The organism is Rhodovulum bhavnagarense (assembly GCF_004343505.1).
Lineage (GTDB): Bacteria > Pseudomonadota > Alphaproteobacteria > Rhodobacterales > Rhodobacteraceae > Rhodovulum > Rhodovulum bhavnagarense.
In genome coordinates this window covers 1-111,828 of sequence record NZ_SLXU01000007.1, presented here as the reverse complement: position 1 = coordinate 111,828, position 111,828 = coordinate 1, and the positions used below count along the sequence as shown (strand labels likewise).

The following is a 111,828-nucleotide window of genomic DNA, read 5'->3' as shown; positions in this document are numbered from 1 at the left end:
AGGCGGCCTATCAGGTGCTGGACGGCGAGATCGGGCAGGAATTGCTGGACCGGCTGGCCGACGTGAACCTCAAGGGCCTGGCCTATGCCGAACGCGGATTCCGCAACCTGACCAACAGCCAGCGCCCGGTGACCAGCCCCGCCGACCTGGACGGGCTGCGCATCCGCGTGATGGAGAACCCGGTCTATACCGACACCTTCCGCGAACTGGGCGCCAACGCGATCCCGATGGCCTGGACCGAGGCGCTGACCGCGATGCAGCAGGGCACCATCGACGGGCAGGAAAACCCGGTGGGCGTGGTCCATTCCTTCAAGCTGAACGAAACCCAGACCCACATGACCATGACGCGCCACACCTATGCGCCGGCGGTCTTCGTGATGGGGATGCCGGCCTGGAACAAGCTGCCCGAACCCGCGCAAGAGGTGGTCGCTCAGGCCGCGCGCGAGGCGGCCGCCCATGAACGCGCGGTCAATGCCGAGATGGAAGCCAAGCAGCTGGAAGAGTTGAAGGCCAGCGGCATGGCGGTGATCGAGGATGCGGACCTGTCGGCCTTCCAGGCGGCGGTGGCGCCGGTCTACGAGAAATACGGCGCGCGCTTTGGCGACTATCTCGACCGTATCCGCGCCGAGCTGAACTGACGTGCTGCGCCTCTTCGGCCTGGTGGACCGCGCCATCGGCGCGGTCCTGCGCCCCGTCCTTGCGGCGGGGATGGCGGCGCTTATCGCGGTGATCACGTTGCAGATCGTCTCGCGCGTGGCCTTCACCGCGGTCGGCTGGACCGAAGAGGTGGCACGGTTCCTGCTGGTCTGGCTGACCTTCCTGGGCGCGGTGCTGGCCTGGCAGCAGCACCGCCATATCGCGGTCGGCGTGCTGGTCGACGCCCTGCCCGAGCGCGCCGGGCGCGTTGTGTCGGGCGTGGCGCTGGTGGCGGGACTTGTCTTTCTTCTGGCGCTTGCGTGGATCGCACAGGACTACAGGGCTTTGCAAAGCTTTCAGAAATCGGCATCGCTGCGCATTCCGATGTCGTATGTCTACGCGGTGATCCCGATCAGCGCCCTTCTGATGGCGCTGCTCGCGTTGTCGGACCTGGTGCATCTGGCGGTCACCGGGAAACGGCCACAACCCTCGGAGCCCGTGGAATGAGCCTGCTGCTCTTCGGCCTGTTCTTCCTTCTGCTGTTGATGGGCCTGCCGGTCGCGCTGGCCATCGGGGCGGCGACGATGGTGGCGCTGCGGGCCGATGGCGTACCGCTGTTGGTGCTGCCGCAGCAGATGTTCTCGGGCATCGATTCCTTTGCGCTGGTGGCGGTGCCGATGTTCATCCTGGCGGGCGACATCATGGCCCAGGGGCAGGTCAGCGCGCGCCTGGTCGCGCTGGCTGATGCGCTGATCGGGTTTCTCAAGGGCGGGCTGTCGATCGTCTCGGTGCTGGCCTCGATGTTTTTCGCCGCGATTTCCGGGTCGGGCGCGGCGACCACGGCCGCCGTCGGCTCGACGCTGGTGCCGGAACTGACGCGCAAGGGGTACGACCCGGCCTCGGCGGCGGCGCTGATCGCGGCGGGGGGCACCATCGGCGTGGTGATCCCGCCCTCGGTGCCGATGATCATTTACGCCGTCATCGCGCAGGAGTCGGTGTCGAAACTGTTTCTCAGCGGGTTCCTGCCCGGCCTCGCGATGGGCCTGGGCCTGATCGCGCTGGCGCTGGTGCAGGGGCACCGGCGCGCCTATCCGCGCGGCAGCGCGTTTTCGCCCCGCACCATCTGGCGGACATTTCGCTCGGCGTTCTGGGGATTGCTGACGCCGGTCATCATCCTGGGTGGCATCTTTTCCGGCATCTTCACCCCCAGCGAGTCCGCAGTGATCGCCGTGAACTACGCGATCATCGTGTCTTTGTTCATTTACCGCGATCTGCGGGTTGCCGATATCTATCGGCTGTTCGTGCGCGCCGCGGTGACCACGGCGGTCATCATGTTCGTGATCTCGGCCTCGGCGGCGCTGAGTTGGGCCCTGTCGAACTGGCAGGTTCCGGCGCAGGTCGCCGATGTCGTGCTCGGGGTGTCCTCGAACGGGCTGGTGGTGATCGCGCTGATACTGGTGCTGATCCTGTTGACTGGCGTCTTCATCGAAACCGCCTCGGCGCTGATCATCCTGACGCCCATCCTGTTGCCGCTGGCGCTGCAACTCGGGATCGACCCGGTGCATTTCGGCATCATCATGGTGGTGGGGCTGGCCATCGGGATGATCACGCCGCCCGTCGCGATCAACCTCTATGTCGCGTCCTCGGTGACCGGGCTGGGCCTGGAACGTATCTCGCGCGCGGTCCTGCCCTATCTCCTGGTCTTGCTGAGCGTGCTTGTTGCGATCGCCTACATTCCCTTGTTTTGGTCACGCTAGGGTGGTGCCGGACGGGAATGTTCCTTCCTTTGGTCCGCCGCGTTCGCCACCACCATCACGCGCGACCTTGTAGGCATCGAACGCCAGCTGGGATGTCAGCATCATCAGATGATCGCCCCGCGTACCTTGGCCGAGACCCATTCGCTGACCACCACGAAGGCGAGGATCACCAGCAGGATCAGGCTGACCTGTGGCCAGGCCAGCACGTTCAGCGAGGATTGCAGCTGCAACCCGATGCCGCCGGCGCCGACCAGGCCCAGCACGGTGGATTCGCGGATGTTGATGTCCCAGCGGAACACCGAGATCCCCGCAAAGGCGGGCAGGATCTGCGGTACGATCCCGTAGGCCATGACCTGCCAGCGGCTGGCCCCCGTCGCGGTGATCGCCTCGACCTGGGTGTGGTCGATTTCCTCGATCGCCTCATAGAGCAGCTTGGCGCAGAACCCGATGGAGCGGATCGCGATGGCGATGACCCCGGCAAACACCCCCGGCCCGATGATCGCGATCAAGAGCAGCGCCCAGATCAGCGAGTTGATGGAGCGGGTGGAGACGATGATCAGCAGCGCGATGGGCCGGATGAACAGGCGCGACGGCGTGGTGTTGCGCGCCGCGAGGAAGGCCACGGGCACCGCCATGACCAGCGCCATCAGCGTGCCCAAGGTAGCGATGTTCAGCGTGTCCCAGATCGGCCGGCCCAGTTGCGCGATGTATTCCCAGCGCGGCGGGGTGGCGCGTGTCCAGATATCGCCGGCGATGCGCGGCGCGTCCCAGACGAAGAACCAGGTCGTCGCGCCGGAAATCTGTTGCCAGCAATAGACGAAGATGGCAGTGCCGATCAGCCAGCCGGCCCAGTGGGTCAGCGCCTGGCCGCGGGTGCGGCGGCGCCAGATCTGTGTGTCGTCCTTTTCGAGAACCGGCATTACTGAACCCTCGCCCGGATGATCCCAGACAGGTATTCCAGCGCCATCACGATCACGATGATCAGGATCAGGATCGCGGCAGCAGTGTCATACTCGTAGCGGTCGAAGGCGGTGTTCAGCGTGGCACCGATGCCGCCCGCGCCCACCAGCCCCAGGATCGCGCTTTCGCGGAAATTGATGTCGAGCCGGTACATCGACAGCCCGATCAGCCGCGGCATTACCTGCGGCTGGACCCCGTAATTGATCCACTGCATCCAGCGCGCGCCCGAGGCGCGGATCGCTTCGGCCTGCACGCGGTCCATGCTCTCGATATCCTCGGCCAGCAGTTTCGACAGGAAGCCGATGGTCGCGAAGCTGAGCGTCAGGAACCCGGCCAGCGGCCCGAAGCCGAAGATCGCCACCAGCAGGATCGCCACGATGATTTCCTGCAGCGCCCGGCTGATCGCCACGATGCCCCGGCAGATCAGGTAGACCGGCAGGGGCGCGATGTTGCGCGCAGCCCCCAAGCCTATGGGAATGGAAATCGCGATGCCCACCACCGAGGCGGCCACCGTCATCACGATGCTTTCGGCCATGCCGGTCCAGATGTCACCCGCGCGGCTGACGAAATCGGGCCGGGTGAACGCCATGACGAAGGCCGCGCCGCGGTCCAGCCCCTCGTAGACGCGGGACCAGTTCACCTCGATCGTGGAAAAGGCCGCGATCAGGTAGGCGACAAAGCCCGCATAGATCGTCCAGCGCAGCCATGTGCGCTTGATGAAGGGCTGCTTCTTCCACCCCTTGCCAAGCAGGTCGTGCAACTCGTTGCTCATTCGGCGGCCTCGATATCGTCCTCGTCCTCGACCTTTTCGATCGTGGCTTCCCAGTCTTCTTCGCCGTAGATCTGGGTCAGCACATCCGGCGTCAGCCCATCGGGCGCGCCGTCAAAGGCAATCTCGCCAAACCGCAGGCCCACGACACGCGCCACGAACATCTGCGCCAGCGCCACGTCATGAATGTTGATGATCGCGGCCAGCCCGCGTTCGGCGCACAGCTCGCAGATCAGCCGCATGATCTGGCGACTGGTCTTGGGGTCGAGACTGGCGGTCGGTTCGTCGACCAGAAGCAGCTTGGGGTTCTGGATCAGCGCGCGGCAGATGCCGACCCGCTGGCGCTGCCCGCCGGACAGCTCGTCCGCGCGCTTGTCGGCCATGTGCAGCAGGCCCACCCGGTCCAGCAGGCGGAACGCCTCGTCCACGTCGGCCTGGGGATAACGGCGGGTGAAACTGCGCCAGAACCCGACATAGCCCAGCCGGCCCGACAGCACGTTTTCCATCACTGTCAGGCGCTCGACCAGGGCGTATTCCTGAAAGATCATGCCCATCTCGCGCCGCGCCCGGCGCAGCGCCCCGGCCGAGAGATGCGCGATGTCCACCCCGTCCAGCAGCACCTTGCCGGCGGTCGGTTCCACCAGCCGGTTGATGCAGCGGATCATCGTCGACTTGCCCGCCCCCGACGGCCCGATCAGCGCCAGAACCTGGCCCTTGGGCACCTCAAGGTCGATATCCGTCAGCGCCTGGTCACCCGTCTTGTAGGTCTTTGTCAGACCCTCCAGCCTCAGCATTCCCGTTCCCCTTTTTTTTGGTTGGGGGCGGCGTGGTCACCGCCCCCGCCGGTCTTATTCGCAGGCGTAGCTGACGTCGTTGGCCGCGTCGATCTTGCGGATCACGTCCCAGTATTCCTGATAGGTGATCGGCAGGAACTGGCCCTCGCCGTTCTTGCCGAATTCTTCCTCAAGGCTGGTGCCTTCCCAGTCGAAGCTGAAGAACGCGTTCTGGATCTTTTCCTGAAGTTCGGGCGCGAGATTATACACCAGGCCATAGCCGGTCGTCGGGAAGGTCTGCGACTTGTAGAGTGACACGACCTGGTCCCCGGACACCACGCCGCGTTCCATCATCCGGCCCATGACCGAGTTCGCGACGGCGGCCGCCGGGTAGTCCTTGTTGGCCACACCGAGGATCGAGTTGTCGTGCTTGCCCGAGAAGACCGGCTCGAAGTCACGTTCGGGCAGCATGTCGTAATCGGCCTTCAGGATCGCCGAGGGCGCCTTGAAGCCCGAGTTCGAGGTCGGCGAGGTAAAGGCCAGCTGACCGCCCTTGATATCCTCGACCGCTTCGATGCCCGAACCGGGATAGGTGATCAGCTCCATTTCATAGCCGAAGCTGCCGTCGGGGGCGGCCATCATCGTGAAGGGGCGGAAGCCCGCGCAGTTCACCGCCAGCGGGTTGGAGCCGGTGTTGAAGCCCGAGATATGCAGCCGGCCCGAACGCATCGCCTCGATCTGGGCGGCGTTGGACTGGACCGGGAAGAACACGACATCCTTGCCCGTCTCTGCCTCCAGGTGGGTCAGGAAGTCGGCCCAGGCCTCCTTGTAGACCGCCGGATCCTCGACCGGGGTATAGGCAAAGATCAGCGTATCGGGGTCCACCCACTGCGCCGGATCGGTCGGAATGTCCGCGATCAGGTCGCCGTCACGGTCGCAGAAGCGTTCGTCCAAATCGCCGCGGGGGCAATCCTCTTGCGCCTGTGCGGCCATGCCGAAGGCACCCAGCGCCGCCGCGGTGGCGACCGTGGTCAGCAGTCGGGTCAGTTTCGTCATTCTCGTTTCTCCCATGGTTGAGGTCGGCCGAGTTGGTCTCGATGCTTTTTGTAAGAATTTCGTGACATGGCCGGAATTATTACCAGATGGCCCTGATCGTGGGCGGGCCTCGGCGCTCTGTCTGCTGCATGGGCGGCCCCGAACGATGCGATATCTTCGACAGTGGCGACTAGGTTCACGCCGCGTCGGCCGACCTTGGCGCGATTCACCAACAGATCGCTCTCGCGGCAGGGAGACGCCCCCGAGGCCCGTCAGCGGGACTGCACCGGCAGGGTAAAGCTTTGCTGTCTAAGGCCCAATGCCGCCGGTGCGGCCGGCAGCCGGCCTGCCTGGCGCACGGCCGCCAGGGCAAGCTGGTCGATCCGGGCGTTGCCAGACGACTTTGCCAGCCGCACCGTCAGGAGGCTGCCGTCGGCGGCTACGGTCAGGCTTATCACTGCCGTGCCCTGACCCGCGCCACGCGGCACGCCGCGCGCGATGCGGGCGCGGATCTGGGCGCCCCATTCGGCCATCAGCGCGCGGGATTGTGCCGGCGACAGGGTCGCGGCCTTGGCCTGTCCGCTCTGCCCCCGCGCCTCGCCGCCCGCCCCCTTGGCCCGCCGGGCGGTCTGCGCGACGGACGGGGCTGAGGGCGCGGGGCGGTTGAGCGTTTTCTGCGGCACCTCCGGCGGCTTGCTGTCCGTCTCGGGCGGGCGGGGCGATGAGCGCGACGCTGCCGCCTCGGCCGGCCGCAGCTCGGGCTGGGGCGCTGGCCGGGGCCGTTGTGAGGGCGGCGGCGGCGGCGGTTCGACGCCTGGTGTCATGGGCAAGGGCGACGTTTGCATTTGCATGGCAGCGGGCGGGCGCGGCGTTTCGGGGGGCGGTGCGGGCTCTGCGATGGGCGGGGGCGGCGCCAGGGAGGCCAGGTCGGGCATCTGCGGTGCCGCGGGCGCCTCCGTCACCGGCTCCGGCGGGCGATCCCACTCGGCCACCTGCGCGGCGAGCGCCGCGCTCGAGGCCCGCATCGTCAGCAACGCCTCGCCGCCGCCGCCCGCCGCTTCGACACCGCTATCGGGGTCCGCAGGCCACAAGGCCAGGTGCAGCGCGATCGCCGCTCCGGCAAAGACGAGGCTTTCGGCGACGCCGCGCATCCTGTTCACCCCCCCTCGGCGATCAGTTCCAAGGGGCCGATCCCGGCCGCCGACAGCCGCGCGATCAGCGCCGCGATCACCTGCCCCGGCGCGGCCTTGTCGGCGCGGATCATCAGCGGCCCGTCGATCTCGGCCTCGGCCAGCGCGGCAAGGGCGGCCTCCCCCCGCACCGCGCCATAGGCCAGCGCACCGTCCTGCGCGACATGCAGCACGGCGGCGCCCTGGGCGGGGTCGTCAGAGGTGGCGGCAGGCGGGGTTACCTCGAACGGGTCGGGCGGGGCCAGTTGCGCGCTGATCATGAAGAAGACCAGCAGCAGGAAGACCACGTTGATCATCGGCACCACGCTTTCGCGCGCCGGGCGGCGGGCGGGTTGGGGCAGACGCATGGGATCACTCCACAAGGATGAGTTGATCGAGGCCCGCACCTGCCAGCGCCTCCATGACCGCAATGACCCGTTGCAGATCGGCGCCCTCGCTGGGGCGCAGGACGACCGGATCGGCGGGGCTGTCGGTCAGCGGGGCCAGCGCGGCGGGCAGATCGGACAGCGCCACCTCCACCCCGTTCAGCGCCACCGCGCCGGGGCGGATATCGACCAGCCGGGGCGGGCCGGACCAGTCCGCGCCCGCCCCGCCGCCGCCCGCGACCGGCAAGGTCACATCCTGCCCGAAGCGCGAGGCCAGCATGAAGAACACCAGCAGCAGGAACACCACGTCGATCATCGGGGTCAGGCTGGGTTTGCGCCGGGGCGCGGGGGGGCTCAGGTTCAGGCTCATTCCGCGGCGGCGCGGTAGGGCGCCCGTTCAGGGCCGCCGCGGGTCAGGATGCGGGTCGCGGCGTCCTCGATATCGGTGCGGACGGTTTCGGTGACGCTTTCGAACCAGCTGAGTGCGACCGAGGCCGGGATCGCGACCGCCATGCCGGCAGCGGTGGTCAACAGCGCCTCCCATATTCCGCCGGCCAGCAGGGACGGATCGGCCCGCGACCCGCTGGCATGCAACGTTTGAAAGGCCGCGATCATGCCCAGCACCGTGCCCAACAGCCCCAACAGCGGCGCGATGGTCGCAATCAGTTCCAGCGCGCGCAGGCCGGTTCGCGCCCGCACCAGTTCGCCGGTGGCCACGCGCGCCACCTCTTCACGCGCGGTGTCGGCGTTCAGGTCCGGGTCCAGCCGGGCCTCTATCGCGGCGCGGGTGGCGATGCTGCGCAGGCCGCGGCGGCCATCCAGCGTCGCGCGGGCCCGCGCGACATCGCCCGCCAGCCAATGGTCCACCGCCCGACGCGCCGCGCCGCGCGACCAGGCCCCGGCCAGCGCCAGGCGCCACAGCTTCCACAGGATCAGTGCGGCGGTCAGAACCGACAGCGCGGCAATCGCCCAGATCGCGGGCCCGCCCTTGTCCAGAAAGGCGGCAATTTCATCGGCTTTCAGTTCCAGGTTCATGGGCAATCTCCGTTATTCGGCTGCAATCCGCCCGGCGGCATGGGGCAACAGGTACGGGCCACGGGCCGGCGCCGTGTTCACCCGGATCGGGCAGCGATAGGCCCGGCTGAGCAGGTCGTCGCGCAGCACGTCGGCGGGGGCGCCATGGCCCAGCACCCGGCCCTCGGCCAACAGGGTGACGGCATCGGCGAACATCGCGGTCAGGTTCAGGTCGTGCATCACCGCGACCACACCGCCGCCCGCATCGGCGAAATCGCGGGCGATCTGCATCACCTGCAACTGGTGGCCGATATCCAGGCTGGACACCGGTTCGTCCAGGAACAGCCAGCGTGGCTGACCGTGGGCCGTCGGATGCCAGACCTGCGCCAGCACGCGGGCCAGTTGCACACGCTGCTGCTCGCCGCCCGAAAGCTCTTGGTAATAGCGCCCCTCGAACCCCGCCAGCCCGACACGCGCCAGCGCCTTGGGCACCATCGCGTCCTCGGCGGCCTCTACCCCGCCCATCAGGCCCAGGCGCACCACCTCGGCCGCGGTGAAGGGGAAGGCCAGCGGCGTGGCCTGCGGCAGCACCCCCCGCACGCTTGCGAGCACCCACGGGCGGGTGGTGGCGATGTCATGGCCGTTCAGCCAGACCCGCCCATCAGGTGAGAGATCGCCCGTGAGCGCCCGCAACAGCGTCGTCTTGCCCGACCCGTTCGGGCCGACGATGGCGGTGACCGCGCCGGGCCGCGCGCGAAAGTCGATCCCTTTCAGGATCTCGCGCCGGCCCAGGCGAACGGTGATATCTTGCGCGTCCAGCATCGCGTTACAGGTCCAGAACGCCGCGCTTGCGCAGCAGGATCCACAGGAAGAACGGCCCGCCCAGCGTCGCCGTCACGATGCCGATGGGCAGTTCGGCCGGCGCGATGACGACCCGCGCGATCACATCCGCCAGGATCAGCAGTGCCGCGCCCAGCAGCGCCGCGTTCACCAGCAGGAACCGGTGATCCGGCCCGGTGGCCAGCCGCAGCAGGTGCGGCACCACGATACCCACGAATCCGATCCCGCCCGACACCGCCACCGCCGCGCCGGTGGCACCCGCCACGGTCAGGATCGCAACGGCCTTCAACCGCTGCACGGGGATGCCGATATGGTTGGCGGCGGCCTCACCCAATGCCAGGCCGTTCAGCCCGCGCGCCAGCATCGGCGCACAGGCCAGCGCCAGGATCATCAGCGGCGCGGCGGCGGCCAGTTTCGCCCAGGTCGCCCCGGCCAGCGAACCCAGCCCCCAGAAGGTCAGGTCGCGCAACTGCGCATCGTCGGCCATGTAGACCAGCACGCCCGACAGCGCCCCGGCCAACGCGCCCAGCGCGATGCCCGCCAGCAGCATCGTGGCGACCGAGGTCCGCCCGCGCCGGGTGGAAATCGCATAAAGCACCAGGGTCGAGGCCCAGCCGCCCGCAAAGGCCGCAACCGGCACCGCGTAATAGCCCAGCGCCGCAGCCAGCCCGGCGGGCAGCAACCCGCCCAGAACGATAGCGGTGATCGCACCCAGCCCCGCGCCCGCGCTGACCCCCACCAGGCCCGGATCGGCCAGCGGGTTGCGGAACAGCCCCTGCATCACCGCACCCGACACCGCCAGCGAGGCCCCCACCAGCGCGCCCATCGCCAGCCGGGGCAGGCGTATCTCGAACAGAACGACCCGGTCGGCCAGGGCGATCTCGCGCCCCGCGGCAAGATCGCCCAGAACCGCCCAGAGCGACACGCCGGACGCCCCCACGGTCAGGCTGAAGATCGAGACGACCGCCAGCGCAATGGCCAGAGCCAGCGTGGTGCGCCGCGCGCGGGGCGCGCGGTCCCAATCGGCGGTCACGTCGGGGCTGATCGCGACCATGGGGTCAGCTCCCCAGATCGGCCAGCGCGCGGGACAGGTCCTGCGCGGCCTGGGCCGTGCGCGGCCCGAAGCCCAGCAGGTAAAGCCCGTCCATCTGCACCAGCGCGCCGTTCCGGCCGGCCGGCGTGGTGCGGATTGCGGGATGCGCCAGGACCTCGGCCGACAGGTCCTCGGCCCCGTCGCGGGCCATCATCAGGATCACCTCGGGGGCGGCGCGGGTCACGGCCTCGTCGGTCAGGGGCTTGTAGCCCTCGAATTCCGTCACCGCGTTCTGCGCGCCCGCCATCGCGATGATCCCGTCAGCGGCGGTGTCGCGCCCGGCGGCCAGAATGCGCCCGCCCTGCACCGACATCACGAACAGCACACGGCGGGGCACGACATCGGCGGTCGCCGCTGCCGTGGCCCCCAGCGCGGCCTGCACCTCGTCCGCCAGCACGGCGCCCTGTTCGGGCAGGTCCAGCGCGCTTGCCACGGCGGCGATCTTGGCCAGCACCGCCGCACCGTCATGGCCATCGGGGATCTCGACGAACGGGATCGCGGCCGCCTCCAGCAATTCGATCGTCTCGGGCGGGCCGGCGCCCTCTTCGGCGATGATCAGGTCGGGCCGCACCGACAGCACCCCCTCGGGCGAGAGCCGCCGCATATAGCCCACATCGGGCAGATCGCGCGCGGCCTCGGGGAAGGTCGAGGTGGTGTCGCGCGCGACCAGCCGGTCGCCCGCGCCCAGCGCATAGACGATCTCGGTCACCGCGCCGCCGACGGACAGCACCCGGTCGGCCTGGGCGGGCAGCGCGGCAAGTATCAGCAGTGCAAGGGTGAGGATGCGGATCATGCCGGCACCTCCCCGACCTCGGGCAGGGTGGCGACCAGCGCGTCCCAGTCCGCGGTGTGATCGACATCGCCCACGCGCATGCCGAAGGCCTGCAGGATCAGCCCGCCCTCTGCATCGAACGCCTCCACCGACAGGGCGGGGCCGCGTTTTGTGGGCTTGGTCACGGCCCAGACCTCGGCCACGTGATCGCCACGCAGATGCAGGTTGAAATCGGGATCGAGGATGTTCAGCCAGGGTCCGGTGGGCTTGATCGTCTGCGCCGGGCCGCCATGGATCTCGATACAGCCGCGATTGCCGACGAACAGCATGAAGGGAAAGCCCTGTTCGCCCAGCCCGTCCAGCAGCGCGCCGAGGCAATCGGGGGCGAGCGGCCGAACATAGGGCGCCCCGGCGATGCGATAGGCGCCCAGCCGGTTCATCTTGAGCTTGCGCACCATCTGCAGGAACTGGTGGGTGTCGGTCAGCCGGTCCCATTCGGCGCGCAGGGCGTCCAGCTTGGCGGGGTTGGCCTTGGCCGGTTCCGTGGGCGCGCGCGGGGCAAGCTCAAGCGTCTGCGCCTGATCCTCGATCCGCAGCCGGTCCACCAGCGCGGGCCAGGCCGCCTCGGGCGCATCCGCCCCGATGTAGATCTTGTGCACCGCGTCGCCCGCCGCGTCGAAGACCTGGATCGACCGGCGCAGCGTGCCGCCCCGTTTCTCTTCGACGGCAAAGCCATGCACCCAGTGTTTGGGAAAGATGCGCAGGTCGATCGCCGGGCTCAGCACCATCGCGGCATGCTGGCCGGGGGTGTAGTCGCCAAAGGTGCCGGTCTTTTCGATCACCGCGCTTTCGTTCCGGGTCAGCGCCATGACCTCGCCAAAGCCGGGCATCAGCGGCATCAGCGCGTCGGGGTCTGCGGAAATGCGCGTCACCCCATGGCCGGTTTCGGCGGCCAGAACCTCGGCCTCTGCCACGCCCAGAGAACCGGCCAGATCGCGCGTGCGCATCGTGGATTTCTCTTGCCGAAGCACACGGATCTCGTCCGGCGCAATCGCGCTGCCATCAGCCATCTGAGGCTCCCTTTTCCATCATGTCGATTGAGGAGCGGTCTGGCTGGTCGGTCGTGTCGCGTCCCCGACACCGCTGGATCGCCGCTAGGACGAAATTACTCGCCCTATGTTGACAGTTTTAGTCGACCTTTGTAGCGAACGCAATACCGGTCTGTGCCAGCATACGTGCAGCGCCCGGAAACACGCGCCAGCCCCTCGCCAGCCACGTGGAAACAACACGACTGGAAAAGGGATTGACCATGTTCCGACAGATTCCGACACCGACCGCGTTGCTATGCAGCACCGCCATCACGCTCGCCCTGCCTGCGCAGGCGCAAGAGAGTTTCGCCCTCGACCCGGTCACGCTTGGCGAAAGCAAGCGCGAGGTTCAGACCGACACCGCCATCGCCGAAACGGTGGTCGATGAAGAAGAGATCGAGGACCGCCAGGCCAGCACCATCGCCGAACTGGTCGATTCGGTGCCCGGCGTGACGCTGATCAACGGCTCGACCCCGCAAGGGTCGGGGATCAACATTCGTGGATTTGGTGCCAACGGCACCTACGGGGCAGACCAGAAGGTCGCGATCCAGGTCGATGGCGCCTCGGTCGGTGCGGAAGAACTTTACCGTATCGGCACCCAACTGTTCACCGATCCCGAGCTTTACAAAGAGGTGACGGTGATCCGCGGCATGGCGGGCACGTTCGAATACGGCTCGGGCATCGTCGGCGGTCTGGTGCGGCTGGATACCAAGGACGCGTCGGACATCACCGGTGGCGTGCCCGGCTTCAATCTGCGCCAGACCCTGCAATACGGCACGAATGGCGATGGCTGGACCAGTTCCAGCATCCTCGCCTGGCAGCCGACCGACAACCTGGAGTTCCTTGGAAATTACACCTACCGGGACGAGGGGCTGCAAGAGGATGGCGCCGGCAACCCGATCGGGCAGGACCCCGCGGAATTGCCGTCCTGGCTGGCCAAGGGCAAGTACACCTTCGGCGAAAGCCGCGAACACGCGCTCAGCCTCAGCTTTTCCGACACGACATCGGACGAGAAGGATGTGCCCTACGACACGTTCGGCACCACCTCGGGTTCGTTCGGGAATGTCGACCGCGAAACGCGATCGCGCACGGCGGTGCTGGAATACAGCTACGATTCGCCCACGACGGACCTGATCAACCTGACGGCCACGCTGTCCTATGCCGACCAGCAGATTGACAGCGCCTATGTGCCCGGCTCCTCGCCTCTGGAAGGGACACCGAGCTTTCCGATGCTGCAACCGCTGGTCGATGCCGACCATCGCTATGAAACGACCAAGCTGACGGTGAAGAACCAGGCGTTCTTCGACACCGGCGCCTGGGGCCATGACCTGCGCACCGGCGTGGAGTTCACCCGCAAGGAACGGCTTGACGCCGCCTCGGCCCCCGGCGGCACCGACGATCGGATGGCGCTGTTCGTGGTCGACGACCTGACCCGGGGCGGACTGACGCTCAGCCCCGCCCTGCGTTACGAGACGCAGGAGATCGGCGGGCCGGCCTATGCCGATTACGACAACGACGCGCTGATGGGCGGGCTGTCGGCGCGCTATGCCTTCGGCAACGGCTGGGCGGTGTTCGGCAGCCTGGGCTATACCGAGAACCTGCCGATCATCGACGACCTGGGCACGCCGCTTTACATGACGCAAAGCGAAAAGGCCCGCAGCTACGAACTGGGCCTGTCCTACGACCGGACCGGGGTGTTTACGGCTGGCGACGATTTCGCCGTCAAGGCCACCGTCTATCACACCGATATCTGGGACATCACCTCCTACACGACATCGACGATGACGCCGATCACCGAGGCAGAGGTAGAAGGCTTGGAACTGGAGGCCGCCTATAGCCTGGCCAGCGGGTATTACGTCGATGTGAACGGCAACATCGCGCGGGGCAAGAACACGACGCCCGGCCTTTCCGGCGACTGGGTAGGCACGCCCGCCGACCAGTTGCGCGTGACCCTGGGCCGGAAATGGGGCGAGCGGCTGGACCTGAGCTGGGAGGTTGTTCACGACGCCAGGATGACGCGGGCGGCGACGCCGACACCGTCCAGCACCGTGCACAACCTGCGCGCCACATGGCGGCCCGATAGGGGCGTCTTTGACGGGACCGAAATCCGCGTCGGGTTGGAGAACGCGTTTGACCTCGACTACACGCCGCACCTGGCCACACGCCCGGCGGCGGGGCGCAACCTCAAGCTGACACTGGCGCGGACGTTCTGACCTTGCCTTGCGACCGCGTCGAAAGCGCCGGCGCATAGCAGGGCCCCGTGCCATGCTACGGTTGAAGGGAACACCTCTCTACCTCGGCCCGGGCGTCCAGCCCGGGCCACAGACCGGCGCACAACAGTCCTGGCTCAGCGGGATTCCCGTCAACCACAGGCGAACAGATCCAAAAGAGAGGCGCACGGGTTTCTGGGGCTTGCATTGCCTGATTATTTTTGTCAGATTTAATCAACTCACGCCAGATGCCCCCGCGGCCAGCCGAGAATCGAACACCGGACTTTCGGGGGGGCCTGCGGGTCGGGGCGCGATGCCACGCACCTGCCGCCTCTCCGGAAACGAAAGAGGAGAGGACGATGTTTTTCTGGTTCACAAACCTTGCCGCAGCCGACGCCGTCGCCCGAAGTGCTGGCGGCAAAATGCATCCGGGGCTGCGCGCCGCCCTGGCCCGGTCAGCGGGCCGGGACAGGCCCGAAACGACCCCCGCCGCCCCAGAACCGTTCGCCGCAGACCCCAGGATCGTCGCCTTTCCGGGTCCGCCCGCGCCGCTTGCCCATGAGCGCAGCGCATGAGCGCCGGGCGCTGCAACCGCACCCCGCTGCCCGGCGACACTCCGCTGGCCCAGGCTGGTTTCGACCCCATCGAACACGGCGTTCTGACCATCGCGCGCCTGTTCTTCCAAAGCTTCGCCTTTCCAAAGAGCCAGGCATGGATGTCGGCCTTTGGACGGGCCGGGCAGTTTCTTTCGCACGGACTTGTCAATGCGCGCAGCCGCGATGTGGCCTTCGCAGTGCTGGGCGCGGTTCAGGAAATGCGCAAGGCCCGCAAATCGGGATTTCGGTTTTCCAACCCCGACTGCCGGTGCTGCGCAAGCCTCCTCAGCGACCATGAACGCCATTTCCTGGAGGTGCTGCGCGCCCTGCGCCGCGGCACCCGCAGCCAGGCCCATTGCGCGGCGATGCTGGTCTGCGAGGGCAACCCGGCGGACGGTTTGCTGCCTGCCATGTCGGATCTTGCGACCCTGACGCGCGCGCGTCCTCCCTCAACAATGCGCGGATCGGGGATGCAAGCGGATCGGGGGCTTTCGGCCACCTGATCCCCTTCCCCTGCCGGCGCAGACCCGGACGGGAATGCCATCGCCCGTCCGGGCACCGGGGGGCCGGCAGGGGGCAGGTTATTGAAGAGCCCACGCAACCAGCACATTGCACACCCGGCCAACATCACCGGGCGTTGAGGCTGTTGTCGCGAGTGCCGCCCCGCTTTGGCGCGCGGCCCGGCCGACCGCGCAACAGGTCGCCAGCGGCCCCGACGCCGCTGGCAACGCTGTGCTGTATGCGCACCCGCGAGGCGGCGCGCTCATTTCGTCAGGATCAACTTGCCCGCGCGGGTGATGCGCAGGGTGTAAAGCGTGCCGTCCAGTACGATGATCGCCGTCGACCCGCCTTCGGTCAGGATGCGGGCATCGTGAACCGGCGTCGCGGTATTCGTGCGAATGTCGTGTATCAGGCTCATGTTTCGGTCTCCCTGGCCTCGGCCCGGTCCAGCAGGTGTTCCAGTGCCATCATGCCCGCATCCCCCGGCATGTCGGCGGCCATGGCCTCTGCCCAGACCTCCCGGCGGCACGGTGCGGTTTGGCCGGTCGGTGCCCCCGGACCTTGTGGGTGCGGTTTCGGCCTCATGCTCATCCCCTCCAAAGTCGCCTGTCCGGCTGCGGTGCCCGTGCCCGTTGCCCGGTCCGAAACGGCGGCGGTGCCCGTGCTCACACGACATCGGCCATCTCCCCGATTTCCTCTGCGATGATCGCGGCCAGCCCCTCGCGATAGGTGGGGTGGCGCAAGGCAAACCCCGGCAGGGCCTTTAGCCTGTCATTGCGGATGCGCCGGTTTTCGGCCCAGAAGGCGGCGGCCATCGGCGGCAACTCCGCCTCGGCAAAGGGAACGCGCGGCGGCGGCGGCAGGCCCAGCAGGCGCGCGGCATGGTCCAGCAGATCGGACGGCGCGGCGGGCAGATCGTCCGCAAGATTCAACACCCGCATACCGTCCGGATGGGCCATTGCCGCCCGGATCGCACCCGCGATGTCGTCGACATGAATCCGGTTGAAGACATGGCCGGGCTTGACCACCGCCCGCGCATTGCCCGAGCGGAGCTGCATCAGCGCGTTTCGCGTCCCAGGGCCGTAGATCCCGGCAATCCGCAGGATGTCCAGCGGGATGCCCCGCCGTTCGGCCAGCGCACGCCATCCCAGTTCTGCACCGATCCGGCCGCGCGCATCCGGTGTGGCCGGGGCGGGAAAGCGGGTTTCATCCACCCAAACACCGGCGCAATCGCCATAAACCCCGGTCGAGGACAGGTAGCACAGCCAGCGCAGATCGGGCAGGTCCGCCCCGCTGGCCAGCAGCGCGGCCAATACCGGGCAGGCATCCTCGGGTGGGGCGTTGGTGTCGGGCGGGACCGAGATAAGCAGGTCGGTGACACCCTCCAGCCATTCGGCATTCAACGGAGAGGTTCCCGCCTCGAACAGATGCGCCCGCACCCCGTTTTCGGCCAGGTCGGCGGCCCGCACCGGGTCGCGCGTGGTGGCCGAGACCTGCGCGCCCGCCGCCTGCGCCAAAGCGATCGCGCGTCCCGCGGCATAGCCAGCGCCAAAGACGAACAGGTGGCGGCCTGCCAGCGGCGCGCTCATGCCGGCACCTGTTGGGTCAGACGGTCGCGCAACGCGTCAAAGGCCGCGACCTGCGCCGGGATCAGCGCGCGATCCGCGTCACGGCCGAGATAAATCTTGAACATGCAAGAGCCCTGCGCGTCGAGGAATTGCACCGACCGGGTTTCCATCCCGAACAGCGACCGCGCGACAAAGGCCACCTGCGTGCAGGCCCCGGCGCGGATATGGCCACCGATGGGTTTGCCATGCAGGTTGAAATAGCCCTGGGCCACCTTGCCCGGGGGCAGTTCGCCCTTGGCCTCCAGGATGACGTCGCCGGTATTGACGACCAATGTGATTTCGCCCCAACCCGCGATATCGGCCATGGCCTGTTGGAAACACGCGTCGGGCACCAGCGCGGCCTCGCCCTCGGGCAGGCAGGCCAGCACCTGGGCCACGCTGGCCCCGGCGGCGCGCGCGATATCCTCAAGCGCGGCCTGGGGCGTGTCGGTCAACGCGGCGCGGATGGCCGCGCACAGGTCGGCGGAAATCGTCATGCTGTCATCTCCTTGCTGTTTTGCGTGGTCCGTGCCTCGACCCAGGCGATCAGGCGTGCGGTCATGGCCACCTGCCAGAACCGTCCGGCCAAGGTCAGCGTGTGGCCCTGTGCTGCGGGCCGCATCAGCCCGGCCTCGGTCCATTGTGCGGTCAGGGGCGCCGCGAGATCGGAAAAACCCTCGCCCATACCGCAGGCCGCAAGCGCGGCATCCACGGGCGCGGCATCCAACCGGCCGCGTTCCATCCCTGCCTTGATCGCGTTATGCACGGCGGCCAGCGGCGCGGGGCGCATCATTCCTGCGATCAGCCCCGCGCCGCCCTGTCCGGCCTCTGCTCGATAGGCCGCCAGATCGGGCGTCAGTCGAAAGCCGTGCCCGTGCAGATTGCCGCCCGCCCCGGCGCCAAAGGCCAGGCACTGCGCCCCGGCCTTGACCTCGAAATTGTAGATGCTGCGCTCGCGCGTGCCGCGGCGCCAATGGGTGGTGGAAATCGCCTCCCACCCGGCGCGGTCCATTTCCTGGGCCCCGTCGGCGTAGAAATGACCCAGGTCGCGCTGCCCGGCGGGGGTCAGCTTGCCCTTGTCCTGCGCGATCAGCAGCGGCGTGCCGGGGATCGGTTTCAGCGAATACAGGTCCAGCCCGTCCAGCCCCAGCTCTGCCGCCTGCCGCACATCCGCGCGGAATGTGGCGCGGTCCTGCCCGGGCAGGCCGTAGATCAGGTCGATCACCACCGCGCCCCGGTCCAGCGCGACCAGCCTGTCCAGAAACCGGATGGTTTCGGCCCGCGTCGACTTGCGCCCCATCCGGCGGCGCACGCCCTCGTCAAAGGTCTGCACCCCCAGCGAGATACGGTTCACCCCGGCGTCAAAGGCCGCGCGCGCCTTTTCCAGGCCAAAGCTGACGATGCGCCCTTCCAGCGTGATCTCGCAATCCGGGGCCAGCGGCAGATACCGGCGAAGCCCCTCGACCAGCCGCGCGATGTCGGGCGCGGCCAGCGCAGTGGGGGTGCCGCCGCCCAGATAGACCGCGCGCAGCGGGTGGCCCTGCTGCACCGCCGTTTCTGCCCCGGCGACCAGTTGCGCAAGGATCGCATCGACATAGGGCGCACCCTGATCGCGCCGCCAGGGGTTCTGGTAGAAACCGCAGAACAGGCAGTGGTTTTCGCAGAACGGAATGTGGACATAGGCGACCGAGGGGCCATGCCGGGGCATCGCCGTCAGGCGCGCCCAAAGACCGGCTACGTCCTCGCCCGCGACCGGCAGCGCACCGCCGCGCGCGTGCGCCCCCATCCGCCCCGAAAAGGCATCGGCCAGCGGGTCGTCCGACAGCCGGGCAAAATGCGGTTCGGGGGAAACGGGCATAGAGGGACTGTCAGCTCTTCGTGGGGTCATGCGCGGCACTCTGGGCTTGTGGCACAGGGGACCGGGCGGAGAGCTGGGGCCTGGCAGACGTGGGGCCGGCTGGAAAGACGGGCCGACCTATTCCCGACAATTTTTATCAGACTATTTTTGACCTGAAAAGCCCCTTCGGCATGTCGCCTGAATTTTCGCGCCGGGGCCTTACGCGGCAACTGGCGGGCCGGCGGCCGACGCTATTCCCCCTGGCACTGCTCCGGCCACGCTGGCGGGGCTGGCCCCCTCGACCAGGCGGGCCAAGCGATCTTGCTTGTTAGGAAACGCTGCCGGATGCCGGTGACGAGGCCGATAAAGGTCCAATGCGCGGTATTGCCCAGACGGGTCTGAACTTGTGCGGATGGAAATATCGATAGTTGAGCGGAGCGAGCGATTGTATTACCGTCAATCGAGGGCAGTAAAAATGAACAATGACATGCAGCGTCGATCGACGCCCAACAGGTTGTCGCGGACCATCCTTTTCCCGGCCGCTTTTCTGACGCTCGTGGCATGTATGCCATCCTCCCGCCAAGCCATGTCGCCCGAGATGCAGCGCGGGGTCGTAGGGCAGGGGATCGAGCTGTTGCAGCAGCGCCGCTATGAAGAGGCCTATCGGCATCTGCGTGGGATCGACCCGATGTCGACGGGCGACCACACGGCGCACATGGCCTATGCCGTCGCGGCAGACATGACGGGCAATTTCAGGACATCCGATAGGATTTATGCAGAGCTGGGCGAAACCTATCCCGAACGGGCCGTCGTGTTGAACAATCGCGGTTATTCCCACATGTTGCGCGGTGAACTGGACAAGGCGCTGGTCTACCTGCGAGAGGCAGAGCGGCTTGACCCTGGCAACGCGGTCATTCGCAACAACCTGGACATGCTGCGCAGCGTCGGGCCGACAAGATGACGGCCACGCCGATATCGGGCCCTGTTGCGGGCCGGCTGTGCGTGGCCTTGCTGGCCGTGCTGTCACTGGCATGGCTCAGCTTTGCAGCCATGCCGGCCAGGGCCGAGGCCCCTACCTCGCTTCGGCTGTCGCTGGGTGATACCCGGGTGATCGAACTGGATTTCGACGTCGCCGATATCATCGTCGGCTCCGAGGATGTGGCCAAGGCCATTCCGCTTTCGTCGCGCAGCGTGTCGCTTCAGACGGTGGGGCCAGGCGCGACCCGTGTCATCATTCGCGGGATGGGGGGCGCGCCCAGCCGCAGTCTCGCGGTTTTGGTGGCCGAGGATTTCACCCAGCTCAAGGCGGTTATCGAAGACCTTTATCCCGGCTCCGGTGTTACGGTGCGCAACGTGAACGGCAGGGTTCTCTTGACCGGACGCGCGGCGGACGCGGCACAGCGGGCGCGGATGGTCGAGATCGCGCAGGCCTATAGCGCCGGTGAGGTCGTCGACGGTCTCAAGGTCGCCGATCCCCGCCAGGTGATGATGAAGGTCAATATCCTTGAACTGACCCGAAGTGGCGGCAAGGAACTGGGTATCAACCTCTTTCGCAATCCCGCGCCGATGGACGGGCTGAACGGCGATCCGTTTGGTGTCGTCCAGGGCACCGGGGGGCTGGGCGAGGGTAGGATCGACTATTTGATCCAGGCGCTGGAGGTCAAAGGTCTTGGGCGCCGGCTGGCCAACCCGACCCTGGTCACGGTGAACGGGGCCACTGCCAGCTTTGTCGTCGGCGGAGAGATCCCGGTGGTGACGCGTGACGACACGGACAACACCGTCAGCACCGATTACCGCGAATATGGCGTGCGGCTTGCCTTTACCCCCGAGGTTCTGGATGACAGGCGCGTGCGCATCAAGGTCACCCCCGAGGTCAGCGAGGTGGATTGGAACCGGCGCGTAAACGACAATCCTGCCTTCATTTCGCGCAAGGTCGATACCACGGTTGAATTGGCCAGCGGCGAATCCTTTGCGATCGCGGGGTTGTTGCAATCCGACAGCATCCGCTCGGTGCGCCAGTTTCCCTGGCTGGGCAATGTGCCGATCCTTGGCGCGCTGTTCCGGTCGGCGGCCTATCAGAATAATGAAACCGAACTGGTGGTGGTCGTCACACCGTACCTTGTGAATTCGGACTCCCCCCAGGCGATGCAGGGCGATCCGCGTTTGCAGGCTGATCCGGTCGATGACGTGAACCTGTTCATCCTGGGCAGCGTAAAGGTGGATGACGCCATGAAGGAAAGGTTCAGGACGGGTTTCGGGGTCGACGGGCCTTATGGCCACATCCTGCCCGACTACTGAGCACTCGATGGGATAGCCAAGATGTACAAGGATGTCGTCCGCACAAAATTTGCCATTCCCGTGCGTCTGACCCTCGCCGATGGCCAGATCCTCAACGGGGTGTTCTACATATCTGTTGGCGAACGTATCCTCGATCTGCTTTGCGATGGGCGCCCCTTTATCCCGTTCAACACCACCGAGGGGATGTCGATCCTCAACAAGTCTTCGATGTCGCGGATCGATATCGTGTCTCTTGACGAGTTGCGCGCCGATCCCTCGCCCTTTCCCGACGTCGATATCGATTACATGGAAAACAACCGGTTCTAGACCTGGTTCATTCGACTAGCGACACGGCCCCGCCCCCGGGTTCGAAACCGGGGAACACCAGCGCAGAGCCGGTGCAGTCGCGTGTCAGGGTTGCCCGCCCCCCAAGAGTGACCGTATCCCCGACCAGTTGGAAACAGCCGGTGACCGCGCCATTGCTTGCAACCGAAATCGCCGATCCCGCCCCGTAGATGGCGCCGTCAATCGCGGCCTCTTCGAACGTGATATCGGGGCCGCCTGCGCGGCTGGCAAACAGGCTTACCACGCCCCAAGGGCCCGAGGATGGTGGGGCGAGGGCAATCTTGGCCCGGTTTTCCATGCTCAGACCGGCGTCTGAATCCGCAAGATAGATCAAGGCGCCGGCGCTTGATTCCAGTTCGGCGTTGTTACGGATACGTAGCTCGCCGCCCGAGATGATGTAGAGACCCGGATCGAGTGTCAGTGTCCGGTTCGGCCAGACCGTCACCCCGCCGCAAAGCCGCATCATCGGTAAACCGCCCGGATGGGGCTGGGTCGGGGTCAGGGTGGTGTCTTTCTTGATTTCCAACCCTGTTGCGTAATCGCACGAACCGTTCAGCGCCGGTTCTGCAAGGCCGGCCCAGGGGTCGGGCGGGCCGCTGCCCTTGTTGGCGTTCACGGCGGCGCATCGATCCAGCGTGATCGCGCCGGCAATGCTTGCCCCGCCGGTAATCCCGATACAGCCAGAACTTGTTTGCGATTTGCTGGCACTGACAAAGGCGGCCGGGTTTGCCGAATTCACGGCGACGGTGCAGGCCGGAAGGCTGACGACGGATTGCGCCTCCACGGTGACCGCGCCCGTTGCGTTGCTGGACAGGCTGTGCAGGCAAAGCGTTGCCTCCAGACCTTGTGTCCGGCCGGTGGCCGAGGCCGAAATCACGAAAGGACTGTCCGAGAAAAGGCTGGTCAGCGGGCGGGGATGGGCCTGTGTCAGGGTGACGGACAGCTCGGTTGCCGAAGGATAGCCCAGCACGATATCCCCCAGCGCCGGGTCAAAGCCGCTATTGTCGGCGGCGACATCGACGACAGCGGCAATCTCGGCGGTGCTGGCCCCGCTCGCCTGCCACGCCGCCCCGGCCAGTGCGGCCATGTCGGCCGCATGTTGCAGCTTGCGCTGCTTGACCATGACGAACCCGGTATCGACCCCGATTGCCATGCCCCCGACGAGAAACGGCAGCAACAGCGCGAACAGGATCGCGATGACCCCACCTTCATCGCGCGCAAAGCTGAACGCCACCGCGTGCGGCGCCCTTTTCCCGATCGGGAACGGGGGATCTGGACGGTCAGCCATGACGCCACCCTTTCTGTTGCTGGTCGGGAAACACAATGTGCCACCCTTGTATTGACCGGAATCAAGGCAATATTTTCACAATAAGTTAACATGGCGCGGGTTGGGCGCTTGATAAATAGGGGACGAAAAATGGGAATCATGACCATCATTGGCCGCCTGCGCGGCTATCTGCGTGAAAAGATGCGCGACGAGAGCGGCGCGACCGCCGTTGAATACGCGGTGATCCTTGCCGCCGTGGCGGGGGCCATCATCGCGGCTGGTGTGACTTGGGGCGATGATATCATTGCCGCGATCGACGCTATCATCGACGAACTCTGATCTCTCTCGACCCCCGCGTCGCGGGGGCCGGGGTTGGCCCGCCTGAACGGCGCGTAGGTGTCTCATGCGGCTTGGAAAGGACCGGCGCACGCGCGACCGCAATGGCCGCGTCTCGTCATCCGGAAACAACACGGAACGCGACGATCCTGCCTCGGGGCGGGAGGACAGGGCGCTTGAGGCGCTCCGGCTCAAGGTGCATGTCGCGCTGTTGGAACGGATGGACGCCACCGACCTGATCGTGATGAACCGCGAACAGGCCCGTGCGAGGCTGTCGGATGAGATCGCCTTGATTGCACGGCATGTCGCCCCGCGTATCGGCCCGCAAGAGTTGGCGGAGCTGAAAGACGAGCTTTGCGCCGACATGCTGGGCTTTGGCCCGATCGAGCCCTTCCTGTCCAGCGACGATATTTCCGACATAATGGTCAATGGCACCAACCCGATCTATGTCGAGCGGCATGGCAAGCTGGAACAGACCGATGTGCGCTTTCGCGACGACGAGCAGCTTTTGAATGTCTGCCAAAAGATCGTCAGCCTTGTCGGGCGCCATGTCGACGAGGCCAGCCCGATCTGCGATGCCCGATTGAAGGACGGTTCGCGCGTCAACATCATCCTGCCGCCGCTCAGCATGGATGGCCCGTCCCTGACGATCCGCCGTTTTGCCCGCGACCGGTTCACCATTCCGCAAATGGTCGATCTTGGAACGATTTCCGCCGAGGGGGCGGAAATACTGAGCGTGATCGGCCGAAGCCGCTGCAACATCCTGGTCAGCGGCGGAACAGGGTCGGGCAAGACCACGCTTTTGAACGCGTTGACCGGATGTATCGAACCGACAGAGCGGATCGTCACTTGCGAGGATACGGCAGAGTTGCAGTTGCAGCAGGATCATGTTGTCCGGCTGGAAACCCGCGTGCCCAATATCGAGGGGCAGGGCGAGGTCACGATGCGCCAGCTTGTGCGCAACTGCCTGAGGATGCGCCCCGACCGCATCATCCTGGGCGAGGTGCGGGGCCCCGAGGCGTTCGATTTGTTGCAAGCGATGAATACCGGGCATGACGGGTCGATGGGGACGCTGCACGCCAACTCTCCGATCGAGGCGGTGTCGCGTCTGTCGAGCATGGTCAAGATGGGTTTTTCCGGGCTGGACAGCGAGACCATCGAACAGATGTTCGGCGCCTCGGTCGATGTCATCATCCATATTGCCCGTTTCCGCGACGGGGTGCGGCGGATCACGCATATAACGGATGTGCTGGGCATATCCGAGGGAAGCCTCGTGTTGCAGGATGTCCTGGTTTTCGATTTCGACGAGGACCCCGCGACCGGGGAAATCCGTGGCTACCACCGGGCGCGCGCCGCCTTGCGCCCCTCGTTTTACCGAAAGGCGGCCTATTTCGGCGAGGACGAGCGGCTGATGCGTGCAATCGGGGCCGCGGTCGGCAAGGGACCGACCTGAATGGATCGGCTGGCGGTTTTCATTCCCGCGATGATCGCCATCGGCTGCCTGCTGGCGCTGGTGTTTTTTCGACCGGGCCGGTTTGCCGAGGCGTTCCGCGATTTGCGGGCACAGGCGCCATTGCTGTGGATGCTCGCGGGGGCCATGGCGGGGGTGGGGGGGGTCATGCTGTGGCGATACCCCTTGGTGACCGGGATCTGGGTCGCGGGTCTGGGTGGTACGGCCGCGGGCGGCATCCTGCTTGCCCGGTTGCGCCGCAAACGTCGGCTTGCGATCTTTTCCGAACAGTTCATGCGGGTGCTTGGCGTTCTCAAGCGCGGATTGCGCAGCGGGCTGCCGCTGAACCGGTGTATCGAGATCGTCGTGTCCGAGTTCGACGGCCCGATACGAACGGAATTCGCAAAGGTGCTGAACGATGTCGGTCTCGGTATGCCGCTGGCCGATGCGCTGGAACGGATGGCCGACCGGGTGCCGCTGCGCGAGGTTCGGTTCTTTGCGGTTGCCATGGCCGTCCAAAGCCGGACCGGGGGCAGCCTGACCGAAACGCTCGAAAACTTGTCAGAAACGCTTTATTCCTTCAAACGCTTGCGCCAGAAGATCGACGCCTTCAGCCAGGAGGCTCGGGTCTCTGCCACGATCATCGGGGTTTTGCCCTTTCTGCTGACGGTGGCGATCATCTTGTTGAACCCGGGCTATATCGGCGTTTTTCTCGAAACCGGGCTTGGGATGGCCTTGGCGGCCGGCGCATTGGCCTGGATCGGGATCGGGGTGATGGTGATGCGGCGGATGATCCGGTTCGATGGTTGATCTTGCGCCCCTTCTGCCGACTGGCCGGTTCATGGAACCAGTCTTGCTTGCCGTTTTGACGGTCCTTTGTCTGGTGAACGGCGTGCTGGCCTTGACGTGGCCGGCCCTGCGGGCGAGGGGCCGGGGCGCGGCGACCGATGAGACCCTTGCGGTGTCTCCCCCTCGCGGGGAGCCGGGGCGCGGGAACCATTGGATACATGTTTTGCCTTGGATATCTTTGCCGCCGATCCTGATGGGGCTAGTCTGGCTTGTCACGCGCTTGCCCTCCGGCGAAGGAATGTCCACGGGGGCGGCGCTGGCCATGACGCTGGCGGCTGGGAGTGCAAGCGCTCTGGTTGCAAATCGGGGGATAAGCTGGGCTCGGGGGCGCCACTTGCGAGAGGTCGAGCGGGTTTGGTCCGATGCGCTTGACCTGATGTTGTTGTCGGTCAGGGCCGGGATGGGCATAGACGCCGCCCTGTCAAAGGTCGCACGCGAGGTCGACGCGATGTCGCCCGCGCTGGCCTATCACTTGCGACTGACCGCGGCAGAACTGTCCCATACCTACCAGCGCAGCAGCGTATTGGACGGCCTTGCAAGTCGCCTGCCGCTGGACAGCATCCGGTATTTCGTCCAGGCGCTGAACTACGCGGAACGCCACGGCACCCCGTTGACCGAGACACTCGTGTCGCTCGCGGCCGAGGGTCGGGATAACCGGCTTGCCCGCGCCGAGAAAAAGGCCGCCGGTCTTGCGCCACGGCTGACCTTGCCGATGATCGTCTTCTTCTTGCCGCAACTCTTCCTGATCCTGATGTTTCCAGCGATCTCGGAATTTCTGACGCCCAAGTGAGGGCTGCCTCAGGGAAGGGGCAAAGAGCGCACCGCGCTTAGCGGGATACCCGGCGCTCCATCGAACAGCCGGGAAATGAAGCCAAAGCTATAGGACAGTTCCAGCACCCGGGTATCCGAGCCGGTGGTGCAGTTCACCGTCAGCCCGTCGGGGCCGGGTCCGGTGAATGCCGCCTGCAACAACGGGGTCAGGGCCGCCTCGACCGTCGCGTCGTCATCCGCAGCCCCGAGATTGCCCAGATAGAACTCGCGCATCGCGATATCCGAAAGGCGTCCGAGATCGCTGGAAATCGATACAGCGCGGCCGACCTCGAACACACCGAAGCACAGAATCAGGAACGGCGCCAGCACGAGGGCGAACTCGACCGCTGCCGTCCCCGCCTGTCCTTGCAGCAATCTTGGGGGGCCTTCGTTCACGGCAACCCCACCCAAAGCGTCGAGGTCAAAGGCGTCGAATAGGCGTTGCCAAGGAGACGGGTCTCATAGGTGAGTGTCCCTTGCAAAAGATAGACCGCATGGGGCGCCCGTCCCCCCGAACAGACCGTCCCGCAGGGCGGGGCCACGCCGGGTGCCACGTCGGGATTCTCGGGGCAGACACAGAACCGGGTGACATCCAGGCCGTGATTGCGAAAGGCCGGCTTGCCGAAGGCCGGATCGGTCAGGTCGGCGCGCACGGCCTGCATCGCATCCTCGACGGCCTTTTCGCCGGGATCGGTCTGTGCCGCGAATGCGCCTGCGCGCAGGATATGATCCAGCGCAAGCCTTTGCTGAACCGCAACACCGATTTCCGCCGTCCCCAGGACCATGATAACCAGCAAGGGAGCGATCAACGCGAATTCCACCGTCACGGATGCGTGGCTTTCGCTTTTGAACCGTTCGGGCGCTAATGCCGGGGAACCGCGCGCGTGCCCCTGTCTCATTGCCCGACCTCATAACTTTCGACCTGTGCGCCCTGGATGACGCGGATCGTTACAGAGGGGCGCGCGCGCGCTGTCGCGACCGGCGGGGCGGGCCGAGCGCCCGGCGTTACCGTGATCGGCGGCGGCGTCGTCTCTGACGGCGAACGCAGCGCGAGCCAGAGGTTACCCCCTGAAATCGCGGCAAGGATGTCGGGCACCTGTACCGTGGAAACCTCAAGTGTCAGGGTCGTGCCGACCAGTGCGTTCTCGTCATCCGTGACCTCAAGCGTCTGATCGATGGCCAGGACCCGGACGTCTCGCGCAATCACTGCTTTTGGTGCATCGGTCTGCGCGACGAGAACATCCACCCGGTCGCCCGGCAGAATGAAACCGGCAACCCCGCTTTCGGACGACACCGGCACGGACAGCGCGCGCATTCCCGGCGAAAGCCGCGTCGACAGCCGGTCTTCGGGCAACATCCGCAGGGCCGCCCTAGGCAAAGGCGCCCCGGCTGCGAGGTCAAGTGTTGTCCGCATCCCGACGATGTCGGACGGAGCGGATGGTGCGTTGCCCTGCTCGAAAAAGGTCTCGGCAAGGGTGTCGCTTGTCAGCTCTGCCCAGGTGAGGTCATCGGCGCTCAGCACGCTGCCCTGTCCGAGCGGGCGGCGCAAAACCAGAACCGTGGCGGACGCCTGGGCCGTGTTCGCCTGGGAAGGGGGCGCATCCGGCGTTGTGCCAGGCTGGTCTACGGGCGCCGGCGAAGGCCCCGAAAAATCGCCTGCCTCTGTCTGGGGGACGGGCGCGGATTGCCGGTCCAGCCGGTCGAGGTAGATCCATAGTGCGGTCCCCGCGGACAAGAGTGCCGAGACGAATAGAAGTGCGCGCACCATCCCGCTTACCTTTTGTTGTCCAAGCGAATGTAGTCGTTTCTTCATCCTATTGACAGGGCGGTTATCGGGATCGGCAAGGGCCAGTCAGCGATAACAGACCGAACGCGCTGTTGGTCCTGCCGTTCACGCGGGCGGATATGCAAATCGTGGCGAACCCTCTGTCGACGAGTCACGTATTGTCACAAGCCTGTCAGATAGGTCCGATACCAGCCGTGCTGGAACTGGAAAAGTTCTTGGAACAAGCCCCAGCGAAACAGGACCCCTGACATGACCCGATTTTCTCTTCTTTGCAGTTCGGCCGCCCTCGCGCTGAGCACCGGCGCCGTGATGGCCGCCGAAGTCGTCGCCGTCGAGTTCACCGATACGCCCGCGCCCATCGATACAGCCGAAATGGTGACGACCCATTCGAAATCCTCTGCGATCGTGCGCTACAGCGATGGTACGACGAAGGAATTTCCGCTGTCCTACGTGTCCATGTTCAAGACCACCGACAAGCTGGGCGAACATGCCGCCGCGCAATTGTTCAACGCCAAGGGTGAACCGCTCAAGGACATGAACGGCGATCCGATTATCGCCGAGACGCCCGATGCCAACAGCCTGCTGGAAATCGACGGCAAGCCGTTCCTCGTGACGCATTACGAATATGACTGGATTCTCGCCAATGGCGGCGAGGCGCGTCGCGCCGAAGGCTGGTATTCGCGGATGCCCATGTCGATGAGCGTCGCTACGCTGGACCAGGGCGCCGATGGCGCGCTGGTGGCCAAGTCGGTCAAGCCGATCGACTTTTCGGGTGTCGATGGCCTGTGGATTCCCTGCGCCGGTGGCCCGACGCCGTGGAATACCCATCTCGGGTCCGAAGAGGATTACGATCTCTACTTCCAGGCCGTCTCGGGCGATAAGAACCGCAAGAAAACCACCGAGGGCCTGCGCGCGCTGAGCGAAATGTACCTGGGCGGTGCCGAGGCCAACCCCTATGATTACGGCTATATCCCCGAGGTGACGGTCAAGGCCGACGGCTCGACCGAGGTGGTCAAGCACTACTCGATGGGCCGTGCCACCTGGGAACTCGCCCGCGTGATGCCCGACAGCCGTACCGCCTATTTCGGCGATGACGGCGATCATGTCGCGCTGTTCATGTATGTCGCCGACGCGGCCGAGGATCTGTCGGCCGGCACGCTCTATGCCGCGCGCTGGAACCAGGTCTCTGGGCAGGGCGGCGGGTCTGCCACGCTGGACTGGGTCAAGCTGGGCCATGCGACCGATGCCGAGGTCAAGGCGATCATTGACAGCGGTGTGACCTTCGACGACATCTTCGAGGCGACCACCGCCGAGGCGACCCCGGACTGGGCCGAGCAGGGCTATCGGATGATCCGCGCCGGTCATTCCGGCGACGAGATCCTGCGCCTGAAGGAGGGCATGGAAAAGGCCGCGGCCTTCTTGGAATCGCGCCGCTACGCGGGTTGGCTGGGTGCCACCACCGAGTTCAACAAGATGGAAGGCGTCGCCGCCGACCCGAAGAAAAAGAACCTCTACGTTGCGATGTCCTACAACGAAAAGGGCATGCAGACCGAAGAGGGCGCCACGCAGGACCATATCCGGGTCGAAAAGATCAAGGCCGGCGCCACCTACGAGGTTGCCATGGATGGCGGCCGCGTCGACACCGATGGCGAACCGATCAACTCGGACTGGGTCGGCACCGCGATGCGGGTGCCTGCCGCTCTGCTGGGCGAGGATATCCCGGTCGACGCGCTGGGCAACATCGCCCATCCCGACAAGATCGCCAACCCCGATAACCTGCACTTCTCGCCCGCGATGCGCACGCTTTTCGTCGGCGAAGACTCGGGGACGCATGTCAACAACTTCGTCTGGGCCTACAATGTGGATACCGGCAAGCTGAGCCGCATCCTTTCGCAGGCTTCGGGTGCCGAGGCCACCGGCCTCCAGGTCGTCGACAACATCGGGGGCCATGCCTACGTGATGGCCAACAACCAGCACCAGGGCGAGTGGATCAAGTCGATGCCCGAGGATGTCGTAGCCCGTCTGGAGGCCAAGGCGATCGAGATGTACGGCACCAACGCCCACGGCACGCCGAACTACAAGCTTGAGGCCCATGTCGGCTATCTGGGTGGTCTGCCTGGCCTGTGAACCGGCCCGATGAGACCGGGGCCAGGCCTGTCACAGGGCCCGGCCCCCTGCTTTTCCATGACCATTCCAGATTGGCACAGGGGGGATCGACCCATGAACCGCATTTCTTTTCGTCCGGTTTTTCTGGCGGTGGCCAGTCTCATCGCGCTGACCGGCACCGCGCCGGCCGGGGATTATGCCGCGCCACTGATCGGCAGCTACATCGGGCGCGAGGTGATGCCCAACCCCTATGCCCATATTCCCGCCCAATGCTATATCGAGACCGCGGGCGGCACCCAGAACCCCTGTCAGGTCTGCCATACAGACGGGCTTGCCAATCGCCGTTTCGGCAATAACGCGCCGCAGGGCGGGGCCTCGCCCTTCATCGGCGACCTGACGGCGGAATACGCGTTTGCCGCGCTGAACCATCCGTTTCAGCCCAACGGTTCGATCAACCCGTGGGAAAACACGCTTTTCCCCGAGAAGCTGCGCGCCGCCGTGGCCGAGGCGGGGCATGATCCCGCCGCCTGGGACATGGAAACCTGGATCCGCCATGACAACTGGTCGGTGGCTGCCGCGCGCCGCCCCGGCGATGCGCGCGCCTGGGACAGCGGCGTTCGCGACGACCCGTTCCGGCTGTTCCCGGCGCTTTCACCGGTCGATCTGCCCGCCGACGAGGACGGCTTCGTGCGCAGCGACCGCGAAGAGGGCGCGTTCTTCAACGACGGGCGCGGCTGGATCACCGGCTGGCGGTCGGTCAATTTCGTGCCTCACGGCATCTTTACGCCGCTGACCGGGTCGGTTTCGGGGATCTATGTCCGCCTGCCCGAACGCTTCATGCAGGATGCCAAGGGGCGGTTCGACCTGCCCACCTATGCCGCCAATCTCGACCTCGTGGCCGCTGCCGTGTCCGACCACCTGCCCGAGGATGCACCGGCCACCTACCTGGGGGCGGCCGGCGGCGATCCGGTCCAGCCCGGCCTTTATCCCATCGGCACCGAGTTCGCCCATCCCCTGCACTACGTGGATACCGAGGCCGACGGAACCGAAGGCGCCCCCGGCCGCTTCCCAGGGGCGCGCGCCGACCGGGTCAAGGAAATCCGCTACATGTACAAGATCAAGGCGTTCGACCCCGAATATGCCGGTCCCGAGATCAAGGAGGAAAGCGCCCCCGCCTATGCCAGCCGCACCGAGGGCTGGATCGACAATGGCGCGGGCTGGATTCTCGCCGGCTGGATCGAGGATGCCGACGGGGCGCTGCGCGCCCAGACGCCCTCGGAGCTGGTGCAATGCGTGGGCTGTCATTCCGGGCATGAACCGCAGCGCGAGACCGGGGGCCATGCGACCTTTCAATCCGGCGTGGGCGTGACCATCGACAGCACCTGGGCGCTGCCCCGCCGCCTGCCCGGTGACAAGGGCTGGGGCGAGAACACCGCGATGGGCTATCGCGCGCCCGAGGCCGAGGGCGAGATCGGGCGCAGTTCCTGGCCCGATCCGATCAACCGCGCGATGGAAAACGGTGAATTCGCGCATTTCCTGGAACATGTCGTGGGCGTAAGCCTTTATGGTGACATGCCCGCCAGCGTCGAGGAATTCCTGGCGCAGACGATCCGCACCGAGAACGGTTATTCCGCGGACTGGCCGGCCTTGGTGACGGACACGGCACAGGGCTATGTCGGCGCGCAGGAACAACGCGCCGCGCTGCTGAAAGAGGTGACCGCGAGGGGCGATCACCTGGACGCGGACGGCAATCTGGCCGGTGCGCTGCTCTACCCGACGCATTCCGCCGCGCTGGCGGCGGCGCGGGGCTATCGGATGGTCGTGACCACACAGCGTTACGATTTCGGCAAGGACGTGTTCGGCGAAACCCCCGTGACCTTTCGCTATTTCCGCGAGGATGCGACCGCGTTCACCCATCAGGACGGCACGCCCTATCGTGTAGGGGAAATCGTCACCGACCGCCCCATCGACGAGAACCGCGCCAGCCTGACCTGGGGCGTCGGCATCGCCGCGACCGAGATCACGGAATCGCCCGATTACCAGCCCATCCTCGATTACCTTTCCGGCGCCGAGTAGCAGGCCAGGGTATCACCCCGCCCCTTTGGGCCGCGCGAGAACCGGCCAGTAGACCATCGCGAAGCCGAGGAAGGCCGCGATCCATGCGGCGCCGGCAAGGTCAAGGAGCCAGCCTGCGAAAACCATGCCCTCGGCAAACCGGGCGATAATGGCGACAAGAAGCGCGAGGTAAAGCAAGGCAACCTTGGGGCCCGCGGACAACGGGCGGCCGGAATGGCCCAGGCTGGCGCGGGTCATGATCGCCAGCGTCATCATGCCCACGGCACCCGCCATCCAGACATGCTGTGCGGCGGTCGCCCCGGTCAGACCGGGGATCAATGACGCCAGCGCCACCGCCAGGAACCCGGCGGGGATGAACAGATACGAAAGGTGCAGCACCCAGACCAACGGCTCGGCCAGGGTCCGGTGCCCGGCCCAGCGGCCCTGGCGGATCAGGTTCGCCACGCCTGCCGCAAGACACAGGATCGCCGAAAGGGCGTGGTCGGGCGCTGCGGTCCAGGCCATAAGGGCGATGCCCGTAACCGCCAGCGCCGCCCGGTCAAGGATGCCGAATGGCCTCGGTAACTGTATGCTGTCCCGTTTTGCCAGCCAGTTGCGGGTAAAGCCGGGCACCACGCGGCCGCCGATCAGCGCGATCATCATGATCGCCGCCGCCAGCGCCACCCTTAGCCCCGTCCCGCCCGCAGCATAGCCGCCGCGCGCGGTCTCCAGGTGGAACAGCGCCTGGCCCAGTGTCATCAGAACCAACAGCCCCCAGACCGGAAGGTTGCGCCAGTTGCGGCCTGAAACGATCTCGCGCAGGGTGACGGCCGCCAGCGCGACCGGAAAGGCAAGATCGACCAGCGCCGCGATTCCGGCAGGCCAGAGTGCCGAGGTGGAAACCGCCAGCCGCCCCGTGCCCCACAGCAGGACCAGCCCCAAAAGCGGCCAGCCCCGCAACGGTAGCCGGCCAGTCCAGTTCGGTACGGCCGTCAGCAGGAACCCCGCGGTTACGGCGCCGAGATAACCGAAAAGGAAGGCATGCGCATGCCAACTGACCGGGTCCAGTGTCGTGGGCAAGGCAAGCCCGCCGGCCAGCATCGCGATCCATGCGGCCATGGCGCCCGCCGCCCAGAGGCTGCCCAGCAGGAAGAATGGCCGGAAGCCCCGGCTGAGGAATGCGGGCCCGGTCCAGGTGCGACGAAGATCGGAACTTGTGGCCATGAGGGGACTCTCTTTTAGTATTTCAAATACCGATTAGCCGATGTAATACGCATTGAAAACTCCAATTCGTGAGGCGCCATGCGACTGACCCAGTTCACCGATTTCGGCCTGCGCGCGCTGATGCGGCTGGCAGGCGCCCCCGACCGGGCCTTTGCCACCGCCGAACTGGCGCGGGAATTCGGTATCTCGCGTCATCACCTGGCCAAGGTCGTTGCGCGGCTTGCCTCGGCGGGGTTGGTGCGCACGCGCCGCGGCGGCGGCGGTGGGCTGAGCCTGGCCCGGCCAGCGGAAACGATCACCCTGGGCGAGGTCGTGCGCCTGCTGGAGGCCGATCAGGCGTTGGTGGAATGTTTCGCCACGACCGGCGGGGGCTGCACCCTGTTGCCCGACTGCCGTCTGAAAGGCCGCCTGGCGCGGGCGGAAATCGCATTCCTGGCCGAACTCGACCGATCCACGCTGGCGGACTGCGCCTGGAAACCGAGGGCGGCATGATGGGCGGATGGGGGGAATTGATACTGGCCTTTGCCGCCTTCCTGGCCTCGCACGCGGTGCCCGTGCAGCCCCCGGTCAAGCGTCGGCTGAAGGCGGCGCTGGGGTGGCGCGGCTATCTGGCCGGCTATATCGCGCTGTCGGTTGCGATGCTGACCTGGATGATCGTGGCGGCCAGTCGCGCACCTTTCGTGCCGTTGCTGCCCTGGGCGGCGTGGCAGGCCTGGGTGCCGAACCTTGCCATGCCGGTGGTCTGTCTGCTGATCGTGTTCGGGGTGGCGGTGCCGAACCCGCTCAGCTTTGGCGGCGCGCGGAACGAACGGTTCGACCCGGACCGGCCGGGAATTGCCGGGATGACGCGCCACCCGCTGCTCTGGGCGCTGGCATTGTGGTCGGCGGCGCATGCGCTGGCCAACCCGGATCTTGCCCATCTGCTGCTTTTCGGCGGGTTCGCGGGCTTTGCGGTGCTGGGCACGCGCGTCATCGACCTTCGCAACCAAAGGCAGATGGGGAGGGCAGAATGGCAGCGTCTGGTTGCGCATACCTCGAACCTGCCCTTTGCCGCGCTGGCCGCGGGCCGCTGGCGGCCCCGCCGCGGACCCGACCCCGCCCGCGTCCTGATTGCCCTTGCACTCTGGGCCGCCCTGCTCTGGGGGCATGCCCCGGTGATCGGTGTCTCACCCGTGCCAGCTTGAACAGGCAGCTTTCCGGTCAGGTCAAGGGATCGTCAACCAACGGTGCCGGCAGGGCGAAACGAAACAGGTCTTTATGGCCCCCGATCATGACCGTTAGCCCGTCGCCCTTGATCCCACGCTTCCCAACTGTCCTGGTTGTGCGCGATATTTTCAGGTGCCATCCCCAGACTGGGCGCGACTATGCATCCTGACGGGACGCATGCGTGCCGTCAGGATGGTGGATGACTGATCAAGGCAGATATCTATAAAATCGATATAATATATCAAAAATACTGTTTCCTGATCATATTTTGATCTTTGCTGAGTGCCCCGTGTTCATGTAAGTAAGTGATAACTTACTTTGGAGGCCTTTCGTGACAGCCCGAAAAAGCGCCGATCTGCGTCGGGCCGACATCGTCGAGGCGGTGCTTGACCTGCTTGCCTCGACAGCGCCCGAACATCTGTCGACCTTGCGCATCGCGGCCAAGGTCGGCGTCAGCCAGGGCGCTCTGTTTCGCCATTACCCGACCAAGGATGACATCTGGCGCAGCGTGATGGAGGAGGTCGAGCACCGCGCGCAGCGGGCCTGGGCGAAAGCCGCCGAGATCGGCGGCGGGCCTTGTGACAGGCTGCGCATGTTGTGCCTTGCCCAACTGAGGCTGATCGAACAGACGCCAGCCGTTCCAGCGTTGGTCATGGCGCCTGGTCGCCACGTCGCAGAGAATTCGGTCAGGCCGATCGTTCTGCGTCTCATGGCTGGCTTGATGGATCGGATGGTCGCCCTCGCGCGCCAGTCCAGGGCCGCCGGGAACCTGCGGGACGACCTGCAACCGGATGACATCGCGGCCCTGTTGCTAGGGATCTTGCAGGGTCTCGTGCTCCGCTGGTCGCTGTCAGGCCGGGGCTTTGATCTGGTGACCGAAGGCGATCGCATGGTGAGCCTTCAACTGCGCCTGATGGCGCCCAGTCGACCCCAAGAGGTCTCATGCGACTGAAACCCTTTATCGGCTTTCTCGTTCCCGTCGCCTTGGGTGTGGTCCTTGCGGCGGGTCTGCTCTCGCGTGCCGAACCGCCCGCGCGCAGCGCCATGGCGGAACGCAGCGCGGCGGTGCGCACGTTGATCGTGGCCGAACGACCCATCCGGCCAGTCGCGCGCGGCTATGGCACCGTCACCCCGTCCCGCACATGGGCCGCGGTCGCCGAGGTGGCCGGCAGCGTCGTCTGGCGCAGTCCCGAGCTTGAGACCGGCACCCTGATCCGCGCCGGGCAGGTCGTGCTGCGCCTCGACCCGACGGCCTACGAGCTGGCGCTTGCCCAGGCCGAGGCCGACGGCGCGGTGCTGCGGGCCGATCTGGCGCAGCTCGAGGCCGAGGCGACGAACACGGGCCGGTTGCTCGATATCGAGCGCCGCCGCCTGCGCCTGGCCGAGGCGGAGTTCCGGCGCGTGCGCGCGCTGGTCGATCAGGGCAATGCGCCCGATGCGCAGGCGGACGCGCAGGAACGCACCCTGCTCCAGATCGAGCGCGGTGTGCAGGAATTGTCGAATGCGCTAGAGTTGATCCCCGCCCGCCGGGCCCGGCTCAGCGCGCAAATGGCTCGTGCCGATGCGGTGCTGGCGCGCGCCCGGCGCGACCTGGAAAAGACCGAGATCACCGCGCCTTTCGATCTGCGGGTTGCCGAGGTCGCGGTCGAGCAGGACCAGTTCGCCGCCATGGGCCAGCCGCTGTTGCAGGGCGACGGGGTCGCCGCGGCCGAGGTGACGGCGCGGATTCCGCTGGACAGCTTTCCGCGGCTGCTGGGCGGCGCGCGGGCGGATGGGACCGGGGGGCTGGCGCTGCTGGAACGCGCCGACTTTCGGGCCGCCATCGCCGCCGAGGTCCGGCTGGTGGGCGCGCCGGGGCAGGTCTGGTCAGGACAGGTGACACGGGTGGGCAACGCGCTCGACCCGCGGACCCGGACGGTTCCGGTCACGATCGAGGTCGCCGATCCCTATGCCGGGGCCAATCCCCCGGACCGGCTGGCGCTGGTTCCCAACATGTATGTCGAGGTCGTGCTGACCGGCGCGTCGGGCGCGGCGCAGATCGCCATTCCCGACCCCGCGGTGCAGGCCGGGGGCGTCGTTTATCTGCGCGACGCCGAGGGCCGGCTGGCGCTGCGCGAGGTGACGGTCGCCTTCCGCCAGGACGGGCAGGCGATCATCGCGGACGGGCTTGCGCCCGGTGACGAGGTGGTTCTGGATGATCTTGTTCCCGCGATACCGGGCATGCGGCTGATCCCGGTGGAGGCCGGGCAATGATCCGCTGGTTCGCCGCGCATCCGACCGCAGGCAACCTGTTTTTGATCCTGCTGCTGGCGGCAGGTGCATTCGCGGCGCCGACGCTCAAGCGCGAGACCTTTCCCGATTTCCGGCCCGTCGAATCCGAGATCTCGGTCGTCTATCGCGGCGCCTCGGCCGAAGAGGTCGAGGATGCGATCTGCCGCCGCCTGTGGGACGCGCTCGACCCCGTCGAGGGGCTGGAGGAGCTGACCTGCACCGCCGCCGAGAACCGCGCCCGGGCGGTGGCGACGATGGCGCCGGGGGGGGACACCCTGCGTTTCGTCAACGACATCCGCACCGAGGTGGCGGCCATCGACGACCTGCCCGCCCGCGCCGATCCGCCCATCGTGCGTGAATTGCACCGGACCGATGCCGTGACCTCGGTCGCCGTGGCGGGCGATCTGCCGCCCGTGGCGCTGGACCGCTATGCCGAGGAGTTGCGCAGCCGGTTATCCGCGCTGCCGGGCGTGGCGCGGGTGGCCCTGTCGGGTTTTGGCGAGCGGCAATTCCGCATCACGGTACCGCGCGCGGTCCTTGCCCGGCACGGGCTGACCGCCGCCGGGCTGGCCGGCATCTTGGGGGCGCAAAGCGTCGATCTGCCGCTTGGCAGCCTCGAAACCCCCGGCCGCGATCTGCGCCTGCGCTTTGCCGACGAACGCCGCTCCATCGCCGATCTGGCCGAGTTGACCGTGCTGGCCACGCCCGAGGGCGGAACGCTGCGCCTCGGCGACATCGCCGAGATCGTCGAGACCTACACCCCCGAAGAGGAACGCGCCCGCCTCGACAGGCAGCGCGCCGCGTTCCTCGAGGTGCACAAGGCGCTTGAGGCCGATGCGCTGCGCGTACTCGACGCCGTCGCCGCCGTGGTCGAGGCCGAGAGTGCCGCCCTGCCGGACAGCCTGCGCCTTGAGATCGTGCAGGACGTGACCTCGATCGTGCGCGACCGGTTGCAGATGCTGGTCAGGAACGGCGCGGTGGGTCTTGTCCTCGTGCTGGCGGTGATGAGCCTGTTCTTCCGCCCCCGGTTCGCGATCTGGGCGGCGTTCGGGCTTCCGGTGGCCTTCCTCGGGGCCTTCGTGGCGATGGCACTGCTGGGGCTGTCGCTGAACATGATCACGCTGGTCGCGCTGTTGATGGCCATCGGGATCGTGATGGACGATTCCATCGTGATCGTGGACAGCATCGTTAGCCATGCCACCGACGGCCGGTCGCGGCTGGAGGCCGCGGTCGCGGGCACCCTTGCGGTTCTGCCGGGCGTGCTGTCGTCATTTGCCACGACGGTCGCGGTGTTCGGACCGCTGTCGTTCCTCGCGGGGGAACTGGGTGCCGTGCTCGAAGTCCTGCCGCTGGTGCTGATCGCCGCCCTTGCCGCCAGCCTGATCGAGGCGTTCTGGGTGCTTCCCCACCACCTAAGCCACGGGCTGAAGGCGGCCGAATGCCCGCCCTCGCGCCTGCGCCGCGGCTTTGACCGGGGGTTCGAGGCGCTGCGGGAAAAGGGTGTGGGCCGGGCCGCCGATCTGGCGATCAGGTGGCGCTATCCTGTGGCGGGGCTCGTTCTGGCGCTGATGATCGTCAGCGTGGGGGCCGTGCGCGGGGGGCTCTTGCCGCGCGAGGCGATACCGGCCATCGACGGCGACGTGTTGCAGGCGCGTATCCTGATGCCGCAGGGCACGCCGCTCATGCGCACCGAGGCGGTCGCCGATCACGTCATCGCGGCGCTGATGCGCACCGATGCGGCGCTTGCGCCCGACCAGCCGGGCGACGCGGCGCTGGTTCGTTCGGTCCAGACGCGGTTCAACCTCAACGCCACGGCGGGCGAGGGCGGGCCCCATGTGGCGACCGTCAGCGCCGACCTGCTGGGCGCCGAGATCCGGGCGACGACGCTGGACGAGATCACCGCCCGCTGGCAGGCCGAGATCGGCGCCGTGCCCGGTGTGACCGAGATCGTCCTGACCGAGCCCGGGATCGGGCCGCAGGGCATCGCCATCGAGATCCGCCTGTTCCATGACGACCTCGACCGCCTGCGTGTGGCTGGCGACAGGCTGCTGGCCGAGGTGGCGGCCTATCGCGGCGTCTACAACGCCACCCACGACCTGCGCCCCGGCCCGCCCGAACTGCGCCTGCGGTTCAAGGAGGGGGCGGCGGCGCTGGGACTGACCGCGGCCGATGTCGCGGGGCAGGTGCGCGCGGCCTTCCTCGGCACGATCATCGCCGACGTGCAGCAGGGCGATATCGCCCACGAGATCGAACTGGAACAGGCCCTCGCGGACCGCAACGGCCGGGACGACCTGACCGACTTCACCGTGACGCTGCCCGATGGCTCGGCCGTGCCGCTGACCATGGCCGCCGATCTCACCGAGGCCCGCGGCTGGGCCCGCATCACCCATGTGGACGGGGTGCGCACGCTGACCGTTCAGGCCGATGTCGACACCCGCATCGCCAATGCCGACGCCATCGTGAAGGCGCTGCGCGAGGGGGTCCTGCCGGACCTTGTCGCGGACACCCCCGGCCTCGGCGTCGAGATCGGCGGGCAAAGCGCCAATTCCGCCGAAACGGTCGGTTCCATCATTCGCGGCTTCGTCATCGGGCTGGTGGGGGTCTACCTGATCCTGTCGCTGCAATTCCGCAGCTATGTCGAGCCGATCATCGTGATGTTGACCATCCCGCTGGCCTTCATCGGGGTGATCTGGGGCCATGTCGCGATGGGCTACAACCTGTCGATGCCCTCGATACTGGGCGCGGCCTCGCTGGCGGGGATCGTCGTCAACAACGCGATCCTGCTGCTTCAGGTGATCAACGCCCGCGCGGCCGAGGGCATGGACCTTGCGCGCGCCGCCGGAAAGGCCAGCCGCGACCGCGTGCGCCCGATCCTGATCTCGGTCTCGACCACGGTGATGGGGATGGCGCCGCTTTTGGCCGAGACCAGCACGCAGGCCCAGACGCTGAAACCGCTGGTGATCTCGGTGGTCTTCGGGCTGCTCGGGGCGACCCTGCTTGTTCTGATCGTGTTGCCTGCGTTCTTCGCGATCCTTGGCGATTTGCGATCCATGACAGGGTATCTAAGCGGCTCGGAAAAAAATAACGACCGCCAGACCATGCCTGATGCGTCGTGAAGAACTGTCTTGGAGGCAGGTCGTCACGCACTCATGCGCCGAGACCGAGAACGGGATAGAGCGAGGCCACCAGCAGGATCGCCATGGTCACGTTGAACGCCCGAAGCCGCGCGGCGTTCGACAGCCACTGGCGGACCGCCGTCCCGAGCCAGGTCCAGACCGAGATCGCCGGCAAGCAGACCAGGGCGAAGGCGCCGGCCACGATGGCGACCGACAGAAGCGACCGGTCGGGGGCATAGAGCGTGACCGCGGACAGGCACATGGCCCAGGCCTTGGGGTTCACCCACTGGAACAGCGCGGCCTGACGAAAGGTCATCGGCCGGCTGTCCGCCGCCCGGTCCTCCGGCGGCGCCGCCATGGCGATCCGGGCCGCCAGCCACAGCAGGTAGCCGACGCATAGGACCTTCAGCATGACGGTCAGCGCAGGCACGGCGTCGAACACCGCCATCAGCCCCGCCCCCACCAGCAGCGCCATCACCGTCACGCCCCCGAGGATGCCCAGCATGTGCGGCAGCGTCCGGCGAAAGCCGAAATTCGCGCCCGAGGCCATGAGCATCAGGTTGTTGGGCCCCGGCGTGACGGTCGACACGAAGGCAAAGCCCAGAAGGGCGGTCAGCACAGCGAAACTCACGGGACTTGCCTCCTTGATCGGAACCCTGCAACATTAGACCGTGATCGCCGCAATGTTTCGCCCAAGATGCCGCCGCGCGGCTCAATTGCACAACGAATGATCGCCATGGATGCCACAGACCTGAAAATATTGCGCGAGCTTTGGCGCGACGGCCGGATTAGCAACGTGGCGCTGGCCGAGCGGATCGGCCTGTCGCCCTCCGCCTGCCTCAGGCGCGTGCAGGACCTGGAACGGACCGGCGTGATCCGCGGCTACCGGGTCGTCACCGACCCCGAGCGCATGGGCCGCGGCTTTGCGGTCTATGTCATGGTCGGCCTGTCGTCGCACACCAAGGCCACGCAGGAGGGGTTCGAGCGCGCCATGGCGGTCGCGCCCGAAGTCGTCGAATGCCACAACATCGCCGGGGCCTTCGAATACCTGCTGCGCGTCGAAAGCGCCGATCTGGCCGGGTACAAGCGCTTTCACACCGAGGTTCTGGGCACGCAATCCCACGTGAACGCGATCACGTCCTATATCGTGATGGGTTCGTCCAAGGACGAACGCGCCGCGTGACCCGACCCGTTGCCAGCGATGCAAACCGCCCTCGATGAGGTCATTCGTCCAGCGTACTGCCCAAATTATATGCGTTCAAAGGCGGTCCCCTCGCACCCCCATGTGCAAGGGTTTGCGCAACGGCACGCGCCCCGTAGATGTCGCATATGAGTATGGCGGCTAGGGTTCCGGCCTTTTCGGGGGTGTCTGGTCCGAGAGCTGCCGCCGGCGGGAGAGACATCCCCGCCGGAGCACGGCGGGACAAAAACCCGGGAGACCTCGTTGAGCCAAGGGATTGGCGGCACGGTGGTCGTCTTTCCCCAGATTGTAAGGAAAGGAACCATCATGTCGTTGCGCCTCTCTTCGGTTGTGGGATCACTCGTCGCACTTGGTGCGCTGTCGGCAATGCCCGTCTCCGCCGAACCGAAATCCGAGTTCAAGGTCGGTTGGTCGATCTACGTGGGTTGGATGCCCTGGGGCTATGCCGCCGAGGCCGGCATCGTGGACAAATGGGCCGACAAGTATGGCATCGAGATCGAGGTGACCCAGTTCAACGACTATATCGAGTCCATCAACCAGTATACCGCCGGTGCCTATGACGCGGTGACGCTGACCAACATGGACGGGCTTTCGATCCCGGCGGCGGGGGGCGTGGACACCACCGCGGTGATCGTGGGTGATTTTTCGGCGGGCAACGACGCGGTGATCCTGAAAGACAGTGCCAACCTGGGCGATATTGCAGGGCGCGACGTCAACCTCGTCGAATTCTCGGTGTCGCATTACCTGCTGGCCCGCGCGCTTGACAGCGTCGGGCTGAGCGAGCGCGACGTCAAGGTGATCAATACCGCCGATCCCGACATGGTGGCCGCCTTCCAGACCCGTGATGTGACCGCGATGGTGACGTGGAACCCGATCGTTTCGGAAATCGCGGCGCTGCCGGGGGCGAACCTTGTCTTCGATAGCAGCGACATTCCCGGTGAAATCATTGACCTGATGGTGGCCAATACCGAGGTGCTGACCGACAATCCCGATTTCGGCAAGGCGCTGGCGGGGATCTGGTACGAAACCGCCGCGTTGATGGTTGCCGATACGCCCGAAGGGGCGGCGGCACGCGCGGCGATGGGCGCGGCCTCGGGTACCGACCAGGCCGGTTACGAGGCGCAGCTTGCCGCGACCCGCCTGTTCGCCGACCCGGCCGAGGCGGTGGCCTTTACGCTATCGCCCGATCTCGGCACGACGATGGACCATATCCGGACTTTCCTGTTCGACAAGGGTTTGCTGGGGGCGGGTGCGCCGTCGGCGGATGTCATCGGCATCGAACTGCCCGATGCGACGGTGATGGGCGATGCGAACAACGTGAAGTTCCGCTTTAGCGCAACCTACATGCAGCTTGCCGCCGACGGCGCGCTCTGATCCGGGACGGTGCCGATGCGGCTTATCAACCGCCATCCGGGGCGTGCGGCGCGGCTGGTGCTGGGCAGCCTGCCGTTCCTGGCGATCGTGCTGGTCTATCTTGCCGCCTCGGCAACCCGGCTGGCCGACAACCCCGGCGACAAGCTGCTGCCGGCGCTATCCTCGTTTGCGCGGGCGATCGAGACGATGGCCTTTACCCCCGACCGGCGTACCGGCGCGTATCTGCTGTGGTCCGATACATGGGCAAGCCTGGGGCGTCTGTGGGCGGGGCTTGGCATTTCGGCGGTGCTGACGCTGATCGCGGGGCTTGCCATCGGGGTTCTGCCGATGGTGCGCGCGCTGCTGGCGCCGGTTATCGCCTTTGTCTCGATGGTGCCGCCGCTGGCCCTGTTGCCGATCCTGTTCATCGCGCTGGGGCTTGGTGAGACCTCCAAGATCGTGCTGATCGTGATCGGGGTGACGCCGTTCCTGATCCGCGATCTGTCGCTGACCGTCGCATCCCTGCCGCGCGAGATGATCATCAAGGCCGAAACCCTGTCAGCCTCGACCTGGCTGATCGCGCTCCGTGTGGTTCTGCCGCAGGCAATGCCACGGTTGATCGATGGCCTGCGGCTGCAACTGGGTCCGGCTTTCCTGTTCCTGATCGCGGCCGAGGCGATCTCGGCCGATGCGGGGCTGGGCTATCGGATCTTCCTGGTACGCCGCTATCTGTCGATGGATATCATCTTTCCCTATGTCGCCTGGATTACCCTGCTGGCCGTGGCGATGGATCTGGGCCTGGGCGGTTTGCGGCGGCTGATCTTCCCCTGGTGGGGGATGGAGGGCCGCAGATGACCGCGATCGTCATCGAGAATGTCTGGAAGGAATACGGCGACCAGGTCGTTCTGGAAAGCGTCAACCTGTCGGTTGAGACCCGCGCCTTTGTTGCCTTGGTCGGGCCATCGGGCTGTGGCAAGACGACCTTCCTGCGGATGCTGCTGGGGCAGGAAAAGCCCACGCGCGGGCGCATCTTGCTGGATGGCGCGGCCCTGCCGCCCGAGCCGGGCCCCGATCGCGGCGTGGTCTATCAGCGGTATTCGGTCTTTCCGCACCTGACGGTGCTCGGAAACGTGATGATAGGCCCCGAATTGCGCGGCGCGCGCTTGCTGGGCCGTCGTTTTGGTGCCGCCCGGCGGGCGCTGGCCGAGGAGGCCCGGTCGATGCTGGCCGAGGTCGGGCTTGCAGGTAACGAAAACAAGTATCCCGCCCAGTTGTCGGGCGGGATGCAGCAGCGGCTGGCGCTGGCGCAGGCGCTGATGATGAAACCCCGCGTGCTGTTGCTGGATGAACCTTTCGGCGCGCTGGATCCCGGCATCCGCGCCGATATCCACAAGCTGATGAAGCGGCTCTGGAACGAGGTGCCGATGACGGTTGTCATGGTCACACACGACCTGCGCGAGGCCTTCACGCTGGCCACCCGCATCGTCGCCTTTGAACGCCTGCGCGACCGGCCCGAGGAACGCCTTCGCTATGGCGCGACGCTGAGCCGCGACATCGACGTCTGGCCGCCGCGGATCGCGGGGCGCACCACGATCTACGATGCCGATATCCTGCCCGGTCAGGACGACCTGACCTCTTTGGGGCACTCTTTCGGGACGACCCGGCAGACCGGAGCATCAGAGCATGCAACACGTTTCCCGCACCCCTGAGGCCATCGCCGCCGATCGCGCCCGCTATGAGGAACACCAGAGGAAGGGACTGGAATTCGCCCCAAGGGCGCTGCCGGGGTCCAGCCCGCGTCCGGCGCCCCCGCCTGAACCCGGCCGGGTGTTGGTGAACGAAACGGTTCCTGGCGGCTGGTACTGGACCACGCGGTTGGCGGCGGGCGAGGGGCTGCGCATCCTGGCCGGGGGGCTGGGCGGCAGCGTTTCGCTGGCGGCCTGGTCCGCCGCCGACACGGCCGAGCGGATGAACCTGCCCGACACGGTCAAGGTCCAGTGGACGACCGACCTGCGCAAGGGCCGGGTGATCCTGTCGGATATGGGGCGGGTTCTTTTCTCGATCGCCGAGGACAGTTCGGGTGCCCATGACGCGTTGACTGGCGGCGCGCCCGCCAGTGAACCGGGCACGCCGCACGCGCGCAACACGCGCGACAACATGGTGCTGGCCGCAGCCAAGCTGGGTCTCGACAAGCGCGACCTGCACGCGCTCTTGACCTTCTTCGCGCCGGTGCGGGTCGATGCCGCGGGGCGGTTCTTCTGGAACGGCGCGCTTCTGTCGGGGGATGACTGGGTGGAGTTGCGCGCCGAGCAGGACGTGATGCTGGCGCTGTCGAACAACCGCCACCCGCTCGACCCCGACCAGGGGATTGTGCCCGCCGTTCGCGTGCTGCACCTCGCCGCGGTGCCGGTGGCCGCGGACGATCTGTGCCGCACCGCCACCGCCGAGGCGATCCGCGCCTTTCAGAACACCGCCCGCGCCTGAGGAGGGAATTTCATGGAACACGTTTTTGATATCCCCGCCGAAAAGCCCTGGTCCGGCATTGTTCGGGCAGGACAGACCATTCGCATCATCGACAGCCATGGCCAGCAGGCCGTCGATACGCTGTTCTACAACGCGCATGATTTTTCCGAACGCTATTCGGCCCAGGACACGATGCGCGCGCAGGGCGCGGCCTACATCACCACGGGAACGCGGCTGATGTCGTCCGAGGGACGGGTGATGCTGATCTTAACCGCCGATAGCGCGGGGCGGCACGATACCTCTGCGGGGTGTTGTTCATGTGAATCGAACACGGTCCGTTTCGGTCATGACACCCGCTATCTGCATGCCTGCCGCGAGAATTTCATCCTCGAACTGGCGCGCCACGGCATGAGCAAGCGCGATATCGTTCCCAATATCAATTTCTTCATGAACGTGCCGATCAGCCCCGATGGTGCCATGACGATCGATGACGGCATATCCAGCCCCGGCGATCACGTCGATCTGCTGGCCGAGATGGATGTGCTGTGCGTGATCTCGAACTGCCCGCAGGTCAACAACCCCTGCAACGGGTTCGACCCGTCGCCTGTCCGCGTCATCATCCGGGGGTAGGCGCATGTTCAGCAAGGTTCTCGTGGCCAACCGCGGCGAGATCGCGGTGCGGATCATCGCGACGCTGCGCAAGATGGGGATTGCCTCGGTCGCCGTTTATTCAGATGCCGACCGATTTGCCCCCCATGTGCGCGATGCCGATCAGGCGGTGCGGCTGGGCCCCGCGCCCGCGGCGCAAAGTTATCTGGATATCGACGCGGTGATTGCCGCCTGCCGTGCCACCGGCGCCGAGGCGGTGCATCCGGGTTATGGATTCCTGTCCGAAAGCATCGTCTTTGCCGACCGCCTGGCCGAGGCCGGGATTGCCTTTATCGGCCCCCGGCCGGACCATATCCGCGCCTTCGGATTGAAACACGTCGCGCGCGACCTGGCAAAGGCCGCGGGTGTGCCGCTATTGCCGGGCTCGGGGTTGCTGGACGATGCCGGCATCGCCGCTGCCGAGGCTGCGCGCATCGGTTACCCGGTGATGTTGAAAAGTACCGCGGGCGGAGGCGGCATAGGGATGCGGCTTTGCCCCGACGAGGCGGCGCTGCGCGCGGCCTTTGCCTCGGTCGCGCGCATGGCGGCGGCCAGTTTCGGCGATGCGCGCGTCTACCTGGAACGCTTCGTTTCGCCCGCGCGTCATGTCGAGGTGCAGGTTTTCGGCAATGGTCGGGGCCGTGTCGTGGCACTGGGCGAACGGGATTGTTCGCTGCAACGACGCAATCAAAAGGTGATCGAGGAAACCCCCGCCCCTGACCTGCCCGAGGGGGTGCGCGCGGCGTTGCACCGCGCCGCGGCCGATCTTTGTGCCTCGGTTCGCTATGCCTCTGCGGGCACGGTGGAATTCATCTATGATCCGGCGCGCGGGGCCTTCTATTTCCTTGAGGTCAACACGCGGCTTCAGGTCGAACACCCGGTGACCGAGGCGGTTCTTGGCATTGACCTTGTCGAATGGATGATCCGCCAGGCCGCCGGCGAAGACCCGACCCAGGTCCCCCTGCCCGAACAGCGGGACGCCGCGATCGAGGCGCGGCTTTATGCCGAGATGCCTCATGCAGAGTTCCGCCCGGCGGCGGGGCGGTTGACCGAGGTGCATTTCCCCGCAACTGCCCGTGTCGACGGCTGGGTCGAGACCGGGACCGAGATCACCCCCCATTATGACCCGATGCTGGCCAAGATCATCGTTTCGGGCCGTGACCGCCCTTCTGCCATCGCGGCGCTGCGCGCGGCACTGGCCGAAACGCGCGTGGCCGGGGTGGAAACCAACCTTGGCTATCTTCGTGCGATCGCGGGGTCCGACTTTCTGGCCTCGGGGCGGGTTTCGACCGCCGCGCTGAACGATTTTTCCCATGCCCCTGACGGGGTCGAGGTTCTGGCGCCCGGCGCACAATCCAGCCTTCAGGAACTGCCGGGACGGCTGGGGCTGTGGCATGTGGGGGTGCCCCCCTCGGGGCCGATGGATTCGAAAAGCCACCGCAATGCCAACCGTCTGCTGGGCAACCCCCCAGACACCGCGGCGATCGAGATCACGGCGACCGGCCCCACCTTGCGCTTTCTTGGGCCTGCGCGTGTCGCGCTGGCGGGGGCCGCCCTGCCGGTTACGCTGGATGGCGCGGCGGTGGCCGGGCCGGTGATCGACGTGCCTGCGGGGGGCGTGCTGGCGCTGGGCACGATAACCGGGCCGGGGCAGAGGGCCTATCTGGCGGTGGCGGGCGGGTTCGATGCGCCGATGATTTTGGGCTCACGCGCGACCTTCGCGCTGGGCCAGTTCGGCGGCCATGCAACGGGCGTGTTGAAAACTGGCGATGTCCTTCATTTCGCCCGCGCGGCAACCGGCGCCCCGACACCGCCCGAAGAGGCGGTGCTGACCCATGACTGGGACATCGCGGTGGTCTACGGCCCCCATGGCGCACCCGATTTCTTTTTGCCCGAGGATATCGAGACGCTGTTTTCAGCCCTCTACGAGGTGCATTTCAACTCTGCCCGGACCGGCGTGCGCCTGATCGGCCCCGCGCCGAAATGGGCCCGCCCGGATGGCGGCGAGGCGGGGTTGCACCCCTCGAACCTGCATGACAACGCCTATGCCGTCGGCGCGATCGACTTTACCGGGGACATGCCGATCATCCTGGGGCCCGACGGGCCAAGCCTCGGCGGGTTCGTCTGCCCCGCAGTGGTCGCCGCCGAGCACATGTGGAAGATCGGTCAATTGCGTCCCGGCGACAGGGTGCGGTTTACCCCGGCGCCGCGTCCGGCCGACCCGGTGGCCGGGCCTGCCTATGCGCGCGCCGGCGCGGCGGTCCTGGACGAGCACAGCGCGGGTGGGGTGAACGTGACCTATCGTCGGCAGGGCGACGAGAACCTGTTGGTGGAATACGGGCCCATGGTTCTGGATATCGAAACCCGGCTCAGGGTGCATCTGCTGCAACGGGCGGTGGCCGAGGCGGGCCTGCCGGTGATCGACCTGACCCCCGGCATCCGCTCGTTGCAACTGCATTACGACCCGGCGCGCATCGCGCGGGCCGATCTGCTGGCCGAGTTGCGCGTGATCGAGGCGGGCCTTGCCCCTGCCGAAACGGTCAGCGTGCCCAGCCGCACCCTGTATCTGCCGCTGTCTTGGAACGACCCGGAGGCGGCACGCGCGATGCAGAAATACCAGGAACTCGTGCGTCCCGACGCGCCCTGGTGTCCCTGCAATATCGAGTTCATCCGGCGCATCAACGGTCTTGAGGACGAGGCGGCGGTGCAGCGCACGATCTTCGATGCGCGCTACCTGGTGATGGGGTTGGGCGATGTCTATCTGGGGGCGCCGGTTGCCACGCCGGTCGACCCGCGTCACAGGCTGGTCACGACCAAATACAACCCCGCCCGTACCTGGACCCCGGAAAACGCGGTGGGCATTGGCGGGGCCTATATGTGCATCTACGGGATGGAGGGGCCGGGCGGCTACCAGCTTTTCGGGCGCACGATCCAGGTGTGGAACACCTGGCGGCGCACGGGTGCGTTCCGTGACAAACCGTGGCTTCTGGATTTCTTCGATGTGATCCGGTTTTTCCCGGTCAGCCCTGCGGAACTCGCCGAGGCCCGCGAAGCTTTTCCCCACGGTGGCTATCCGGTGCGCATTGATGAGGGCCGGTTCGATTGGGCCGCCGAGAAACAACGTCTCGCGGCTCAGGCGGGTGATATCGCCGCCTTTCGTGCCCATCAGCGCGCCGCCTTCGACGCGGAACGCGACCGCTGGAAGGCCGAGGGACTGGACAGCTTTACCGCCGCGGACGCCCCCCCCGCATCCACGGGCGCGTTGCCCGAGGGCGCGATCGGGATCGAAAGCCCGGTGCCGGGCAATATCTGGAAATTCCTTGTCGAACCCGGCGCAAGGGTCGCGGCGGGTCAACCCGTGGCCATCGTCGAGTCTATGAAGATGGAAATCGCCGTGCAAAGCCCCGTGGCCGGACGGGTGCAAGGCTTTCATACCGCGCCGGGGCGCACGGTGTGCGCCGGCGACATTCTTGCCGTGATGGAGGTAGACTGATGCTGCCCAGGATGCTGACGCTTGCCGCGCTGCGGGCGGCCTATGGCGCGGGTGCCACCCCGATGGACGTTGTCGAAGAGGTCATCGCGCGCCGCGCCGCGCTGGCCGATCCGGCAGTGTTCATCACCCCCACCCCCGATGACGCGTTGCGCGCCGAGGCGCGCAGGTTGATGCAGGACGGGCCCGCGAACCGGCCGCTTTTCGGTATACCCTTTGCCGTGAAGGACAATATCGACGTGGCCGGCCTGCCTACCACCGCCGCTTGTCCGGCCTATGCCTACCTGCCCGCCGCCGATGCCGCAGTGGTGGCGCGGCTGCGTGCGGCCGGGGCGCTGGTGATCGGCAAGACCAATCTCGACCAGTTCGCCACCGGGCTGAACGGCACCCGCTCGCCGCACGGCGCACCACGTTCGGTTTTCGATCCCGCCGATATCTCAGGTGGATCGTCATCTGGCTCGGCGGTGGCGGTGGCGTCGGGGCTGTGCGCCTTTGCGCTGGGTACCGACACGGCCGGATCGGGGCGTGTGCCCGCGGCCTTTAACAACCTTGTCGGCCTCAAGCCGACGCCGGGGCTTGTGCCGAATACGGGCGTGGTGCCCGCCTGCCGCAGTCTTGACGTGGTGACGGTTTTTTCCGGCACGGTACCCGAGGCCGCCGAGATCCGCCGGATCATGCAAGGCGAGGACGCGGACGATCCGTTCTCGCGCCCGGCCCTGCCGGTGCCGCTGCCCGTCGCGCCCAGGATCGGGGTGCTTGATGGGGCCGAGCGCGAGTTTTTCGGCGACAGCGATGCCGAGGCGCTTTACGATGCGGCCCTGGCACGGGCCGAGGCGCTGGGTGCCACGTTGGTGCCCTTCGACTACGCGCCGTTCAGAGAGGCCGCTGCGCTGCTTTACGAGGGGCCATGGGTCGCAGAGAGGCTGGCCGCCATCGAGGATTTCCTGGCCGAACATCCCGAGGCCCTCGACCCCACCGTGCGCGAGATCGTGCAAAGCGCGCAAGGTATGTCCGCGGTTGAAACCTTTCGCGGGATTTACAGATTGCAAGCGTTGCGTCGCGCGGTTGCCCCGGTCTGGGACGCGGTCGATATCCTGATGCTGCCTACTGCACCCACCAGCTATACGGTTGCCGAAATGGTGGCCGACCCGGTGCGCCTGAACAGCCGGCTCGGGCGTTATACAAACTTCGTCAACCTGATGGGGCTTGCCGCCATCGCGGTGCCTGCGGGTTTTGCCGCCTCGGGCCGGCCCGCCGGCGTCACCCTGGTCGGGCCGGGTTTCAGCGACGAGGCACTGGTGCCTTTCGCCGCCGCCCTGCATGGCGCCACCGCGTCGGGGGTCGGGGCAGACCGCGCCGCTGCCTTGCCCCTTGCGCCGTTGGCGGGGCAGGTGCCTGAGGGCTGGACCTCGCTTGCCGTGGTCGGCGCGCATCTCAGCGGCATGCCGCTGAACCGCGAACTTGTCGCCGGAGGCGGTGTTTGTCTGCGGGCGACCCGGACCGCGGCCGATTACCGGCTTTTTGCGCTGGCGAACACCGACCCGCCCAAGCCGGGGCTGGTCCGCGCGCCGGGTTTTGCGGGGCCGGGGATCGAGGTGGAACTCTGGGCGCTGCCCCTGGCCGGGTTCGGCGCCTTCGTGTCGGGCATCCCCGCGCCGCTTGGCATCGGCAAGATCGCGCTTTGCGACGGAACCAGCGCAAGCGGTTTCCTATGCGAGGCCCATGCGGTCGAAGACGCGCGCGATATCACCGCGTTCGGGGGATGGCGCAGCTATTGCATGAAAAAACAGGCCGGGCCGGGGGACTGGTGAACGCGTCTGGTCCCCCGCTTAACCCAGGGCGTAACCGGCACCGCGCACGGTGCGCACCGGGTCGGCGCCGCCATGCTGGCACAGCGCCTTGCGCAGGCGGCCGATATGCACGTCGACAGTGCGCGTGTCGACATATATGTCGCGCCCCCAGACCCGGTCCAGCAATTGTTCGCGGCTCCAGACGCGGCCGGGCTTTTCCATGAAGGTGGATAAAAGGCGAAATTCGGTCGGCCCGAGTTTCAACAGCTTTTCGCCGCGAAAGACCTTGTGGGTTTCGGAATCGAGAAGGATATCCTCGAATTCCAGTTTCTGACCGACCGCGGCGGGGCGAGTGCGGCGCAGATGCGCACGCACCCGCGCCATCAACTCGTTCACGGAATAGGGCTTGACCACATAATCGTCCGCGCCTGTTTCAAGCCCGCGCACCCGGTCCACCTCTTCGGCGCGGGCCGACAGCATGATGATCGGCAGGTTGCGCGTTTCCTGCCGGGATTTCAGCCGGCGGCAGACTTCTATCCCCGAGACCGAAGGCAGCATCCAGTCGAGGACAACGATATCGGGCGACACCTCGTCGACCAGCAAGAGCGCCTCATCGCCGGTCGCGGCCCTCGCCACGACAAAGCCCTCGGCCTCAAGGTTATAGGCCAGCACCTCGCGCTGTGCCGGTTCATCCTCGACGACCAGAACCGTGGGTTGTTCGACCGTGCTCATGTCACTGTGCCGTCGTCGGGTCTATGGCGGTCCGGTCGGCCTTGGGGCGCTCGTCCTCGGGCAACTCGCCGGTGACCAGGTAGATCACCTGTTCCGCGATCGAGGTGACATGATCCCCCATCCTCTCGATGTTCTTGGCGATGAAGTGAAGATGCATGCAGGCGGTGATGTTGCGCGGGTCTTCCATCATGAAGGTCAGGAATTCGCGGAACAGTGCATTATACATCTGGTCGACCTCGTGGTCGCGCAGTCGCACGTCCTGGGCCAGTTCGACGTCGCGCTGGATATAGGCGTCCAGCGCATCTTTGAGCATGATCTCGACCGCCTTGGCCATGCGCCGGATCGCGCCCGACGATCCCTCGATCGGGGCCATCTGCAAGAGAACCCCGGTGCGCTTGGCCATGTTCTTGGCGTAATCGCCAACGCGTTCCAGGTTGGCAGAGATCTTCATCACGGTCAGAACCGTGCGCAGGTCACCCGCCGATGGCTGACGCAGTGCCAAAAGGCGTGCGGCCTCTTCGTTGACTTGTTCTTCCAGCGCATCGATGGCCTTGTCGCCCTTGCGCACGCGTTCGGCCTGTTCCTCGTCCCGTGCCTCAAGCGAATTCGCCGATTCCAGGATCGCGGCTTCGACAAGGCCGCCCATCTTCATGATGAGTGCCTGGATCGCCTCGAGGTCGCGGTCGTATGACCTGACGATATGTGGGCCCTTTGTAGATTCCGACATGGACAATCCTCCCTCAGCCGATCCGGCCGGTGATGTAGCTTTCGGTCCTGGGGTCTTGTGGATTTGTAAAGATCTGCCCCGTCTCGCCATATTCCACGAGATTGCCGAGGTGGAAGAACGCGGTCTTCTGGCTGACGCGGGCGGCCTGCTGCATCGAGTGGGTGACGATCACCACCGAATACTGCTCGCGCAGCTCGTCGATCAACTCCTCGACCTGGGCGGTTGCGATCGGATCGAGCGCCGAACAGGGCTCGTCCATCAACAGAACCTCGGGTTCGGTCGCCACCGCGCGCGCGATGCACAGACGCTGTTGCTGGCCGCCCGAAAGCCCGGTGCCCGGCGCGTCCAGCCTGTCCTTGACCTCGTCCCAGATCGCGCCGCGGCGCAGCGCGCGTTCCACGATCTCGTCCAGCTCGGCCTTGTTGCGGGACATGCCGTGGATCTTGGGGCCATAGGCCACGTTGTCGTAGATCGACTTGGGGAACGGATTGGGTTTCTGGAACACCATGCCGACCTTGGCGCGCAATTGCACCGGGTCGACCTTGGGGTCGTAGATGTCCTCGCCGTCAAGTCGGATATCGCCCTCTACGCGGCAGACATCGATGGTGTCGTTCATTCGGTTCAGGCAACGCAGAAAAGTGGACTTGCCGCAGCCCGAGGGGCCGATGAATGCCGTCACCGTCTTGTCCTCGATGTCCACGTCCACGTCCTTGATGGCATGGGTGTCGCCATAATACACTTGGCAGCCGCGGGCCGAGATTTTCACCTCTTTGGTCACTGCGTCCCTCTTCGTCAATGGATTGTCGTACATGTTACGGGTCCTTTCCCGGCCCTACCAGCGGCGCTCGAAGCGACGGCGCAGGATGATGGCGATCGCGTTCATGATCACGAGGAAAACCAGCAGAACGATGATGGCGCCCGAGGCCCGTTCGACAAAGGCCGGGTCGCCGCGCTGGGTCCAGTTGTAGACCTGCACCGGCAGCGCGGCAGCGGGTTCGAAAAAGCCGTCGGGCGGGCCCGAGGGATATTCCCGCACGAAGGCCACCATGCCGATCAGCAAGAGCGGCGCGGTCTCGCCCAGCGCCTGCGCCAGCCCGATGATCGTGCCGGTCAGGATGCCCGGCATCGCCAGCGGCAGAACGTGGTGGAACACCGACTGCATCTTCGACGCCCCGACCCCCAGCGCCGCGTCGCGGATCGAGGGCGGCACCGCCTTGAGAGAGGCGCGCGTGGCAATGATGATCGTGGGCAGCGTCATCAGCGTCAGCACGAGACCGCCCACGATCGGCGCCGATTGCGGCAGCCCGGCGAAGTTGATGAAAACGGCAAGGCCCAGGATACCGAACACGATCGAGGGCACCGCGGCCAGGTTCGAGATGTTCACCTCGATCAGGTCGGTAAAACGGTTCTTGGGCGCGAATTCCTCGAGATAGATCGAGGCAGCCACGCCCAGCGGCAGCGCCAGCACCAGCACCACCAGCATCATGTAGGCCGAACCGAGGATCGCCACGCCAAGCCCTGCGGCCTCGGGCCGTGTGTCGGACGCATCGGGCGCGGTGAAGAAGTCGAGGTTGAACTTGGTGCGCAGCATCCCGGCCTCTTTAAGGCGGTCGGCCAGCATCAGTTGTTCGGGCGAGACGTTGCGGTCAAGCGCGGCGCTTTCCATCGTCACCCGGCCTTTGAAATAGCCGTCGATCCGGCCCGCGGCCAGCACGTCGAATGTCACTGTTTGTCCGATGCGTGAAACATCGGCCATCACGTAGCGACGAAGCTGCGCGGGGGCCTCTTTCGAGATCAGCTCGGCCGCCTGTTTTGCTGTCAGACCATCCAGTGCGATACCTTGTGCGGCCATCGTATCCACCAGCCCCTTTTGCAGAAGCGGTGCGTAGCCGAAGGTGGTGACCTTGGAAATCGCCTCTGGATCCCGGGTGCCCGCCTTGTCGAGTTTTGCCGGGTCCAGGTAGACATCCAGCGTGATGAAGGTCTGGCGGAACGAGGACGCCCCGTTGAACAGGATCGACGAGATGAGCCCGATCACCGCCAGGATGCCGATTGTCACGGCGATCAGCCCCATCAGGCGAAAGCGTGCCTCGGCGGCATTGCGGCGGCGGGTGCGCTCGTCAAGCTGCAACAGAGAGGATCGGCGCTGGGGCGCTGCGGCGGGTTGGGCCGAGGGGTCGGTCGCGTCGGTCATTCGTACTGTTCCCGGTATTTGCGCACGATATAAAGGGCGAGGACATTCAGCCCCAGCGTGAAAACGAAAAGCGTGAGACCCAGCGCGAAGGCAACCAGCGTCTCGGGGCTGGCGAATTCGGTGTCGCCGGTCAACTGGCTGACGATCTTGACCGTGACGGTCGTCATCGCGTCGAAGGGATTCAGGCCCAGTTTGGCCGCGGCCCCAGCCCCCAGCACCACGATCATCGTCTCGCCTATGGCGCGGCTCGCCGCCAGCAGGATCGCGCCCACAACGCCGGGCAACGCGGCGGGCAGAACGACCTGGCGGATCGTCTCGGAGCGGGTCGCGCCCAGGCCGTAGGCGCCATCCCGCATCGCCTGCGGCACCGAGTTGATGATGTCATCCGACAGAGAACTGACGAAGGGGATCAGCATGATGCCCATCACGACGCCCGCCGTCAGAACCGAGGACGAGGACGAGCCAAGGCCCGTCGGTTCGGCGATCCAGTCGCGGATAAAGGGTCCGACCGTGATCAGCGCGAACAGGCCGTAGACGATCGTTGGAATCCCGGCGAGGATCTCGATCGCGGGCTTGGCCAGGCTGCGAAGCGTCTTGCTGGCATATTCCGACAGGTAAATCGCGATCATCAGCCCGATCGGCACCGCGACCACCAGCGCCACGAACGAGACGTAGAGCGTGCCCCACAACAGCGGCAGGATGCCCAGGTCAGATCCTCCGCGGAACTGCGGGTTCCACGTCGTCGAGAAAAAGAACTCGGAGGCTGGATACATCTGGAAGAAGTGAAATGTTTCGACCACCAGCGACGCGACGATGCCGACCGTGGTCAGGATCGCGACCAGCGACGACCCGATCAACAAGGCCATGACGAAGGTCTCGCTGATGTTGCGGGCGCGCAGATCGGGTTTGATCCGCAGGTAGGACCAGGCAAAACATGCCGCAGCCACCGCAAGAACCGCGATCGTCATAATCAAGCCGCCGGTCCGGTTGGCGTCGCGATAGACCTTGGCAGCCTCGAAAACACCGGGCGACACGTTAGACCCCAGTGCGATGCCCACCTCGCCGAGCCGACCGCGGACATTGGTAAAATCGGCGCGCATCGTTGCTAGGTCGGTCTCGGACACCAGGCCCTGATCGACAAGTTGTTCGATGCCGTCTGCGATGCGGCGCACGTCCGACATCACCAGGCCGCGGCTTCCGCCATCGGGCACGGCGCTGTCGGGGATCATCTCGCCGATGCGGCCGTCGATCACGACCGGTTGCATGAACAGCCACACCGCCATCAACAACAGTGCCGGCACAGCCGCGAACAGCGCCACCGACTGGCCGTAATAGCCTGGAAGAGAATGCAAGCGCCTGCCGTCGCCGCCCGCTGTCGCCACGGCGCGCCTGCGACCGAGAACGAAGCCAACGATCGCCAGAACCAGCACGATCGTGATGAGGATGCCTGCGCTCATGAAATATCCACCCCAAAGAAAAGGGGACGGGCGGCGCGTGCTGCGCCGCCCGCCTAGGTCTTGATCAGTTCAGCGGCCCCATCGGGGTGCGGTTGCGAACCATTTCCTGCGTCTTGGCCAGTTCCGGGTCGGACACCAGGCCATAGGCGGCCAGCGGGCCGTCGGGGCCGGCCATGTCGTCGGACACGAAGAACTCGATGTATTCCTGCATGCCCGGGATCACGTCGAGATGCGCGTTCTTGACGTAGAAATACAGCGGACGCGACACCGGGTATTCGCCCTTCGCGATCGACTCGACCGAGGGAACCACTCCGTTCATCGTGGCGACCTGAAGCTTGTCGGTGTTGTTCTGGTAGAACGACAGGCCGAACACGCCGATGCCGTTCTTGTTGGCATCCACGCGTGCCAGCGTCTCGGTGTAGTCGCCGTCGATGTCGATCGACACGCCGTCGGTGCGCAGCTGCATGCAGGCGTCCTCGGCGTCTTCGGCGCCGGCGGCCTCGTGGGCGGCCAGGGTGCCATTCTCTTCGCAGCCGGCGATGATCACTTTCTCGTCGAACACTTCACGGGTGCCGTGCTTGGTGCCCGGGATGAAGGCCAGGATGTCCTGCGCCGGCAGGTCGGCGCGCACGTCGGCCCAGGTCTTGTTCGGGTTGTCGACAAGCTGGCCGTCCTTGACGACCTTGGCGGCCAGCGCGGCGTGCCAGTCGGCCGGGGTGAAGGCGAAGGAGGGGCCGTTGATGTCCGAGGCAAAGACGATGCCGTCATAGCCGATGCGGACTTCCTGGATCTCGGTCACGCCGTTCTGGGCGCACAGGTCGATGTCCGACTGCTTGATGCGCGAGGACGAGTTGGCGATGTCGATGGTGTTTTCGCCCACGCCTTCGCACAGTTTCTTGCGGCCCGCGCCGGAGCCGCCCGATTCCACGACGGGAGTCGGGAAATCGAAGTTTTCGCCGAAGGCCTCGGCCACGATCGAGGCATAGGGCAGCACGGTCGAAGAACCGGCAATCTGAACGTTGTCGCGCGCGGCGGCGGAGGTGGCCGAGACGGCCGCGATCGCCAGCGCCGAGGCGGTCACTTTGATATAGGACATGCGTGCTCCTGAAGATTTGCTTTCGGGTGCAGATTCGCACCTGCCGCTGTTGGGTACCGGCCGTCAGCGACCCTTTTGTAAAATTTTTACAACGGTTTTATGACAGATGCGAGGGGCGGTTCCGCCGTGTGAATCGGGGTAATGTTGATCGCGTCCGGGGCGGGCAAAGCAAGGCCATCGGATGCGCGGCCTGTCATTGCGTGCCGGTCGTTGCGCGATCTGCCGCAGCCCGATCGGTAACGTGACACGGATTTGTCATGTGGCGCCGTTAACAGGCGTGCAATTCAAGGATGTGCACTGAAAGGAATTGCCCATGTCCATGGCCCTGGATGGCATGGCGCCGGTTGCCGAACCTGGTGGGGCAGCGCAGGTGTCGGTCCGCGCGCCCGATCCTCTCGTGACTGACGCTCAGTGGCTGCCCCGGCGGTTCCTGATCGTCAGCGACGCCTGGGCACCGCAGGTCAATGGCGTTGTGCGCACCTATGAACATATTGGCGCCGCTCTTGAGGCGCGCGGTTGCAGCGTCAAGGTGATCGGCCCGGCGGAATTCCGTAACGTGGCCTTGCCGTCCTATCCGGAAATCCCGCTGGCGGTCCGACCCTTTCGCGCGCTGGCCGAGCGGATCGAATCCTATGCCCCCGAGGCGATCCATATCCCCGTCGAGGGGCCGCTGGGCTGGGCCGCGCGGCGCTGGTGCCTGGAAAAAGGGGTCGGATTCTCGACCGCCTTCCATACCAATTTCCCTGCCTACGTCGCCGTGCGCATGCCCGGTGCGCTGCGCCGCGGTGCCGCGGGGTTGTCGGTGGCGATGTTGCGCCGGTTCCATGCGCCGGCGCGCCATATCTATGTCGCCGCCCCCTCGATCGAGGCCCAGTTACGGCAATGGGGATTTGCCAACCGGATCGTCCGGTTGTCGCGCGGTGTGGATTTCGACCAGTTCAATCCCGGCAGCCAGCCCCGCACACCCGGTGCCGGTCCGGTGATGCTGTTCGTCGGCCGGGTCGCGCCGGAAAAGAACATAGAGGCTTTCCTGAGGCTCGACCTGCCGGGGCGCAAGGTTGTGGTCGGCGACGGGCCGCAACTGGCCGTTCTGCGCGCCCGCTATCCGCAGGTCGAGTTCCGCGGCACACTGACCGGCAAACCCTTGGCCGACGCCTATCGCGCGGCGGATGTCTTCGTATTTCCCTCGCGCACAGACACCTTTGGCAATGTCCTGCTTGAGGCGTTGGCTTGCGGCCTGCCGGTGGCCGCCCATGATGCGCCGGGCCCGCGCGACATCGTTGCCGGCGAGCCGCTGTTCGGGGCAATCGACGACGACCTGGGCCGCGCTGTCGCGCGCGCGTTGGCCGCGCCGGGTACGCGGGCCGATCGTTACGCGGCCACGCGCGCGCGCTATAGCTGGGACGAGGTGGCGCGCGATTTCCAGGCCCACGCGGCGGGCCTGCGCACATGAGCAACCCAAAGCCGAGAAAGGTCCGCAGCGTTTTCGTCTCTGACCTGCATCTGGGCTACAAGGGGGCGGATATCACGGCGTTGAACGCATTTCTGCGCGCCCATGAATTCGAGCGTATCTATCTTGTCGGTGACGTGCTGGACGGTTGGAAACTGGAAAGCCGCTGGTACTGGAACCAGGATTACAGCGATCTTGTAGACATGTTGCTGGAACGTCGCCGCCGCCGGGTGCGTATCACCCTGATCACCGGCAACCATGACGAAAAGCTGCGCGACATCCTTGCGATCCTGTTCCGTCCGGTTCTGTTGCGCAGGTTCGGCATCAGGGTCGAGGAACGGATCGTCCACCGTGCCCGCGATGGGCGGGAATATCTTGTGATGCATGGCGACCAGTTCGACGGCGCGCTGACGCGGAGCAGTTCCCGGTTTGCGGATCGGATCTGGTCGTTCCTGGTTGAACGGGCGCTGGTCCGCCCGCGCCCCAGTGACGAAAATGCCCCGGGCCGGGGACGGCGCTGGTCGCTGGGAAAGGAAATCGCAAAGAACGCGCTCCATCTTGCCAATCGCTATGCGCGCCGGGCGCTGCGCCGCGCCTCGGAGGACGGGATGGACGGGATCGTCTGCGGCCACAGCCATTTGCCCTTGATGCGCAGGCAGGGCGGCATCCTGCTGGCCAATTGCGGGTCATGGACCGGTGCCAAGCAGGAGGGAGGGCACCATACCGCCGTCATCGAGACTCTCGAAGGGCAGTTCGAGATGGTCGAATGGCCCGCGATGCGTCCCGCCCCCGGCCATCCCCGCATTCAGGCCCTGCCGCCCCATGCGCCGGGCACGCGCCACCCCGATGCCGCCAGGCTGGTTCGTCTGATTCATGCGCTGTGGTCGCCACCGCGCATGGCCGAGGGCGATGCCGCCCCGGTCGCCTTGCCGCCCCATGAGGGTGCCCGCCTGATCGCCGGGGAAACCCGGTTGCAACAGGCGGGCTGACGCGCGGGCGGGTTCAGACGTTGCGCGGGCCGCCTTGTGACAACAGCGCCTCGGCGGCGATGCCCCGCTTGCCCGCGCTGTCGCGCACGCCCGCGCGCAGGATCGGACTGCGTTTCAGAAGGCGGCGGAACCGCGCCTCGTCAAGCTCCAGCAAGGTCGAGGGCGCGATCGCGCGCACCTCGGTCCGGCGCGGCCGCTGCATCAGCACCGCCAATTGACCGAACATGTCGCCCCGTCCCAGCCGCGAGGTCTGGCCCGCGCTTTCCAGTTCTACTGCGCCCGATGCTATGAAATAGACTTTGCGCGGCGTACTGTCCTTGCGCAGGATCACCTCGCCGGCATCGACATAGCGGCTGGTCAGCGCCTTGCAAAGCCGGGCCAGCCGTTCATCGTCGAGATCGGCAAATAACGGAAACTGACGCACCATTTCGGTCGCGCGTGCGGCCAGGTCCAGCGGCGGGCGCTCTTCGGCGGCGGCGCGGCGCGCGGTGATGTCCTGCATGAGCGCGGTGAACAGCTCTGGTCCGATCAGGCCGTCCTCTCGCATCAGCGTGTATTCGCGCTCCTCCAGCCTCAGCGCTGTGCGGCGGATCAGGCGGCGTTCCAGTTCCTCGGCATAGCCCGGATATTGCAGGTGCAGCCCCTCAAGAGCGGTCTCGACCGCCTCGATCCGACGCGAGAGCAACTCTTGCAGCAATTCGGCCACGCGCCGGCCATGGATTCGGCGGATGCGCCCCTCGATGAAGCCGCCGAGATCGCGCAGGATCAGGCGTTTTGACAGCAGCCGTTCAAAGCGGTCGGCGGTCAGCCGCGCAAGTGGCCGCGTCAGCCCGACGCGGTTGTGCAAAACCACCGCGACCCGGAACGACCAGCGATAGGTCAGCCCCTCGCGCGCCGCGCGCATATAGCCCAGCCGCCCACCGGTGCGTGCCCCTTCGATCAGGCGGTCGGCATCCGACAACAGCCTGTCTGCCAGCCGCCCCGATACGCTGCGTTCGCGCAGGCGGCTCACAACCGCGTCACGCTCGGCGCCGGCCAGCGCGATCAGGCCCAGGGTGATGCGGTCGCGGTCGAGAATCTCGGTATTTTCCTCGGCGCTGCGCACGGCTTCTTCCAGCCGCGCGCCGAACTGTTTGGCCTCTGAACGGACGACGTCATGGGGCAGGTCATAATTTTCCGTGGTTTTCGCCACGTCTTCGCGCACTGTCTGCAAGGCCACGGCGACCACCTGCCGCGACAGCGCCTCGTCCAATGGTGATAGCCGTTCCAGCCCCAGCCAGCGGATCACGGGACGCAACGTTATCCCCTGCACGATCAGGGTGAATAGAGTGAACCCGGTGGCCAGGACGCCTACCTCGCGCTTGACCTCCAGGGGCACGCGGAAACTTTCGGTGACTGCCAGTGCCAGCGCCAGCGTGACCGCACCGCGCAGACCGCCCCACAGGATCGCGACGCGATAGGGCCGTTCAACTGCCGGTGAAAGCCGTATGAGCCGCAGCAATGGCAACAGGCCAAACAAGATGATGGCGCGCGCCGCGATGGCGGCCAGGATCACCACGCCCAGAAGAACGAAATCCTCGGTTCTGACCTCTTCCAGCAGGCGCGGAATCAGCAGCGCGGCAAGGATAAAGATCAGTGCGCCGGCCCAATGCGCCAGCAGATCCCAGATTTCGCGCAGGTTCGCCCAGGCCTGCGGGGCAAGCCGCCCCGGCCCCGAAAGGTTCAGCGTGAGGCCAGCCGCCACCACGGCGATCACGCCCGAGGCGCCCAGGCTTTGTTCCGCGCCGATATATGCCAGGTAGGGCAGGGCAACCGAGATCGAGATCTGCGCAAGCTCGTGACGCTCGAACAGCCCCATCACCCAGATCGCCACCCGCGCGGCAACCCATCCGGTCAGCGCACCGCCCGCGATCAACAGTGGAAAGCGGGCCAACGCGTCCCCGAGGCTGGGGTCGGGCACACCCAGCATCACAAATCCCATGAACAGCCCGAACAGCGTGATCGCCGCAGCATCGTTGAGCAGGCTTTCGCCCTCGATGATCCGCGCCAGCCTGCGCGGCGCGGAAAGCGAGCGGAAGATCGACACCACGGCAGAGGGATCGGTGGTCGAGACGATCGCCCCGATCAGCAGGCAGGCAACCAGGGGCAGAGGGCTGACCCAGGCCAATGCATAGCCGACCATCATGGTCGCCACCACCACCGCAACCACCGCCAGCACCAGGATCGGCACCCAGTCGTCCAGCATGCGGCGCAGGTTCATGCCCAGCGTGACCTGGAACAGCAGAGTCGGCAAGAAAACGTAGAGAAAGACGTTTGACCGGATCGGCAATCCCAGGATTGCCTCGGCCGCCGGGTTCAGCGCATCCGTGATTTCGGTGCGCAGCAGCAAAATCGCCCCGGCCGCGATCAGCATCCCGAGCATCGCGAGGATCACGCTGTAAGGCAGGCGCAACCAGCCGGCCAGGGGCTCTGCCAGTCCGATCACGACGAATAGCGACGCGACGATGGTGGTGAGAACGACGATATCCATATCCTTGCCCTAGCGCGATTTGCCAAGGCGGGGAATGGTCTTGCCGTGTGCGGGGGCGCGGGATGCGCGGCTTGCCCGCTGGTTGGGCATCTTGTTGCCGGGCCGGTGCCGGGCCGGGCACCCGCCGGGCGTGTCAAAAGACCGCGTGTTCGCCCAAATCCACCGTTTCCTCGCCCGCGATCAGCCGGGCGTAGAACACCCTCAGGGTATCGCGGCCCGCCTCGGGGGTGGCGTCGGCGTCATACCGGTCGGTAACCGGGTCCAGCACCAACATCGATTCGGTCGCGTAATACTTGCCGATCCGGGCAAACTCTGCCTTGTTGCGCATCTTTGCCGAGACTTTTCCCAGAAGGGTCAGCACCGCGATGATCGTGTCCATCATCGCCACCGGGACATGTTTGAATTTCGGCTCTTGCCCCAGCAACTCGAACAGCATCCGGCCCTGGTCCAGCGGCGTGATCGCGGGGCCGGGGCCGCCGATGGGCAGGATGCGGTTCTGCCGCGCGGGATCGTCCAGACACTCTGCGATATAGGTGCCAAGATCGGCATCGCTGATCGGCTTGCAGGCGGTCAGCCTGCCATCGCCGAAGACGAGAAAGGGCTTGCCCTTGCGCACCCGCTCCACCTGCCCGGACAGCGACTTGAAGAAGGCCGTCGCACGCACGATGGAATAGGTCAGGCCGGATTTCACCAGCTCGTCCTCGAAGGCCAGTTTCGCCTTCTGGAATTCCAGGTCAGGTTTCTGCACGCAGATCGCCGACAGCAGAACCATCTGGCCCACACCGGCGGCCCTGGCGGCGGCCAGCGCATCGGAATGGGCCTTGTGGTCGATGGCCCAGGCGTCCGCAGGCGCGCCGCTGCGCGAGGCCAGGCACGAGACCAGCGCATCGAACCGCTCGCCCCGGAACCCGTCGCGCGCCAGCGATCCCGGGTCGGTCACGTTGCCGGTGCGGATCTCCGCCCCCTCGGGCAGGCCGCGGCGCGGGTCCGCATCGGGGCGGGGGCGCAGGAAACAGACCACCTCGTGCCCCTTGTCCAGCAGGGCGGCCACCGTCGCCCGGCCGATCGTGCCCGTCGCCCCCAGCATGAAGACGCGGCGCGGATTGGGAGAGGTATCTGGCATGTCGGGGTCCTTGTCCGGGGCGGTTCGCCGGCAGCTTAGGCAAGGCAGACGCGATGATGAAGGGGCAAACCCGCCTTGCGACTCCGCGCCTTGCGGCCGCTGCGCTTTTGCGGTTTTCTCGCGCGGCCCCAAGACAGGAGATCAGCGATGTTCGACACGGTTCCCGGCCTGATGCAGGAGATCCGCGCGCGGTTCGCCCATGTCGAAAGCTGCCCCTTCCAGGGCGAACGGGTGTTTTTCGAGAATGCCGGCGGCGCGCTGACCCTGACGTCCGTTGTCGACACATCCGCGAAATTCGCCGCGATCCCCGACAACCAGGGCCGCGCCAACCCCGCCGCCGCCGCGCTGATGGAGGTCATCGCCAGGGCGCGCACCGACATGGCCACCTTCTTCAACGCGCCCGACGGCCAGTTCATCGTCGGCGAAAGCGGCACGGAACTCTTGTTCCGCCTGATCGGCACGGCGTGCCTGGGCACCGGGTCGGGCCGCGTTCTGGGCTCCACCCTCGAACACCCGGCCTCGCGCAGCGCGGCCGACCGCTACGCACCGCTCTCGGGAAAGACCCATGTTCTGGTCGCCCATGACGATGCCACGGGCTCGGTCGATGCGGCGGCCTATGCGCCGCAGATCACCGCGGACACGCGGGTTGCCACGATCCTGCACACCTCGCCGGTGACCGGCATGGGCGTGGATGTCGCCGCAATCGCCGCCGAAATCCGGGCCATCGCGCCCGAGGCCTATATCATCGTCGACGGCATCCAGCACGCCGCCCATGGCCGCATCGACCTCTCGGCCTATGGCATCGACGGCTACGTGATCTCGCCCTACAAGGCGTTTTCGCGCCACGGCTACGGGCTTGCCTGGCTGTCCGACCGCCTTGCCGCGCTGCCCCATGACAGCCTGATGAACGCCCCCGGTTCCCCGTGGGAACTGGGCACCCGCGATACCGGTGCCTATGCCACCTTCTCCGATGTGGTCGCCTATTTCGACTGGCTGGGCGGCCAGTTCACCGACAGCGCCGATCCCCGCACAAGGATCGAGGCCGCCGGCCGCGCCATCCACGCCCATGAGGCCCGGCTGACAAACGCCATGCTGCACGGCACCGGCAACCTGCCCGGGCTGGCACAGATCGCGGGCGTTACCGTAATCGGCGGCATCGACAACCCCCGGCGCGAGGGGCTGGTCTCCTTCACCCTCGACGGCATGCCCGCCGCCGAGATCGTGGACCGGCTCAACGCCGCGGGCATCCGTACACATACACGCAAGGCCGACCATTACTCTGGCAACATCCTGACACCTCTGGGGATGGAGGCCGCGGTGCGCGTCTCGCTGTGCCATTACAATACCGAGCAGGAAGTTGCCCTCTTCCTTGCGGCGATGCACGACATCGTTGGCTGCGGGCGTCAGGCGAACGGATCGGGATCATAGCCGACCCCGGCAAGATACAGCCCCTGCGGCGGACAGACCGGCCCGCAGGCGGCGCGGTTTCTTGCCGCGAGTGCGGTTTTCACGTCTTCGGGCGCCCAGGCGCCCGCGCCTACCCTTTCCAGCGTGCCCACGAAACTGCGCACCTGGTTATGCAGGAAACTGCGCGCGCGGACATGGAACCGGAATTCGGCGCCGCCGGGATAGGCAAGCTCTTCGATCTCCAGCGCGTCCAGCGTCTTGACCGGGCTGGCCGCCTGGCAGATCGAGGCGCGAAAGGTCGTGAAATCGTGCCGCCCCAACAGGTGGCGCGCAGCCTCTTGCATCGGGGCAAGCGCCAGCGGATGACCTACCTGCCAGACCCGGCCCCGGTCATGGGTCACCGGCGCGCGGCGGCTGACCAGTCGGAACAGGTAGCGCCGTTCATGGGCAGAGAACCGCGCGTGAAATTCCTCGTTCACCCGCGCGCAGGCCACCACAGCGACCGGGGCGGGTTTCAGGTGATAGTTCAACGCCTCTGACAGGCGGAACGGGTCCCAGTGCTTTTCGAGATCGCAATGGGCAACCTGTGCAAGCGCATGCACGCCCGCATCCGTCCTGCCCGCCGCCGAGATCGAGGGCACGCCCTGTTCCAGCCGCGCCAGTGCGGCCTCGACCGCACCCTGGGCAGAGGGCTGGTCGGCCTGGCGTTGCCAACCAGAGAACGGCGTGCCGTCATATTCGATTTTCAGTGCATAGCGGGGCATGGCGCCCCGGTTACCGCGACAATGCTTCCATGGCAATCGGGTGCATCGGGGGCTGGCAGGATGCGTCAGGCGTGCTTAACTGTCAGGCAGGCTTGCGAGGGGACATGGTTCGTATCGGTGATATCGCAGACGGGATCGGTCGGGGCGTTGAAACCTTTTCGGCCAACCTGTCGGAGACCTTTTTCGAGCCGGTGATCCGGTTGGGGGTCACGGGGCTGTCGCGGGCGGGCAAGACCGTTTTCATTACCTCGCTGGTGGCCAACCTCATGGAACGCGGACGGATGCCGCAATTGCGTGCGGCGGCCTCGGGCGCGATCACGGCGGCCTATCTGCGGCCCCAGCCCGATGACACGATCGCGCGGTTCGATTTCGAAACCCACCTTTCCGCGCTGACCGGACAGGCGCCGCACTGGCCGCAATCGACGCGCGCCGTGTCAGAGTTGCGGCTGTCGCTCAAGGTGCGGTCCTCGGGCCTGTTGGGGGCGGTGACCGGGCCGCGCACGGTGCATATCGACATCGTGGATTATCCGGGAGAGTGGATTCTCGACCTGGCGCTCCTGGACAAGACCTATGCCACCTGGTCGGGCGACATGCTGGCGCGGATGGCCCAACGGCCGGGGGGCGACGGGTTCCGCGTTATGCTGGCGGAAACCGACCCGGCCGCCCCCCTTGACGAGCCGCAGGCGCAGGCCCTGACCGGTGCCTATACCGAGGCGCTGAAAGAGGCGCGGCTTGCGGGTTTTTCGGATTGTTCGCCTGGGCGTTTCCTGTTGCCCGGCGAATTGGAAGGCTCTCCGGTGCTGACCTTCGTGCCGCTTCCCGAACCGCGGGGCGCCACGCCGCGCGGCAGCCTCTGGCGCGAAATGGATCGCCGCTTCGAGGCATACAAGCGCGAGGTCGTGAAACCCTTTTTCCGTGACCATTTTTCAAGAATCGATCGGCAGGTGGTACTGGTGGATGCGCTGGGCGCGATCCATGCCGGCCCCCGTGCGGTCGAGGACATGCGCCTTGCGATGACGGAAATGTTGGGGGCGTTTCGGCCTGGTCGCAACCCGTGGCTTGGTGCGCTGCTGGGCGGAAAGCGGGTGGAAAAGATCCTCTTTGCCGCCACCAAGGCCGATCACCTGCACCATACACAGCATGCCCGCCTGACCGCGATCATGCAGGAGCTGATGCGCGATGCCCGCCGCCGCGCCGATTTCGCGGGGGCCGACACCGCGGCCATGTCCATCGCCGCGCTGCGCGCCACCGTCGAGGAAATGCGCACCTACGAGGGCGAAGACCTGGCCTGCGTTCGCGGAACGCTGCTGGAAACGGGGCGCCAGGCGGCGCTTTACCCCGGCGAATTGCCCCAGGATCCTGCCGTTTTGCTGGACCCGGCGCGCGCGGGCGCCGATGCCTGGCTGGAGGCCGATTACAACATCATGCACTTTGCGCCCGCCGGGCTGACACTGCGCCCGGGCGAAGGTCCGCCGCATATCCGGCTGGACAAGGCGGCCGAGTTCCTGTTCGGGGACCGGCTGCGATGACCCGGCGGCCCATTCTCTTTGATCTTGGTGGCGAGGGCGAGGAACGCGGCCAGGACAAGCCCGCCGATAATGGACAGGCCGAACGCGATCGTGCCGAACGAGAGAGGATCGCAGGGGAACGCGCCGAACGGGAACGCGCCCAGCGTGAACAGGCCGAACGGGAACCGGCAGAGGCCGCGAACCCGGCCAAGGGCCTGGTCCCTGCGCCGCAGGATGCCCCTCGCGCGCGACCACAGGCCGCCCAGCCGAAAACGGGCGCCCGGCCCCGACCTTCCCCCCGGCTGTTCGATGCCGAAAAAGCGATGCCCGGCTCGGCGACGGAGCCTCTGACGCCCGCCACCGCCCCCCCGGTTCCCGACCTGGGTGCGGACGGGGCGCCAGGCCCCGAGGGACGCGCGATGCAGACGCTTGCCATGTTGGCCGCGCGCCGTTCCTCGCGCCTGTCACGCTTTTTCTGGACCGCGCTGGGCGGGTTATTGGCCTTTATCGTCTCTGTTGCGGCGTGGGATTTCGTCACTGGCCTGTTACAGCGCAGCGCGGCGCTGGGTGGGGTCGCGCTGATCCTTCTGGGGGTGGTCGCGCTTGCGCTGCTGCTGGTTATCCTGCGCGAACTGGCAACGTTTTCACGCTTGCGCCGTCTCGACGCGCTGCACCAGCAGGCCAATGCCGCCATTGCCGCGCAGGATCTCGAACAGGCCCGCGCGGTATTCGACCGCCTGATGCGGTTCTATGCCCAACGCGATGACACGGCCTGGGGGCGCGACCGCCTCGCGGAACGGCGCGACGAGGTCATGGATGCCGATGGCCTGTTGACCATGCTGGAACGGGAATTGCTGGCTCCGCTGGACGGTGCCGCCACCCGCGAGGTGGAACTTGCCGCGCGCACCGTGGCCGCGGTTACCGCGCTGGTGCCGATCACCTTGGCCGACATGATCGCGGCGCTGTCGGCCAACCTGCGAATGATCCGCCGCATCGCCGAAATATATGGCGGGCGCGGGGGGCTGCTGGGCAGTATCCGGCTGGCCCGCGCGGTTCTGACCCACCTGGTCGCCACCGGGATCGTTGCGGTGGGCGACGACATGATTTCATCCATCGCCGGGGGGGGCGTGCTGGCCCGTGTCTCGCGCCGATTCGGCGAGGGTGTGGTCAATGGCGCGCTGACCGCCCGCGTGGGCGTGGCCGCGATGGAGGTTTGCCGTCCGTTGCCCTTCCGAGCGTTGACGCGCCCCTCGGTCGGGGCGCTGGTCAAACGGGCGCTGGCCGGTGTGTTCGACAGGTCGGACGGTTGATGCCGCGGCGCGGCGTCCCTTTACGCCGCGCCGCGGCCGGCCTATACAACGCCCATGATGCTTGGCCAGACGCCCATCCGTCGAATTACCGGCCCGGCGCTCTGAGACCAGAGTCGCCGGGACAAGGCGCTTGACCTGTCGCGCCGCCCCTTTCAAGACATTGCCCGAGACCCTGTATCCCGAGGACCAAGTCCCATGTGTGCCGAGACGCCCGACTATAAAGACACCCTGTTCCTGCCCGAAACCGAGTTTCCCATGCGCGCGGGCCTGCCCGCCCGCGAACCCGGCTGGCTGGAACGGTGGAACCGGATCGGCATCTATGACCGCCTGCGCGAGAAACCGGGCCGCCCGCCCTTCATCCTGCATGACGGCCCGCCCTACGCCAACGGGCACCTGCATATCGGCCACGCGCTGAACAAGATCCTCAAGGATTTCATCGTGCGCTCGCAGCAGATGATGGGCAAGGATGCCCGCTATGTCCCCGGCTGGGACTGCCACGGCCTGCCGATCGAGTGGAAGATCGAGGAGCAATACCGCGCCAAGGGGCTGGACAAGGACGAGGTCGACGTCGTCGATTTCCGCCAGGAATGCCGCCGCTTCGCCGAGGGCTGGATCGACATCCAGCGCGACGAGTTCCGGCGCCTGGGCATCACCGGCAACTGGGCCGATCCGTATCTGACGATGGACTACCACGCGGAATCCGTCATCGCGCAGGAATTCATGAAATTCCTGATGAACGGCACGCTCTACCAGGGATCCAAACCCGTGATGTGGTCGCCGGTGGAAAAGACCGCGCTGGCCGAGGCCGAGGTCGAATACCACGACCACCAGAGCCACACGATCTGGGTGAAGTTCCCCATAATAGGGTATTCTGATCCCGCTTTTGATGCTGACTGGATCGCGCTTCAGGCTCACCCAAACTACCGTTCTGAGGATGTTGGATCCTTCCCTTCGGATCGTCGCGTCGAATTGACTGTCGAGGTAATGAAGGCTCGGAACGCAGAATGGCAGGACGAGGTTAGACGGATTTTGGCCGATAACCCTGACTACTTCTCGCTTAAGGATGCAAAGGTCGTCATCTGGACCACCACGCCATGGACCATCCCGCAGAACCGCGCGGTCTGCTTCGGCCCCGACATCGCCTATGGCCTCTACCGCGTGACCGAGGCGCCCGAGGGCAGCACGGCCAAGCCCGGCGAAGCCGTGATCCTCGCCGATGCGCTGGCCGAAAGCGTCGCCGCCGCCGCCAGGGGCGCCACGCTGGAACGGGTCCGCGATGTGAGTGCCGAGGAACTCGGCGCGCTGACGCTGGCCCACCCCTTCCGTGGCATCGAGGGCGGCAACGGCGAATGGGACTTCGACGTTCCCATGCTGCCCGGCGACCACGTCACCGACGACGCGGGCACCGGCTTCGTCCACACCGCGCCCAGCCATGGCGACGACGACTACCAGATCGGCCTGAAATACGGCCTGCCGATGACCTACAACGTGCTGGAAGACGGGTCCTTCCGCCCCGACCTGCCGATCTTCGGGGGCCAGCACATCCTGACTTCCGAGGGCAAGGAAGGCCCCGCCAATGTCTCGGTCATCAAGCAACTGGCCTATGCCGGGGCCCTGCTGGCCAAGGGCAAGCTGAAACACAGCTATCCCCATAGCTGGCGCTCCAAGGCGCCCCTGATCTACCGCAACACCCCGCAATGGTTCGCCGCCATCGACCACAAGCTCGACGATGGCATGGGCACCTATGGCGACACGATCCGCAGCCGTGCGCTGACCTCCATCGACCAGTTGGTGAAATGGACGCCCCAGACGGGCCGCAACCGGCTTTACTCGATGATCGAGGCCCGCCCCGACTGGGTGCTCTCGCGCCAGCGCGCCTGGGGCGTGCCGCTGACCTGCTTCGTGAAAAAGGGCGCGCAGCCGACCGACCCCGACTTCCTGCTGCGCGATCCGGCCGTCAACGCTCGCATCGCCGCCGCGTTCGAGGCGGAAGGCGCCGATGCTTGGTACAAACCGGGCGCCAAGGAACGCTTCCTCGGCGACGATCACAACGCGGACGATTACGACCAGGTGTTCGACGTGCTCGACGTGTGGTTCGATTCCGGCTCCACCCACGCCTTCGTCCTGCGCGACCGCGCCGATGGGTCCGACGACGGCCTCGCCGACCTGTATCTTGAGGGCACAGACCAGCACCGCGGCTGGTTCCATTCCTCGATGCTCCAGGCCTGCGGCACCATCGGGCGGGCCCCCTATCGCGGCGTGCTGACCCACGGCTTCACGCTCGACGAGAAGGGCAACAAGATGTCCAAGTCCTTGGGCAACACCGTCGCGCCCGAGGAAGTGGTCAAGCAATACGGCGCCGACATCCTGCGCCTCTGGGTGGCGCAGTCCGACTATACCGCCGACCTGCGCATCGGCCCGGAAATCCTGAAGGGCGTGGCCGACAGCTATCGCCGCCTGCGCAACACCATGCGGTTCCTGCTGGGCAACCTCGCGGGCTTCTCGGATGCCGAACGCGTCGACCCCGCCGACATGCCGGAACTCGAACGCTGGGTGCTGCATCGCCTCGCGGAACTGGATGACACCGTGCGCCAGGGCTTCGATGCCTACGATTTCCAGGGCGTGTTCCAGGCGCTGTTCAACTTCTGCACGGTGGATCTCTCGTCCTTCTATTTCGACATCCGCAAGGACGCGCTCTATTGCGACGGCCCCGACTCGATCCGCCGCAAATCCGCCCGCACCGTGCTCGATATCCTGTTCCACCGGCTGACCACCTGGCTCGCCCCGATCCTGGTGTTCACGATGGAGGATGTCTGGCTCGACCGCTTCCCGGGCGAGGACAGCTCCGTCCACCTCCAGGACATCCCCGAAACCCCGCAGGCCTGGCGCGATGACGCGCTGGCCGCGAAATGGGCGGGCCTGCGCCGGGTCCGCCGCGTGGTTACCGCCGCCCTCGAAATCCAGCGCCGCGACAAGGTGATCGGCGCCAGCCTCGAGGCCGCCCCGGTGGTCCATGTCCGCGACAAGGATGTCCTGGCCGCGCTCAAAACCGTTGATTTCGCCGATATCTGCATCACCTCCGCGATCCAGTTCACCGGCGATCCCAGCCCGAACGAGGCCTTCCGCCTTCCGGAAGTGGATGGCGTCGGCGTGGTCTTCGAAAAGGCCGACGGGCAGAAATGCGGCCGCTGCTGGAAAATCCTGCCCGATGTGGGCAGCCATGCCCATGCCGAGACCTGCGCGCGATGCAACGCTGCCCTGGGCTGAGGTGATCGCGGCGGTCCCTGTCTTTCGTGCCTGACGGTCGCGCCGGGGCTGTCATCGGTCCGAAGGGAACCCTGATCGATGCGGATCGGGCGCGCGGTGGCTGTCGTCTTCGCTCGCGTTGATCTTCTTCTTGGCACAAATACCCAAGAAAAAAATCTTCTCGAAGATTTTTCCAACCCAAGGGTTTTTCCAAAAACCCTTGGGTCCTCATGCCTTGGGATGCGCGGCCTCGTAGACCTCCATCAAACGCGCGGTATCCACGGCCGTATAGGCCTGTGTCGTCGACAGCGAGGCATGGCCCAACAATTCCTGTATCGCGCGCAGATCGCCGCCCGCGTTCAGCAGGTGAGTGGCAAAGCTGTGGCGCAGGGCGTGCGGCGTGGCCGTGGACGGCAGGCCCAGCCGGGCGCGCGTCTGTTCCATTGCCCGCGCGATCAGGCGCGGGTTCAGCGCGCCCCCGCGAACGCCGCGAAACAAAGGCTCCTCGGGGGACAGATCGTGCGGGCAAAGGGCCGTGTAGGCGTTTACCGCGTCACGGGCGGGGGCGATGACCGGCACGATCCGCTCTTTGTCCCCCTTGCCCCGGATGCGCAGCACCTCGCCCAGCGGCGCGTCGGCCCCCGACAGGGACAGCGCCTCGGAAATCCGCAGCCCGCAACCGTAAAGCAGGGTTACCACCGCCGCATCGCGGGCGGCCACCCATGGGACGCTGGCGCTCTCGCCCACGCGGTCCAGGACCGCGCATGCGGCGTCCTCGGCCAGTGGGCGGGGCAGCTTGCGCGGGAATTTCGGTGCCCTGGCCGACAACACCGCAGTCGGTTCGAACCCCTGCTGCCGGCCCAGCCAGCGGTAAAAGCTCTTGACCGAGGACAGCGCCCGCGCCAGCGACCGCGGCGCGACCCCGCGGCTGCGCTCATGCGCCATCCAGGCCCGGATGTCGCGCAGATCTACCCGCGCCAGCCTGGCCAGCCCGGCCGGTTCGCCGTGATAGCCGGCCAGGAACGCCAGGAAACCCTGCACATCCGCAACATAGGCCTTCAAGGTGTTGTTCGAGGCCCCGTTCAGCGCGCGCAGCTCGTCCTGCCAGCGCGCCAGCGCATCCCGCGCGCCGGGACAAAGATCCAGGCTCATGCCAGCCAGCGGCGCATCACCCGTTCGAACACGCCCCCGAAAAAAGCCAGCAGGTCGGTGCCTTGTCCGGGGGCAAACTGGTGGGGGTCTTCCGATCCCAGCGCCAGCATCCCCGGCAGCCGACCTGTTCCCAGGTCCAGGCGCAGCAGCGCCTCGGAACGCAGATCGCCGGATTTGTCCCCGTAGAGTTCCTCGCCGCCCGGCACGCCCTGGCGCAGCGTCACGGGGCGCGCCGCGGCATCGCGCCCATGTGGCCCGCCGGCATACTCGTCGACAAAGCCGGGCCGGGCGACATGCACCATATCGCCCAGCGCACCCAGCGCCTCGCCCTGGGCATTGCGCGCCGATTCCAGCACCAGCCGGACGCAATCGACGCGCAGGATCGTGGCGACGTCCTTCGACAGGCCGGACAGGAAGCTTTCGAAATCGACCGGGTCCAGCAGGCGAAGCACCGCGCGGTGGATCTGGTTGGTGCCAGCAAGATTGTCATAGGCCGCCGCGATAACCGAACGGTGAGTTTCCTCAAGCCTGTCCAGCCTTGCCTCGAGTCGTTCCATCGCGATGCCACGAAGGTCGACGATATTGGCGCCCAGCGCCTTTTCATTCGCCGCGACCAGCGCGCGCATCACGTCGGGGTCGTCAAGGATCATTTCAGGATCGGCGATGATCCTTGCGCGAAGATCCTCCGCGATTGCCGGAATGCTGCCCATCTGCCCCTCGTGGTATTTGGTCATTTGCCGCCAGATTACCCGAAATCTATAGGATTTTCTGCCCCGTTTTTTCCCAATCCGCCATGAAGATGGCCAACCCCTTGTCGGTCAGGGGGTGGGCGGCCATCTGCTTGATGACGGCGGGGGGCGCGGTCACGACATCGGCACCGATCTTCGCGGCCTCGGTGATGTGGTTGACCGACCGGATCGAGGCCGCCAGTATCTCGGTCCCGAAGCCATAGTTGTCATAGATCGCGCGGATGTCGGCGATCAGTTGCAGGCCATCCAGGTTGATGTCGTCCAGACGCCCGAGAAACGGCGAGACAAAGCTTGCCCCGGCCTTGGCCGCCAGGATCGCCTGCGCGGCAGAGAAACAGAGTGTGACATTGACCTTGTGGCCCTCGCCCGACAGCGCCTTGCAGGCTTTCAGCCCCTCCCAGGTCAGCGGCACCTTGATCGCGATGTTAGGGGCGATCCGCGCCAGTTCGCGGCCCTCCGCGATCATCGCGGGGGCGTCTGGCGCCACGACCTCGGCCGAGACCGGACCCTCGACGATGGCACAGATCTCGCGTGTGACCTCAAGGATATCGCGTCCCGATTTCATGATGAGCGAGGGGTTTGTGGTCACCCCGTCGGCCATGCCCAGGTCGGCAAGTTCGCGGATCGCGTCCACATCGGCGGTATCGACGAAGAATTTCATGGGGCCCTCACGCCTTGCTGCGTTCTGTCGCACCCGGTCTAGCCGATATGCTGCACCGCCGAAAGCCCTGGCAGGAGGGCGGGCATGACAGGTGCGGAATTTGCCCGGGGCGCGCGCATCGCGGTGCTGACGGCACAGCCGCTTGGCCGCCCGTTCGATTATCATGCGCCCGAGGGGGGCTGTTCGACAGGCGAGTTCGTCGAAGTGCCCCTGGGCCCGCGCAAGGTTCTTGGCGTGGTTTGGGGGGCGGGGGCTGGCGACGTGGATGCGGGCCGGCTGCGCGCGGTCATCCGCGTGCTGGACGCCGCCCCGATGCGTGACGAGATGCGCCTCTTTCTGGAACGCGCGGCCGATTACACCCTGACGCCCCTGCCGGCGATGCTGCGGCTGGCCACCCGTGCGCCCGGTCTTGGCGATCCGCCCTCGATGCGGCGGTTGTATCGCCGGGGGGCGGGGGGACCCGACCGCATGACCTCCGCCCGCGCCCGCGTGCTGGAGGTGCTGGAGAGCTATGGCGGCCTGGCCTTCACGCTGGGGGAACTGGCTGAACAGGCGGGCGTGTCGCCCTCGGTCGTCAAGGGGCTGATCCCTTCGGGCGCGGTGCTGGAAGAGGACGCCCCCCGCGACCAGCCCTATCCCCGTCTCGACCCGGCGCGGGGAGGCGTGAGCCTGGCCGAGGACCAGGCACGCGCCGCGGCGCGGCTGCGCGCCGGCGTGGCGGGCGGGTCCTATGGCACGACGCTTCTCAAGGGGGTGACCGGGTCGGGCAAGACCGAGGTCTACCTTGAGGCCGTGGCCGAGTGCCTGTCAGGTGGACGCCAGGCGCTGGTTCTTTTGCCCGAGATCGCCCTGACCGCCGAGTTTCTGACCCGGGTCGAGCGCCGTTTCGGTGCGCGGCCCGCCGAATGGCATTCCGGCATGACCATGGCCGAGCGGCGGCGTCTCTGGCGCATGGTCGGACGGGGCGGTGCGCAACTGGTGGTGGGTGCGCGATCAGCCCTGTTCCTGCCGTTTCGCGACCTGGGCCTGATCGTCGTGGATGAGGAACACGACAGCTCCTACAAGCAGGAAGAGGGCGTTCTCTACAACGCCCGCGACATGGCCGTGCTGCGCGCCTCGCTGGCTTCGGCGCAGGTCGTTCTGGCCTCTGCCACGCCCAGCCTTGAAAGCTGGGCCAATGCAGAGGCGGGCAAATACACGCGCCTCGATCTGACATCGCGGTTTGGCGAGGCCGGCCTGCCCGAGATGCGCGCCATCGACATGCGGTCCGAAACGCTGCCCGCCAGTCACTGGATTTCACCTACGCTTGAGGCCGCGATGCGCGCAAGGCTGGCCGCCGGCCAACAGGCGCTGTTGTTTCTCAATCGCCGTGGCTATGCGCCGGTCACGGTCTGCCGGGCCTGCGGCCATCAGATCGGCTGCGCGCATTGCGACGCGCGGATGGTCGAACACCGGTTTCTGAAACGGCTGGTCTGCCATCAATGCGGCGAAACCAGGCCGATGCCCGAAGCCTGCCCGTCCTGCCATGTCGAGGGAAAGCTGGCCGCGGTTGGCCCTGGCGTGGAACGGCTTGCCGAGGAAACCGCCGAACGTTTTCCCGATGCGCGGGTTGCGGTGCTGTCCTCGGACCTGTTTGCCACGGCCCGCGCGTTGAAGGCCCAGATTGATGCCATCGCGGCGGGCGAGGCCGATATCATCATCGGCACGCAACTGGTGGCCAAGGGGCACAACTTTCCGCTGTTGACACTGGTTGGCGTGATCGACGCTGATCTCGGGTTGCAAGGGTCCGACCTGCGCGCGGCCGAGCGCACCTTTCAATTGATGCGGCAGGTGGCGGGCCGTGCGGGGCGCGGGGCGCAAAAGGGTCTGGCGCTGTTGCAGACCTTTCAGCCCGAGCACCCGGTGATCCGCGCGATCCTGACCGGCGACGAGGAAGGTTTCTGGCGGGCCGAGGCGGCAGAGCGGCGCGCGGCAGGCGTGCCGCCCTACGGGCGGATGGCGGGGATCGTGATTTCCGCGCCCGAGGCAAAAGCGGCCTTTGACCTGGGCACCATGCTGGCGCGCAATGACGGGCCGCTCAGGCGGATCGGCGCGCAGGTGTTTGGCCCTGCGCCTGCCCCGATTGCCCGCGTGCGCGGACGCCACCGGGTACGATTGTTGATCAAGGCGGAAAAGGGCGCCCCGCTTCAGGTGGCGATTTCCGACTGGCTGGCGCCGGTAAAACTGCCCGCGCAGTTGCGCCTTGCGGTGGATATCGACCCGCAAAGTTTCCTGTGACGCCCGTAGGCAGGGGATATGATCACGAAGCTGTGAGCCGCATGGCAGAACCACAAGGCGCCCTCGGGCGTATCCGACCCCAAAGGGAGGATACAGCATGACCCATCGTGAATTGTCCCGCCGTCTGATCGCCATCGCTCGTCACCAAGGCGATCCGACCAACCCGCTTGCGACCGCGCGCCGCCGGGGCTGGATCGATGCGCAGGGTCAGCCGACCCGTGACGGGCGTGCCCTTGTGGCCGCGATGCTGGGCCAGCGCGGGGCACGCGCGCATCTGCGGCTGGTCTGACGGGTGCTGGGGGGATCAGGCCGTGCGCGCCGCGCCGCGGTTCTGGTCCACCAGGTAATCGGTCGCCATGCCGCCGACCCACATCGCGGCCAGCGCAGCCCACATCGTGCCGGCAAAGATCGACCCGCCGGTGACCCCCGCCCCGATCGAGCAGCCCCCGGCCAGCATCCCGCCGAAGCCCATCAGCGCGGCGCCGATCATCGCCTTGCGCATGTTCACTTCGCTTTCGAAGCCCTGCAATCGCAGGTCTCGCGCGATCCAGGCGGCCAGGAACGAGCCGAGGAACACGCCGGGCACCAGGCCGATGTCGAAATGCAGGATCGCGGGTCGTTCGAGGAAGAACATCAGCGTGTTGGCCGAGGGGCCGGTGAAGGTCAGGCTTTCGATCTGGACCGGGTCGAAGCTGACCTCGGACAGGCCGAAGGTCAGAACCCAGCCCACCGCCACCGAAAACCCGACGCCCGCGCCGAAGACCAGTTTGCGGATCGAGATGCGGTTGCGATAGGCCATCCATAATGCGATCGCGGCACAGAAAATCCCTAGCAGCAGTCCCGATATATCCGGCAGCCCTGCCGCGTCGATCAGGTTCACGTTGCGCCCGCCCGGCGTGATCCACAGCGCAGCCAGCTTGTCGCGCAGCGGTGACAGCCAGCCATGCAGGCTCATCTGTGCAAGCACCGCAAAGATCAGCCCCGACACGACCGAGCGCAGGTTGCCCGTGGCCGCCAATACCAGCAGCCGCCCCGGACAGCCGCGTGCCAGCACCATGCCTGCGCCGAAGATCAGCCCGCCGATGATTGCCCCCGACCATGATCCGGGCACGGCCATCATCCGCGCATCTTCTGTGCGCATCAAGCCGGCCAGGTCTGCCGCCTGGACCCAGACCAGCGCGGTGGAAAAGCACAACAGCCAAACCGCCACCGGGTCGCCTAACCGGCCGCGGGCGAATTCGATCGTCGCCGCGCGCAGGCAGAAACTGGAACGCTGTGCCGCAACGCCAAAGATCATGCCGGTGATCAGGCCGAAAATCGCCGCGGTCGGCGCCTCGCCGATGCGTTCCACGAGGGCTAGGATATCCATGCGCAGGTCTCCCGGTCTGCGAATTTCATTGGCTTTGCAACAAGGGCGGGGGCGGTGCCTTGATTCAGATCAGGCGATGCGCTCATTTGCGCTCGCCCGCCGAGAGGTTTGGGCGTAAAGGGCAGGAATGATGCACCTGGTCCGCCTGTCCGAGGCCGGTACGCTGCCGTTATGGCGTCGCCCGGTCAGCCTGTTGTTCGTGATGGCCTTTGCCATGCCGGTGGCCTTTGCTACCTGGTCGGCGCTGTTGAACAATTTCGTCATAGAGGTTGCCGATTTCGACGGGGTCGATATCGGCTGGCTGCACACGGTGCGCGAGATACCTGGTTTCCTGGCCATCGGGGTAATCGCGCTGATCATGGTGATCCGCGAACAGGTGCTGGGCGTGGTGGCGTTGATGCTGCTGGGGGCGGCGACGGCCGTGACCGCGTGGTTCCCGTCGCTGGGCGGGCTTCTGACCGTCACGATGCTCAGCTCCATCGGGTTTCACTATTACGAGACGGTGAACCAGTCGCTGCAATTGCAGTGGATCGACAAGGATCGTGCGCCGCAAACGCTGGGCTGGCTGGTGGCGGCGGGTTCGGCGGCCTCGCTGGTCGCCTATGGTCTGCTCGTGGTCACATGGAAGGCGTTCGATCTGTCCTATGCCTTTGTCTACCTGACCGCGGGCGGGTTCACCGCCGCGGTGGCCCTGTTCTGCCTGCTGGCTTATCCCCAGTTCGAGGCGCCCAATCCACAGGTGAAACGGCTGATCCTGCGCCGCCGTTACTGGCTGTATTACCTTTTGCAATTCATGTCGGGCGCGCGGCGGCAGATTTTTGTCGTGTTCGCCGCCTTCATGATGGTCGAACGCTTCGGTTTCGAGGTGCACGAGGTCACCGCGCTGTTCCTGATCAACTTTCTCGCCAATATGGCCTTTGCGCCGCTGATGGGGCGGGCCGTGGCGAAATGGGGGGAACGGCGCGCGCTGGCCTTTGAGTATGTCGGGCTGATCGCGGTATTCCTGGCTTATGGCGGGATTTATTATTTCGGCTGGGGCGTGGCGTTGGCCGCGGCGCTTTACGTGATCGACCACCTGTTCTTTGCGCTTGCCTTCGCGCTCAAGACCTATTTCCAGAAAATCGCCGATCCGGGCGACATCGCGCCCACCGCCGCCGTGGCCTTTACCATCAACCATATCGCGGCCGTGTTCCTGCCCGCCGCGCTGGGCTATCTCTGGGTTACCTCGCCGGGCGGTGTTTTTGCCTTGGCCGCGGGCATGGCGGCGATGTCGCTGATCCTGGCGCTGATGATTCCGCGCCATCCCGAACCTGGCAATGAAACGGTGTTCTCGGCTCTGGTTGCCACCCCGGCGGAATAGGCGCGCACAGCCTGTGGGCCTTTCGTCCGGGCACGCTATATCCCGGAACAGCCAGAGTTTGCAGGAGACGCCATGTTTTCGCTTTTCAGCCGCAAGACCGACATGATCAGCCCGACCGAAGCCTTGCCAGGGCGCCGCGACCCTATCGCGACCGCCGAGACACATTTCGTCTTTCACCGTCCGCTCAAGGCCCCCGTTCCCGAGGGCATGCAAGAGGCGATCTTCGGCATGGGCTGTTTCTGGGGCGTGGAACGGATGTTCTGGCAACTGCCCGGTGTGTGGATGACGGCGGCTGGCTATGCGGCGGGCTTTACCCCCAACCCCAGCTATGAAGAGGTCTGCACCGGCCGCACGGGCCATAACGAGGTGGTGCGCGTGGTCTACGACCCGGCCGTTATTTCCTACGACGAGTTGCTGCGCACCTTCTGGGAGGGGCACGACCCGACCCAGGGCATGCGCCAGGGCAATGACCGGGGTACACAGTACCGATCGGGTATCTACACCTTTGGCGAGCCGCAGCGCCAGGTCGCCGAGGCCAGCCGTGAGCTGTATGCCGCGCGCCTGCGTGCGGCCGGCCATGGCGCGATCACCACCGAAATCCTGCCCGCGCCGCATTTCTACTACGCCGAGGGCTATCACCAGCAATACCTAGCCAAGAATCCGGGCGGCTATTGTGGTCTGGGCGGCACCGGGGTTGTGTGCCCCATCGGTACCGGGGCCTGAGCGCGCTTGACGGTGGGCAGGGTGGGGTCTATCGCGGCCCCGAACCCAGCGAAAGGATGCCCCATGCCCACCTTTACCGCCCTGACCACGCTGACCGGCAAGGACCAGGCCGAGGCGCTGGCCGCCGCGATGGAACAACTCGATCCCGAACCGACCGGCGTGGGCGTCTTCGAGATCGAGGATGGCTCTGGCCTCTGGGAAGTCGGCGGCTATTTTACCGAAACGCCCGACGCGGCGGGACTGGCGTTGTTGGCGGCGATGCATGGCGCGCGCGATTTCACCGTTTCGCAATTGCCGGAAACGGATTGGGTCGCAAAAGTGCGCCGGGAACTTGCCCCGGTCGAGGCGGGGCGCTTCTTCGTTTATGGCAGCCATGATGCCGACAAGCTGCCCGAGGACAGGATCGGCCTGTTGATCGAGGCATCGATGGCCTTTGGGACCGGTCATCACGGCACCACCCAGGGGTGTTTGCGGGCGCTGGACCGGCTGGCGGTGCAGGGCATCCGTCCCCGCGCAGTTGCCGATATAGGCTGTGGTACGGCGGTTCTGGCCATGGCGGCGGCGCATTTGTGGGATGTCCCCATTCTGGCCTCCGATATCGATCCTGTTGCCGTCGAGGTGGCCGAGGCGAATGTCGTGGCCAATGGCCTGGCGGGGCGAGTCCGCTGTCTTGAGGCCACGGGCCTTGACCATCCAGATCTTGCCGCGGCCGCGCCGTTTGACCTGATCTTTGCCAATATCCTCAAGGCCCCCTTGATCGCACTTGCCGCCGACATGGCCGCGGCCCTGTCATCGGGGGGTATTGCCATCCTGTCTGGCCTTCTGAACGAACAGGCCGACGAGGTCTGCGCCGCTTATGCCGAACATGGCCTCACCGTTCACGCCGCCGAGGAAATCGGCGACTGGACAACTCTTTGTCTACGAAAAACTGCCTGAGTGGTCATATTTCTGCCCTGATTTCATCGCATTGTGGCCACGGTGGGGCACAAGGGAGCGTGCCATGTACGATCCGCAGATGCGAGAATTTCACGGCCGCCTTGCGCGGCTTGACCGGATGCACCGGCGCGGTTTCGGCTTCGAGGCGCCGGGCACGATCGGCCGGTCCTGCTACACGCGCCGAAATCGCGCGCGCTTGCCGATCCTTCGTCCGTTGATCGTGGTCGCGGCTTCGGTGCTGGTCATCAAGGCGCTGATCCTGTCACAGGTCGGGGCGCTGGATTACAACGACCGCCTGGCGCGGGCCGCTGACGGGTCGTTGGTCGAACGTGCCGGGGCTTACGTGATGCAGGTCGATCCCCTCACCGCATGGCTGGGCGACGCATTGCGTGAGATGGTCCCGGCCCGGGGGCGGGGCTGAAAGAACCAACATTTTCGTTCCCGGAACATGGCGGGCCCGCCTTGCCCCCCCGGATGCGCCGCATTCCTGCTGGCCGATGTTCTCTTTTCGTGCTAACCGCTGAAACAGACGGAGTGATCGGGGCGCGAGGATGCGTGTTTTGGGGATCGATCCCGGCCTGCGTACCACCGGCTGGGGCGTGATCGAGGCAACGGGCAGCAGGCTGACCCATGTCGCCAACGGGCTGTGCCCGTCAGGCGAGGGGGCACTGGCGGCGCGGCTGTTGTCCCTGCACGATCAGTTGACCGACATCGTTTTGCGGTTCGCCCCGGACACGGCCGCGGTCGAACAGACCTTCGTCAATCGCGATGCCGCGGGCACGCTCAAACTCGGACAGGCGCGCGGTATCGCGCTTCTGGTGCCGGCGCGGGCGGGCCTGGAGGTGGGCGAATACGCGCCGAACGCGGTGAAAAAGACCGTTGTGGGCGTGGGACATGCCGACAAGCGGCAGATCGATCACATGGTGCGGCTGCAATTTCCCGGCGTGGCGATCGCCGGCGCGGATGCCGCCGACGCGCTTGCGGTGGCGCTTTGCCATGCCCATCACATGCAGACCGGCGGGCGGCTGGCCGCGGCGCTGGCCCGGGCTGGCGCATGATCGGGCGGCTGGCGGGACGCCTTGTTCATCGCGGGACCGACCGGGTCATGATCGACGTGGGCGGGGTCGGCTACGAGGTCCACGTCTCCGAGCGCACGCTGGCCAGCCTGCCGGGGCCGGGCGAGGCCGTGGCGCTTTACACCGAGTTGCTGGTGCGCGAAGACCTGCTGCAACTTTTCGGGTTCCCGACACTGCTCGAACGCGAATGGCACCGCTTGCTGGTCGGTGTCCAGGGGATCGGGGCCAAGGCGTCGATGGCCATCCTCGGCACGCTGGGCCCAGAGGGGGTCAGTCGTGCGATCGCGCTGGGCGACTGGGGCGCCATCAAGGCCGCCCCGGGCATCGGTCCCAAGATCGCGCAGCGCGTGGTGAACGAACTGCGCGACAAGGCGCCCGGGGTGATGGCATTGGGCGGCAGCCTGCAAGAGGCGACCGGGATCTCAACCGTCGACATGGCGCCCCCGCCCAATCCTGTCGGCCCCGCGCCCGGGCAGCGCCCCCCTTCTGCGGCTTCGGCACAGGCCGAGGCGCTGTCGGCGCTGGGCAACCTTGGCTATGCCCCCTCCGAAGCCGCGCAGGCCGTGGCCCAGGCTGCGGGTGCGGCGCCGCAGGCCGATACGCCCGCGCTGATCCGCGCGGCGCTTAAACTGCTCGCGCCGAAAGGATAGCGAATGCGCCTCATCGTCGAGATGGGCGGCATGGGCCGCAAAAAAACGCCTTCGGCGAGGATATTTGGATCAAAGCAGGTTCGAATGCTTTGGGAAAAATATCCCCGGGGGTGCGGGGGCAGGCAGCCCCCGCTGCGCGGGCAACCATGCGCGGGGAGTTGCGAATGACCACGCCAGACCCCACCCTGCGCCCCGAGGCCCAGCCCGAGGATGCCGACCGCGCCCTGCGCCCCCAGCATCTGGGCGATTTCATCGGCCAGGCCGAGGCCCGCGCCAACCTGCGCGTCTTTATCGAAAGTGCACGGCGCCGGGGCGAGGCGATGGACCACGCGCTGTTCCATGGCCCGCCGGGCCTCGGCAAGACCACGCTGGCGCAGATCATGGCGCGGGAACTTGGCGTCAATTTCCGCATGACCTCGGGGCCGGTTCTGGCCAAGGCGGGCGACCTGGCCGCGATCCTGACCAACCTTGAGGCGCGCGATGTCCTGTTCATCGACGAGATCCACCGCCTCAGCCCCGTGGTCGAGGAGGTGCTGTACCCGGCGATGGAGGATTTCGAGCTGGACCTGGTGATCGGCGAAGGCCCGGCCGCGCGCACCGTGCGCATCGAGTTGCAGCCCTTCACGCTGGTCGGCGCGACCACCCGGCTGGGCCTGTTGACCACGCCGTTGCGCGACCGCTTCGGTATTCCGGTGCGGTTGCAATTCTACACGGCCGGGGAACTGGAACAGATCGTTGGCCGTGGCGCGCGGCTGATGGGGGTGCCGGCCGATTCCGAGGGCCTGCGCGAGATCGCGCGCCGGGCGCGCGGCACGCCGCGTATCGCGGGGCGCCTGCTGCGCCGGGTGATGGATTTCGCGCTGATCGAGGGCGAGGGGCGGATCACCCGCGCCGTGGCCGATCACGCCCTGACCCGGATGGAAGTGGACGCTTTGGGGCTGGATGGTGCCGACCGGCGTTACCTGCGCCTGATCGCTGACAATTACGGCGGCGGCCCGGTCGGAATCGAAACGATCAGCGCGGCGCTGTCGGAATCCCGCGACGCGCTGGAAGAGGTGATCGAGCCCTACTTGCTGCAACAGGGCCTGATCCAGCGCACCCCGCGCGGGCGGATGCTGGCGGCCAAGGCCTGGGCGCATCTTGGCCTGCCCGCGCCCCGGACGCCGGGGCAGGGCGGCCTGTTCGAGGATTGAGGCGCCTCATGCCTCGATCCAGATCGTCACCGGCCCGTCATTGACCAGCGACACTTTCATATCAGCCCCGAACCGTCCGGTGGCGACCGCGATGCCCTGTGCGCGCAGCGCTTGCGCGAAATGTTCGTACAGGCGCTCTGCCTCGGCCGGGGGGGCAGCGGCCGAAAAGCCGGGCCGGTTGCCGCGTGCTGTATCGGCGGCCAGCGTGAACTGGCTGATCACCAGCGCGGCGCCGTGGGTGTCCAGAATCGACAGGTTCATCTTGTCATCTGCATCCCTGAAGATGCGCATCCTCGCGATCCTGCCAGCCAGCTTTTCCGCCTGTGCCGTTCCGTCGCCCGCCATCGCGCAGACCAGGATCATCAGCCCCGGCCCGATTTCGCCCAACGATGCGCCGTCAACCCGGACCGCGGCCTCGCTGACACGTTGAACCAGGGCCCTCATGCCAGCTCCCCTGCCCAGGGCGGGTTTGCGCCCGCGCGTGTGACGGTGGCGGCCGCGGCACGCGCCGCGAGGTCAAGCGCATTTTCCAGGGTCGTGGCGGACAGCCATGGGATCGCGGTCTTGTTCAGCTTGCCCCCCTCTTGCAGTGCGGCCAGGATTCCGGCGTTGAAGGTGTCGCCCGCCCCGACGGTATCGACCAGCTCGACCTGTGGGGCCGCGATATGGGCTTCTGCCGCCTTGCCAAAGGCGCTGGCCCCTGCCGAACCGCGTGTCACCAGCACCAGTCGCGGCCCCCGCGCCAGCAGTCTTTGCGCCAGTTCTGCCGCCTCGCCCTGACCTTCCAGCCAGTGCAGGTCTTCATCCGACATCTTGACGATATCGGCCGCGGCGATCATCCGCGCGATACGGGCGCGATAACGGGTCTCGTCGACGATGAAGCCCGGCCGGATATTGGGGTCGAGCATTGTCACCCGCGCCTCTTGCGCGCGCGCAAACAGCGCCTCGAAGGCGTTGCCACAGGGTTCGGTCACCAGCGAGATCCCACCGCAGAACACCGCCTCTACCGCGTCGGGTAACATCGGCAGGTCGGTATCTGTCAGCATGCGACCCGCGGTATTCTCGTCGTGAAACTCATAGCGCGCCTGCCCGTCCGTCAGCGTGACGAAGGCCAGCGTTGAAGGGCGTGCCGAGCGGGGGCAAAGCGTGATGTCGACCCCCGATCCGGTCAAGGTCTGCTCTTGCAACGCGCCGAACATGCCGGTGGACAGACCGGCCAGCAACCCCGCCCGCGCCCCGAGCCGCCCCAGCGCGACGGCCGTATTGAAGACCGCGCCACCGGGATGCGGGGTAAAGGCGGGTGCGCCCTCGGCCGTCTTGCACGGCAGCATGTCCACCAGGGCTTCGCCCGCGCAAAGGATCATCTGGCCTACTCCCGATTGCCCGTTTCGCATCTTGCCGCTCGGGCCTGTTGCCTTGGCATGATTGCCCCCTGAAAGGCGGGGGTGCAACCTGTGCCGGGTTGTGTGACCGTGTTCGCTCAGCCCTGCCAGAACGCTGCGAGATAGCCGAGACCGGCCGCCAGCAGCACGGCCAGCGCGATTTTCCACGCTGACCAGGGCCGTTCGCCCCTTACCCGTCCGGTCTGGCCGTTCACGACAAAGCGGTAGGTCTTGCCGCGATACTTGTAGGCGGCCGTCCATACCGGAAGCAGCACATGCTTGAAGGTCACGCCGCGGACCTGGGTGTCCAGGGTTTCGATCCGCTGCCGGTCGCCGCCGATGTCAAGGCGCACGTCGTGCCGGATTGCCCGGTCCATCCTGGCGCGCGCCTCGTCATAGCCCTCGGAGAGGTCCATCGTGTAGCCCTCGGCGCGAAAGCCGGCCAGGTATTCGGGGTGGTAGGGGCGCAGCGCCGAAAGATTCCACGGCTCCAGCGCGTCGGTATAGGATTTGGGAAGGCTTGTCGCGGCCAGCACCAGAATATCGTCGAAGAACCGGGCTACATGGCCCGAAACCGGGGTCCAGCGGATTTTTTGTGCCCTTACGGTCCGGGGTTGACCGTTGCGGGGCACCCGGTTGTTCTCACGCACTACCATGCCGCGCGCGCCGGAATAGCGGCTTTGGGTGTCGGCGTCGAAGGTCCAGTAAGGGACATAGACGCCCTGCATCCGGCGGCCCTTGCGGGCATGGTTCCGCAGCCCGTTCGGGGCGAACCACAGCCCGCCCAGCCAGTCGGTCATTGCCTTTTGGGCCTCGCGTTCCTCCAGGGCAAAAGGGATCACGGCGCGGGGCTTGATCAGGCGTTGGGGGCCGGTATCGGTCACCATGGGCGTGGCGCAGAACGGGCATTCGCCGGCATGGGCCCCAAGGTCGAGTTCCAGCTCGGCGCCGCAATTGGGGCATTTCAGGCGGTCGATATTTTCGGCCTCGGCCTGCGGTGTCTTGGCGTTCAGCGCGGCCAGAAAGTCATTTTCGGCAATCCCATCGGGGCCGGGGCCGTCATCGTCGATCTTGGCACTCTGCCCGCAATGGTCGCAAACCAGCCGTCCCTCTGACGGAGAAAAGCGGAAATCCGCCCCGCATTGGTCGCAGGGAAAACGGTGTTCGGATCGGGATGAGCGGGGCATCAGGACCGCCTTTTCCGCCAAAGTTCAGGACCGGGCCGCGCAGGTCAGACACCCGGTGGCGGGGGCGGGGGCGCGACGGTGAAAAGCTGGGCCAGCTCGCGCACGTCCTCGGCGCGCAGCCAGCCGTCCTGGCCGGGCGTCCAGACATGGGTTTCGCGTCTCAGGCTGCCATCGGCGGCCATTCGGCCCATTGTGGCGCGGCTGAAGGGCCCCCGTGTCTGACCGTTCTCGGCGATGTGCCAGACATGTTCGACCGGTGGGGGCGGGGGCTGAACCGGTGCAGGGATGGCGCCCCAAGGCCCCATCTGCGCCCCGATCGCCATCCCCATGCCCGCGCCAAGACCGGCGGCCATGCCGCCCCCGGCAGGGGCCTGCGCGGCGCTCGTCATGGCCTCGGCGGCGGAATAACGCGTGAACTGTCCCAGATCGCCTGCCAGCCCCAGCGAGGTGCGCTTGTCCAGCGCCTTTTCGACGGGGTGAGGCAACGAGATGTTCTCGATATAGAATTCCGGCATCGCGAGGCCGTAACCGGCCAGCGTCTTAGAGACCTCCGCCGCGACCAGGCGCCCCAAGTCGTCGGTATTGGCGGCCATGTCCAGCACCGGGATTCCCGCGCCCGCGATAACGCGGGAAAATTCCTGCACGATTATGTTGCGGATCTGATAGCTGATCTCGTCCATCGTGAATTCGCCGTCGGTGCCGACGATTTCCACCAGGAAGCGCGCCGGGTCCGTCACCCGTACCGAATAGGTGCCATAGGCGCGGATGCGGGTGGGGCCGAATTCGGGATCGCGCAGGATCACCGGGTTCTTGGTGCCCCATTTCAGATCGTGGAACCGCGTGGTGTTGACGAAATAGATCTCGGACTTGAACGGCGATCTGAACCCGTGATCCCAGTGTTGCAAGGTGGTCAGCACCGGCATGTTGTTGGTTTCCAGCATGTAAAGACCGGGGGTAAAGACGTCGGCCAATTGACCCTCGTGGACAAAGACGGCGGCCTGGCCCTCGCGCACGGTCAGCTTGGCGCCATACTTGATCTCGTGGTCTTCGCGCTCGAAGCGCCAGACCATCGTGTCGCGGGTGTCGTCGGTCCAGTGGATGACGTCGATGAATTCACCGGAGAGAAAGTCGAAAATACCCATGGGTCAGTCTCCGTGAAACGGTCGGTGAAAAAGCAACGCGGGGCTCAACTCTCGCCCCCCATCAATTCCGCGGCAATCGTTTCCACGATGGGCCGGGCCGCCGCCGGGGTCATGCCGGGCGAGAGGCGGCGGTCATAGAGGATCTGCAAAAGCAACTCGTCATGCGGGGTGAGCAGGGAGAATTCCTCGTCATCGTTGAAGATCGACGGCCGCGCGAGGGGGCTGTCATTGGCAAGCCCCATGCCCTGGGCCAGTTCCTCATGGATGCAAGATCTGCGCATACGGTCGGGATGTTCGCCCCGGATCAGGGCCACCGCGCGCGAATAGCTTGCGCTTTCGCCCTTTGAAAAGGCCAGAACCAGGCAGAAGGTCGAGCGTGGTACATCGGTGATCATGCGCGCGGCCGAGGGCGCAATGCCCGGCACTAGTCGCTGTAACTCGGGGGCGAAGTCGCGCCTTTCATCCTCGTTCAGGATCAGGACGTGGAAATTTGCGTTTTCTGGCGCGGTGATCTGGATCGGGTGCCCGGTCAGCCGCGACAGCCGCCTGGCATAGGCGGTGACGGCCACACGATCCCTGGCCTGCTGTGCGGCGGGGATCGAGGGGCCAAAGACCAGTCCCATCCGGATCGGCGTCTCCCAACGGCGCAGGCGGCTTTCGGTTTGGCGCGCGACCAGCTTGCCCGACTCGGAAACATATTCGTCGTAAAGCGCGATGCGGATGAAGTTGTCGACCACGGCGCGCTGTGAAAAGGGGGCATCCTTGCCGCCGCCATCGGTGCGCAACAGTCCCCGCGACAGAAGATCGGCCTGCACCTGTGCGAAATGGCGGGCGATCTCGGCGCTGGCCGGACCGGGGGGCGGGGGATTGTCCGGGGCGCTCATCCGGGGCCGGGGAGAGGGTGCGAGAGCGGGATCGGGCACCGCCACCTGGCACGAGGCCAGCCCCAAAAGGGCCAGCCCCGCCAAGAGAACAGTTCCCGAAACCTGCCGCACGATCCTGTTCAGCCTCCCGGTGCCGCGGCCGCAGCGGTGGCGCGCGACCTTGCAGCCGCCAGCGTGTCGCGTAGTTCTGTCTCCATCTTCTTGAGGTCTTCCTCTGCGCGGGCGCGGCGTGTCTTGCCCTCGTCTGCGATGGCCAGGCTGTCCTCGATCGTGGCGATAAGTTCGGAATTGGCCTTTTTCACCGCCTCGATATCAAAGACGCCGCGTTCCATTTCCTCGCGCACGATCTTGTTGGCAGCGCGCAGGTTCGCGGCATTGGCAGTCAACAATTCGTTGGTCAGGTCGGCGGCACCGCGCACGGCCTCCGCAGCCTCTTTCGATCGCTGGATCGTGACGGCCTGCGCAAGCTGGGTTTCCCATAGCGGTACGGTATTGACCAGTGTCGAATTGATCCGGGTCACCAGCGACTTGTCGTTTTCCTGAACCAACCGGATCGAGGGCAACGATTGCATCGTGACCTGGCGGGTCAGTTTCAGATCATGCACCCGCCGTTCCAGGTCGTCGCGCGCGGCGCGCATGTCGCGCAATTCCTGCGCCTTGAGCACCTGGTCGCCCTCGGGGGCGGCGGTCACCTCGGCCTCCTTGGCGGGTATGGCGTGTGCGTCCAGCTCTTTCAGCTTTTCCTCGCCGGCGGCAATATACAGCGCCAACTCGTCGTAAAAGCTCAGCGTCTTTTCATAGAGCTTGTCCAGCGACCTGATATCCTTGAGCAAAGTATGCTCATGCGTCAGTAGGTTGTCGGTAATCTTGTCGATCTGTCCCTGCACCGTTTCGAACCGGGCCAGGAAATTGGCGAAGGGCGCGGTGCGGCCCAGGAGTTTCTCCCACCAGCTTCGGTCGCGGCGCACGTCCAGTTCGGAAACCGAAAAGCCACGGATCGTGGTTACGATCTCGCGCAGGCTGTCCCCGGCCGGGCCGATATCCTTGTTGCGCACATCGGCCAGCATCGACTGGCTGATCTCCTGCAACTCGGCCTGGGCCGAAGACCCGAAAGAGATGATCGAATTGGTATCTGCCATGTCGATCTCGTCCATCCGGGTGCGAATGCCCAGTGCGACGGTTGCATCGGCCTGTTCCAACGGGACGATCTCGCCCGCGGGGTCCGGCAGGATGACGGAGGTAAGCTGTTGCACATCGGCAAGGGTCGCCTCGGCCTTTTGACGAACGGTTTGCGACATGGTCTATTCTCCCTTGATGGCTGTTTCTGGCCGAAGCCGCACGCCTTCACGTTGCAACCTTTCGCGCAGCACTTCAATCTCGACATCCAGATCGCTGCGATCATCCAGAAGCATCGCGCGCGTTCTTGCCGAAAAATTCGTTTCCAGGTCATCCAGAAGCGTTTCGAAATCCTTGCGGGCCGCATTGTCGCGGGTGCGGCCGTAAAATTCTGAAAATTTGCGCGTCGCATCGCGCGCACCCAGGAGATAGACCACCAGGTATTTGCGCGCCGCGGCAAGATCGCGGGGATCTTCCTCGATGGTGCGAAACATCTCTCGCACGGTGTCCTGAAACCGCGCCATGCGCGCCTCAAGCCCGCGATCACCTGCCCGCCGGATCGCGTCGGTCATTGCACCGAGATGTTTCTCGGCCTCGTCGATCACGCGGGCGACGCGATCCTGCTGAAAGGTGTCGATCCCCTCGATCCCCTTGTCCGACAGCGGGTCCAGCCCGAATGCCAGACTGTGCAGACCCGCCCCCAGGATGGCGTAAACCAGCGGCGTTATCAGCCCGGTGCCGTCCAACCCTGCCAGGAACAGTCCCGTTCCGGTCAGGGCCGAGCCGAAGATCTTGCGCGGGATGGCCGGGCGGCGCGCGATCTTGCGCGTGGACCAGGCATCTTCGGCCTTCAGGCCCTCGCGGGTAAGCCACGCGGCCAGGATCAGCGCACCAAAGGCCACCAGTGTCAGCGCCAGGCCGTTCGGATCAGAACCAAAGGCCCTCGGCAACAGGACCAGCGGCACGAAGAACATCATGTTTGCCCGCCCGCCCGCGCGGCTGGGCGTCTTGCCATGGAACGGGTGGCGCGGTGGCGGCGTCCCGCTGGCGGGCGGCTGTTGCGCGGGACTGTATTTTCCGCCGAACCGCTGTGCCATCACGCGCCCCCCGCGAAGGCCACGTAGATGACAAGTGCCATCAGCAGGAAAAACGCCAGTTTCCGAAGCCCCGAACCCGACATGGCCGCCCTTTCCACCTCTGCCTACCCATGGGATGCGACAGCGCGATGAAATGCAAGCCTCATGCGGTATTTCAGCGTCTGGGGCCGCGTTTCGGGCGGGGTTTGGACTGTGGCTGGAATGCCTTGTCCAGCCCGAGCTGTTCGCGCAACACGCGTGCGCGCACCTCTTCGACGGCGCCCGGTTTCAGATCGCCCAGGCGGAAGGGGCCGTAACTGACCCGGATGAGGCGATTCACACTCAGCCCGATTGCCTCCATCGCGCGTCGAATTTCGCGGTTGCGGCCCTCGCGGATGCCAACGGTGATCCAGGCGTTCGCGCCTTGCTGGCGGTCAAGTGTCACTTCCATGGGCTGGAACTTTTCGCCATCGATCGTGATCCCGCGGCGCAAGGGCGCGAAATCCTCGTCCTTGGGGGTGCCCTTGACCCGCGCGCGGTACTTGCGCAGCCAGCCCGTGCTGGGCAGTTCCAGCCGCCGCTTGATCTCGCCATCATTGGTCAGCAGCAGCAGGCCCTCAGAGGTCAGGTCAAGCCGTCCAACCGACATCACCCGCGGCATATCCTCGGGCAGCTTTTCAAACACGGTCGGCCGGCCCTTTTCGTCCCGTGCCGTGGTCACAAGGCCACTGGGCTTGTGATAAAGCCACAGCCGCGGCGGTTCGGGCGTGGCAAGGGCCTTTCCGTCCACGGTGATCTTGTCGGCCGCAGTGACGTTCAGGGCGGGGCTGTCGATCTTGTGGCCATTGACGCTGACGCGACCGGCCTCGATCATGCGTTCTGCTTCGCGGCGCGAGGCGATGCCGGCCCGCGCCAGAACCTTGGCGATACGATCGCCCTTTTCGGTTTGGTTTTCCATGCGTTTCCTTTACGCGGCTTCGCGGTGACGGGAAAGCGCCTTGCGCGGCGGGCAGTCAGGCGGCATGAAAACCGCATGAGCCCCTTTCGCAGTCACATGAAGGCCGCCCTTGCCGCGGCCCGCGCCGCGGCGGCCCGCGGCGAGGTGCCGGTGGGGGCGGTGGTGGTATCGCCCGGTGGAACGGTGATTGCCGCCGCGGGCAATCGCACACGCGAATTGAACGATCCCACCGCCCATGCCGAGATTCTTGCCTTGCGCGCGGCCTGCGCGGCGGCCGGGTCGGAACGCTTGCCGGGCCATGATCTTTACGTCACGCTGGAACCCTGCCCAATGTGTGCATCTGCGATCAGCCAGGCACGCATCGCGCGGCTGTATTACGGGGCGGCCGATCCTAAATCGGGCGGCGTGGCGCATGGCCCCCGCATCTTTCAGCATCCCCAAAGTCACCATGTTCCAGAGGTCTATGACGGCATCGATGCTGCCGAGGCCGAGGCGCTTCTCAAGGCGTTCTTTGCCGCACGGCGGGGCTGACCTGTTCAGCCTCCAGGCAATTCCAGCATCGTGCTGCGCCCGCCCTTGACATAGCTAAGGCTGTCCTCGCCGATCGCGGCAACCTGGCCGCCATCCACCCGGTCGCCGACCTGGACCTTGACATAGCGCCCCGAAGGCAACCGAAGCAGCGCGCGCCGGGCGTTGTCTGTTCCGTAAACGCCGATCAGGTTGATCTGGCGCAGGTTGATCGCGTTGGGCAACGTTGCCTGCTTGGCCACCGAGGCCGTGGTGGGTATCGCCGGGGGCGCCGCAGCGGCGGCCTTTGGAACGGCCGGGGCAAGCGCTGCGACCTTGTCGGGCAGCCCGGAAGGACGTGAGCGCGGTTGTGGCGAGCGCGCGAGCGCAAGCGCCGATAGAGGGCCCTCGCCTGTACCGGCTGTCGCCTCGTCGTCGGCGGGCGCGGTGGCGTCCTGCCCGCCTGACGACTCGGCGGGGGGGGCGTCAGCCGCGTTGCCAGGACCGGTCGGGGCGATCGTTTCCGGACGGCGGGGCGGGCTGATCCCGAGGGGAGCGGATAGTGCGGGGGCGGGGCCTGTCGCGGGATCGAGAGCGTCGTCATCGACCGCAATGCCGGGCGCAGGCACGGCGGCGGGTGTCAGCCCCTCCGGCCGCAGGCGCGGCCGGAACGGGGCCAGCCGGGTGGCCGCCGCGTTGCTAGGCGCCATCACGACACCATCGGGCAAGTCGGGAACCAGGCCCTCGGGCCGGGCCGGGGGAACCATGGCCGGGCGGCCGGCTGTCACCGTGATGCCCAGCGGCGTCACTGCCCCGTCTGGCGTGGCCTCGACAAGGCCACGATCGTCCAGGTCAAAGGTCTGGCCGGGGCCGGGCGGGTCCACCTGCACGGCAAGAGCCGCGTCATTCGCGCGCTGCCTGTCGGGATCGGGCAGCGATATCTTTTGCGGGGGCCGGATCGCGGGATCGATACCCGCCAGGTAAAGGCTGTCGATTCGTCCCTCGACAGGCAGCGCCGGCGCCTCTGGTGCGCGCTGCCAGAGGCCGGTCGCGGCATAGGTGCCCTGGGCCTCCTCCAGCGTCAGCGTGGGCGCCGCAATACCGCGCGGCGCGGACGTGCCCGGCGCATCCTTGGCCGTCATGTCGGGCGCGGCTGCGTCGGGGGCGGCTGGCGCGACGGCCGGTATTTCAGCGTCTGCCGCTTCGCGGGGCAGGGCTGGGGCAGTGCGTTCGGGCAGGGCGGCGATCTGCTCCGGGCTGTTGCCGGGGGACTCTTCCCAGAGCAACAACATCCACAGCCCGGCCACCGCGGCAAAGGCCACCCCCCCCGCACCCAGCATCAGGCCGCGGCGCCGGGCGGGCGACATGGTCAGCGCACTACTCACACGTCTTGCGCCGAACGGGGTCAACGCCCCGGTTCCGGGCCGTGCCGGCATGGACCCCGATCGCTTTGCGGAAAGCTTTGCCCCGGCGCGCGCCTTGCCAAGCCTCCGGACCCCGCGCGACACCCCGCTGCGCACCTGTTCCAGTGCCCCGGCCATCGCCCCGCCTGCCCTTGAGGCCAACAGACCCGCCGATGCGGCGCCCTTGGCCAGGGTGGGCGCGATCACCTTGACCGCCTTCGAGAGTTGATCGGCCGAAACGGGCGCGGCTCGGCCCATCCTCTCGTCGGCCTGCCGCGGCGCGGATACGGCGGACGCAGTTCCGGGGGCGAGGGGGCGCTCTGGCGCGGCGGGGGATGCCGTGTCCGACGCTGCTTTCGTGATCGGGTCGGCCTTTGCGCTTGCCTTGTGGGGCACGGGTGCGAGCCTCGGCGCGGCCTCGCTTGAGGCTGCCGCCAGATCCAGCCTGCGCGGCCCTTGCACGGTGGGCGACGGTTCATCCCGTGACGGCACGAGCGGTTGGACGGGGGGCGTATCGGTTTCGCCGCGCCGCGATCTGAAGGTGACGGCGGGCGGCTCTGGCGCGCAGGCAGGCTCCGGCTCGGTGGGGTTAGCCCGAGGCGCTGTCGCCTTGGAATGGGCAGGCGCCATTGCCCCCGGCCGTGCTGGATGGTCGTCGGCCCGAGGATGGGTGGCACCCTGCAACAACTCGGCCGCCAGTTCCGAGGCGCCAAAGAAAGGCTCGCCCCCGAAGGCGGCGGCCTCTTGCGGCGCGGCAACGAAACAGACCGGGTCGAACGCATGTTGCACGGCAAAGGCCTCGGCCTCGGCCAGCGTCTCGCGCGCCACCACGGCCAGGCGCGCGCTTTCGCCGTCATCGGTCCAGTCAAAGACCAGTTCGTCCAGCGCGTAAGGTGTCCGCCCGTCCAGCGCCTTGCGCAGCGCCGCGCGTTTCTCTGCCCGGCCATGGCCATGCAACGGCAAGGTGGTGTAAAGGATCTGGCTGTCTGGAATGACCAGCTTGGTCAGCATCGGGCCCTGGGCCAGCGATTGCGCGGTCTCGCGCATCAGGCGCAACGTCTCTCCCAACCCCGGATCGTCAAGCGACGTCTCGCCAAGGCTGCGCCATCCACCCTTGGCGCGGTACAGCAATCCGATCCCGTCTTCGGACAGCGTCAGGGCAAAATCAGGTCTCATCGCGGCTATTTATACCAACCCATCGCCGGGGAAAAAGAAAAACCAAGGCCCTGTGCGGGAAATCGCCATCCGACATGCAGGGCGCGGAATTTCCTTGCAACGCAAGGCATCGCAGCCGACCCTCGGGGCCGGGCATCATCCGAAGGAGCACGTGATGCGCATTCTGACGCTTGTTTTTTCTGCCCTTTTATTTCCTGCCGAGGCTGTCCTGGCCGACGATTCGCCGCGCCTGACCGTGACGGGGATGGCAGAGGTCGCCGCCGCGCCCGACATGGCCATGCTGCGCCTGGGCGTCGTGCGCGAGGCCCGCAGCGCCCAGGCCGCGATGGCCGGGGTCTCGTCGGACATGGGCGCAATACTTGACCGTCTGGGCGCCGCAGGGATTGCGCCGCGCGACCTTCAGACCAGCGGGCTCGACCTGTCGCCGGTCTGGTCCAGCCATGACTCCGGTCAGCGGCGCGAGATCACCGGGTTTCGTGCGGCCAACACGCTCAGCGTGCGGGTCCGTGGCCTTGAGGGGCTTGGCGAACTGCTTGACCAGGTGATCGGCGAGGGCGCCAACAGCTTCGAGGGCATCGGCTTCGGCTTGCAGGATCCCGCCTCCGCGCGCGACGAGGCACGACGACAGGCTGTGGCCGATGCGATGCGCAAGGCCCGGCTTTATGCCGAGGCCGCCGGTCACGACCTGGGCGCCCTCGTTTCGATCTCTGAAACCGGCACGGCGCAGCCCGTGCCGATGATGATGGAGGCCGCGCGCCTGTCGGCCCCCGTCCCCGTGGCCGCGGGCGAGGTGACGCTCTCGGCCCGGGTCACGATGGTGTTTGAACTGGCGAACTGAATCTCAGATTCCGGCCAGCGCCTGGTCGAGATCGGCGATCAGGTCATCGGCATCCTCGATCCCGATCGAGACGCGCACCACGTTGGGGGCCGCGCCCGCGGCGACCTGCTGCTCCTCGGTCAACTGGCGGTGCGTGGTCGAGGCCGAATGGATGATCAGCGACCGGGTATCGCCCAGGTTCGCCACATGGCTGAACAGGTTGACCGAATCCACCAGCTTGACGCAGGCGTCGTATCCGCCCTTCAGGGCAAAGGTGAACAGGCCCCCGGTGCCGCGCGGGCAGATGCGTTTCGCCCGCTCGGCATAGGGCGAGGACGGCAGCCCGGCATAGGTGACCGCGGCCACCTTGGGATGGGTTTCCAGCCAGGTCGCGACCTTGACCGCGTTTTCGCAATGGCGCGCCATGCGCAGCGACAGCGTCTCTATCCCCATCAGCGTGTAATGCGCCGCCTGCGGGTTCATCGTCATGCCCAGGTCGCGCAGCCCCACGGCGATGCCGTGAAACGTGTAGGCCAGGGGGCCAAAGGTCTCGTGGAATTTCATCCCATGATACGCCGGTTCCGGCGCGGAAAGCGAGGGAAACTTGTCGCTGGCCGACCAGTCGAATTTCCCCGAATCCACGACTGCGCCGCCGGTGACTGTGCCGTTGCCGGTCAGGTATTTCGTGGTCGAATGCACCACCAGCGTCGCGCCATGTTCGATCGGGCGCACCAGGTAGGGCGTGGCCGAGGTATTGTCCACGATCAGCGGCAGGCCCGCCGCATCGGCCACCCCCGTGATCGCATCAAGGTCGGTGACATAGCCGCCGGGGTTTGCCACCGCCTCGCAGAACACGGCGCGGGTGTCGTCGTCGATGGCCGCCCTGACCGCGTCCGGATCGTCGAAATCGACGAATTTCGCCGACCAGCCAAAGCGTCGGATCGTCTGGGAAAACTGGGTGATCGTGCCACCGTACAGTCGCGTCGAGGCCACCACGTTGCGCCCCGGCGCCATCAGCGGGAACAGCGCCATGATCTGCGCGGCATGTCCCGACGAACAGCATACCGCCCCGACACCGCCCTCCAGCGTCGCGATCCGCTCGGCTAGAACCGCCACGGTGGGGTTGGTCAGGCGCGAATAGATATAGCCGACCTCCTGAAGGTTGAACAATGCCGCGGCGTGATCTGCATCGCGGAACACATAGGCCGTGGTCTGGTAGATCGGCACCTGCCGCGCCCCGGTTGCCGGGTCGGGCCGCGCGCCCGCATGCACCTGCAAGGTATCGAATCCGTATTGCCGGTCGTCGCTCATGGAATGGTCTCTCCCAAGTCCCGTTTCGCCACAGGATTAGGCCATTGCCGCCAGCCCGGCAACATCACCTCCCCGCGAAAAGGACAACCTTCCGGGCGCGGCACGCCGGCTGGAACAGCCATGCGCCCGGCAGGGTCCGGCGCGCAACCCTGTTCTTCTTCTTGGTGAAAATACCCATGGCGGACCCTCTCACAGGGTCGGCAAGCGGCCGGGGAAGCAGGCTCCCGCCCCCCTTTGCCGGCTCAGCGCAGCCATAGCCTGTTTTTCTTGAGCATGTTTCGGATCGTCCTTTCACGCCGGGGCAATTGCGCCCGGTCGAACAGCGCCCGCGCCTTGGCGCCCCTGCCCTGGAAGACAAAGCGCTTGAACGGCTCATGCGCCTTGAGCACCTTCTTGACCTTGTTGGGGGCGGTGATCTCCTCCATCACCGCCACCGCCCTGTCGCTCTCGCGCGCATAAAGCAGCGGCAGCAGGCGCCAATGGCAACTCACATCGCCATCCAGCCCGTCCAGGTCCGGCCCCGGCCGTCCGCCACCCAGGGAATGGATCACCAGCGGCAACGCCACCTGGTCGAGCCAGGGGTCGAGCGATTGGCAGACCAGCTCGGCGGGCGGGTCGTCGCGGATTGTGCGGGCATAGTCGAGAAACCGCTGTCCAAAGACGCGCGGACAGCGGAAAAAGAACCAGCCCGCGTTGAAATAGAGGTATCGCTGCCAGTATTCGTCGGGCCAGCGGGTATCGAGCGACGTTTCGAAATCCAGCCCGAACCTGTCGTAAAGGGCTTTCCAGGTCGCGCCATAGCCAGGACCGTAAAGCTCGATCTCGGGCCAGGTTGCCTCGCGCCGCATCGAGGCCGAGGGGCGGTCGAAATCGAAGGGCACGGCGCTCAGCGCCCCGGTGATCAAGGTGTCGGTGTCGAAGAACACGAAAGGCTCGCCCTCGGGCAGCGCCAAAAGCGCCTCGATCTTGTTGCCATGGGGATAGGACGCGCCGAAGACATGGTTCTCGAAGGGCACGATCTGTGCGCCGAAGCCTTCCAGCAGGTCGCGTGCGGCCTCGTCCCTCATTCTCGGATCGCCGTTCCAACGCGGGCCCGGCTGGGGCTCCGCGACCAGCAGCCGGCCGTTGAACCCGGGGTCCGAGGCGCGCAGCGATGCGGCGAATGTCACGGCCTCGTAGGTCAGTCGCCCGTTCTGTCCGACGATCACGATGTTGAAAGGCTGGCCCGCCTTGCGCTTTGCCGCCATGTCCGATCCTGCCTCATGGGTCTGGCCGTGACTATAGGGGCAAATCCGCCGGGCCAAAACCCTGACCTCCACCGTCACGCGGGATTTGCTGGGTCGGGGAGGATCGTGGGGGGAAGTGGTGGGCGACCCTGGAATCGAACCAGGCATGGGTCTCCCCGGCGGATTTACAGTCCGCTGCCGCACCTTGCAGCGCGTCGCCCTAAGTGGGCGGTTGCATAAGGCCGGGGCGGCGACCCGTCAACAGGAAAATCCTTGCCGTGGCGCAGGGGATTGCGCATGGTCGCGCCCTGATCCGGCGAAAGGGTGCAAACGTGGCGAAAAAGCCGACCTGGGTAATCGAGAAAGAGCGGGCGCGCCGGGCAGCGGCGGCCGAGACGCTGTGGCTGTTCGGATTGCACGCGGTGCGCGATGCGCTGGCCAACCCTGCGCGCGTCAAGCTGCGGCTTGTGGTGACCAGGAATGCCGCCGACAAGCTGGCCGATGTGATCGCGGCGGCCGGGATCACGCCTGAAATCGCCGATCCGCGCAAATTCCCCGTGCCGCTGGACCCCGGCGCCGTCCACCAGGGCGCGGCTCTTGAGACCCGGCCGCTGGATTGGGGCAAACTGGCCGATCTGTGCGCGCCGGGGGTGGGCCCCGCGCGGGTTGTGCTGCTGGACCGGGTGAGCGATCCGCATAATGCCGGCGCGATCCTGCGCTCGGCCGAGGTCTTTGGTGCGCGCGCGGTCATCGCGCCCCATCGTCATTCCGCGCCCGAGACCGGGGCGCTGGCGAAAACGGCCTCTGGCGCGCTGGAACGCCAGCCTTACCTTCGCGTGACCAACCTCGCGCGTGCGATGGAACAGTTGCGGGGTCTTGGCTATACCTTGCTGGGCCTCGATGGCGAGGCTGAGGCCGGGCTGGGCAATACGCTTGCCGAACTCGGTGATGCGCCGGTGGGGCTGGTTCTTGGGGCCGAGGGGCCGGGCCTGCGGCAGTTGACGCGCGACACCTGCGACCGGCTGGTGCGCATTCCCTTTGCGGGGGGGTTCGGGTCGCTCAACGTGTCGAACGCGGCGGCGATTGCCCTTTACGCGGCGGCGGAGGCCGCGAGGGCATGATCACGCCAGAGGCGAAAGCGTTATCCAATGGGCGCGCGCGGCGCGTTACGCCTGGGCGTGGCGATCACGGTTGCATGATCCGCATTGGAAAGCGCGGCCCGTGCCCCCACCTGTTGCGCATGGGGCAGGGCCCTCGGAACGGTCTTGTCCCGCTTCACTGTCCCTCGTTCCGCGACTCGCGCCCGGCGCCCTGGCCCGGGCGCCTTTTTTCGGGTGGGGACGTGTCATGAACGCGCCGGGGGACAAGGATCTTCGGACCATTCTGCGCGATACCCGTGTGATCGCGGTGGTGGGTCTGTCTGATGACCCAATCCGGCCCAGCCATTATGTCGGGCGCTATCTGCAACGGCGCGGCAAACGGGTGATCCCGGTCAATCCGCGCCTTGCCGGCAGCCAGATCCTCGGCGAAACCGTCTATGCCGACCTGGCCGCGATACCCGCCGATCAGCCCGTGGACATGGTCGATATCTTTCGCCGCCCCGAGCATGTGCCGCCCATCGTGGACGAGGCGCTGGCCTGTCTGCCCTCCTTGCGTACAGTCTGGATGCAGATCGGGGTGCGCAACGAAGGTGCCGCGGCGCGCGCGGGGGCGGCCGGATGCACGGTGATCCAGGACCGCTGTCCCAAGATCGAGTATCAGCGGCTTTTCGGCGAGCTGGGGCGCCTCGGGTTCGTGACAGATATCGTTTCCTCGCGGCTTTAGCGCACGCGTTTCCACTTGCCGCCATTGCGGCATATGCCCATCACGCAGCCTGAAATCGACAGGAAATCGCCCTCTAGCAGCATCTTGGAATTGTAGGTCTTGTCCCGGTCGGGGGTCCAGACCTTGCCATTGCCATAGCGCCCGCTGCCCTGGGGTTGCATGTCCCAGACAATGGGTTTGCCCACGTTGCCGGTGTCGATCTGCCGACCTGTGCCGTCATAGGCGCGCACCAGCGTGCCGCAGAGCCGTTCGCCGCAGGGGGCGATGCGGATGTGACCGAAATTGCCGTTGTCGTCCAACCCGGTCTGCCAGGTGCCCTCGACGGGGTCGGCGGCAAGGGCGGGGCCCGCCAGTAAAAGGCCAAGGGCCGCGATGCGAAAGATCCGTGTCATGTTGTCCTCCCCTTTCGGGTCAGTCTGGCGCGGGAGAATGCGGTTGGGCAAGCGTGACGTCGGGTTTTATTGCATTCGTTGGGGAATGCTGCATAAGGGCGCGCAATTCAGCCAAGCGGAGCACGCCCCATGATCCTTTACCCCGCCATCGACCTGAAAGACGGCCAATGCGTGCGCCTGCTGCGCGGCGAGATGGACAAGGCGACGGTGTTCGGCGACGATCCGGCGGCCCAGGCGCGCGCCTTTCAGGATGCGGGCTGCGAATGGCTGCACCTGGTGGACCTGAACGGCGCCTTCGCGGGCAGGCCAGTCAACGCCGCGGCGGTGGAGGCGATCCTGGCCGCGACGGATGTGCCCGCCCAACTGGGTGGCGGCATCCGCGACATGGCCACGATCGAGATGTGGCTGGACAAGGGGCTGGCCCGTGTGATCCTGGGCACCGTGGCGGTGGAAAATCCCGATCTCGTGCGGCAGGCCGCGCGCACCTTTCCCGGCAAGGTTGCGGTCGGTATCGACGCGCGCAAGGGCCGCGTGGCGACCAAGGGCTGGGCCACGGAGACCGACGTGATGGCAAGCGACCTTGCGAAATCTCTCGAGGATGCGGGCGTTGCCGCGATCATCTACACCGATATCGACCGCGATGGCGCGATGGGCGGGCCGAACATCGCCGCAACCGAAGCCTTGGCGCGGGCCGTGTCGATCCCGGTGATCGCCTCGGGCGGGGTGTCCTCGCTGGCCGACCTGGTTGCGCTGCGCAATACCGGGGTTATCGGCGGGGCGATCTCGGGGCGGGCGCTTTATGACGGGGCGCTGGACCTCGCCGCGGCCCTTGAGGCGCTTGCGGGCTGAGACCGGGGAACGGGGCGCGCGCGGCGCTTTCCTCTGGCGCGGCGCCGCGTTATGAGAACGCGAAAGGAGCCGCCCCATGCTGAAGACCCGCATCATCCCCTGTCTCGACGTGGCCGACGGCCGCGTGGTCAAGGGCGTCAACTTCGTCAACCTGATCGATGCCGGAGACCCGGTGGAGGCCGCCAAGGCCTATGACGCCGCCGGCGCGGACGAGCTGTGCTTCCTCGATATCCACGCCACCCATGAAAACCGCGGCACGATGTTCGACGTGGTCCAGCGCACGGCGGAACAGTGCTTCATGCCGCTGACCGTGGGCGGCGGCGTGCGCACGGTCGAGGATGTGCGCGCCCTGCTGCTGGCGGGCGCCGACAAGGTCAGCTTCAACTCGGCCGCGGTGGCCAATCCCGACGTGGTGCGCCAGGCCGCCGACCAGTTCGGCAGCCAGTGCATCGTGGTTGCCATCGACGCCAAACGGGTCGCCCCGGGCAAATGGGAAATCTTTACCCATGGCGGGCGTAAATCCACGGGTATCGATGCGGTGGAATTCGCGAAAACGGTCGTGGCCAAGGGCGCGGGGGAAATCCTTCTGACCAGCATGGATCGCGATGGCACCAAGTCGGGATTTGACCTGGAACTGACGCGCACGATTTCCGATGCGGTCGATGTGCCGGTGATCGCCTCGGGCGGGGTGGGCGAGTTGGACCACCTGGTCGAGGGCGTGACCAAGGGCGGTGCCAGCGCGGTTCTGGCGGCCTCGATCTTCCATTTCGGCACCTTCACCATCGGCGAGGCCAAGGCCCACATGGCCGCGGCCGGCATCCCAGTGAGGCCGGCATGAGCGCGCTGGAGCGACTGGCCGCCACCATCGAGGCGCGCAAGGGGGCCGATCCCGACAGTTCGTGGACGGCGAAACTGCTATCCAGGGGGGCCGAGAAATGCGCCGAGAAATTCGGCGAGGAATCGGTCGAGGCGATCATCGAGGCGGTCCGGGGCGATCGTGCCCGCCTGACGGCCGAGGCGGCGGATGTGCTCTATCACCTGCTGGTGATGCTGGCGGCGCGCGACGTGACGCTGTCAGATGTTTTCGCCGAACTGGAACGGCGCGAGGGCACATCCGGTATCGCCGAAAAAGCCGCCCGCTGAGCCGCAAGCCTTTCGCGCGGGCCGGAATGCGCGCTGCGCGGGATGCATCTGTCCCGGCGCGCGCGTCAGTCCAGCCGCAGGAACTCTGACCTGCCGGTGCGGTTGTTGAAGAACGGCACGCTATCGGGCGGCAAGCCCTGTCGGGACAGCCGCGCAACCTCTGCCAGAACCACCTCTGTTATGAAGGGCAGGTCAAAGCCGCGCGCCTCGGGCAGGGGGACCCATTGCAGGTGGCTCAGCTCTTCCTGGGCGCCCGAGAAATCGTCGGGATCGTTGACCACCGCCTCGGCCTCGACAAGGAAAAAGCGTGCGTCGAACCGGCGTGGGCGGCCCGGTGGCGTGATCGCGCGAAAGACAAAGTGAAATCCCCTTGGCGAGGGCAGGTGCCCGCTGGCGGCAAAGCCTTCCCATCCTTCGGGCGCGGGGCGGTCCCAAGCGCCGGGCACACCAAAGATCAGCCCGGTTTCCTCCCATACCTCGCGAATCGCAGCGGCAACCAGGGCGGGGGCAAGGGCGGGATCGGTCTCTGCCCTCAACCGGGTTTCGCACGCGGCGTTTAACGGGCAGGCCAGCGGCACCCCGGCATCGGCGGCATCCACTGCGCCGCCGGGAAAGACGAACTTGTTCGGCATGAACGCCGCGCCCGACCCGCGCTGGCCCATCAGCACGCGCGGGGCCGTTGCCGCATCGCGCAGCACGATCACCGTCGCCGCGTCGCGGATCGGCGGGCCGTCTATCTGTGCTCTCCGAAGCCGTGCATCCGTTTCGCCCATTGCAACGCCACCATAACGCCTTTCAGTCGGGGCAGAAGGTATAGCGCCAGCGCCACGCAGCCAACGGTGAAAACGGAGGTGACCACCAGCGGATCGGGATCGAGGGCCGATACGGCCCAGGCCAGCAGCGGCGTCACCAAGGCACCCACGATCAGCACGGTCAGGTAGGCCGGGCCATCGTCGGAATGGTGATGATGCAACTCTTCCATGCAGACCGGGCAATGGTCGCGCACGGTCAGGTAATCGGCCAAAAGCGGCCCCGCGCCGCAGCTGGGGCATTTCTTGCGCCACCCGCGGAGCATTGCAGACCCAACCGGTCTGCGCTCGGTATCGCACATATGTCCGTCAGTTGTCGCCATGGACGCGCCTCCCTTCCGCGCGCATTCCCAAGGTAGGAAACCGGTGGATTTTTCACAGATGACGCGCTGTCCGTGCGGCGGGATGTCGCAAAACCTTCGCATGGGCCGCGACGGAACCTCGGGGTCCGCCCGTAGAAAGGGAACAAGGCGGCCGGAACGGTCGTCGCGATGCCCAACGGCGAACTGGAACAGGAGAAAGAGATGACACGCATTCTGAAAGATGTGGCGCTAAGCGCGCTGGCGGCGGGGACGGTGGCGGTCTTGCTTGGTGCGCTGCCGGGCATGGCCGAGGCACGGGGAATGGGCGGCGGCGCATTTGCGATGATCGATACCGACAAGGACGGCAATCTCAGCCTCGATGAATTCACTGCCCGCGCCAAGGCGCGTTTCGAGGCGCTCGATAACGATGGCGACGGGCTGTTGTCCGCCGATGAGGCGGCGCGCCTGGGCAAGCCGTCGGGCCGCCGCGATGGCGCGCGGGGGGGCTATGGTATGGGGTCGGGCAGGATCCAGGGTCATCCGGGGATGGGCTATGGCATGTTCGGCGGGATGCAGGGCACGGGGCCGATGCAGGGGGGCTTTGGCGATCCCGCGCTGACCGACGAAGAGCGTGCCGCGCGGGCAGCCGATATGGTCGAGATGCTGGACGCCGATGGCGACGGTAAGCTTTCGGCCAATGAAATGGCCACTCGTCCGGGGCCCGAAATGATCTTTAACCGGGTGGACGCCGATGGAGATGGCACGATTTCGCGCGACGAATTCGACGCGGCCGCGAAGAAATTCGGCGGACGCTTCGGCCCGCAGGGTGTGATGCGCTAAACTGGCTCGCGGCGGCGCGATGATGCGCCGCCGCGATTGCCGCAGGGACCTCGACGGGATAGGCCACAGGCAGGATGGACATGCCTTTCGATGCAGCGGGCGCTCAATCGGACGAGGCGTTGCTGGCCGCCTATGGGCGGGGCGACGCCCAGGCCGCGCGTGCGCTGACGCTTCGGTTTACGCCGCGGGTGCTATCGCATGCCGCGCGGCTTTTGGGGGACGCGGCCGAGGCCGAGGATGTCGCGCAAGAGGCGATGCTGAGGCTCTGGAAGATCGCCCCGGATTGGCGCGCGGGCGAGGCGCGTGTGTCCACCTGGCTGTTCCGGGTAACCGGGAACCTGTGTACCGACCGGCTGCGGCGGCGTCGGGGGCAGGGGCTGGACGGAGTGCCCGAACCACATGACGAGGCACCCGGTGCCGAAGCGCGCCTGTTGTCAGGGCAACGGGCGCAAGCGCTGCAAGAGGCGCTTGACGCGTTGCCCGTGCGGCAGCGGCAGGCGGTGATCCTGCGCCATATCGAGGGGTTGTCGAACCCCGAGATCGCGCAGGTCATGGAAATCGGCACCGAGGCGGTCGAAAGCCTGACCGCCCGTGGCAAGAGGGCGCTCAAGGCGGAACTCGCCGCGCGGCGCGGGGAATTGGGGTTGCAGGATGACTGAGCGGACAGAAATCACGGACGAAGCGCTTGAGGCGCTGTTCCAGGTTGGTCGGGACACCGGACCCGCCCCGTCGGCGGCGCTGTTGGCGCGGGTGATGGACGATGCCATGGCCGAGGCAGGCGTGCGCGCCGCACCCCTCGTGGTGGGCAAGCAGACCCCGACGCCCGCGACGCGGCGCGGGGTCATCGGCGCGATGCTGAGCACGCTGGGCGGCTGGCCGTCGATGGCCGGCCTGGCCAGCGCAACAGTGGCCGGCATATGGATCGGCTATGCCGATCCCGCGGCCCTGGACATCGTCACGACGGTCATGCTGGGGGGCGGATACGAACCGGTCGACCTGGTTCCCAGCCTCGATACGTTTCTTCAGGAGGGATGAGCTTGGCAGAGGGTAGAACTCGAAACGAAACTGCGCCACCGACCCGGACCTGGGTGCGGGTGATGCTGATCGCAAGCCTTGCGCTGAACCTGTTGATCCTGGGCATGGTCGGGGGCGCGGTGGTCGGGCATCGCGGTGCGTCGACGCGCGCCGACCTGGGCGAGGCGGCCTATGGTCCATATGCTCGTGCGCTCGCTGATGAGGATCGCGCCGCCCTGCGTGCGGCGATGCGGTCCCAGGCGCCGCGCCTGCGCGAAAATCGCAAGGCCGTGCGGCAGGGATTCAACGATCTTCTGGATGCGTTGAGGGCAGAGCCTTACATGCCCGAACACGTTGCTGTCATCCTGGCCACGCAAGAGGCCCATGCCCGTGACCAGGGCGAGATCTGGCGTGACCTGATGACCGAACGGTTGGCGGCCATGACGCCCGAGCAGCGCGCGGCCTTCGCCGACAGGCTGGAGCGTGTTCTGCGCCGGGGGCCGTCCCATCCGCGCCGCGATGGTTCCGCGCCGCGCTAGCATGGTGTTCAGGCGGCGCAGCGGCTGAAATGAACCGCGTTGCGCCCGGCGGCCTTGGCGGCATAAAGCGCGCGGTCCGCGGCCTGCATCAACGCTCTCACGAGGTCGACCTGCGTCGGGCCATCCGGCAGGCCGCCCCCCCGGCCGATCGCCACGCCGATGCTGATCGTTACCGCGATCTCGCCAGTGCCGCAGGGCAGCGCGACAGGGTGCCCGGCCACTGCCTGTCGCAACCTTTCGGCGATGGTTTCGGCGCCGTGCCGGTCGGTCTGGGGCAGGGCAAGCAGGAATTCCTCGCCGCCGACCCGCGCCACGAGGTCTATCTCGCGCATCGCCTGTTTCAGCCGGCAGGCGACCGTGGTGAGAACGGCATCGCCCGCGGCATGGCCGTGACGGTCGTTGACCTGTTTGAACCGGTCGATATCGATCGAGATAACGGCAAAATCCTCGCCGGTCTTCGCGGCGCGCGCGGCAATCCGGGCCAGGTAGGGCAGGGCATAATGACGGTTGTGCAACCCCGTCAACGCGTCGGTGACCGCCAGGCGCAACCCGTCCTTCAGCGTGTCGCGTAACGTTCGTTCCAGCCGTAGCCGCGCCATCTGGTTGCGGATGCGCAGCGCAAGTTCGCGCGCGTCCACCGGCATTGTGACCAGGTCGTTCGCCCCGAGGTCCAATGCCATGGCGGCGCTGTCCTGTGCGGTCTCGGGCGCGGCAAGGATCAGCGCGGCATGCCGCGTCTCGGGCCGTGTGCGCAATTCGCTGACAAGGCGCAGCCCCGATGCCTCGCAGCCCGGATCGGTTCCGATGACGAACAGATCGGGCGCAGCGCCTCCCTTGTCGAGTTGCAACGCCTCTGACTGTCGCATCGGGATCAGCCGGTCGCTGGAAACCCGGCGCAGCCCGTCGCGCCAGGTGCGGGTGACGCGCGGAGGGGCGATCAGGGCGATCCGCGCCGGGCCATGAAACCGCGCCGTCGGTTCGGCAAAGCCCAACGCCCTGTGGGTGTCGCGGCGCAAGGTCAGATCCTCGAGGGTGGCGCGCGCGCGCAACAGGCTGCGCACACGCGCCAGCAGCGATGCCTCGTTCAGGGGTTTTGTCAGGACCTCGTCGGCGCCGGCCTCAAGCGCCCGCAGCCGCGCGCCCGGATCAGGGGACGCGCTGATCGCGATGACCGGCAGATCGGCGGTGTCGGGGGACGATTTCAACTTTTTGCAAAAGGCGATCCCGTCGATGTCGGACAGCCGCATATCCAGCAGAACCAGGTCGGGGCGCGCATCGGCAATCCGGTCCAGTGCCGTCGCCGCGTTCGCGGCTTGCGCGACGTTGTAATGTGCTCGGTCCAGCATGACCTTGATGACGATACGGTTGGTTGCCAGGTCGTCCACGATCAGGATCGTTCGAGGCATACGGCCTTTTCCCTGCATGTGCCGCGACGCGGCATTCAATCCCCATGTCACACCCTTCAGTTTCCGGTAGGAAGCGTTAAAAACCTTTTAACCTCGATCCGGAGATGCCGTCCCGTGGTAGAACATGCCGAAACCATTGCGCTCAGGGCGCTGACATGGCTGGTGGGCAATGACGAGTTGTTGCCTGTCTTTCTCGGGGCGACCGGCGCGGGTGAGGACGATCTTCGTGCGCGTGCCGCAGAGCCCGAATTCCTGGCTTCGGTTCTGGATTTTCTGCTGATGGACGATGCCTGGGTGCTATCCTTTTGTGCTGCCGAGGGCGTGCCGGGCGAGACGGTGATGCGCGCGCGGGTGGGCCTGCCCGGCGGAACGGGGCCACATTGGACCTGATGGCTTGCGGGGCCGGGGCCGGTCCGGCAAAAGGGGCGCGGAAATGAGCGGAACGATTGCCAGGCTGGGCGCGATCCTTTTCGACAAGGACGGCACGCTTTTCGATTTCCATGCCACCTGGGGCATATGGGCGTCAGAGTTCCTGGCCGAGCTGGCCGAGGGTGACCTGGCGCGGCGCGACGCGTTGGGGGCCGCGATCGGGTTTGATCCGGGGGCCGCGCGGTTTGACCGGGCCAGCCCGGTCATCGCGGGAACACCAGGCGAGATCGCGGCGCTGATGCTGCCGCACCTGCCGGGGATGACGCCCGAACGCCTTTTGACCCGGATGAATGCAAGCGCGGCGCAGGCCCCGCTATGTCCGGCCGTTCCGCTGCGGCCCTTGATGCAGGATCTTGCCGGCCGCGGGCTGGCGCTGGGCGTGGCGACCAACGATGCCGAGGCGCCCGCGCGCGCCCACCTGTCCGCCGCGGGCATCCTGGAGCATTTCGATTTCGTTGCCGGTTGCGACAGCGGTCACGGCGCCAAACCCGGCCTCGGTCAGCTCTTGGCCTTTGCCGGCGCGATCGGCCGCCCGCCAGGCGAAATCGCGATGGTCGGCGATAGCCGCCACGACCTGGCTGCGGGGCGGGCGGCGGGGATGACCACGATCGCCGTTCTCACCGGCCCGGCCCGATCAGGCGACCTGTCTGACCTGGCCGATGTGATCCTGGCCGACATTGGGCACCTGCCGTCATATCTCGACAGCCTCGCCGACTGAGGGCGCGGCCCTGCGCCCCCTTGTCTTGAACCGGGTGGCGCGGCTAGAGATTGGGGTGATTTTCTTCGGTAGCCACAGGATTTCTCATGCCCAGTTCTGCGCCCCTCGATTTCAATGACCGGATGCTGTCCCTTGGTCTTGCCCGCGTATCCGAAAAGGCGGCGCTGGCCTCGGCCCGGCTGATCGGCCATGGCGACGAAAAGGCTGCCGACCAGGCTGCGGTCGACGCGATGCGTACCGAGTTGAACCGGCTGGATATTCGCGGGGTAGTGGTCATCGGCGAGGGCGAGCGTGACGAGGCGCCGATGCTGTATATCGGCGAAGAGGTTGGCAGCGGCGATGGGCCTGCGGTCGATATCGCGCTGGACCCGCTGGAGGGCACGACGCTGACCGCCAAGGACATGCCCAACGCGCTGGCCGTGATCGCGATGGGGCCGCGCGGCTCGATGTTGCACGCGCCCGATGTCTACATGGAAAAGCTGGCCATCGGGCCGGGCTATCCCGAGGGGATCGTGACGCTGGACATGCCGCCGGCCGAACGGGTTCGGCAACTGGCCCGTGAAAAGGGCGGCGATCCCAACGACATCACCGTCTGCATTCTCGAACGTCCCCGGCACGAGGCATTGATCGCCGAGGTCCGTTCCACCGGCGCCGCGATCCGCCTGATCACCGATGGCGACGTGGCCGGCGTGATGCACTGTGCCGAGGCCGAACGCACGGGGATCGACATGTACATGGGCTCTGGCGGGGCGCCAGAGGGGGTGCTGGCTGCTGCCGCGCTGAAATGCATGGGCGGGCAGATGTTCGGCCAGTTGCTGTTTCGCAATGATGACGAACGGGGCCGTGCGGCCAAACACGGCGTGACCGACCTGGGCCGCGTCTATTCCCGCGACGACATGGTGACGGCGGACGTTATATTCGCGGCAACCGGGGTGACCGACGGCTCGCTTCTGCCGGGGATCAAGCGCGAGGTCGGCTGGCTGACCGCCGAGACCCTTCTGATGCGGTCCAAGACCGGCTCGGTCCGGCGGATGCGCTATCGCACGCCCGCCGAGTAAGGCATGTCAGCGCCGTTCCTGGGTGTTGAATGCTCGGCCACCGGGCGGCGCTGGGTTGGCCCCTCGGCCGAAGAGGACCGGCAGGCGCAGGCGCTGGCCCAAGCCGCGCGCCTGCCCGATGCCCTGGCCGCGATCCTGGCCGCGCGCCACGTTCCCCTCGAAGAGGTCGAACGGTTTCTTGAACCCACCCTGAAGGATCTGTTGCCCGATCCGCTTGTCCTGCGTGACATGGGGGCCGCGGCCGGGCGGTTTCTTGCCGCCGTCACCGGGCGGCAGCGCATCGCGGTCTTTGCCGATTACGACGTGGACGGGGGGGCGTCGGGGGCGCTGTTGCTGAGCTGGCTGCGCGAGATGGGGCTGGGCGCCACGTTGTATATCCCCGACCGGATCGACGAGGGCTATGGGCCCAACGTGCCCGCGATGCAACGTCTTGCCCGCGACCACGACCTGATCGTCTGCGTCGATTGCGGAACCTTGTCGTACGAACCCATTGCCGCGGCCATGGGGGCCGACGTGATCGTTCTGGATCATCACCTGGGCGGCGAAACCCTGCCGCCTGCGCTGGCGGTGGTCAATCCCAACCGGCAGGACGAGGATGGCGCGCTGGGGCATCTATGTGCCGCGGGCGTGGTGTTCCTGATGTTGGTCGAGGTCAACCGGCAGATGCGGGCGCAGGGGCTATCCGGCCCCAATCTGCTGGCTTTTCTGGATCTTGTCGCGCTGGCGACCATTGCGGACGTGGCGCCGCTGGTGGGGGTGAACCGTGCCCTGGTGCGCCAGGGGCTCAAGGTCATGGCCGGGCGCGGCCGTCCGGGCCTTGTCGCGCTGGCCGACGTGGCGCGGATGGACAGCGCGCCGACGCCTTATCACCTGGGGTTCCTGCTGGGGCCGCGGGTGAATGCGGGCGGGCGGATCGGCAAGGCCGATCTTGGCGCGCGGCTGCTGGCCACCGCCGACCCCGCCGAGGCCGCGGCCATTGCCGAACGGCTGGACCAGCTCAACACCGAGCGACGCGAGATCGAGAACGCGGTGCGTGCCGCGGCGCTGGCCCAGGCCGAGGCGCGCGGGTTGGACGGGCCGCTGGTCTGGGCGGCGGGCGAGGGTTGGCATCCAGGTGTGGTCGGAATCGTGGCCAGCCGCCTGAAAGAGGCCACCAACCGCCCCGCCGTGGTGATCGGATTCGATGGCGACGAGGGCAAGGGATCGGGCCGTTCGGTCTCGGGTGTCGACCTGGGCGCGGCGGTGCAGCGTCTGGCGGCAGAGGGGCTGCTGGTCAAAGGCGGGGGCCACCGGATGGCGGCGGGGCTGAGCGTGACGCGCGACAAACTGGATGAGGCGATGGCGCGGCTGGGTGAATTGCTGGCTCGCCAGGGCGCGGGCGCGGCAGGCCCGGCGGACCTGCGGCTTGCCGGGCTCCTGATGCCGGGGGCCGCCACCGTCGAACTGGTCGACCGGATCGAGGCCGCGGGCCCCTTCGGCGCGGGCGCACCCGCGCCCCGCTTTGCCTTTGCCGACATGGCCTTGGGATTCGTTCGCCGGGTCGGAGAGAGCCACCTCAAGGTCGGTTTCGGCAACGGCATGGGCGCAAGGCTGGAGGCGATCGCCTTCGGCGCCTTCGATGGCCCGCTCGGCCCCCTGCTCGAGGGGCATGGCGGCGCGCGGTTCCACCTTGCCGGTCGGCTGGAGGTCAATACCTGGCGCGGCCAGAACCGGGTTCAACTGCGGCTGGAGGACGCCGCCCGCGCGGGCTGAAAAAACGGCGAGATGGGGCAAGAATCCTCTTGCGCGCCCCGGCCAGTTTCCCTAGATAACGCCGCACGCACCGGATGGCCCGTTCGTCTATCGGTTAGGACGCCAGGTTTTCAACCTGGAAAGAGGGGTTCGATTCCCCTACGGGCTGCCATTTCTTCCCCTTAAGTTGTTGATTTTAAACAGAAAAACGGCTTCGCCGTTGATCTGTCCCACCATAAATCCCATCAGTCGGATTCTGTTGTGAGGTGGGATTTGGTGGGGCGGGACAAACCAGATTGGGACCCTCCGTTGTGTGCCGCGGGTGTGAGTGACTCGTCGCATGGACGATCTGAGACGCCTCGGTCCGGGTTCGATAGACCGGCCAAAGCGGCAAGATCCGCAACTACACCCGTACCCGGTTCACACTGAACTGACGTGATGCTTGCCGAGGTTCTGCTTCCTCGACCTTCGGCATCACGACCAGGCGAAACTCGCTGGCTGAAAGACCCGATCTGATACGCAGTTTCTTGACGAGAGGGTCGACGGGCGATGAGGCTCATGCAAACATCGACGCGCTGATGGGTGATTGACGAGGGTCCTTCTATGAAAGCTATTTTCAAGCTGCTCCGGATTCTCTTCTTCTTTGCAGTTTATTTCTTCATCGCGCTCTTGATCGTTGCTTTTGGTCTTCAGGGTTGGCCGGTTGGCGGCCAGATGCTGTTTGCTTTCGGCGCCCCGGTCGCGCTTGTTTGGTGGCAAGAGAAAAGGCGCAACCAGAAAGCTCTTTCACAAGCAACTGCCAAACCGAATAAAGCAATTGCGCA

The 111,828-nt window shown here is 66.4% G+C and carries 109 protein-coding genes, 2 tRNA genes and 1 riboswitch (1 of these 112 only partly in view); of the genes, 59 read left to right on the top strand and 52 right to left on the bottom strand.

The features are described from left to right. The 3 genes in view from EV663_RS09160 to EV663_RS09150 are tightly spaced (at most 1 nt apart) and all read left to right on the top strand, a layout consistent with a single transcriptional unit that may run on beyond the window. Positions 1-638, top strand: the 3' portion of a protein-coding gene (locus EV663_RS09160; RefSeq protein ID WP_132951488.1) for a TRAP transporter substrate-binding protein. 361 nt of this gene lie to the left of the window's left edge; the window shows 638 of its 999 coding nt (coding positions 362-999); the start codon falls outside the window, past its left edge; it ends in the stop codon at positions 636-638. 1 nt (position 639) lies between these two features. Then, the gene (locus EV663_RS09155) at positions 640-1,143 is read left to right on the top strand and encodes a TRAP transporter small permease (RefSeq protein ID WP_207904417.1); all 504 of its coding nucleotides are present in this window, start codon (positions 640-642) and stop codon (positions 1,141-1,143) included. Continuing rightward, a complete protein-coding gene (locus tag EV663_RS09150; protein WP_132951487.1) occupies positions 1,140-2,393 on the top strand; it encodes a TRAP transporter large permease in 1,254 nt (417 codons plus the stop codon). The genes EV663_RS09155 and EV663_RS09150 overlap by 4 nt, the downstream gene beginning before the upstream one ends. 104 nt (positions 2,394-2,497) lie before the next feature. On the opposite strand, the gene phnE (EV663_RS09145) is transcribed toward EV663_RS09150, so the two are convergent. The 12 genes from phnE (EV663_RS09145) to EV663_RS09090 all read right to left on the bottom strand — a co-directional run bounded on the left by phnE (EV663_RS09145) (position 2,498) and on the right by EV663_RS09090 (position 12,274). Further along, a complete protein-coding gene (phnE, locus tag EV663_RS09145; protein WP_132951486.1) occupies positions 2,498-3,313 on the bottom strand; it encodes a phosphonate ABC transporter, permease protein PhnE in 816 nt (271 codons plus the stop codon). Further along, positions 3,313-4,125: a phosphonate ABC transporter, permease protein PhnE gene (phnE, locus tag EV663_RS09140; RefSeq protein ID WP_132951485.1), complete on the bottom strand. Its 813-nt coding sequence runs from the start codon at positions 4,123-4,125 to the stop codon at positions 3,313-3,315. Before phnE (EV663_RS09140) ends, phnE (EV663_RS09145) begins: the two co-directional genes overlap by 1 nt. Continuing rightward, a complete protein-coding gene (gene phnC, locus EV663_RS09135; protein ID WP_132951484.1) occupies positions 4,122-4,916 on the bottom strand; it encodes a phosphonate ABC transporter ATP-binding protein in 795 nt (264 codons plus the stop codon). The genes phnE (EV663_RS09140) and phnC overlap by 4 nt, the downstream gene beginning before the upstream one ends. A 54-nt stretch (positions 4,917-4,970) precedes the next feature. After that, positions 4,971-5,951, bottom strand: a complete 981-nt coding sequence (phnD, locus tag EV663_RS09130; RefSeq protein ID WP_132951483.1) for a phosphate/phosphite/phosphonate ABC transporter substrate-binding protein — start codon at positions 5,949-5,951, stop codon at positions 4,971-4,973. 251 nt (positions 5,952-6,202) lie between these two features. Then, positions 6,203-7,081, bottom strand: coding sequence for a TonB family protein (locus EV663_RS09125; RefSeq protein WP_132951482.1), 879 nt, complete (start codon positions 7,079-7,081; stop codon positions 6,203-6,205). A gap of 5 nt (positions 7,082-7,086) precedes the next feature. Beyond that, complete coding sequence (locus EV663_RS09120) at positions 7,087-7,467, bottom strand: ExbD/TolR family protein (RefSeq protein ID WP_132951481.1); 381 nt, start codon at positions 7,465-7,467, stop codon at positions 7,087-7,089. A 4-nt stretch (positions 7,468-7,471) separates the two neighbouring features. Further along, positions 7,472-7,855, bottom strand: a complete 384-nt coding sequence (locus EV663_RS09115; protein ID WP_132951480.1) for an ExbD/TolR family protein — start codon at positions 7,853-7,855, stop codon at positions 7,472-7,474. Then, positions 7,852-8,520: a MotA/TolQ/ExbB proton channel family protein gene (locus EV663_RS09110; RefSeq protein WP_132951479.1), complete on the bottom strand. Its 669-nt coding sequence runs from the start codon at positions 8,518-8,520 to the stop codon at positions 7,852-7,854. The genes EV663_RS09115 and EV663_RS09110 overlap by 4 nt, the downstream gene beginning before the upstream one ends. A gap of 12 nt (positions 8,521-8,532) precedes the next feature. Continuing rightward, positions 8,533-9,321 (bottom strand): heme ABC transporter ATP-binding protein, encoded by a 789-nt coding sequence (locus EV663_RS09105; protein WP_132951478.1) that lies wholly within the window; start codon positions 9,319-9,321, stop codon positions 8,533-8,535. Between the two features lie 4 nt (positions 9,322-9,325). Next, positions 9,326-10,393: a FecCD family ABC transporter permease gene (locus EV663_RS09100; RefSeq protein WP_132951477.1), complete on the bottom strand. Its 1,068-nt coding sequence runs from the start codon at positions 10,391-10,393 to the stop codon at positions 9,326-9,328. Positions 10,394-10,397: 4 nt separating this feature from the next. Continuing rightward, on the bottom strand, positions 10,398-11,225 hold the full coding sequence (locus EV663_RS09095) for a heme/hemin ABC transporter substrate-binding protein (RefSeq protein ID WP_132951476.1): 828 nt from the start codon (positions 11,223-11,225) through the stop codon (positions 10,398-10,400). Next, positions 11,222-12,274, bottom strand: a complete 1,053-nt coding sequence (locus EV663_RS09090; protein ID WP_132951475.1) for a hemin-degrading factor — start codon at positions 12,272-12,274, stop codon at positions 11,222-11,224. Before EV663_RS09090 ends, EV663_RS09095 begins: the two co-directional genes overlap by 4 nt. 239 nt (positions 12,275-12,513) lie before the next feature. On the opposite strand from EV663_RS09090, the gene EV663_RS09085 reads away from it, so the two are divergent. Together EV663_RS09085 and EV663_RS09075 are read left to right on the top strand one after the other, a co-directional pair. Then, positions 12,514-14,505 (top strand): TonB-dependent receptor plug domain-containing protein, encoded by a 1,992-nt coding sequence (locus EV663_RS09085; protein WP_132951474.1) that lies wholly within the window; start codon positions 12,514-12,516, stop codon positions 14,503-14,505. A 568-nt stretch (positions 14,506-15,073) separates the two neighbouring features. Next, positions 15,074-15,601: a hypothetical protein gene (locus EV663_RS09075; RefSeq protein WP_132951472.1), complete on the top strand. Its 528-nt coding sequence runs from the start codon at positions 15,074-15,076 to the stop codon at positions 15,599-15,601. A gap of 260 nt (positions 15,602-15,861) precedes the next feature. On the opposite strand, the gene hemP is transcribed toward EV663_RS09075, so the two are convergent. The 5 genes from hemP to hutW all read right to left on the bottom strand — a co-directional run bounded on the left by hemP (position 15,862) and on the right by hutW (position 19,094). Further along, positions 15,862-16,017 carry a hemin uptake protein HemP gene (gene hemP / locus EV663_RS09070; RefSeq protein ID WP_132951471.1) on the bottom strand — a complete coding sequence of 52 codons (156 nt, stop codon included), beginning with the start codon at positions 16,015-16,017 and terminating at the stop codon, positions 15,862-15,864. Then, a complete protein-coding gene (locus tag EV663_RS15620; RefSeq protein WP_165910166.1) occupies positions 16,014-16,184 on the bottom strand; it encodes a hypothetical protein in 171 nt (56 codons plus the stop codon). Before EV663_RS15620 ends, hemP begins: the two co-directional genes overlap by 4 nt. 80 nt (positions 16,185-16,264) lie before the next feature. Continuing rightward, the gene (locus tag EV663_RS09065) at positions 16,265-17,188 is read right to left on the bottom strand and encodes an SDR family oxidoreductase (protein ID WP_132951470.1); all 924 of its coding nucleotides are present in this window, start codon (positions 17,186-17,188) and stop codon (positions 16,265-16,267) included. After that, entirely contained in the window at positions 17,185-17,703 is a 519-nt protein-coding gene (hutX, locus tag EV663_RS09060; RefSeq protein ID WP_132951469.1) for a heme utilization cystosolic carrier protein HutX, read from the bottom strand. Before hutX ends, EV663_RS09065 begins: the two co-directional genes overlap by 4 nt. Further along, positions 17,700-19,094 (bottom strand): heme anaerobic degradation radical SAM methyltransferase ChuW/HutW, encoded by a 1,395-nt coding sequence (hutW, locus tag EV663_RS09055; protein ID WP_243697918.1) that lies wholly within the window; start codon positions 19,092-19,094, stop codon positions 17,700-17,702. Before hutW ends, hutX begins: the two co-directional genes overlap by 4 nt. Before the next feature lie 547 nt (positions 19,095-19,641). Here hutW and EV663_RS09050 point away from each other — a divergent pair. The 3 genes from EV663_RS09050 to EV663_RS09040 are packed head-to-tail and all read left to right on the top strand — an operon-like array spanning position 19,642 to position 21,647. Then, on the top strand, positions 19,642-20,004 hold the full coding sequence (locus EV663_RS09050; RefSeq protein WP_165910165.1) for a tetratricopeptide repeat protein: 363 nt from the start codon (positions 19,642-19,644) through the stop codon (positions 20,002-20,004). Further along, positions 20,001-21,341 carry a type II and III secretion system protein family protein gene (locus EV663_RS09045; protein WP_132951467.1) on the top strand — a complete coding sequence of 447 codons (1,341 nt, stop codon included), beginning with the start codon at positions 20,001-20,003 and terminating at the stop codon, positions 21,339-21,341. The genes EV663_RS09050 and EV663_RS09045 overlap by 4 nt, the downstream gene beginning before the upstream one ends. A 21-nt stretch (positions 21,342-21,362) precedes the next feature. Continuing rightward, entirely contained in the window at positions 21,363-21,647 is a 285-nt protein-coding gene (locus tag EV663_RS09040) for a hypothetical protein (protein WP_132951466.1), read from the top strand. Positions 21,648-21,654: 7 nt separating this feature from the next. On the opposite strand, the gene EV663_RS09035 is transcribed toward EV663_RS09040, so the two are convergent. After that, positions 21,655-22,953 (bottom strand): pilus assembly protein TadG-related protein, encoded by a 1,299-nt coding sequence (locus EV663_RS09035; RefSeq protein WP_132951465.1) that lies wholly within the window; start codon positions 22,951-22,953, stop codon positions 21,655-21,657. Positions 22,954-23,082: 129 nt separating this feature from the next. Between EV663_RS09035 and EV663_RS09030 the strand changes: the two genes are divergently transcribed. The 4 genes from EV663_RS09030 to EV663_RS15615 all read left to right on the top strand — a co-directional run bounded on the left by EV663_RS09030 (position 23,083) and on the right by EV663_RS15615 (position 26,357). Continuing rightward, entirely contained in the window at positions 23,083-23,271 is a 189-nt protein-coding gene (locus EV663_RS09030) for a Flp family type IVb pilin (protein WP_207904416.1), read from the top strand. A gap of 64 nt (positions 23,272-23,335) precedes the next feature. After that, complete coding sequence (locus tag EV663_RS09025) at positions 23,336-24,721, top strand: TadA family conjugal transfer-associated ATPase (RefSeq protein ID WP_132951464.1); 1,386 nt, start codon at positions 23,336-23,338, stop codon at positions 24,719-24,721. After that, positions 24,722-25,528 carry a type II secretion system F family protein gene (locus tag EV663_RS09020; protein WP_132951463.1) on the top strand — a complete coding sequence of 269 codons (807 nt, stop codon included), beginning with the start codon at positions 24,722-24,724 and terminating at the stop codon, positions 25,526-25,528. 373 nt (positions 25,529-25,901) lie between these two features. Continuing rightward, positions 25,902-26,357 carry a type II secretion system F family protein gene (locus EV663_RS15615; protein WP_165910164.1) on the top strand — a complete coding sequence of 152 codons (456 nt, stop codon included), beginning with the start codon at positions 25,902-25,904 and terminating at the stop codon, positions 26,355-26,357. 8 nt (positions 26,358-26,365) lie between these two features. On the opposite strand, the gene EV663_RS09010 is transcribed toward EV663_RS15615, so the two are convergent. The 3 genes from EV663_RS09010 to cpaB are packed head-to-tail and all read right to left on the bottom strand — an operon-like array spanning position 26,366 to position 28,145. Continuing rightward, complete coding sequence (locus EV663_RS09010) at positions 26,366-26,752, bottom strand: TadE/TadG family type IV pilus assembly protein (RefSeq protein WP_165910163.1); 387 nt, start codon at positions 26,750-26,752, stop codon at positions 26,366-26,368. A 17-nt stretch (positions 26,753-26,769) separates the two neighbouring features. Then, a complete protein-coding gene (locus EV663_RS09005; RefSeq protein ID WP_132951460.1) occupies positions 26,770-27,276 on the bottom strand; it encodes a TadE/TadG family type IV pilus assembly protein in 507 nt (168 codons plus the stop codon). After that, positions 27,273-28,145 carry a Flp pilus assembly protein CpaB gene (gene cpaB, locus EV663_RS09000; protein ID WP_165910162.1) on the bottom strand — a complete coding sequence of 291 codons (873 nt, stop codon included), beginning with the start codon at positions 28,143-28,145 and terminating at the stop codon, positions 27,273-27,275. The genes EV663_RS09005 and cpaB overlap by 4 nt, the downstream gene beginning before the upstream one ends. Positions 28,146-28,412: 267 nt before the next feature. On the opposite strand from cpaB, the gene EV663_RS08995 reads away from it, so the two are divergent. Beyond that, positions 28,413-30,290, top strand: coding sequence for a PhoX family protein (locus EV663_RS08995; protein WP_132951458.1), 1,878 nt, complete (start codon positions 28,413-28,415; stop codon positions 30,288-30,290). A 93-nt stretch (positions 30,291-30,383) separates the two neighbouring features. After that, positions 30,384-32,345, top strand: coding sequence for a hypothetical protein (locus EV663_RS08990; protein ID WP_132951457.1), 1,962 nt, complete (start codon positions 30,384-30,386; stop codon positions 32,343-32,345). Between the two features lie 12 nt (positions 32,346-32,357). Here the strand turns inward: EV663_RS08990 and EV663_RS08985 are convergent, their stop codons facing one another. Continuing rightward, entirely contained in the window at positions 32,358-33,548 is a 1,191-nt protein-coding gene (locus EV663_RS08985) for an NnrS family protein (RefSeq protein WP_132951456.1), read from the bottom strand. Between the two features lie 78 nt (positions 33,549-33,626). On the opposite strand from EV663_RS08985, the gene EV663_RS08980 reads away from it, so the two are divergent. The 5 genes from EV663_RS08980 (at position 33,627) to EV663_RS08960 (ending at position 40,141) form a co-directional block, all read left to right on the top strand. After that, complete coding sequence (locus EV663_RS08980; RefSeq protein ID WP_132951455.1) at positions 33,627-34,040, top strand: Rrf2 family transcriptional regulator; 414 nt, start codon at positions 33,627-33,629, stop codon at positions 34,038-34,040. Beyond that, the gene (locus EV663_RS08975; RefSeq protein WP_341799036.1) at positions 34,037-34,732 is read left to right on the top strand and encodes an NnrU family protein; all 696 of its coding nucleotides are present in this window, start codon (positions 34,037-34,039) and stop codon (positions 34,730-34,732) included. Before EV663_RS08980 ends, EV663_RS08975 begins: the two co-directional genes overlap by 4 nt. 353 nt (positions 34,733-35,085) lie before the next feature. Continuing rightward, entirely contained in the window at positions 35,086-35,706 is a 621-nt protein-coding gene (locus EV663_RS08970) for a TetR/AcrR family transcriptional regulator (RefSeq protein ID WP_132951454.1), read from the top strand. Then, positions 35,697-37,007: an efflux RND transporter periplasmic adaptor subunit gene (locus EV663_RS08965; RefSeq protein WP_132951453.1), complete on the top strand. Its 1,311-nt coding sequence runs from the start codon at positions 35,697-35,699 to the stop codon at positions 37,005-37,007. The genes EV663_RS08970 and EV663_RS08965 overlap by 10 nt, the downstream gene beginning before the upstream one ends. Next, on the top strand, positions 37,004-40,141 hold the full coding sequence (locus EV663_RS08960) for an efflux RND transporter permease subunit (protein ID WP_132951452.1): 3,138 nt from the start codon (positions 37,004-37,006) through the stop codon (positions 40,139-40,141). Before EV663_RS08965 ends, EV663_RS08960 begins: the two co-directional genes overlap by 4 nt. A gap of 31 nt (positions 40,142-40,172) precedes the next feature. Here EV663_RS08960 and EV663_RS08955 read toward each other — a convergent pair whose 3' ends face one another. Next, positions 40,173-40,772: a LysE family translocator gene (locus tag EV663_RS08955; protein WP_132951451.1), complete on the bottom strand. Its 600-nt coding sequence runs from the start codon at positions 40,770-40,772 to the stop codon at positions 40,173-40,175. A 96-nt stretch (positions 40,773-40,868) separates the two neighbouring features. Between EV663_RS08955 and EV663_RS08950 the strand changes: the two genes are divergently transcribed. The 8 genes from EV663_RS08950 to atzF all read left to right on the top strand — a co-directional run bounded on the left by EV663_RS08950 (position 40,869) and on the right by atzF (position 51,107). Then, on the top strand, positions 40,869-41,324 hold the full coding sequence (locus tag EV663_RS08950; protein WP_132951450.1) for an Lrp/AsnC family transcriptional regulator: 456 nt from the start codon (positions 40,869-40,871) through the stop codon (positions 41,322-41,324). A 148-nt stretch (positions 41,325-41,472) separates the two neighbouring features. Beyond that, a riboswitch (guanidine-I (ykkC/yxkD leader) is annotated at positions 41,473-41,581 on the top strand. Positions 41,582-41,648: 67 nt separating this feature from the next. Next, the gene (locus EV663_RS08945) at positions 41,649-42,716 is read left to right on the top strand and encodes a putative urea ABC transporter substrate-binding protein (protein ID WP_132951449.1); all 1,068 of its coding nucleotides are present in this window, start codon (positions 41,649-41,651) and stop codon (positions 42,714-42,716) included. Between the two features lie 15 nt (positions 42,717-42,731). After that, positions 42,732-43,550 carry an ABC transporter permease gene (locus EV663_RS08940; RefSeq protein WP_132951448.1) on the top strand — a complete coding sequence of 273 codons (819 nt, stop codon included), beginning with the start codon at positions 42,732-42,734 and terminating at the stop codon, positions 43,548-43,550. Then, the gene (locus tag EV663_RS08935) at positions 43,547-44,404 is read left to right on the top strand and encodes an ABC transporter ATP-binding protein (protein WP_132951447.1); all 858 of its coding nucleotides are present in this window, start codon (positions 43,547-43,549) and stop codon (positions 44,402-44,404) included. Before EV663_RS08940 ends, EV663_RS08935 begins: the two co-directional genes overlap by 4 nt. After that, on the top strand, positions 44,379-45,179 hold the full coding sequence (locus EV663_RS15740) for an urea amidolyase associated protein UAAP1 (RefSeq protein WP_207904414.1): 801 nt from the start codon (positions 44,379-44,381) through the stop codon (positions 45,177-45,179). Before EV663_RS08935 ends, EV663_RS15740 begins: the two co-directional genes overlap by 26 nt. A 12-nt stretch (positions 45,180-45,191) precedes the next feature. Next, a complete protein-coding gene (locus tag EV663_RS15735; RefSeq protein WP_207904413.1) occupies positions 45,192-45,788 on the top strand; it encodes an urea amidolyase associated protein UAAP2 in 597 nt (198 codons plus the stop codon). Between the two features lie 4 nt (positions 45,789-45,792). Then, positions 45,793-49,299, top strand: coding sequence for a 5-oxoprolinase/urea amidolyase family protein (locus tag EV663_RS08925; protein ID WP_132951446.1), 3,507 nt, complete (start codon positions 45,793-45,795; stop codon positions 49,297-49,299). After that, positions 49,299-51,107 carry an allophanate hydrolase gene (gene atzF / locus EV663_RS08920; RefSeq protein WP_132951445.1) on the top strand — a complete coding sequence of 603 codons (1,809 nt, stop codon included), beginning with the start codon at positions 49,299-49,301 and terminating at the stop codon, positions 51,105-51,107. Before EV663_RS08925 ends, atzF begins: the two co-directional genes overlap by 1 nt. A gap of 18 nt (positions 51,108-51,125) precedes the next feature. Here atzF and phoB read toward each other — a convergent pair whose 3' ends face one another. From phoB to EV663_RS08890, 6 genes are all read right to left on the bottom strand, one after another. Next, entirely contained in the window at positions 51,126-51,818 is a 693-nt protein-coding gene (phoB, locus tag EV663_RS08915) for a phosphate regulon transcriptional regulator PhoB (protein ID WP_132951444.1), read from the bottom strand. A 1-nt stretch (position 51,819) separates the two neighbouring features. Next, positions 51,820-52,545: a phosphate signaling complex protein PhoU gene (gene phoU / locus EV663_RS08910; protein WP_132951443.1), complete on the bottom strand. Its 726-nt coding sequence runs from the start codon at positions 52,543-52,545 to the stop codon at positions 51,820-51,822. 13 nt (positions 52,546-52,558) lie between these two features. Beyond that, entirely contained in the window at positions 52,559-53,356 is a 798-nt protein-coding gene (pstB, locus tag EV663_RS08905) for a phosphate ABC transporter ATP-binding protein PstB (RefSeq protein WP_132951442.1), read from the bottom strand. Positions 53,357-53,377: 21 nt separating this feature from the next. Beyond that, on the bottom strand, positions 53,378-54,739 hold the full coding sequence (pstA, locus tag EV663_RS08900) for a phosphate ABC transporter permease PstA (protein WP_132951441.1): 1,362 nt from the start codon (positions 54,737-54,739) through the stop codon (positions 53,378-53,380). After that, positions 54,736-56,196 carry a phosphate ABC transporter permease subunit PstC gene (gene pstC, locus EV663_RS08895; protein WP_132951440.1) on the bottom strand — a complete coding sequence of 487 codons (1,461 nt, stop codon included), beginning with the start codon at positions 56,194-56,196 and terminating at the stop codon, positions 54,736-54,738. Before pstC ends, pstA begins: the two co-directional genes overlap by 4 nt. A 64-nt stretch (positions 56,197-56,260) precedes the next feature. Next, positions 56,261-57,292, bottom strand: a complete 1,032-nt coding sequence (locus EV663_RS08890) for a substrate-binding domain-containing protein (RefSeq protein WP_132951439.1) — start codon at positions 57,290-57,292, stop codon at positions 56,261-56,263. A 313-nt stretch (positions 57,293-57,605) separates the two neighbouring features. Here EV663_RS08890 and EV663_RS08885 point away from each other — a divergent pair, with 313 nt between their 5' ends. Together EV663_RS08885 and EV663_RS08880 are read left to right on the top strand one after the other, a co-directional pair. Next, on the top strand, positions 57,606-58,745 hold the full coding sequence (locus EV663_RS08885; protein ID WP_207904412.1) for a glycosyltransferase family 4 protein: 1,140 nt from the start codon (positions 57,606-57,608) through the stop codon (positions 58,743-58,745). Next, entirely contained in the window at positions 58,742-59,731 is a 990-nt protein-coding gene (locus EV663_RS08880) for a UDP-2,3-diacylglucosamine diphosphatase (RefSeq protein ID WP_132951438.1), read from the top strand. Before EV663_RS08885 ends, EV663_RS08880 begins: the two co-directional genes overlap by 4 nt. A gap of 13 nt (positions 59,732-59,744) precedes the next feature. Here EV663_RS08880 and EV663_RS08875 read toward each other — a convergent pair whose 3' ends face one another. Both EV663_RS08875 and EV663_RS08870 read right to left on the bottom strand, forming a co-directional pair. Continuing rightward, positions 59,745-62,261: a cation:proton antiporter gene (locus EV663_RS08875; RefSeq protein ID WP_132951437.1), complete on the bottom strand. Its 2,517-nt coding sequence runs from the start codon at positions 62,259-62,261 to the stop codon at positions 59,745-59,747. Positions 62,262-62,394: 133 nt separating this feature from the next. Continuing rightward, the gene (locus EV663_RS08870) at positions 62,395-63,384 is read right to left on the bottom strand and encodes an NAD(P)H-binding protein (RefSeq protein ID WP_132951436.1); all 990 of its coding nucleotides are present in this window, start codon (positions 63,382-63,384) and stop codon (positions 62,395-62,397) included. A 147-nt stretch (positions 63,385-63,531) separates the two neighbouring features. Here EV663_RS08870 and EV663_RS08865 point away from each other — a divergent pair, with 147 nt between their 5' ends. Continuing rightward, positions 63,532-64,812 (top strand): aminotransferase class V-fold PLP-dependent enzyme, encoded by a 1,281-nt coding sequence (locus EV663_RS08865; RefSeq protein WP_132951435.1) that lies wholly within the window; start codon positions 63,532-63,534, stop codon positions 64,810-64,812. Here EV663_RS08865 and truA read toward each other — a convergent pair. Then, on the bottom strand, positions 64,788-65,555 hold the full coding sequence (truA, locus tag EV663_RS08860) for a tRNA pseudouridine(38-40) synthase TruA (protein ID WP_132951434.1): 768 nt from the start codon (positions 65,553-65,555) through the stop codon (positions 64,788-64,790). The two genes, EV663_RS08865 and truA, sit on opposite strands and share 25 nt — an antisense overlap. 104 nt (positions 65,556-65,659) lie before the next feature. Between truA and EV663_RS08855 the strand changes: the two genes are divergently transcribed. The 3 genes from EV663_RS08855 (at position 65,660) to ileS (ending at position 71,640) form a co-directional block, all read left to right on the top strand. Next, positions 65,660-67,084 carry a YcjX family GTP-binding protein gene (locus EV663_RS08855; protein WP_132951433.1) on the top strand — a complete coding sequence of 475 codons (1,425 nt, stop codon included), beginning with the start codon at positions 65,660-65,662 and terminating at the stop codon, positions 67,082-67,084. A 302-nt stretch (positions 67,085-67,386) separates the two neighbouring features. Continuing rightward, on the top strand, positions 67,387-68,373 hold the full coding sequence (locus tag EV663_RS08850) for a YcjF family protein (protein WP_132951524.1): 987 nt from the start codon (positions 67,387-67,389) through the stop codon (positions 68,371-68,373). A gap of 195 nt (positions 68,374-68,568) precedes the next feature. After that, positions 68,569-71,640 (top strand): isoleucine--tRNA ligase, encoded by a 3,072-nt coding sequence (gene ileS / locus EV663_RS08845; RefSeq protein WP_132951432.1) that lies wholly within the window; start codon positions 68,569-68,571, stop codon positions 71,638-71,640. 207 nt (positions 71,641-71,847) lie between these two features. Here ileS and EV663_RS08840 read toward each other — a convergent pair whose 3' ends face one another. The 3 genes from EV663_RS08840 to fsa are packed head-to-tail and all read right to left on the bottom strand — an operon-like array spanning position 71,848 to position 74,181. Then, the gene (locus EV663_RS08840; RefSeq protein ID WP_132951431.1) at positions 71,848-72,771 is read right to left on the bottom strand and encodes a tyrosine recombinase XerC; all 924 of its coding nucleotides are present in this window, start codon (positions 72,769-72,771) and stop codon (positions 71,848-71,850) included. After that, positions 72,768-73,481, bottom strand: a complete 714-nt coding sequence (locus EV663_RS08835; RefSeq protein WP_132951430.1) for a DUF484 family protein — start codon at positions 73,479-73,481, stop codon at positions 72,768-72,770. Before EV663_RS08835 ends, EV663_RS08840 begins: the two co-directional genes overlap by 4 nt. A gap of 46 nt (positions 73,482-73,527) precedes the next feature. Further along, entirely contained in the window at positions 73,528-74,181 is a 654-nt protein-coding gene (fsa, locus tag EV663_RS08830) for a fructose-6-phosphate aldolase (RefSeq protein WP_132951429.1), read from the bottom strand. 84 nt (positions 74,182-74,265) lie between these two features. On the opposite strand from fsa, the gene EV663_RS08825 reads away from it, so the two are divergent. Both EV663_RS08825 and EV663_RS08820 read left to right on the top strand, forming a co-directional pair. Next, on the top strand, positions 74,266-76,458 hold the full coding sequence (locus EV663_RS08825) for a primosomal protein N' (RefSeq protein WP_132951428.1): 2,193 nt from the start codon (positions 74,266-74,268) through the stop codon (positions 76,456-76,458). A gap of 97 nt (positions 76,459-76,555) precedes the next feature. Next, complete coding sequence (locus tag EV663_RS08820) at positions 76,556-76,747, top strand: hypothetical protein (protein WP_132951427.1); 192 nt, start codon at positions 76,556-76,558, stop codon at positions 76,745-76,747. Between the two features lie 15 nt (positions 76,748-76,762). Here EV663_RS08820 and EV663_RS08815 read toward each other — a convergent pair whose 3' ends face one another. Then, on the bottom strand, positions 76,763-77,827 hold the full coding sequence (locus EV663_RS08815; protein WP_132951426.1) for a YeeE/YedE family protein: 1,065 nt from the start codon (positions 77,825-77,827) through the stop codon (positions 76,763-76,765). Between the two features lie 127 nt (positions 77,828-77,954). Here EV663_RS08815 and EV663_RS08810 point away from each other — a divergent pair, with 127 nt between their 5' ends. From EV663_RS08810 to ruvB, 7 genes are all read left to right on the top strand, one after another. Beyond that, positions 77,955-79,187 (top strand): MFS transporter, encoded by a 1,233-nt coding sequence (locus EV663_RS08810; RefSeq protein WP_207904411.1) that lies wholly within the window; start codon positions 77,955-77,957, stop codon positions 79,185-79,187. A gap of 72 nt (positions 79,188-79,259) precedes the next feature. Continuing rightward, a complete protein-coding gene (gene msrA, locus EV663_RS08805) occupies positions 79,260-79,910 on the top strand; it encodes a peptide-methionine (S)-S-oxide reductase MsrA (protein WP_132951425.1) in 651 nt (216 codons plus the stop codon). A 63-nt stretch (positions 79,911-79,973) separates the two neighbouring features. Next, positions 79,974-80,846, top strand: coding sequence for a 50S ribosomal protein L11 methyltransferase (locus EV663_RS08800; protein WP_132951424.1), 873 nt, complete (start codon positions 79,974-79,976; stop codon positions 80,844-80,846). A 64-nt stretch (positions 80,847-80,910) separates the two neighbouring features. Next, positions 80,911-81,267 carry a hypothetical protein gene (locus tag EV663_RS08795; protein ID WP_132951423.1) on the top strand — a complete coding sequence of 119 codons (357 nt, stop codon included), beginning with the start codon at positions 80,911-80,913 and terminating at the stop codon, positions 81,265-81,267. 130 nt (positions 81,268-81,397) lie between these two features. Then, positions 81,398-81,904, top strand: a complete 507-nt coding sequence (gene ruvC / locus EV663_RS08790; RefSeq protein ID WP_132951422.1) for a crossover junction endodeoxyribonuclease RuvC — start codon at positions 81,398-81,400, stop codon at positions 81,902-81,904. Continuing rightward, entirely contained in the window at positions 81,901-82,572 is a 672-nt protein-coding gene (gene ruvA, locus EV663_RS08785) for a Holliday junction branch migration protein RuvA (RefSeq protein WP_132951421.1), read from the top strand. The genes ruvC and ruvA overlap by 4 nt, the downstream gene beginning before the upstream one ends. A gap of 164 nt (positions 82,573-82,736) precedes the next feature. Then, positions 82,737-83,765 (top strand): Holliday junction branch migration DNA helicase RuvB, encoded by a 1,029-nt coding sequence (gene ruvB / locus EV663_RS08780; protein WP_132951420.1) that lies wholly within the window; start codon positions 82,737-82,739, stop codon positions 83,763-83,765. Positions 83,766-83,771: 6 nt separating this feature from the next. Here the strand turns inward: ruvB and dtd are convergent, their stop codons facing one another. The 8 genes from dtd to EV663_RS08740 form a co-directional block, all read right to left on the bottom strand. Beyond that, positions 83,772-84,209, bottom strand: a complete 438-nt coding sequence (gene dtd, locus EV663_RS08775) for a D-aminoacyl-tRNA deacylase (RefSeq protein ID WP_132951419.1) — start codon at positions 84,207-84,209, stop codon at positions 83,772-83,774. Then, positions 84,206-85,129: a carbohydrate kinase family protein gene (locus tag EV663_RS08770; RefSeq protein ID WP_132951418.1), complete on the bottom strand. Its 924-nt coding sequence runs from the start codon at positions 85,127-85,129 to the stop codon at positions 84,206-84,208. The genes dtd and EV663_RS08770 overlap by 4 nt, the downstream gene beginning before the upstream one ends. Before the next feature lie 116 nt (positions 85,130-85,245). Next, positions 85,246-86,334, bottom strand: a complete 1,089-nt coding sequence (locus EV663_RS08765; protein ID WP_132951417.1) for a TFIIB-type zinc finger domain-containing protein — start codon at positions 86,332-86,334, stop codon at positions 85,246-85,248. 44 nt (positions 86,335-86,378) lie between these two features. After that, positions 86,379-87,476, bottom strand: coding sequence for an SPFH domain-containing protein (locus EV663_RS08760; RefSeq protein WP_132951416.1), 1,098 nt, complete (start codon positions 87,474-87,476; stop codon positions 86,379-86,381). Positions 87,477-87,520: 44 nt separating this feature from the next. After that, entirely contained in the window at positions 87,521-88,471 is a 951-nt protein-coding gene (locus tag EV663_RS08755; protein WP_243697917.1) for a DUF2927 domain-containing protein, read from the bottom strand. 8 nt (positions 88,472-88,479) lie between these two features. After that, positions 88,480-89,658: a toxic anion resistance protein gene (locus EV663_RS08750; protein ID WP_132951415.1), complete on the bottom strand. Its 1,179-nt coding sequence runs from the start codon at positions 89,656-89,658 to the stop codon at positions 88,480-88,482. Positions 89,659-89,661: 3 nt separating this feature from the next. Continuing rightward, the gene (locus tag EV663_RS08745; protein WP_132951414.1) at positions 89,662-90,573 is read right to left on the bottom strand and encodes a 5-bromo-4-chloroindolyl phosphate hydrolysis family protein; all 912 of its coding nucleotides are present in this window, start codon (positions 90,571-90,573) and stop codon (positions 89,662-89,664) included. A gap of 154 nt (positions 90,574-90,727) precedes the next feature. Beyond that, positions 90,728-91,510, bottom strand: coding sequence for a pseudouridine synthase (locus tag EV663_RS08740; protein ID WP_132951413.1), 783 nt, complete (start codon positions 91,508-91,510; stop codon positions 90,728-90,730). A gap of 75 nt (positions 91,511-91,585) precedes the next feature. Here EV663_RS08740 and EV663_RS08735 point away from each other — a divergent pair, with 75 nt between their 5' ends. After that, positions 91,586-92,041 (top strand): nucleoside deaminase, encoded by a 456-nt coding sequence (locus EV663_RS08735; protein WP_243697916.1) that lies wholly within the window; start codon positions 91,586-91,588, stop codon positions 92,039-92,041. A 5-nt stretch (positions 92,042-92,046) separates the two neighbouring features. On the opposite strand, the gene EV663_RS08730 is transcribed toward EV663_RS08735, so the two are convergent. Beyond that, on the bottom strand, positions 92,047-94,596 hold the full coding sequence (locus EV663_RS08730; protein ID WP_132951412.1) for a hypothetical protein: 2,550 nt from the start codon (positions 94,594-94,596) through the stop codon (positions 92,047-92,049). Positions 94,597-94,750: 154 nt separating this feature from the next. On the opposite strand from EV663_RS08730, the gene EV663_RS08725 reads away from it, so the two are divergent. Continuing rightward, a complete protein-coding gene (locus EV663_RS08725; RefSeq protein ID WP_132951411.1) occupies positions 94,751-95,434 on the top strand; it encodes an SIMPL domain-containing protein in 684 nt (227 codons plus the stop codon). A gap of 3 nt (positions 95,435-95,437) precedes the next feature. Here EV663_RS08725 and EV663_RS08720 read toward each other — a convergent pair whose 3' ends face one another. From EV663_RS08720 to EV663_RS15610, 3 genes are all read right to left on the bottom strand, one after another. Then, positions 95,438-96,724: an O-acetylhomoserine aminocarboxypropyltransferase/cysteine synthase family protein gene (locus EV663_RS08720; protein ID WP_132951410.1), complete on the bottom strand. Its 1,287-nt coding sequence runs from the start codon at positions 96,722-96,724 to the stop codon at positions 95,438-95,440. 242 nt (positions 96,725-96,966) lie between these two features. After that, on the bottom strand, positions 96,967-97,971 hold the full coding sequence (locus EV663_RS08715) for a hypothetical protein (RefSeq protein WP_132951409.1): 1,005 nt from the start codon (positions 97,969-97,971) through the stop codon (positions 96,967-96,969). Between the two features lie 116 nt (positions 97,972-98,087). Continuing rightward, positions 98,088-98,171 (bottom strand) — tRNA-Tyr (locus EV663_RS15610). A gap of 111 nt (positions 98,172-98,282) precedes the next feature. Here EV663_RS15610 and rlmB point away from each other — a divergent pair. Together rlmB and EV663_RS08705 are read left to right on the top strand one after the other, a co-directional pair. Then, positions 98,283-99,071 (top strand): 23S rRNA (guanosine(2251)-2'-O)-methyltransferase RlmB, encoded by a 789-nt coding sequence (rlmB, locus tag EV663_RS08710; protein WP_132951408.1) that lies wholly within the window; start codon positions 98,283-98,285, stop codon positions 99,069-99,071. A gap of 226 nt (positions 99,072-99,297) precedes the next feature. Then, positions 99,298-99,774, top strand: a complete 477-nt coding sequence (locus EV663_RS08705; RefSeq protein WP_132951407.1) for a CoA-binding protein — start codon at positions 99,298-99,300, stop codon at positions 99,772-99,774. On the opposite strand, the gene EV663_RS08700 is transcribed toward EV663_RS08705, so the two are convergent. Beyond that, positions 99,771-100,166 carry a DUF2147 domain-containing protein gene (locus EV663_RS08700; protein ID WP_132951406.1) on the bottom strand — a complete coding sequence of 132 codons (396 nt, stop codon included), beginning with the start codon at positions 100,164-100,166 and terminating at the stop codon, positions 99,771-99,773. The genes EV663_RS08705 and EV663_RS08700 overlap by 4 nt on opposite strands. A 129-nt stretch (positions 100,167-100,295) precedes the next feature. Here EV663_RS08700 and hisA point away from each other — a divergent pair, with 129 nt between their 5' ends. The 3 genes from hisA (at position 100,296) to EV663_RS08685 (ending at position 102,158) form a co-directional block, all read left to right on the top strand. Next, complete coding sequence (gene hisA, locus EV663_RS08695) at positions 100,296-101,015, top strand: 1-(5-phosphoribosyl)-5-[(5-phosphoribosylamino)methylideneamino]imidazole-4-carboxamide isomerase (protein ID WP_132951405.1); 720 nt, start codon at positions 100,296-100,298, stop codon at positions 101,013-101,015. A 76-nt stretch (positions 101,016-101,091) separates the two neighbouring features. Next, complete coding sequence (hisF, locus tag EV663_RS08690) at positions 101,092-101,853, top strand: imidazole glycerol phosphate synthase subunit HisF (RefSeq protein ID WP_132951404.1); 762 nt, start codon at positions 101,092-101,094, stop codon at positions 101,851-101,853. Next, positions 101,850-102,158 (top strand): phosphoribosyl-ATP diphosphatase, encoded by a 309-nt coding sequence (locus tag EV663_RS08685; RefSeq protein WP_132951403.1) that lies wholly within the window; start codon positions 101,850-101,852, stop codon positions 102,156-102,158. The genes hisF and EV663_RS08685 overlap by 4 nt, the downstream gene beginning before the upstream one ends. Positions 102,159-102,223: 65 nt before the next feature. On the opposite strand, the gene EV663_RS08680 is transcribed toward EV663_RS08685, so the two are convergent. Beyond that, entirely contained in the window at positions 102,224-102,931 is a 708-nt protein-coding gene (locus tag EV663_RS08680) for an NUDIX hydrolase (protein WP_132951402.1), read from the bottom strand. Continuing rightward, the gene (locus EV663_RS08675) at positions 102,892-103,290 is read right to left on the bottom strand and encodes a DUF983 domain-containing protein (RefSeq protein WP_132951401.1); all 399 of its coding nucleotides are present in this window, start codon (positions 103,288-103,290) and stop codon (positions 102,892-102,894) included. The genes EV663_RS08680 and EV663_RS08675 overlap by 40 nt, the downstream gene beginning before the upstream one ends. A gap of 201 nt (positions 103,291-103,491) precedes the next feature. Between EV663_RS08675 and EV663_RS08670 the strand changes: the two genes are divergently transcribed. The 4 genes from EV663_RS08670 (at position 103,492) to EV663_RS08655 (ending at position 105,662) form a co-directional block, all read left to right on the top strand. Continuing rightward, the gene (locus EV663_RS08670; RefSeq protein WP_207904410.1) at positions 103,492-104,109 is read left to right on the top strand and encodes an EF-hand domain-containing protein; all 618 of its coding nucleotides are present in this window, start codon (positions 103,492-103,494) and stop codon (positions 104,107-104,109) included. Positions 104,110-104,183: 74 nt separating this feature from the next. Beyond that, positions 104,184-104,768, top strand: coding sequence for an RNA polymerase sigma factor (locus EV663_RS08665; RefSeq protein WP_132951400.1), 585 nt, complete (start codon positions 104,184-104,186; stop codon positions 104,766-104,768). Beyond that, positions 104,761-105,144: a dihydroorotate dehydrogenase gene (locus EV663_RS08660; RefSeq protein ID WP_132951399.1), complete on the top strand. Its 384-nt coding sequence runs from the start codon at positions 104,761-104,763 to the stop codon at positions 105,142-105,144. Before EV663_RS08665 ends, EV663_RS08660 begins: the two co-directional genes overlap by 8 nt. Positions 105,145-105,146: 2 nt before the next feature. Next, positions 105,147-105,662 carry a periplasmic heavy metal sensor gene (locus EV663_RS08655; RefSeq protein WP_165910161.1) on the top strand — a complete coding sequence of 172 codons (516 nt, stop codon included), beginning with the start codon at positions 105,147-105,149 and terminating at the stop codon, positions 105,660-105,662. Between the two features lie 8 nt (positions 105,663-105,670). Here the strand turns inward: EV663_RS08655 and EV663_RS15965 are convergent, their stop codons facing one another. Continuing rightward, positions 105,671-107,068: a diguanylate cyclase gene (locus EV663_RS15965; RefSeq protein WP_132951397.1), complete on the bottom strand. Its 1,398-nt coding sequence runs from the start codon at positions 107,066-107,068 to the stop codon at positions 105,671-105,673. A gap of 114 nt (positions 107,069-107,182) precedes the next feature. Here EV663_RS15965 and EV663_RS15835 point away from each other — a divergent pair, with 114 nt between their 5' ends. The 6 genes from EV663_RS15835 to EV663_RS08620 form a co-directional block, all read left to right on the top strand. Next, on the top strand, positions 107,183-107,458 hold the full coding sequence (locus EV663_RS15835) for a DUF3572 domain-containing protein (protein ID WP_243697915.1): 276 nt from the start codon (positions 107,183-107,185) through the stop codon (positions 107,456-107,458). Between the two features lie 43 nt (positions 107,459-107,501). After that, a complete protein-coding gene (locus tag EV663_RS08640; RefSeq protein ID WP_132951395.1) occupies positions 107,502-108,215 on the top strand; it encodes an HAD family hydrolase in 714 nt (237 codons plus the stop codon). Between the two features lie 86 nt (positions 108,216-108,301). Further along, positions 108,302-109,273, top strand: coding sequence for a class II fructose-bisphosphatase (gene glpX, locus EV663_RS08635; protein WP_132951394.1), 972 nt, complete (start codon positions 108,302-108,304; stop codon positions 109,271-109,273). Between the two features lie 3 nt (positions 109,274-109,276). Then, positions 109,277-111,025 carry a single-stranded-DNA-specific exonuclease RecJ gene (recJ, locus tag EV663_RS08630; protein WP_132951393.1) on the top strand — a complete coding sequence of 583 codons (1,749 nt, stop codon included), beginning with the start codon at positions 109,277-109,279 and terminating at the stop codon, positions 111,023-111,025. 76 nt (positions 111,026-111,101) lie between these two features. Next, positions 111,102-111,176, top strand: a tRNA-Glu gene (locus tag EV663_RS08625). A 431-nt stretch (positions 111,177-111,607) separates the two neighbouring features. After that, a partial coding sequence (locus tag EV663_RS08620) for a hypothetical protein (RefSeq protein ID WP_132951392.1) occupies positions 111,608-111,828 on the top strand: 221 nt, incomplete at its 3' end.

Bases quoted from the DNA above. Each gene is read 5' to 3' on its own strand.
- EV663_RS09150 (WP_132951487.1), top strand. From the start codon at position 1,140: ATGAGCCTGCTGCTCTTCGGCCTGTTCTTCCTTCTGCTGTTGATGGGC.
- phnE (WP_132951486.1), bottom strand. From the start codon at position 3,313: ATGCCGGTTCTCGAAAAGGACGACACACAGATCTGGCGCCGCCGCACC.
- phnE (WP_132951485.1), bottom strand. From the start codon at position 4,125: ATGAGCAACGAGTTGCACGACCTGCTTGGCAAGGGGTGGAAGAAGCAG.
- phnC (WP_132951484.1), bottom strand. From the start codon at position 4,916: ATGCTGAGGCTGGAGGGTCTGACAAAGACCTACAAGACGGGTGACCAG.
- phnD (WP_132951483.1), bottom strand. From the start codon at position 5,951: ATGACGAAACTGACCCGACTGCTGACCACGGTCGCCACCGCGGCGGCG.
- EV663_RS09125 (WP_132951482.1), bottom strand. From the start codon at position 7,081: ATGCGCGGCGTCGCCGAAAGCCTCGTCTTTGCCGGAGCGGCGATCGCG.
- EV663_RS09120 (WP_132951481.1), bottom strand. From the start codon at position 7,467: ATGCGTCTGCCCCAACCCGCCCGCCGCCCGGCGCGCGAAAGCGTGGTG.
- EV663_RS09115 (WP_132951480.1), bottom strand. From the start codon at position 7,855: ATGAGCCTGAACCTGAGCCCCCCCGCGCCCCGGCGCAAACCCAGCCTG.
- EV663_RS09110 (WP_132951479.1), bottom strand. From the start codon at position 8,520: ATGAACCTGGAACTGAAAGCCGATGAAATTGCCGCCTTTCTGGACAAG.
- EV663_RS09105 (WP_132951478.1), bottom strand. From the start codon at position 9,321: ATGCTGGACGCGCAAGATATCACCGTTCGCCTGGGCCGGCGCGAGATC.
- EV663_RS09100 (WP_132951477.1), bottom strand. From the start codon at position 10,393: ATGGTCGCGATCAGCCCCGACGTGACCGCCGATTGGGACCGCGCGCCC.
- EV663_RS09095 (WP_132951476.1), bottom strand. From the start codon at position 11,225: ATGATCCGCATCCTCACCCTTGCACTGCTGATACTTGCCGCGCTGCCC.
- EV663_RS09090 (WP_132951475.1), bottom strand. From the start codon at position 12,274: ATGGCTGATGGCAGCGCGATTGCGCCGGACGAGATCCGTGTGCTTCGG.
- EV663_RS09085 (WP_132951474.1), top strand. From the start codon at position 12,514: ATGTTCCGACAGATTCCGACACCGACCGCGTTGCTATGCAGCACCGCC.
- EV663_RS09075 (WP_132951472.1), top strand. From the start codon at position 15,074: ATGAGCGCCGGGCGCTGCAACCGCACCCCGCTGCCCGGCGACACTCCG.
- hemP (WP_132951471.1), bottom strand. From the start codon at position 16,017: ATGAGCCTGATACACGACATTCGCACGAATACCGCGACGCCGGTTCAC.
- EV663_RS15620 (WP_165910166.1), bottom strand. From the start codon at position 16,184: ATGAGGCCGAAACCGCACCCACAAGGTCCGGGGGCACCGACCGGCCAA.
- EV663_RS09065 (WP_132951470.1), bottom strand. From the start codon at position 17,188: ATGAGCGCGCCGCTGGCAGGCCGCCACCTGTTCGTCTTTGGCGCTGGC.
- hutX (WP_132951469.1), bottom strand. From the start codon at position 17,703: ATGACGATTTCCGCCGACCTGTGCGCGGCCATCCGCGCCGCGTTGACC.
- hutW (WP_243697918.1), bottom strand. From the start codon at position 19,094: ATGACCCCACGAAGAGCTGACAGTCCCTCTATGCCCGTTTCCCCCGAA.
- EV663_RS09050 (WP_165910165.1), top strand. From the start codon at position 19,642: ATGCAGCGCGGGGTCGTAGGGCAGGGGATCGAGCTGTTGCAGCAGCGC.
- EV663_RS09045 (WP_132951467.1), top strand. From the start codon at position 20,001: ATGACGGCCACGCCGATATCGGGCCCTGTTGCGGGCCGGCTGTGCGTG.
- EV663_RS09040 (WP_132951466.1), top strand. From the start codon at position 21,363: ATGTACAAGGATGTCGTCCGCACAAAATTTGCCATTCCCGTGCGTCTG.
- EV663_RS09035 (WP_132951465.1), bottom strand. From the start codon at position 22,953: ATGGCTGACCGTCCAGATCCCCCGTTCCCGATCGGGAAAAGGGCGCCG.
- EV663_RS09030 (WP_207904416.1), top strand. From the start codon at position 23,083: ATGGGAATCATGACCATCATTGGCCGCCTGCGCGGCTATCTGCGTGAA.
- EV663_RS09025 (WP_132951464.1), top strand. From the start codon at position 23,336: ATGCGGCTTGGAAAGGACCGGCGCACGCGCGACCGCAATGGCCGCGTC.
- EV663_RS09020 (WP_132951463.1), top strand. From the start codon at position 24,722: ATGGATCGGCTGGCGGTTTTCATTCCCGCGATGATCGCCATCGGCTGC.
- EV663_RS09005 (WP_132951460.1), bottom strand. From the start codon at position 27,276: ATGAGACAGGGGCACGCGCGCGGTTCCCCGGCATTAGCGCCCGAACGG.
- cpaB (WP_165910162.1), bottom strand. From the start codon at position 28,145: ATGGTGCGCGCACTTCTATTCGTCTCGGCACTCTTGTCCGCGGGGACC.
- EV663_RS08995 (WP_132951458.1), top strand. From the start codon at position 28,413: ATGACCCGATTTTCTCTTCTTTGCAGTTCGGCCGCCCTCGCGCTGAGC.
- EV663_RS08990 (WP_132951457.1), top strand. From the start codon at position 30,384: ATGAACCGCATTTCTTTTCGTCCGGTTTTTCTGGCGGTGGCCAGTCTC.
- EV663_RS08985 (WP_132951456.1), bottom strand. From the start codon at position 33,548: ATGGCCACAAGTTCCGATCTTCGTCGCACCTGGACCGGGCCCGCATTC.
- EV663_RS08980 (WP_132951455.1), top strand. From the start codon at position 33,627: ATGCGACTGACCCAGTTCACCGATTTCGGCCTGCGCGCGCTGATGCGG.
- EV663_RS08975 (WP_341799036.1), top strand. From the start codon at position 34,037: ATGATGGGCGGATGGGGGGAATTGATACTGGCCTTTGCCGCCTTCCTG.
- EV663_RS08965 (WP_132951453.1), top strand. From the start codon at position 35,697: ATGCGACTGAAACCCTTTATCGGCTTTCTCGTTCCCGTCGCCTTGGGT.
- EV663_RS08960 (WP_132951452.1), top strand. From the start codon at position 37,004: ATGATCCGCTGGTTCGCCGCGCATCCGACCGCAGGCAACCTGTTTTTG.
- EV663_RS08950 (WP_132951450.1), top strand. From the start codon at position 40,869: ATGATCGCCATGGATGCCACAGACCTGAAAATATTGCGCGAGCTTTGG.
- EV663_RS08945 (WP_132951449.1), top strand. From the start codon at position 41,649: ATGTCGTTGCGCCTCTCTTCGGTTGTGGGATCACTCGTCGCACTTGGT.
- EV663_RS08940 (WP_132951448.1), top strand. From the start codon at position 42,732: ATGCGGCTTATCAACCGCCATCCGGGGCGTGCGGCGCGGCTGGTGCTG.
- EV663_RS08935 (WP_132951447.1), top strand. From the start codon at position 43,547: ATGACCGCGATCGTCATCGAGAATGTCTGGAAGGAATACGGCGACCAG.
- EV663_RS15740 (WP_207904414.1), top strand. From the start codon at position 44,379: ATGCAACACGTTTCCCGCACCCCTGAGGCCATCGCCGCCGATCGCGCC.
- EV663_RS15735 (WP_207904413.1), top strand. From the start codon at position 45,192: ATGGAACACGTTTTTGATATCCCCGCCGAAAAGCCCTGGTCCGGCATT.
- EV663_RS08925 (WP_132951446.1), top strand. From the start codon at position 45,793: ATGTTCAGCAAGGTTCTCGTGGCCAACCGCGGCGAGATCGCGGTGCGG.
- atzF (WP_132951445.1), top strand. From the start codon at position 49,299: ATGCTGCCCAGGATGCTGACGCTTGCCGCGCTGCGGGCGGCCTATGGC.
- phoB (WP_132951444.1), bottom strand. From the start codon at position 51,818: ATGAGCACGGTCGAACAACCCACGGTTCTGGTCGTCGAGGATGAACCG.
- phoU (WP_132951443.1), bottom strand. From the start codon at position 52,545: ATGTCGGAATCTACAAAGGGCCCACATATCGTCAGGTCATACGACCGC.
- pstB (WP_132951442.1), bottom strand. From the start codon at position 53,356: ATGTACGACAATCCATTGACGAAGAGGGACGCAGTGACCAAAGAGGTG.
- pstA (WP_132951441.1), bottom strand. From the start codon at position 54,739: ATGACCGACGCGACCGACCCCTCGGCCCAACCCGCCGCAGCGCCCCAG.
- pstC (WP_132951440.1), bottom strand. From the start codon at position 56,196: ATGAGCGCAGGCATCCTCATCACGATCGTGCTGGTTCTGGCGATCGTT.
- EV663_RS08890 (WP_132951439.1), bottom strand. From the start codon at position 57,292: ATGTCCTATATCAAAGTGACCGCCTCGGCGCTGGCGATCGCGGCCGTC.
- EV663_RS08885 (WP_207904412.1), top strand. From the start codon at position 57,606: ATGTCCATGGCCCTGGATGGCATGGCGCCGGTTGCCGAACCTGGTGGG.
- EV663_RS08880 (WP_132951438.1), top strand. From the start codon at position 58,742: ATGAGCAACCCAAAGCCGAGAAAGGTCCGCAGCGTTTTCGTCTCTGAC.
- EV663_RS08875 (WP_132951437.1), bottom strand. From the start codon at position 62,261: ATGGATATCGTCGTTCTCACCACCATCGTCGCGTCGCTATTCGTCGTG.
- EV663_RS08870 (WP_132951436.1), bottom strand. From the start codon at position 63,384: ATGCCAGATACCTCTCCCAATCCGCGCCGCGTCTTCATGCTGGGGGCG.
- EV663_RS08865 (WP_132951435.1), top strand. From the start codon at position 63,532: ATGTTCGACACGGTTCCCGGCCTGATGCAGGAGATCCGCGCGCGGTTC.
- truA (WP_132951434.1), bottom strand. From the start codon at position 65,555: ATGCCCCGCTATGCACTGAAAATCGAATATGACGGCACGCCGTTCTCT.
- EV663_RS08855 (WP_132951433.1), top strand. From the start codon at position 65,660: ATGGTTCGTATCGGTGATATCGCAGACGGGATCGGTCGGGGCGTTGAA.
- EV663_RS08850 (WP_132951524.1), top strand. From the start codon at position 67,387: ATGCCCGGCTCGGCGACGGAGCCTCTGACGCCCGCCACCGCCCCCCCG.
- ileS (WP_132951432.1), top strand. From the start codon at position 68,569: ATGTGTGCCGAGACGCCCGACTATAAAGACACCCTGTTCCTGCCCGAA.
- EV663_RS08840 (WP_132951431.1), bottom strand. From the start codon at position 72,771: ATGAGCCTGGATCTTTGTCCCGGCGCGCGGGATGCGCTGGCGCGCTGG.
- EV663_RS08835 (WP_132951430.1), bottom strand. From the start codon at position 73,481: ATGGGCAGCATTCCGGCAATCGCGGAGGATCTTCGCGCAAGGATCATC.
- fsa (WP_132951429.1), bottom strand. From the start codon at position 74,181: ATGAAATTCTTCGTCGATACCGCCGATGTGGACGCGATCCGCGAACTT.
- EV663_RS08825 (WP_132951428.1), top strand. From the start codon at position 74,266: ATGACAGGTGCGGAATTTGCCCGGGGCGCGCGCATCGCGGTGCTGACG.
- EV663_RS08820 (WP_132951427.1), top strand. From the start codon at position 76,556: ATGACCCATCGTGAATTGTCCCGCCGTCTGATCGCCATCGCTCGTCAC.
- EV663_RS08815 (WP_132951426.1), bottom strand. From the start codon at position 77,827: ATGGATATCCTAGCCCTCGTGGAACGCATCGGCGAGGCGCCGACCGCG.
- EV663_RS08810 (WP_207904411.1), top strand. From the start codon at position 77,955: ATGATGCACCTGGTCCGCCTGTCCGAGGCCGGTACGCTGCCGTTATGG.
- msrA (WP_132951425.1), top strand. From the start codon at position 79,260: ATGTTTTCGCTTTTCAGCCGCAAGACCGACATGATCAGCCCGACCGAA.
- EV663_RS08800 (WP_132951424.1), top strand. From the start codon at position 79,974: ATGCCCACCTTTACCGCCCTGACCACGCTGACCGGCAAGGACCAGGCC.
- EV663_RS08795 (WP_132951423.1), top strand. From the start codon at position 80,911: ATGTACGATCCGCAGATGCGAGAATTTCACGGCCGCCTTGCGCGGCTT.
- ruvC (WP_132951422.1), top strand. From the start codon at position 81,398: ATGCGTGTTTTGGGGATCGATCCCGGCCTGCGTACCACCGGCTGGGGC.
- ruvA (WP_132951421.1), top strand. From the start codon at position 81,901: ATGATCGGGCGGCTGGCGGGACGCCTTGTTCATCGCGGGACCGACCGG.
- ruvB (WP_132951420.1), top strand. From the start codon at position 82,737: ATGACCACGCCAGACCCCACCCTGCGCCCCGAGGCCCAGCCCGAGGAT.
- dtd (WP_132951419.1), bottom strand. From the start codon at position 84,209: ATGAGGGCCCTGGTTCAACGTGTCAGCGAGGCCGCGGTCCGGGTTGAC.
- EV663_RS08770 (WP_132951418.1), bottom strand. From the start codon at position 85,129: ATGATCCTTTGCGCGGGCGAAGCCCTGGTGGACATGCTGCCGTGCAAG.
- EV663_RS08765 (WP_132951417.1), bottom strand. From the start codon at position 86,334: ATGCCCCGCTCATCCCGATCCGAACACCGTTTTCCCTGCGACCAATGC.
- EV663_RS08760 (WP_132951416.1), bottom strand. From the start codon at position 87,476: ATGGGTATTTTCGACTTTCTCTCCGGTGAATTCATCGACGTCATCCAC.
- EV663_RS08750 (WP_132951415.1), bottom strand. From the start codon at position 89,658: ATGTCGCAAACCGTTCGTCAAAAGGCCGAGGCGACCCTTGCCGATGTG.
- EV663_RS08745 (WP_132951414.1), bottom strand. From the start codon at position 90,573: ATGGCACAGCGGTTCGGCGGAAAATACAGTCCCGCGCAACAGCCGCCC.
- EV663_RS08740 (WP_132951413.1), bottom strand. From the start codon at position 91,510: ATGGAAAACCAAACCGAAAAGGGCGATCGTATCGCCAAGGTTCTGGCG.
- EV663_RS08735 (WP_243697916.1), top strand. From the start codon at position 91,586: ATGAGCCCCTTTCGCAGTCACATGAAGGCCGCCCTTGCCGCGGCCCGC.
- EV663_RS08730 (WP_132951412.1), bottom strand. From the start codon at position 94,596: ATGAGACCTGATTTTGCCCTGACGCTGTCCGAAGACGGGATCGGATTG.
- EV663_RS08725 (WP_132951411.1), top strand. From the start codon at position 94,751: ATGCGCATTCTGACGCTTGTTTTTTCTGCCCTTTTATTTCCTGCCGAG.
- EV663_RS08720 (WP_132951410.1), bottom strand. From the start codon at position 96,724: ATGAGCGACGACCGGCAATACGGATTCGATACCTTGCAGGTGCATGCG.
- EV663_RS08715 (WP_132951409.1), bottom strand. From the start codon at position 97,971: ATGGCGGCAAAGCGCAAGGCGGGCCAGCCTTTCAACATCGTGATCGTC.
- EV663_RS08705 (WP_132951407.1), top strand. From the start codon at position 99,298: ATGAACGCGCCGGGGGACAAGGATCTTCGGACCATTCTGCGCGATACC.
- EV663_RS08700 (WP_132951406.1), bottom strand. From the start codon at position 100,166: ATGACACGGATCTTTCGCATCGCGGCCCTTGGCCTTTTACTGGCGGGC.
- hisA (WP_132951405.1), top strand. From the start codon at position 100,296: ATGATCCTTTACCCCGCCATCGACCTGAAAGACGGCCAATGCGTGCGC.
- hisF (WP_132951404.1), top strand. From the start codon at position 101,092: ATGCTGAAGACCCGCATCATCCCCTGTCTCGACGTGGCCGACGGCCGC.
- EV663_RS08685 (WP_132951403.1), top strand. From the start codon at position 101,850: ATGAGCGCGCTGGAGCGACTGGCCGCCACCATCGAGGCGCGCAAGGGG.
- EV663_RS08680 (WP_132951402.1), bottom strand. From the start codon at position 102,931: ATGGGCGAAACGGATGCACGGCTTCGGAGAGCACAGATAGACGGCCCG.
- EV663_RS08675 (WP_132951401.1), bottom strand. From the start codon at position 103,290: ATGGCGACAACTGACGGACATATGTGCGATACCGAGCGCAGACCGGTT.
- EV663_RS08670 (WP_207904410.1), top strand. From the start codon at position 103,492: ATGACACGCATTCTGAAAGATGTGGCGCTAAGCGCGCTGGCGGCGGGG.
- EV663_RS08665 (WP_132951400.1), top strand. From the start codon at position 104,184: ATGGACATGCCTTTCGATGCAGCGGGCGCTCAATCGGACGAGGCGTTG.
- EV663_RS08660 (WP_132951399.1), top strand. From the start codon at position 104,761: ATGACTGAGCGGACAGAAATCACGGACGAAGCGCTTGAGGCGCTGTTC.
- EV663_RS15965 (WP_132951397.1), bottom strand. From the start codon at position 107,068: ATGCCTCGAACGATCCTGATCGTGGACGACCTGGCAACCAACCGTATC.
- EV663_RS08640 (WP_132951395.1), top strand. From the start codon at position 107,502: ATGAGCGGAACGATTGCCAGGCTGGGCGCGATCCTTTTCGACAAGGAC.
- glpX (WP_132951394.1), top strand. From the start codon at position 108,302: ATGCCCAGTTCTGCGCCCCTCGATTTCAATGACCGGATGCTGTCCCTT.
- recJ (WP_132951393.1), top strand. From the start codon at position 109,277: ATGTCAGCGCCGTTCCTGGGTGTTGAATGCTCGGCCACCGGGCGGCGC.